Raw genomic sequence first — 109,492 nt, forward strand, 5'->3', positions numbered from 1 at the left:
AGCCGTGGGTGTGGCCCAGGGGGAAGACCTGGGGGGCTCCGGCGATGTTCGCGACCATGCGCTCGTAGACGTCGTCGTCCTCGCCCGGGTCGCCGTACGCCTCCTCGATGCCGTTCGTGTGGTTGAGGAGGTGGCGAGGGGTGAGACCTTCGCTGACCTCCGGGTCGGCGACCCGGAAGGCGGGCAGATGAGTGCGTACCGGCTCGTCCAGGTCGGCCTTGCCTTCGTCGACGAGCTGCATGAAGGCGAGGGCGGTCCAGGTCTTCGTCATGGAACCGCACTGGTAGACGGTGTCGGGCCGCGCCGGCTCGCGGGTCACCGCGTTCCTTACGCCGGCCGCGAGGTCGGTGATCTGCCCGTCCTGCCAGACGCCGATCGCGGCGCTCGGGATCCGGTAGTCGGCGAGGAGCTCTTCTATCCTCGCCCGCACGCTGTTCCACATGGAGCCTCTCCTTTCGAGATGGAGAAAGGCTACGTTGCATTTGCTCATCAATGAAATCAGATAGGCCGTTTTCTGGGAATCGTTGCAGTAGTACTGCTGGTGAATGCAATCGCACCGTTGCCTTCGTTGCAATGTAGGGTGAGTGAACGCAAGGGAGGAGGAGCCTCGATGGCCGGAGGCAGGCTGACCCACGAAGACCGCAGGAACATCGCCGCCTGGCTGGCCGGCGGCCTCGAATACGCCGAGATGGGGCGGCGGCTCGGCAGGGCGACCTCCACCGTCACCCGCGAGGTGGCCCGCAACGGCGGCCCGTCCGGCTACGACCCTGATCGCGCCCAGCAGGACACCGAGCGGCGCATCCGGCGGCCAGGAAAACGTTCCGTCGCCGCGCCCGACGTGCGGCAGAGCGAGGCGGCGCGGCACTTCGCCGACGAGTTCGGCGTCCTGCTGGCCGGCACCGGTCTGCCCCGGATGGCCTCCCGGGTGTTCGTCAGCCTGCTCCTCACCGACTCCGGCAGCCTGACCTCCGCCGACCTCGTCCGCCGGTTACGGGTCAGCCCGGCCTCGGTGTCCAAGGCGATCGGCTACCTCGAAGCGGTCGAGCTGGTCGAACGCGGTAAGGACCCGGGCGGGCGCCGCGAGCGTTACCGGGTGGACGACGACGTCTGGCACCGCGTCTGGCGCGCCGACACCGGCGCCCACGCCCGCGTCGCCGAGGCCGCACAACGCGGAATGCACCTGCTCGGCCCCGAAACCCCACCCGGCACCAGGCTCCGCGCCATGGGTCGGTTCTTCGCCCGGATCAGCCACCACATGGACGGCGACGACCAGCAGCACCATGACGGCGGTCACGGCGGCGGTCACGGCGGCGGTCACGGCGGCGGTCACGGCGGCGGCCACGGCGCTGACCACGGCGCTGACCACGGCGCTGACCACGGCGCTGACCACGGGGGCCGCCCCGGTCGCGGTTTCGGCGGCGCCGCGGTGAGCGACGCGATGACGGTGATCGCGGCCCTTGTGCATGCTGCTCGGCCGCTCACCGTCGACGCCCTCGCGGAGGCGCTGGGCTGGCCTGCTCAGCGGGCCGCCGATGCACTGGACGTGGCCGGGCGGCGTCCTGACCTCTCCTGGCCGCTCGTCCTGAAGCGGCCGGGGTGTGGGACGTATGCCGTCGAGGCGGCGCCTGACCGGCTCAGCGCCGCTCAGCGTGCGGCGCTCGCGGTCACCTCGGGCAGGTCCGGGGGTCCACGGCCGGTTCGGCGTCCGCGACCGTGATCTCGCCGTCGCCGCCCGGCAGCAGGGCGGCGACCGTGCACACGATCTGACCGACGGCCAGCTCCGACAGCTCGCCGGACGAGCCCAACCTGGTCACCACCAGGCGGCCGCCCGGCTCGGAGACGACCGTGAACGGGGCCGCGTCCAGCGGGATGTCCGTGGTGTAGCCCTGCGCCTGCTCCTTCGCCGTCGGGCCGTCGGCGAGCACCGCCAGGACGTCCGCCGGATGCCACCGGCCCCGGGAACGGGTCACCGCCTGCAGCTGGTCGTCCTTCACCAGGTAGAGCCTGGTCGCCCTGGCCGGCGCGACGGCGCCGCTCGGCGGCGGGCCCACGGGGATCACGTCACTCGGCCGCACCCCACATCCCGCGACGGCGACCAGCACCAGCGCCGTCGCCAGTCTCCTCAGTGTCCTGGTCACTCGGCACCGCCATCCTGTTCGGCAGGGGTGCGGGGAAGATGGAGGGTGAAGCGGGCGCCGCCGTCCTGGGCGTTCACGACGGTCAGGTCGCCCTGGTGGAGGCGGGCGTTCTCGCGGGCGATCGCCAGGCCCAGGCCGCTGCCCTCGGATCTGGCGCGGGCCGCGCTGGCCTTGTAGAAGCGGTCGAAGACGTGGGGGAGCACCTCCTCGTCCAGGCCGGGGCCGTGGTCGCGGACGTCGAGGGTGACGGACGAGGGATCGGCGGACAGGCGTACCGACACCGGGGGTTCGCCGTGGCGCAGGGCGTTGCCGACCAGGTTCGCGAGGATGACGTCCACGCGGCGGGGGTCCAGGCGGGCCGTCACCCCGGCGGGCAGGTCGGTCTGCACGGACTCGGTCCAGCCGCGCGTCCGCAGCGTGGCGTGGACCAGCTCGGCCACGTCCACGTCGTTCAGCGCGAGAGCCGCGACGCCTGAGTCGAAGCGGCTGATCTCGATGAGGTCGTTCACCAACCCGGTCAGGTTGAGCGTCTCCTGGCTGACCAGCCGCGCGGCCCGCCCGGCGGGTTCGGGCAGCCCGGCCGCCTCCTCGTCCAGCACGTCGGCGACCGCCGTCAGCGCGGCCAGCGGCGTCCGCAGCTCGTGGGAGACGTCGGCCACGAACCTGCGGGCGTCGGCCTCCATCGCGCGCAGCTGCTCGACGTGCCGTTCCAGCTCGGCGGCGGTGTCGTTGAACGTACGGGCCACGTCGGCCAGCTCGTCGGAGCCGCGTACCGCGATCCTCGTCCGCAGCTCGCCCTGGCCCAGCAGCCGCGCCGCCCACCCCAGCTCGCGCACCGGGCGCAGCACGCCACGGGTGGCCACCGTGCCGAGCACGACCGCGAACACCAGCGCCGCCGCGCCGGTGAGCCACGCCCACAGGGCGAGCCCGTCGATGCTGCGCTGCTCGGGCAGCAGGCTGTGGGCGGTGTAGACCTCGATGCCGGAGTTGCGGGTCGTCCCGTCCGGCTCGGCGATCAGCAGCGGCGCGCCGATGATCAGCAGAGGCCGGCCCCGCCAGGTCACCCGCTGCCACGCCATCGTGCCGGCGGCGACCGTACGCCGCAGCTCGGCAGGAATGTCCGCCTCATCCAGGTCCGGTTTCGGCGGCGGCCCGCCGGACCGCCATCGTCCCGGCGGGGGGACAGGGCGGCCCGGCGAGCGCTGCCCGCGGAAGAAGGCGACCGCCGAGGAGTTGGTGTCGTGCAGGCCGGCGGCGATCCTAGCGAGGTCGTCCTGGCCGGGCGTGTCGGTGACCAGCGGGAACAGCGTCGCCAGCCGGTCGCGCATCGCGTCCACGGCGGCGTCCTGGGCCCGCTGCAGGATCTCGTTGCGCGCCTTGACGTAGCCGATGCCGGCCACCGCCGCCGCCGTCACCACGCACAGCAGCACGAACGCCGACAGCAGCCGGGCACGCAACCCCAAGGACGCCACCGCCATCTACACGGGCCCGAACCGGTAGCCGAACCCGCGGACGGTCTGCACGTACACCGGCGCCGCCGAGTCGTCCTCGATCTTGGCGCGCAACCGCTGCACGCACGCGTCCACCAGCCGCGAGTCGCCGAAGTAACCGTGCTCCCACACCGACTCGAGCAGCTGCTGGCGGCTGTGCACCCGCCCCGGCGTGCCGGACAGCTCCAGCAGCATGCGCAGCTCGGTCGGAGCGAGGCTGACCGGCTCGCCGCGCTTGGTCACCACCAGCCCCGCGCGGTCGATGGTCAGGTCGCGGTAGCGCTCGAGCTCCGCCTGCTCGCGGCCGACGCGCCGCAGCACCGCCCGCATGCGCGCCTCCAGCACCCGCGGCTGCACCGGCTTGACCACGTAGTCGTCGGCGCCCGACTCCAGCCCGGCCACCACGTCGAAGTCGTCGCCCCGCGCGGTCAGCATGATGATCGGCAGGTCGCCGGCCGCCCTGATGCGGCGGCACACCTCGAACCCGTCGATGCCGGGCAGCATCAGGTCGAGCACGACGACGTCCGGAGGATCCGCACGTAGCCGCTCCAGCCCCTGCTCGCCGGACTCCACCGCGCGCACCCGGTGGCCGTGCCGGCTCAGAGCCAGCTCAAGGCCCTCCCGCACGGCGGGATCATCCTCGATCAGCAACACGCGCGATCCGCCGCCCTGTCTCAAAGGCACACTCCGTCATCCCACCCGCCGGTCAACCCCTCCACTATCGACCGGTCGTGTGCCCGCACGGTCCGCGTCATGTCATGGTCGTGTCACGATCCGGCCGGCGCTGACCAGCCGACACGGGCGTCGTCGAACCATGACATATGACGGACGGCGCGCGCACATTCGCCGCCCATGGTAAGTCGCCATGGACGAACCACACACCCTCCCACCTCGGCTCCGAGACCGGCTGTACGCGGTGGCCACGCTGGTGCTCGCCGTTCTCCTGCTCCCCGTGGCCTTCGCCCGCCGCCCCGGCCGCGCCCGCGAGCTGGCCTGCGGCTGGGCGCTGGGCCTGCGCTTTCCCGCCGAGAACCTGGCCGGGCTCACCGGCGGCGCCAGAGCGGCGTTCAGCGCGGCCCGCACCGAGGCGCTCTGGCGGCACGGCCAGCTCATCGGCCTCACCTCGGGCTACCGCGACCCCGCCGCCCAGCAGCGGCTGTTCGACGAGGAGGTACGCCGCTCCGGCTCGCCGGCCTCGGCGCGCATGCTGGTGCTGCCGCCGGCGGAGTCGTGCCACGTCCAGGGCGTCGCGCTGGACATCAGGCCGCGCGAGGGCGCGCGCTGGCTGGAGGAGCACGGCGCCCGCCACGACCTCTATCGCATGTACGACAACGAGTGGTGGCACTTCGAGCACCACCCCGAGTTCGGCGGCCACCCGCCGCGCCGCCGCCCGCACCCCGGCGATCATTCCGAGACGTCCCGATAGGGTGGGCCGCATGTCGTTGCAACTCGTTCAGGTGAACCTCAAGGCCATGGACGACGCGGCGCTGGGCCGTTTCTGGGCGGAGGCGCTCGGCTGGGGCATGGAGAGCGAGGCGCCCGGCGTGACGAACCTCGAGCCCGTCGGCTTCTCCTGGCCCGACCCGTCGGCCGTGTGCATCGACCTCGTCGCCGTCCCCGACCCCGCGACGGTGCGCTACCGCGTCCACCTCGACCTCGCCACCACCTCCGACGCCCACCACGCCGAGCTGGTCGCCCGCCTGAGGGAGCTCGGCGCGACCCCCGCCGACGTCGGGCAGGGCGACGTGCCGTGGACGGTGCTGGCCGACCCCGAGGGCAACGTCTTCTGCGTCCTGGAGCCCCGCGAGATCTACCGCGACACCGGGCCGATCGCCGCGGTGGTCGTCGACTGCGAGGACCCGCGGGCCATGGTCGGCTTCTGGGGCGAGGCGATCGACTGGACCGTGCACGAGCTGACCGACGTCTACGCCAGGCTGCGCTCGTCCAAGGGGGTCGGGCCGTACCTCGAGTTCATCCGCACGTACGGCGAGCCCGCGGCGTGGCACCGCTTCCACCTCGACCTGGCGCCGTACCGGCGCGAGGACAAGGCGGCGGAGGTGGCCCGGCTGCAGGCCCTCGGCGCGACGCTCGCCGACGTGGGGCAGGGCGAGGTGTCGTGGACGGTGATGGCCGACCCGATGGGCAACGAGTTCTGCGTCCTCGGTTAGGCGGAGCGCAGCCGGGCCGCCTGCCTGATCAGGTGGTCGCGCTCCGCGAGGCTCGGGGCCGACCTGGCGGCCTCGGCGTAGAGCCGGGCCGCGGTCGCCGGGTCACCGTCGCGTTCGTGCAGGTACGCCGCCACGGCGGTGTAGCGGGGCAGAGCCGGGTCGAGCTCGGCCAGGGCGGCCAGCCCGGCGCGCGGCCCGTCCGCCTCCCCGACCGCGACGGCCCTGTTGAGCCGGGCCACCGGGCTGCCGGTGAGGCGGACGAGCTCGTCGTACCACTCGACGATCTGCACCCAGTCGGTCTCCTCGGCCTTCTGCGCGTCGGCGTGCAGCGCCGCGATCGCCGCCTGCGCCTGGAACTCGCCCAGCCGGTCGCGGGCGAGCGCCGCCTGCAGCACCTCGACGCCCTCGGCGATCATGCGGGTGTCCCACAGCCTCCTGTCCTGCTCGGCGAGCGGGACGAGGCCCCCGCCGCTGTCCGTCCTGGCCGCGCGCCGCGCGTGGTGCAGCAGCATCAGCGCGAGCAGGCCCGCCACCTCCTCGTGGCCGATCATCGCGGCCAGCTGCCTGGTGAGGCGGATCGCCTCCTCGGCGAGGTCCACGTCGCCCGAGTAGCCTTCGTTGAAGACCAGGTAGAGCACGCGCAGCACGGTGGCGACGTCACCCGGCCGGTCGAAGCGGACGTTCGCGACGGTCCGCTTGGCCCTGCTGATGCGCTGCGCCATCGTCGCCTCGGGCACCAGGTACGCCTGTGCGATCTGCCGCGTGCTCAGCCCGCCGACCGCGCGCAGCGTGAGCGCCACGGCGGACGACGGCGTCAGCGACGGATGCGCGCACAGGAAGTACAGCCGCAGCGTGTCGTCCAGCGCCGTGCCCGGGCCGGGCGGCGGCTCGACCTCCACGCGCGCCTCGCGGTTCCTGCGCGAGGTGTCGGCGCGGGCGGCGTCGAGGAACTTGCGCCAGGCCACCGTGACCAGCCACCCCTGCGGGTCGCGCGGCGCGCCGTCCGGCCAGGCGTGTACGGCCTCGACCAGGGCTTCCTGCACGGCGTCCTCGGCCGCCGCGAAATCCGCTCCGCGACGGACGAGGATGCCGATCACGATGGGGGTGAGGGTGCGCAGCAGGGCCTCGTCCACCATGCGATCACTCCGTGATGGTCTCGGGCTCGGTGAGGAACGGCCGCACCTCAAGCCACTCGTGGATCGGCTCGCCACCCGCGCCCGGCGCCGCCGACAGCTCGGCGGCCAGCTCGAGCGCCCGCTCCTGGCTGTCGACGTCGATCACCATCCAGCCGGCGATCAGGTCCTTCGTCTCGGCGAACGGGCCGTCGGTGACCGGCGGCCGCCCCTCGCCGTCGTAGCGGACGAACGTGCCCTCGGGGGACAGCGCCTGGGCGTCAACGAACTCGCCGGTGCTCTCCAGCCGGGCGGCGAAGTCACGCATGTACTGGATGTGGGCCGTGACCTCCTCCGGCGTCCACTTGTCCATCGGCACGTCGTTGACCGCCGCCGGAGCGCCTCGGTAGTGCTTGAGCAGCAGGTATTTGGCCATCGTGGTCTCCTTCGTCCGTCCGCGTCGTCGCGGTGTTCACAGCGGGGACGGAGCCGCCGCCGCGTTCTCGACATTCCGCCGCGAACTTTTTCGAGGGTGCTCAGTGCGGAAGGTCCTCGCGGACGAGGGCGCGGGCGAGCGGCTCTCCCGTCGCCCGCGCGTACGCCTGCCGGGCGCGTACCTCGGAGAGGGTGCGCGGCCGGTAGCCGGGCCCGGTGCAGCAGCTCTTGTGGAAGCGGACGCCCGCGTGCAGCAGCACCGACAGCACCCGCCACCCCTCGGTGTCCCGCCTGGCGGGGGCCGCGAACGCCGACCCCGCATGAATCAGCTCGCCGCCGCATCCCGGGCAGCTGCGCGGCTCGCTCCCCCGGGGCGGGTAGGGCTGCTTGTACGAGGCGCGGCACGGCAAGCAGACGAACGACGTCTTCCCATGGCTCATGCGCCCACCCTAGGCCCCGCCGACGGCCTTGATCGCCCCAACTGCCGCAGCCCGGGCCCCGGTCAGGTCGGGAGGGACATCAGCAGGTGCTCGGCGGTCGGCCTCATTCGCGGGTCCTGATCGAAGCAGGCGGTCATCAGGGAGCCGAGCGGCTCGGGAATGTCGTGCAGGCCGGGCCGGTGATGCAGGATCGCCTGGTAGATCTGCGCATCGGTCGAGCCGCCGAAGGCCAGACGGCCGGTGGCCGCGAAGTACATCGACGACGCCCAGCTGAAGACGTCCGACGGGAAACTGATCTGACCGCCGGACACCTGCTCAGGCGACATGTACGGCGGCGTCCCCTTGAGCCCGCCGGACGTGATCGTGATGTGGTCCAGGGCCTTGGCGATGCCGAAGTCGATGACCCGCGGACCGTCAGGACCGAGCAGCACGTTGGCGGGCTTGAAGTCGCGATGGACGACCCCGGCGGCGTGGATGGCCTTGAGCGCCGCCGATGTCGCGATGGCGAGCCGGATCAGCCCGCCGCCGTCGAGCGGGCCGTCGTCGCGTACGCGTTGCTGCAGCGACCGGCCGGGCACGTACTCGCTGACGATGAACGCGGTGTCGCCCTCGATGCCCATGTCGAGAATGGGGGCCGTGGAGAACGGCGGGACCCGCCGGGCGGCGTCCACTTCCCGCATGAACAACAGGCGCTCCCTGTCACCTCCGTGGAACCGCTCCGCCTTCACGGCGACCTGCCGGCCGTCCGGCGCCCTGCCGAGGTAGACGACGCCCTGGCCGCCCTGGCTGATCTTCTCCAGCAGCGTGTACGCCCCGATCCTGCCGAGGCCGGAAGGCGATCGGGTACGCGTGGCGGTCGCCCACGGATCGCTCGCTGGAGCCGAACCGGTGGTCTCCGGGCTCTTCACCTTGGGAAGGAAAACCTCCTTGCGCAGGAAGAACGCATGGACGGTCCCGCCGACGCACATTCCGAGCACCCAGAGCCACATGGCGATCGTGTCGCGCAGCCGATCCTCCGGAGGCGGGTTCACTCCAGGCGCGAGGATCATGACGAGGATGAAATAGCCGAGATAACCGCTCGCGGCCAGCCACAGTTTCTGCCGCGCCAATCGTGCGGCCGCCGAGCCGATGACAAAGATCGTGCCGATGCCGAAACTGAGCAACGGCACAAGAGCCCACGCAATGCTGAGCGTCTGCCGGAGAGGGGTCAGCGTGTTCGGGGTAAGCTGCGACGACACATTAAGGATGATACGGAGACGTCAGCGGGTGAGCGCCCCGGATGCTGGTCATCGGCAATCGGTATGAACTCGATCCCGAATCGTGCCGCGAAGGTGGCATGGGGGAAGTGTGGACCGGCTATGACAAGCGCTTGGATCGTTCGGTAGCTGTGAAAATCATTCGCGTTGACCGGCTTTCCGAGGGACAACCGAAACGCGAGCTCATTCGCCGCTTCGTACGAGAGGCAAGGGCGGCGGCACGACTGGAGCATCCCGGCGTTCCAGCGGTATACGACTGCGGCACATGGGGCGAAGACCTTTATATGGTGTTGCAACTCGTCAACGGTCGTTCGCTTGACGAGATCATGCACGCGGCGGGCGCGGTGCCCGCGCCTTGGGCCGTGGCGATCGCCGCACAGGTGTGCTCGGTGCTCGCCGTCGCGCACGACCATCAACTGGTGCACCGCGACATCACGCCCGCCAATCTCATGCTCTGCCGTGACGGCTCGGTCAAAGTCCTGGATTTCGGCGTCGCCGCCTTGTTGACGCCCTCGGCCACCCAACTCACCGAAACCGGAATCGTGCTGGGCACGCCTCGCTACATGGCTCCTGAACAGGCGAGGTCGGGCACGACCAGCCCGCAGAGCGACCTCTATTCGCTGGGAGTCGTCCTGCGGGAGATGCTGACCGGGCCGGTAGGGGCCGCCGGCCCGACCGAGCCCGCCACCCATGACGACTCCCTCCTGGCCGGCTCCGTGCAAGGGCTGCTCACCACGCTGCTCACCGCGCTGCTCGCGACCTCGCCGGCCGAGCGGCCGCCCTCCGCGACGGCCGTCCACGAGATCCTGGCCGGGCTCTGCGGCGACCTGCCGCCGTTCCCCGGCTACGTGGACACCGGCAGCCCGCATCCGCTGCGGATGTATGCGGACGCCCTCGGCCGTCTGCGTCAACCCTCATGCGCGGTCGACGTGGCGAAGCCTCCACTGTCGTCCAGATCGGGAGCGAGCGGGCTGCCCGAGAAGAACCGCTGACCCGACTGGCGCACCACGACCCCGCCGGCGAGCACGAGCTCGTCCTTGTCGCCGACGAAGACCTGCTCACCGTGAGCCAGACGCCGTTCGGCGGGCGATCCGAAACGTTTGACCGCCGTACCGTTCTTCGACCCGAGATCGACCGCCGTGACCCGCGCCCCCTTCGCCGACGCGGTGACCTGGAGCTGCACATGCTGCCTGCTCACGCGCCCGGCGGCACGCGAGAAAGGCAGGCCGCTCGCGGCGAGGTTGATTCCGTACGGCAGGCTTCCGCGGCCGATGACGATCGCGCCGTTCTCCCCCATGGGAAAGCGGAGGAGCTCCTGCCCGGTGTCACGATCCGCGATCACGATCACCACGGTCAGACCGCGCGATCCGAGCTCTTCCAGCGGCTGCGCGCAGGACGGGCACAACACCGCGCCTCCGGGGCCGAGCTTCGGCCAGGACAGCAGCCGGTCGGGTGACGACATCGCTTCCAGACAGGAGAGCGTCGTACAGCGCCATTCCGAGCGCAGAACACGCTTATGCGAGGATCTGCGGACATCTATCTTGAATTGGTAGCCGAGTTCCTTGGCCTCCTCGCGGCGCGACATCTCCTGCTGCGGAACTGCGCGAATGCCGCTCGGTACGAGGCGCAAGCCGTCACTTTCCTGAGTCCAGGTGAGAAACCGCTCAGGCGCGGTCACGATCCAAGGGTGCGCACGGCGGTGATCGATGAACTGGTCGGCGCTGATGACGTGGAGCCCTTTGTCCTGAGCGAGCGCGAGAATGTCCGGGTCGGCGTAGGAAACCAGGTTGAGGTCACCCGAATCGACCAGCTGAAGGCATCGATCAGCGTCCTGCTGCGAAAGCTGGTGCAGAAGTGAGAGGTCACCGATCAAAGTGAGAGGTGCGGTATCCCCATGCAGGCGCTGCCACGCTTGCCGGACCAGATCCAGCCTCGACAGCAGCGGTTCTTGCCGGCCGAGAGGATCGATGCGCGGCGACCAGCAGACGTTCGACACATCGACGGCAGCACCCACAACCTTCATTTCGAGGACACCTCACGTCTTTTGGGGGTGTTATTTCGGCTTGCCGCCCCCTATTTTTCCGGTGTCACGGGCTGTGCGAGGGCTTTTTCCAACCATTGCGTCGCGGATTCGACGTAGCGCTCGATCACGTCGGGCGGCTCTCCGGCGGCGAGCGCGGCGGCGACCTGCTCGATGCCGAACGTCGCCGCCCAGACGCGGGCCCTGCGGTAGGTGGCGGCGTCGACGGCCTGCCGCAACGTGTCCCAGCCGTGCCAGGCCAGGCAGGCGGCGTCGATCGCCGGGTCGAAGGGCTGGGCGAGGTCCCAGTCGAGGACGCCGATGAGCTCGCCGCCGGCACTCCAGTGCATGTTGCCCGCCGCCAGGTCTCCGTGCACCAGCGACGGCGGCACGTCGTCGAGGCCGAGAGCGGCGTCCACCCTGCGCCGTGCCTCCGTGCGGAGGCGGGCCGGCAGGCGGGGGACGACCTCCTCGGTGAGGAGTTCCGCCCAGCGGTCCCGGTCCGCGTACGCGTGCGGCTCGTCGAGCACGTCCGCGAGGCGCGTCACGTCCACGGACGCCAGCGCCTCCAGGACGTGCCTGAGCTTCGCCGGGTCGCCGCTGCCCTTGGTCAGGGAGGGCGGGTCGGGGAGGGCGGGGTCGGGGCAGGTCATCGGGCAAGGTTAGCGGCGTACCTTCACCGCGGTTTGAGCGCGAGGAAGGTGACGGCGGCCAGCGCGGCGGCGAGCGCCAGGGCCGGGAGCAGGAGCGGGGCCGCGTCGGCGAACGTGACGCCGCCCGAGCCGGCGACCGCGTTGGAGCCGAGGTTGATGGTCCGCGTGTTGAGGCCCTGCGGCAGCACATGGCTCAGCGGGCGGAGCGTGACCGAGGTGACGGTCGCCACCCCCGCGACGCAGCCGAACAGGCAGATCGCCACCGGTGCGGCGAACGATCTCAGCAGCATCGACAGCAGCGACTGGAGCGCGATCAGCGGGAGCGCGGCGACCACCGTCAGCGCCCCCGCCAGGACGAAGTCCGCGGGCATGACGCCGTCGAGGCCCACCACGAAGGCGCCGGAGACGAAGATCCCGGCCACCAGCACGACCTGCATGAACGCCACCGGCACCGCGATCACCGCGATCTTGGCCAGGACCAGCTCCAGCGGGCGGCGGGTGGTGGTGAGGAGCAGGTTCCAGTTCGTGCCGCGGTGTTCCACGCGCCAGGCGGTGGCGGCCAGCACACCGACGCCCATGGAGAAGAACAGCAGGCCGTAGAACAGGGTGATCTGGGACGCCAAGGTCGTCCAGTCCCGCTGGAACACCTCCTCGTTGTTGCGGAAGTTGATGGTGCCGGTGGTCACGGCCAGCAGCGGCAGGATGAGCGCGATGAGCCAGCTGCTCGAACGCTTGAGCTTGCGCAGTTCCGCACGGAGCACGAGGGTCACCTTTCGACGCGGTCGAGGCCGCGCGTGGCCAGGGCGAAGACGAGGGCGACGAGGATCAGGAAGGTGGCGATCCAGGCGTACGGGGGAGGGGCGTAGACGACGTCGCCGCCGCGCTGGGTGGCGTACGAGATGACCGCGTAATAGCCCCACGGGACGAACCGGGCGAACGGGCCGGGCGCCAGCAGGCTGAACACGGCGAGGAAGGCGCCGAGCAGGCCCACGCCGACGCTGACGAGCTGGTTCTCCACGACGGCGGCGAGCCAGACGTGCAGCGCCACGAACGCGAGGTCCACGAGGAACAGCAGGACCGTGTACCCGAGCCACGGACCGAGGTCGAGCGGCCCCCGGATGCCCGCGACCAGCCCTGCCCCGACCACCAGCAGCGACTGCGCGGCGACGGCGGGGAGCAGCACCAGTCCGAGCGCGGCGAGCTTGGCCCGGCACAACGCGCCGGGGGAGTGGCCCGCGGTGGCGGCGAGCGTCCAGCCCACGCCCGCGTGTTCGATGTCGGTCAGCCGGCTGGCCAGCACCGCGGCGAGGAGCGGCGAGGTCATCGCGGCCATGAACGTGTAGCTGAGCAGGAGTGACGCCCACGGCATGGCCGCGGGGTCGCCGGAGAACAGTGAGGCGCTCGACAGCGCGACCACGGCGATCACGAGGACGATCAGGGTCGGCGCCGTACGCAGCCGGCGCATCTTACGGAACTCGAGGCGGATCACAGCAGGCCGTCCCGCCCGGTGAGGTCCATGAACACGTCCTCCAGGCTCTGCGCGACGCGCCTGACCTCGTGGATGCGCACGCCGGCTGTGGCCAGGCGGTGGACGATCTCCGCCGTACGGTCCTTGCCGACCCCGCTCAATCTGATGCCCCCGTCGACGAGCGTGCCGGTCACCCCCTCGGCCAGCGCCTTCCGCGCGTCGGGGGTCTCGATGACCAGGTCGGGTACGGAGTGCTCGAAGAGCCGGTCGCGGGTGCCTTGAAAGATCATCCGGCCCTGGCTCAGGATTGCCAGCACCGAGGCCATCTTGTCGATCTCGTCGAGCAGGTGGCTGGAGACCATCACCGTGATGCCCTCGCCCGCGAGCCTGACCAGCAGCGTCCTGATCTCCTCGATGCCGGCCGGGTCGAGGCCGTTGGTGGGCTCGTCCAGGATCAGCAGGGCCGGGTCGCGGGCCAGCGCCATGGCGATGCCGAGGCGCTGCTTCATCCCGAGCGAGTAGGTGCGGACGAGTTTGTGCTGGTGCTGGGTCAGCCGGACGGTGGCCAGCGCATGGTCGATCTGTTCGGTGGACAGGCCGAGCATGTCCTGGACGATGCGCAGGTTCTCCCGGCCTGACAGGTGCGCGTAGCCGGGCGGCGCCTCGATCATCGAGCCGATCGACGGCAGCAGCTTCGTGCGGGAGGCCCTGGTCAGCGGCCGGCCGAACAGGCGGATGTCGCCGCTGGTCGGCTGGGTCAGGCCGAGCAGCATCTTCATGGTGGTGGACTTGCCGGAGCCGTTGGGGCCCAGGAAGCCGTACACGACACCCTGGGGGACGCGCAGATTGAGCCCGTCCACCGCCACGTGTCCTTTGAAGGTCTTCGTCAGGTTCTCGGTGTGGATGATCGTGTTCACGGGCGGCTCACTAGGTTGATCATGGTGTCCACCCTTCCGGGGGTGTGGCCGGGGCGGATCATGCCGTGGCCTGAAATATTGGTTCATACCGTGGCATGAACCGGGTTGTGGCCTGCGTCGATACGGTGGGCACCGTGAGTGCCACCATCACCGCGTCCCGGCCGGGCAGGACGCAAGCCCGGCGTCCCTGGGCGGCCGACGGCGTCGTGGCCGCGGCGGCGGGGGTGGCCGGCGTGCTCGGCAGCCCGACGGTCTCGTTCGCCACCCCGACACAGACGGCCTACACGCTGCTGGTCATCGGCGGGTGCGCGGCGCTGCTGCTCCGCCGCCGGGCTCCGCGGCTCTGTCTCGGGCTCCTCGTCCTGCTGCTGGCCGTGCACCTGCCGCTGGTCCAGATGGGCCCGTACGCGGGCGTCGTCTGCCTCATCGGCGCCTGCACCACGCAGACGCGGCTCGACGCGGGCTGGCGATGGGGGTTCCTCGCCCTGTTCTACGCGGTGGCCACGGGCGGCATCGTCACCGCGCTGTCGGCGGCCGATGGTGCGGTGCAGCCCGTTCCGCTGGTGGCGGCGTACGCGCTGCTCACGGTCGCGGCGCTGATCGGGGCGACACGACGGAACGCCGCCGACCGGTACCGCCTGGCCGTCGAGCGGGCCGACATCCTCGAGACCCGGCACGAGATCGAACGGCGGCTCGCGGCGCTGGAGGAGCGCAGCAGGATCGCGCGCGAGATGCACGACATTCTCGGACACTCGCTGAACGCCGTGGCCGTCCTGTCCGAGGGCGCCCGCCACGCCGTACGGTCCGATCCTGAGCGCGCCGACGCGGCCTTGGCCGACATCGGCAGGCTCAGCCGGTCCGCCGTGGACGAGGTACGCGACCTCATCGACGTGCTGCGTACCGAGGACGATCATGTGGACCGCGCGCCTGCGCCCTCGCTCGCGGACCTGCCCGAGCTGGTGAGCGGGTTCCGTTCCACCGGGACCGTCATCAGGACGCGGGTGGACGGCGACCCCGGCTCGCTGCCCGGGCATCTCGGGTGCACGGCGTACCGGATCGTCCAGGAGGCGATCACGAACGCCGTCAAGCACGCGCCCGGGGCGGCCATCACGATCCGCGTCACGATCGGCGACGCCGACGTGGACCTCCTCGTCACCAACGCCCGCCCGGCCGTTCCAAGGAAGGCCGGTGACGGACAAGGGCATGGGCTCATCGGCATCCGCGAGCGCGTCCGCGCCGCCGGCGGCACCGTGGAAGCCGGCCCTGACCCCGCCACCGGCGGCTGGCGACTTCACGCCCGCCTGCCGAGGAGACGGCCATGCTGACGAGCGCTCGCCTGCTCGGGAGGCGGCCATGCTGACCATCGGGCTGGCCGACGACGAGGCGCTGTTCACCATGGGGCTGTCGATGATCATCGACGCGCAGCCCGGCATGCGGGTCCTCTGGCAGGCGATCGACGGCGCCGACGCCATCAGACGCCACGACGCCCAGCGGCCTGACGTGCTGCTGCTCGACATCCAGATGCCCGGCACCGACGGACTCGCCGTCACCGAGCGACTCGTCAAGGCCGGCACCACCACGAAGATCATCATCCTGACGACGTTCGAAGCCGACGCCTACGTCCTCACCGCGGTAGAGTCGGGCGCCGCCGGGTTCCTGCTCAAGAACACCCCGCCCGACCAGCTCATCGCCGCGATCCACACCGTGCACCGCGGCGACGCGGTCATCTCGCCCGGCCCCACCCGCCGCCTCTTCGCCGCCTTCCGCGACCCGGCGCCCGCACGCGACGACGCGGCCCGGCACGATCGTCAGGCGGCGGAACAGCTGACCGCGCGCGAGCGCGACGTGCTGACCCTGATCGCCGCCGGACTCACCAACAGGGAGATCTGCGACCGGCTCAGCCTGTCGATGCCGACCGTCAAGACCCACGTCGGCAACCTGATCGCCAAGACCGGCGCCCGCGACCGCGTCCAGCTCGTGCTGTTCGCCCTGAGAACGGGGCTCGCCACGGTCTAGCGCCGGGAACCCCTGCCCGTCCATGACGGCCTCGAACAGCGCCTCCTGGGTGGGGAAGTGCCGGTAGACCGTGCCCGCGCGCCGGTACGAAGGTGTCCGGGCGACTCCTACCTCGACTACCCCAACCCGCTCGGCGGCACGGTCGTCGCCACCGGCGAGCCGTTCGCGTCGGCGTACATCATGGTGATCACCGTCCGCGACGGGCTCATCGTGCGCTCGCGGGACTACGGCATCCTGGTGGCCGCGGCCTGACGTGCACGGGGAGCGGCGGCGAGGTCGGCGAGGAGGCTCAGGGCCGCCGCGTCGGGTGAGCCGGGGACGGCGGTGAAGACCGCCAGGCGCTGGCCCTCGTCCTGCGGCAGCTCCATCACCTCGTTGCCGAGTGTCATCGAGCCCACCAGCGGATGCCGGAACGTACGCGCCGGTGGATCGCACCGGTGAACGGGGTGAGCCGCCCACAGCGCGGCGAACTCCGCGCTCTTGACGGTGAGCTCGCCGATCAGCTCGGCCAGCTCGGGATCGTCGGGGTAGCGGGCGGCGGTCATGCGCAGCTCGGCGACGGTGTCGCGGGCCTTGGCGCGCCAGTCGGCGTACAGATCGCGGGTGTGCGGATCGAGGAAGACCAGGCGCGCGACGTTGGGACGGTCGGGCGCCTGGTAGGGCAGGTGGCCGGCTAGCAGGGCGTGCGCGGTGCGGTTCCAGGCCAGGACGTCGGTGCGGCGGCCGATGACCAGGGCGGGCACGTCCCCGAACGCGTCGATCATCAGCCGGACGTTCGGGCGCAGCCGCTCAGGACGCGGGCGGCGGCGCCGCCGCGGCCGGTGGCGGGCCAGGTGGTGCAGGTGGGCGCGTTCGGTCTCGTCGAGCCGCAGGACGCGGGCGATCGCGTCGAGCACGGCGTCGGAGGCGTTGGGGCTCAGGCCCTGCTCCAGGCGGGCGTAGTAGCCGGCGCTGACGCCCGCGAGCTGGGCCAGCTCCTCGCGCCGCAGCCCGGGGACGCGCCGCCGGCCGCCGTAGTCGGGCAGGCCGACGTCCTCGGGACGCAGCCTGGCCCGCCTGGCCCGCAGGAATTCGCCGAGTTCCGTTCCCATGCCTCCAGGATGCCGCCTGCCGCCGCGCGCCGCCTGCACCTGGCAGGTGTACGCACGGCAGGGACTGGGTCGCGGACCGCCTCCAGGCCCAGGCTGGGCGGGTCCCCGTATCACCCGCTGGAGGCGAACCCATGGCAGTGACCGGACGTTTCTCCCGGCTCGACTGGCTGATCCTGAGCACCTTGTGCGGTGCCACGTTCATGACAGGTCTGGATTTTTCGGTAGTTACCGTGGCCCTTCCGGAAATCGGGCGCGATTTGCGCTTTGGGAGCGCCGGCTCGCTGCAATGGGTGGCCACCGCCTGCCTGCTGCCGACGGCGAGCCTGCTGCCCTTCTTCGGCCGCGTCGCCGACCTGGCCGGACGCCGCAGGCTGTTCATCACAGGGGTAGCCCTGTTCACCGGCTGCTCGCTGCTCGCGGGCCTGGCGACCGGCCCCGCCATGCTGATCGCGGCCCGCGTCGGCCAGGGCACGTCGGCGGCCATGATCGCGCCGACCGCCATCGCGCTCATGACCACCCTGTTCCCCGAGGGCCCGCAGCGGGCGAAGGCGCTCGGCGTCAACGGAGCGGTGCTGTCGCTGGGCTTCGTGCTCGGCACGCTCGGCGGCGGCGTGATCACCAGCGGCCTGAGCTGGCGCTGGACCATGGTGATCCTGGTCGTCATCGGCACACTGGTGCTGGCAGGCGCGCTCACCCTGCTGTCCGGCACGCCCGACCCGCGCGTCCCCGCCCACCTCGACGTGCCGGGCGCGGTGCTGGCGAGCATCGGCCTGTTCGCCCTGGTGTACGGCGTCACCACGCCCGCCGGCTGGGCCGTCGGCCTGGCGGTGGTGTGCCTCAGCGCGTTCCTCGTCGTGGAGCGGCGGCACCCCGCACCCCTGATCCCGCTGCCGCTGCTGAACCGGCCGACCGTGAAATGGAGCATGCTGGCCGGGCTCATCACGCTCGGCATGTGCGGCGGCACGACGGTCCTGCTCAGCTTGTACATGCAGGACGTGCTGGGCTACTCGCCCCTCGCCACCGGTACGGGCTTCCTCGCCGAGGGCCTCACCGCGCTCGTCGCCGGCCTGCTCGCGGCCCGGCTGATCGGCGCGTACGGCAAGGTCCGGATCCTGGCGGCCGGCCTGGCCGTCCAGGGGCTCGGCACCGCCGCGATGGTCCTGCTCCCGGCGAGCGGCGGCCTGGGCCTGCTTCTGGTGACGTCCGGCGCCATGGGCTTCGGGCACGTGCTGGCCGTGGTCGCGTTCATCTCGACCATGACGTCGGGCCTGCCGGACGGCGAGCAGGGCGTCGCGGCCGGCCTGTCACAACTCCCGCAGTTCCTGGGCGCCATCGGCACGGCCGGCCTGGCGGCGATCGCGACCGCGTCCAGCGAGGCGCTGTCGGCGATACCCACGCTGGGCGGCCTGCACGCGGCGATGCTCACGGCAGGGCTCGTCTGCATCGCCGGCGCCGTCCTCGCGATGCTGCTCCTGCGCCCGAACCCGGCGACTGTCGAGCGCTCCCACGCCACCTTCTGAATGGTAATTTCGGTTCTCAGGTGTGCGTCGGCAATTCGCTGCGTGAGCTCTGACAGCCACGCCGACGAAAGGTCCCTTCGTGAACCCTCTCTGGCCGGACAACTTACACGAGCCCGTTGTGGCCCTCGTCACGTTCCTCGTCATTCTGTTCGTCGTCGGAAAACTGCTGGTTCCGCGCTTGCAGAAGACGCTGGCCGAGCGGGCGGACGCGATCGACGGTGGAATCAGGAGGGCGGAGGAGATCCAGGCCGAGGTCCGGAATCTGCAGCGGCAACACCACGAGCAGATGGAGGAGGCCCGGCGCGAAGCGGCGCGGCTGCGGGAGGAGGCCCGCGAGCAGGGCGCGCAGATCAGGGCCGAGCTCCGCGCGCAGGCCCAGGCCGAGGCCCGCCACCTCATAGAAGCGGCACACGCCCAGATAGCGGCCGACAGACAGGCGGCATTCACCGACCTCCGCACGGACCTCGGCCGCCTCTCGACCGACCTGGCAGGCCGCATCATCGGGGAGTCGTTAGGGGAGGCGGTGCGGCGTACCGGCGTGGTGGAGCGATTCCTGGACGAGCTGGAGAATCGCTCGGTCTCGTGAGGTGGCGGGGCGCCGAAAGGCCAGGCTTGGTGGTTGCGCCGCCATGGAAACGGCGACAAACCTTGACCGCGAAGTGTCTCGGAGCGCTAGCGGCCGGATGGGAAGGTACGCCCGGAGGCCGGCTGGCGTTTTCCGGCCGCCAGGCGACGGGCGAGCAGCGGGTGGCGGAAACGGTAAGCGGGTCCATTGCGGCTCAGCACGCCCTGTTCGTACGCCGCGTCGAGGAACCGCATGAACCTCCACGGGAGCAGGCCCCGCGCCGCGAGCAAGGTGCGTTCCAGCTTCGCGATGCCGTACCTGCTCTGCGCCGCCGCGACGGTGAGACCCGCGGTCAGCCCGTACGTGAAGAAGGTGACCACGCCGGCCATCACCCCGACGACGGGACGGCCGGTGCCCGCGGTCGCCCGTACGCCCACGGCCAGGCCGATCGCGAGCGCCAGACCCAGCGTGCACCAGAGAAAGGTGGCGCGGTCGAGGTGGAGAAGCCGCGATGGGGACATGACGTCCTGGTCGGTGGCGGACGGTCCCTGCGCACCGAAGGCGAGGCCGGTGACGAGCGTGGCCGAAAGCCAGATCACAGGCAGCCAGACCGGGTCGATACCGGTGAAAGCGGCCGCGGCCGCCGCCGTCCCGCCGAGCGCCGCGCCGCCGAGCAGCCCGTACCAGGAGAGGCGCAGACCGGTGGACGGCCAGGACCGGCGGGCGATCTCCGTGGACACCTTGCAGGTGAGCGCCGCGCAAGTGCCGCAGATGAATCCGTAGGCCATGCCCGCTATGAGCCCCATCACGATCAACGCGAGCATCCCGGCCTCCGCGGCCGGCAGCGCGCCGCCCGTGATGGCCGCGCGGGAGCGAGCAGGTGACCGGAACGCCGCGAACAACGTGAGCGCGCCGAGGCCGAGCCCGAACACCACTGCGTTGGCCCAGCCCGCGGACACCGCGAACAAGGCGCTGACCGCAGCCGTCGCCAGGACTGCAGGCACCGCCAGACGCACGGCACCGAGCAGGGACGGCCGCGGCCGATCCGGCTGATCACCTGAGGTGCGGCTGAGGACGAGCCACACGATGACGCCCGCCGCGAGCGCATCGGCCAGACCTCTGGCCCAGCCGTCCTGCACGTCGCCCTTGGCAGTGGCGGCGACCACCCCGAACGCGCCCGCGACCACCGTCACCGCCACGCCACAAAGCACCGGTCGGCCGCCCCTCCCGCGAGTGACATGGGGAGACGTCACGATCACGGCGACCGCCCACACCGCGAGCCCCACGGCCAGCCCGTCGGCCGGGGCCAGCAGGGCGCCATGAGACACCTCCGGACGGAAGCCGTTCGCCCACGTGTTGACCAGCGCCACAGCTCCGCCCACCAGCAACCCGGCACCGACTGGCCGCAGGTCGGAAACCCAGCCCGGCAGGGCGAGCGTGCGCGCGCCGGGGTGTTGTGGCGTGATGCGCAGGGAGGCGTACGCCAGCAGCGTCGCCAGGGCTCCCATGGCGATCCACCCGTTGACCTCCTGATCCCAGCCGCTGACGAACCCGTCGGCGAAGCCGGCCACGAAGCCCTCCGTCAGCTGCCGGTCCAGGGGAAGCGCTCCTGACAGGTAAAGCAACCTGATCGTCGCACTTACGCCGGCAGCCGCCGCGCCGAACATCAGCGCGTACGCGGCCCCGACCCGTCTCAGCGTCACCGGCCGCCAGCTGAACCCGCTGGCCAGGCCCGCCGTGATCCCGAGCTCGTACACGCCGGTGATCGAGCCGGCGATGTAGACGCCAAGCGCCGCCATGACCGATGCCCGCCCGCTGCCCGTCATGACCAGGACGAAGACATAACACAGGACCGCCGCCGCCCCGATGCGCAAGCCGTGGGTCAGGCCGATGACGACGCTGTCGAACACCCACCGGTTCAGCGCACCCGTCGAGAAGGCCGTCCAGATGAAGATCAGGAGGGGAGCGAGCACGTTGAGCACGGCCCGACGCCGGGACGGCCGCAGGCGCAGCGCGCCGAGGTTCCACCAGGTGATGTCGGTCCTGATGGTGCCACGGCCGAGGGGATCGGCGAGCTGGGTCAGCCAGCGGCGAGCCTGTTCCGGCCGGTCCGGGAAACGCACCGGGATGAAACCATCCAGGAGATGGCCCTCCACGTCGGGCACTCTGAGCAGTTCCTCGGGCTCCGGGGCTCCTTCGCCCCGCCGGTTGTACAGGCTGTCGGCGAGCATGGCCATCAGTGGCGTCCGGAAGTGCTTCGCGAGTTCGGGGGAACGGAGCAGCGCGGCCCATCGGCCGGGTCGCGATCCCTTCTCGAGATAGCGGATGACGGCTTCGAGCTCCTGGTCCTCCAAGACGACGCCCTCGGCACCGCCCAAGCGGTGCACCGCCGTGCCCTCCGGGCTGACCACTTTTTCGAAGTCATCCGTCCGGCTTGCCAGCAGGAGGTTGCGCAGGACATAGGACTCGGTGCTGAGCCGGTCCAGGGCGTGAGCGCGGGTACGCTCCGGTAATTCGTCGAACCCGTCCAGGATGAGCGCGACGCGATCCTCCTGGAGCAGCGCCGCTGCGAGACTTCTGTCGCCCGCTCCGGCGAGGCGGGCGCCCAGCAGCGGATAGCTCGCGATCAGCCACTCCTCCAGCCACCGCTCCAGCCTGATCTCGCGGGGATCCCAGGACGTGATCGGGACGAGTACCGGCACCTTCTTCAGCGACGATTCGGGGCGGAGCAGGCGGACCATGAGCGAGATCAGCATCTCGGACTTGCCCGCGCCGGGCCTGCCCAGTACCACGAGCCGGCCGGCCGGCGTCCGTTCGAGCCAGATCTGGCTCAGCTCGTCCACCATGCCACGCTGCTCTTGCCACGGCCTGTCCGGCGCCTTGCCGCCGCGCACCTTCCTCCACCACTCAAGCGCTTCGTCGAACGTGTTGAACAGGTCTGTGCCGGCCAGCCGCCACCTGACATCCAGCCGGCGGCCCGCGTCGGTCATGCGCTGTGCCTGAGCCTCGCGGTTCCACTGCTCGGTCACCGTGCGTCGCAGGTACGCGGTGGCCTCGTCCACTGTCAGGGCCTGCTGTTCGGCGGTGGTGGCCGCGCGGTACTGGACGACGATCGCGACGGCGGTCAGTGCCACGGCTGCCGTCCATGCCGTCACCACCCACCAGACGGCTGTGACCTCCACGGTGTTCGTGGCCAGGTTGACGGCCATCGCCGAGACAGGTGTCAGGATGGCGGTGGCGAGCAGCAGCCCGGTCCTCCACTGCCGTCGGTCGCGGTCCATAGCACTGACAAGACCACCGGTTCGTGACGGCGACAAGCGCAGGAAGAAGGACAGGCATGCTTTCCCTTCGCGAGCTCAACAGCTCCACCCTCGCTCGCCAGCTCCTGTTGGGTCGGGAGGCCGTCGATGTCGTCGAGGCGGTGCGGCTGGTGGTCGAGCTGCAGGCGCGGCATGCGGCTTCGCGTACCTCGCGTTGCGGAACCGGGTGGCCGGGTTCGAGCCGGGCGAGTTGGACGTGGCGTTCGCCGAGCGGAAGGTCGTCAAGGGGACGTTGCTACGGGTCAGGCTGCATGCCGTGCAGGCCGACGGCCACACCCACATCCATAAGGCGATGCAGCCCACGCTGCGCGGCACCTCGGCTCGATGATCCGCGGTTCACGCGCAGCGGCATCACGCCCGCCGACGCCGACGCGCTGGTGGTGGAGCTGCTGGCGTTCGCGGTCATTGAGAAACCAGGCCTGACCAGCCAGTACGCCAGCACCGGCCCGGCCGCCCCCGCGCCGGAGATGAGCACGCGCATGAGGAACCACCCCTTCGGAACGACAGATGTGGGGGTCCAGCGTCACCGCCCGGCGCCCGGGAAGGATTGGACGATCGTTCCTCAGTCGGCGGGCGTCAGGAAGTCCTGCAGCTCGCGGTGCCTGAACTGGTACGTCGCGCCGCTGACCCGCAGCAGCCGCGCCTCGCACGCCCAGTCGAGGAAGCTCCACAACCGCAGCGGCAGCAGCCCCCGCGTGGCCGCGACGATGAGGCCGATCATCGTACGGGTCCACGCCACGGCGCCGAAGCTCAATCCGAAGGAGGCACCCCCGACGACCGCGCACAGCAGCGACACGACCAGATCCTGGCTCATCACGAACACCAGGAACGCCGCGATCCCGCCGGTCAGCCCGAAGGCCAGCCCGATGGTCGGGTTGCGGTGCAGGGCCTCGCGCGGGTGGGCCAGCTCGGCGTCCATGCTCCACCCACCAGTAGTGATCTTGAAGACGACCCCGAGCGCGAACGCCAGCACGAACGCCCCGCCCAGCCCCGCGACCAATTCCACCGGCCCGGCGCGCGCCAGCCGCAGCGGCGCCAGCCCGGTGAGCGCCCCGCACAGCCCGAAACCCATCAGCGTGATCGGCTCGGCGCGGATCGCCTCGGCGACCGTCATGCGCCCGGCGCCGACCCAGCCCGCGGCGGTCAGCCCGATGACCGTCCCGAGCGCCAGTCCGCCGGTGCCGCCCGCGACGACGGCGAACAGCGGCCCGAACACCGTCCCGCCGGTGAGCAGCAGCCCGGCCAGCCCGCCCAGCACGCCGACGGGCAGCCCGGCCAGCGCACCGAGCAGCGCACCGATCAGCCGCCGCCGTCGCGGTACGTTGGCCCGCCCGCCCGCGGCGGCCGGCCACGCCGACAGCGACAGGCCGGTCACGATCGCCACCCAGGACGTCATGAGCGCCAAGGTGAGCGCCTGCTCGGGGCCCCCGCCCACGCCCCCGCCAACGTCACCGCCAACGTCTCCGGCCGCCGAGCCGGTCCAGAACGCGACCATGGCGACGACCGCGAGCGTCACCGCGCACACGCCGTGCAGCGCCCGCACCAGGAACCGGCCGCCGATCGGCCACAGCAGGTGGGGGACGAGGTCGATCGCCGTCAGCCCCGGCGGCGGCCGGTCGGCGCCCGCGCTGTGCCCGGCCTGCCGGCGCAGGTGCGCCGCCATGTGCTCCAGCCACGCCCGCACCTGCTCCGGCTGGTACGCGGTCCCGTACGCGGCCCTGGGCGTCAGCCGGGTCGCGGCCGGCACATACGCCTCCAGCAGCCGCCGGGCGATCACCTCGGCCCCGGCGCGCGAGTCGGCGTGCGGGTCGACCCGCAGCAGCTCGTACGGGTCCGCGCCGGACTCCACGGCCGTCGCGGTCAGCAGCAGCCGCCACGGCGTCGCGAGCGCGAGGTGCACGGCCCGGCCGTCAGGCCCCGACAGCGCCGCCTGGATGCCGTCGCGATGGTCGGCACACGGGTGGCCGTCGGGCCAGCGCGCCTTCAGGTAGACGGCGATCTGCTCCACGCTCAGGTCGTGCAGCCGGATCACGGTCGCGTTGTCCAGCCACACGCCGGCCGCGCGCAGCTCGGCGTGCCGGTCGGCACGGCAGGTGACGACGACCGCCCCCGCCCGGCGCCCGGACAGGTCGCTGTAGCGGTTGAGCTCGGCCAGCAGGCCCATCGCGCGGCGGGGCGGGCCGGCGGGCGGGCCGGGGTCCAGCTCGTCCAGCCCGTCCACCACGGGCAGGACCCGGCGGTCGCGTACGAGCCGGTGCGCGTCGCCGGCCGCGAGCCCGAAGTCCTGCACGAGCTGCTCGGCCAGCCAGCTCTCGAAGGGCCTGCCCGGGGTCCAGCGGGCGGCGTTCAGGCGGACCGGAACCGTACGCGGGGGGCGGCCGGTGGCCAGCGGCGACTCCAGGAGCTGCAGTACCAGCTCGATCGCCAGGACCGTCTTCCCGGCGCCCGACTCGCCGACGACCAGCAGCCGCTGGGGGTGCAGGGCGGTGAAGAACCGGCCGATGGTGTGCAGGTCGTCCAGGCTCGGGCCGAAGGAGACGGGTGCGATGTCGTAACCGCCCAGCAGCCCCTTGCGTGCCCTGTCCTCCTCGCGCAGCACCCGGCGTACGAGCAGGTCGACCGCCGGGTCGCGGTCGGAGCCCGCGTAGGGGGCCACCGGCGAAGGGGCCTCCGGCGTAAGGGCTTCTGGGGAAGGAGCATCTGAGCAAGAGGCCGGTGGGGGAGTGGCCGGTGGGGGAATGGCGGGGCCGGCGAGGGCGGCCCTGGCCGCGCGCCAGCGTTCCAGCTCCCCGCCGATCAGCTCCTCGGGATGCTCGCAGGACCGCAGGCAGGCCGTGACGAACGCCCGTACGAACTCCCAGCGCGGCAGCCGATCGGTCTGCCGCAGCACGTGCGAGGTCGTGCTCTTCGGCAGCGCGTCCACCAGGGCGCCGTCCGCCGCCGCGACCTGCCCGCCCAGCGCCCGCAGCCGGCTCAGCGACGGCTCGCCCGCCCACTGCCTGAGCCGTACCAGCGCCGCGACGAACTCCGCCGCGTCACCCGCCTGCGCCGGATCGGGCGGAAGGGGACGATCCTCGCTCACTGCTCTCCCGTCCTGACCAGCGCCCACGTGAACGTCGCCCGCCCCCGCCACCGGCCGGGGACGCACACCCCCTCCACAGTCTGGACGTGCCGCGCCTCCATGAGGAAGTTGCGCGCCTCGTCGGCCTCCACCAGGTCACGCCCCACCGCGATGGGCACGAACCCGTGCCGGGGGATGTAGACCCAGCGCCCGCGGTCCCAGTCGTAGGGGTCGAACCAGCGGTGCCGTACGGTGCCGGACACCCGCACCTCCCGCCCCTCCCTGGTCAGCACGAACGAGCCCTGCGAGCGCAGCAGGCTCATGCGGCTGACGTAGAACAGCTCGGTGCCGATGAAGGCGTTGATACGGGCGTCCCAGTAGTCGTGCAGCCAGGCCGACCCGTGCTCCTCCAGCGTGCCGGCCCGGCGCAGGAGCTGGCGTTCGAAGCGGCGCTGGTTCTTGCGCTCGGCCTTCTTGATCACCTTGAACGAGCGCAGCCAGCGCAGCGACATCGTCCGCGACTCGCCGACGCCGTCCATGAAGTGTTCGAGGAAGTCGGAGGCGATCGGATGGAAGTCGCGGCCCCCGTCGATGATCGACCGGAACAGGCCCACCAGCTCGGGCACCGGCCTGCCCGTCCGCCGTCTCAGCCCTCGCAGGAACATGCCGGCCCTTCCCCTGATGTGATGGGTGCGATCGAGCGTCACGTACACGTCGGGCGGAACTCCTCCTCGGGCACGAGCGTCGCCCACTCGCCACGGGTGAGCCAGCGGCCGGCGTTGGCGCAGGCCGCGGCCACGAGGTCGGCGGGCGTGCGGGCGTCCCACAGCCGCGCGGTCCCGTCGCCGGAGACCGAGGCCACCTTCGTGCCGTCGGGGGAGTAGGCGAGCGCGGCCACGCCGCGCGTGTGGCCGGTCATCGGCTGGCCGAGCGGCCGGTACACGCGCAGGTCCCACAGCAGCACGTCGCCGCTCTGCAGCCCGGTGGCCAGCACCTGGCCGTCGGGGCTGAACGCGACCGTGGTGGGCGCGGCGTCCTTCGGCACCAGGGCGACGCCCTTGGTGCGGCGGCGCGGCACGTCCCACAGCCGCACGGCGTTGTCGTCCGCCGTGTACGCCAGGACCGTGCCGTCGGGGCTGAAGTCCAGGTCGTTGACCAGCCCGCCGGCGACCGCGGGCGGCGTGCCCTCGATCTGGCGGCGGGTGGCGACGTCGAAGAGCCGTACCCGGGCGTCGAAGCCCGCGCTGGCCAGCGTCCTGCCGTCGGGGCTGATGGCCATGCCGGTGATGACGTCGGTGTGGTCGTCCACGCGGATGCGGGGCCCGAACTCGCGGCGGGTCGCGACATCCCAGAACGCGATCTCCTGCTCGTGCTGCACGGCCACGAACCTGCCGTCGGGGCTGAACGCGGCCACGCCCTTGAACACGGGGTCATGGGCGAGCACCCGGCGGCTCGCGAGGTCCCAGATCCGCAGGCCGTCCATGGCGGACGTCAGCAGCGTGCGCCCGTCGGGCGTGAACATCATGCTGATCACCGGGCCGCGGGCGCCGGGCGCGCGCAGCGGCGGGCCGATGGGACGCTGGGTGGCGACGTCCCGCAACAGCACGTCGGGGTCGCGGGCGCCGGGGCCCGCGGTCGCCAGCGTCCGTCCGTCGCGGCTCAGCGCGACCGCGTGCTGCGCCCGCACCGGCGTGCCGACCTGCAGGTGGACCTGCGGCTCCGCGAGGCGGACGACGCCGTCGGCGCTCGCGGCGGCCAGCAGCCTGCCGTCGGCGCTGAACGCCACCCGCCCCACGCCCGCGTAGTTGGCCTGCAGCGCGGTGACCTGCTGCCGGCTGGCCGTGTCCCACAGCACGGTACGGCCGGAGGTCCCGCCGGTGGCGATCCTGGTGCCGTCGGGGCTGAAGGCCACCGAGGAGAAGCCGCCTTCGCGGTCCTTGAGCGCGCCCGTGCGCCGGCCCGACGCCGTGTCCCACAGGAACGCGCCGTCGCCGCCGGCGGTCGCGAGCGTCCTGGCGTCGGGGCTGAGCGCGATGTCGTAGAGGGGACCCTCGTCCTGCTCGGCGAACGGGGCGCCGAGCGGGCGGGCGGTGACGGGGTCCCAGAGCCGTACGGTCAGGCCCCGGGCGACGGCCATGGCGCTGCCGTCCCGGGTGAACACCACCCGCTGCACGATGCTCGCCAGCTCGGGCCCGTGGTCGGGGCGTCCCATGGCGGGGCCGCTCGGGCGGTGGGTGACGGGGTCCCACCGCCGGACGACGCCGCGGAAGTCGCCCGTCACGAACGTCCCGCCGTCGGGACTGTAGGCCAGCGCCGACACGACCGCCTCATGCTTCAGATCGGGGCCCAGCACGCGGCGGGTGGCCACGTCGTAGAAGCGGACGGTGCTGATGCACCCGGTGGCGAGGGTCCTGCCGTCGGGGCTGAGCGCCACCTGGACGCCGGAGCACTCGAACTCGGCGCGGGTGATCGGGGCGCCGAGCTGTTTGCGGGTGGCGACGTCCCAGATGCGGGCGGTGCCGTCGTCGCCGCCGGTCACCGCGATCCTGCCGTCGGCGCTGAGCGCGAGTGACCTGATGCCGCGCGCGTGCCCGGTGAGCTGGCCCCTGCCGGTGCCGGTCGCGGCGGTCAGCAGGCGGTTGCGCGCCTCGTCGGTCGGAGCGATCTTCCAGGCCGCGACGGCCAGCATCGAGGCCAGGGCGACGTCGCCGGTGACCTCGCTCTGCGCGGCGAGCTGGCGGGAGAGCGCCACTCTGCGCTGGCGTCCCGCCTCGTCCGCGGCGCCGGCGGCGAGGGCGGCGGCGATGAGGGCGAGCACCGACAGCGTCGCGAGGCTCGCTACGGCGAGCCTGCGGCGGCGGCTCGTGCGCCGCTCCTCCTTCTCGGATGCCGCGACGAAGCCGTCCACGACGGGCCCGGGAGGCGGGAAGCTGTCGGGGTCGCGCTCCCAGCGGGGCCTGCTGTCCTGCACGGCGAGCAGCCGCGCCCCCCGATAGAGGAACGCGGGGTCACGATGGTGGTCGGCCCACTGGGCGGCGGCCTCCACCAGCCGGTCGTAGACCCCCTGCGCGGCCAGGTCGGGCTCCAGCCACTGCCGCAGCGTGGGCCAGGCCGTCAGCAACGCGTCGTGGGAGATCTCGGCGCCGTCCTCGTGCAGGGTGAGCAGCCGCCGGTCGGCGAACGCCGACAGCAGCGCCCCCACCTGCTCGCGCCGCTGCGGGGTGTGCGCCGAGGCGGCGGCGTGGATCTCGGCCAGCCGCGCCCCGCGCCGCGCCACCCGGCCGCCGGCCGTGATGAGGGTCAGCCGGCGGAAGATCCGCAGCGCGGCCTTGCGGTCCTCCGGTGACAGCCGCCCGAGCACCTCGTCGGCCGTGCGGCGCACCGAGTCGCGGACCCGGCCCGTCTCCTCGTAGCCGCGCAGGGTCAGCGTTCCGTCCGTACGGCGTTCCCAGGTGTTGCGCAGCGCCTGCGAGAGCAGGGGCAGCGCGCCGGCCGGCGGACGGTCGCCCGAGCCCGTCCGCAGCTCGGCGAGCATGGTCTCCACTAGACCAGGCTCGATCCGCAGCCCCGCCGCGGCGGCCGGGCCGGTGATGGCGAGGCGCAGGTCGGCCTCCGTCATCGGCTCGACGATGACCTGCCCGTCCTGGATGGCCTCGGCGAAGCGCGGGTAGGCGGCGCAGCGGTCCCAGTGGTCCGCGCGGACCCCGACGATCACGCCCGCGCCGTGCGGGCCGCCGGTGAGGGCGTGCAGCGTGGCCACGTACGCCTGGCGCTCGTGCTCGTCGCCCACCAGCGTGAACAGCTCCTCGAACTGGTCGGCCACCAGGAGCGGCCGCCCGTCCACCTCGTCGAGCAGCCGCCACGGCTCGGCGCGCAGCCGCGCGGCCACCGTCTCGGCGTCGCCGCCGAACTCCTTGGCCCAGACCTCGGCCAGCGTGCGGAACGGCGTCGCGGTCGGCGTGGTGAGCAGGCACCGCCACTTTCGCGGCCCGGCGGCCGGGAGCTCGCCCTTGTCCACCGCGGGGAGCAGGCCCGCGCGTAACAGGGACGACTTGCCGACGCCCGAGGCGCCCGAGACGAGCAGGACGGAGCCGCGTCCTGTCAGCCGCCGGCCGAGCCGGTCGAGAAGATCGCGGGTCGCCCGCGTACGGCCGAAGAACAGCTCGGACATTCCCGCTTCGAACGGAGCGAGACCCTGGTAGGGGCAGATGTCGTTGGGATGACCGCCCCACTCGCCCATGGCGGTCATTCTGACAAAGGGGGCCACCGGCATCAAACGGGTTGCGTCCGATTTCGTCCAATGTCGTCCCATCCGTGGTCTGAACGGCTCGAACGCGGTTCTGATGGACGTGCTGCCACTTGATCGAGGGGCCCGGCCCGGCGCCGGAGCCCTCCATGGGGGATCGCGGGAGACGTCTTGTACTCGGCACGATGCACTCTGCCCGGCGCCGCAGGGGAGACCGGCGACGGGCACGCGGCGGGCGCGCTGCTACGGGGATGGCGCAAGCGCGCGCTGCTGACCCAGGAACAACTCGCCGAGAAGGCGGGACTCAACGTCAGGACCGTGCGGCGGCTGGAGAGCGGGGGGCTCCAGCCGCGCAGCAGGTCCGTGCTGCTGATCGCGCAGGCGCTCGGGCTGTGCGGCGAGGAGCGCGAGCAGCTGGCCGCCGCCGCCCGTGGCGCGCCCGCCGCTCCGGCCGACGAGCCGGCCGTCAGCCCGATCGTCCCCCGCCAGCTGCCCGCCGGCCTCGCGGCGCTGGCCGGCCGCGAGCACGAGCTGACGATCGTCGAGAACGCGCACCGCGCGGAACCGGCGCCGGTCGTCGCCATCGACGGTATGGCGGGAACGGGCAAGACGGCGCTCGCGGTGCACGTCGCCCACCGGCTCGCGCCCGGCTTCCCCGACGGGCAGCTCTACGTGGACCTGCGCGGCCACACGCCCGGCACCGCCCCGGTCGAGCCCGCCGAGGCCCTGGCCAGGATGGCGCGCGCACTCGGCGTGCCCCGTGCGGACGTCCCCGACCAGCTCGACGATCGCGCGGCGCTCTACCGCAGCGTGCTGGCGCGGCGCCGGGTGCTGGTCGTGCTGGACGACGCCGCCGACGAGGACCAGATCCAGCCGCTGCTGCCCGCGGGCCCCGGCTGCCGGGTCATCGTCACCAGCCGGCGGCGGCTGGGCGGGCTGGGGGACGTCCGCGCGCTGTCGCTGGACGTCCTGCCCCCTGCGGCGGCGGTCGCCCTGTTCGCCGAGGTCGCCGGGCGGGAGCGGGTGGCGGGGGCACCGCGCGGCGAGCTGCATGAGGTGGTGGCCCGGTGCGGGGCGCTGCCGCTGGCCGTCCGCATCGCCGCCGAGCGGCTGCGGGCGCGCCCGACGTGGCGGGTGCGGGACCTGCTCGACCGGCTCGCCGGTGACCGGCTGGCCGCACTGAAGGCGGGACGGCACGACGTCGCCGCCGCCCTCGACCGGTCCTACGACCGGCTGCCGGCCGACCTGCGGCGCGCGTACCGGCTGCTGGGGGCGCGCACCGGCGCCGGCGCGAACGTGGACCCGCGCACCGCCGCCACCCTGCTGGGGACGAGCGCGCCGCACGCCGAACGGCTGCTGGAGCGGCTGCTGGACGCGCACCTGCTCCGCGAGGCCGCGCCAGGGCGGTACCTGTTCCACGACCTCGTCCGTGACCACGCCTGCCGGGCGAGCCGCGTGGCGTGACCGTCAGCGGGGGCGGGGTTCGCGGCCGGGCGGCTGGCGTACCTGCCGATCCGGCTCCTCGCGCGGCGGGTTGGGCCGGGTGACCTGCTCCTCGCCCAGCTCGACCCGCTCGCCGCAGTGCAGCACCGTGATCGGCGGGCCGTCCAGCAGCCGGTACGTCGTCGCCTCCCGCGTGGCGCTGACGCACACCAGGCTGCCCCGGTACCGCAGCCGGAAGCCCAGCCGGGTGATGCCCGCGGGCAGGCACGGCGCGAAGCGCAGCCGCCCACCGCCCGCGCGCATCCCGCCGAACCCCGACACCAGCGCGATCCACGCCCCCGCCAGCGAGGCCATGTGCACGCCGTCCATCGTGTTCTTCTCCAGGTCGGCGAGGTCCATCAGCGCCGCCTCGCCGAGGTAGCGGTAGGCCAGGTCGAGGTACCCGACCTCGGCGGCCATGACCGCCTGCGTACAGGCCGACAGGGACGAGTCGCGCACGGTCAGCGCCTCGTAGTAGGCGAAGTTCGCGGCCTTCTGCTCGGCCGTGAAGGCGTCGGGGCGCAGGTGCATGGCGAGCACGACGTCCGCCTGCTTGACCACCTGCCGCCGGTAGAGGTCGAAGTACGGGAAGTGCAGCAGCAGCGGGTAACGGTCGCCGGTGGCGTCGAAGTCCCAGAGCGCGTGCTGGGTGAAGCCCTCGCTCTGCTGATGCACGCCGAGCCGCTCGTCGAAGGGGACGGTCATCGCCTCCGCCCCCGCGCGCCAGGTGCGGATCTCCTCCTCGGTGACGCCGAGCCGCCCCGCAGGGCCGGGATGGCGTTCCGCCGCGTCGGCCGCCGCACGCAGGTTCTGCTGGGCCAGCAGGTTCGTGTACACGTTGTTGTCCACGACCGCGGTGTACTCGTCGGGCCCGGTCACGCCGTCGATGCGATAGCGCCCCGACGCGTCGTGGTGGCCCAGCGAGCACCACAGCCGGGCCGTCTCGACCAGCAGCGGCAGGCCGGTCTCGCGGTCGAAGACGGCGTCGTCGAGGGCGTCCACGTACTGGGTGACGGCGTGCGCGATGTCGGCGTTGACGTGGAAGGCCGCGGTGCCCGCCGGCCAGTAGCCGGAGCACTCCTCGCCGTGGATCGTCCGCCAGGGGAAGGCGGCGCCGCCCAGCCCGAGCTGCGTGGCCCGCTCCCTGGCCAGGGGCAGCGTGGAGCGCCGCCACGACAGGGCGTCCGCGACGGCCGGGGGATAGGTGTAGGTGAGCACCGGCAGCACGAAGATCTCGGTGTCCCAGAACGTGTGCCCGTCGTACCCGGTGCCGGTCAGGCCCTTGGCCGGGATCGGCCGCGACTCCAGTCGCGCGGCCGACTGCAGCAGGTGGAACATCCCGAAACGGACGGCCTGCTGCACCTCGTCGTCGCCCTCCACCTCGACGTCGGCGCCGTCCCAGAAGGCGTCGAGGAAGCGCCGCTGGCCGGCGCGGAGGCCGTCCCAGCCGGTCAGGCGGGCCGCCGCCAGCGCCGCCGCCACCTGGTCGTGCAGCGCGGCCCGCGAGCGCCGGCGCGACCAGCCGTAGGAGAAGAGCTTGACCACCCGCAGCGTCTGGCCGGGCGACAGGTGGGTGGCGACGGTCAGGCGGCTGACGTCGTCGCCGCCGCGCCCCTCGGTCAGCGTCTCGTCGGGGCCCTCGATCTCGTGCCACATGCCGGCCGCCAGCCGCAGCCCGCTCTCCCTGGTGCGGTGCACCATGATGCCCAGGCCGTCGTCGCCGGTGACGTTCTCCTCCTCGATGAGGGGGGAGCGCAGCGGCGCGGCGGCCCGCGGGTCGCCGGAGGCGGCCGTGCGGGTCTCGTTGGCGATCAGCTCCGACTGGACGACGACGCGGATCGGGCGGTCCACGGCCTGGACCTCATAGTTGATCGCGGCGATCGCGCGATGGGTGAACGACACCAGCCGGGTCGAGGTGATGCGTACCGGGGCGCCGGTCGGGGAGCTCCAGTGCGCGGTGCGGGTGAGCGTGCCGGCCCGCAGGTCCAGCACCCGCTCGTGCTGGTGCAGGGTGCCGTAGCGCAGGTCGAACGGCTCGTCCCCGACCAGCAGCCTGATCACCTTGCCGTTGGTGACGTTGACCACCGTCTGGCCCGACTCCGGGTAGCCGTAACCCGCCTCCGCGTACGGCAGCGGGCGCAGCTCGTAGCAGCCGTTGAGGTACGTGCCCGGCTCGGCGTGCGGCTCGCCCTCGTCCAGGTTGCCGCGCAGCCCGATGTGCCCGTTGGACAGCGCGAACAGCGACTCGGTCTGCGCCAGCACGCCGAGGTCGAGGCGGTGCTCGCGCAGGGCCCACGGCTCGATCGTGAACGCCGGATGCCGGATCATCACGCGTCCTCCAGCAGCTCGGCCAGGTCGGTGACCACGATGTCCGCGCCGTTGTCGCGCAGCTCGTCCGCCTGTCCCACGCGATCGACGCCCACGACGAAGCCGAACCTGCCGGCCCGGCCCGCCGCCACCCCCGCCAGCGCGTCCTCGAACACCGCCGCCTGCCCCGGCTCCAGCTTCAGCGCCTCGGCCGCCGCCAGGTACATGTCGGGGGCCGGCTTGCCCGCCAGCCGCCGCTCCCGCGCCACCACGCCGTCGACCCTGGCCTCGAACCGCCCGGCGATGCCCGCCGCCTCCAGCACCTGCGCGGTGTTCGCGCTGGACGACACCACCGCCGTACGCAGCCCCGCCCGCCGCACCTCGTCCACGTAGCGGACCGAGCCGGGGAACACCTGTACGCCGTCCCGCTCGATGACGGCCTGGACGAGCTGGTTCTTGCGGTTGCTCAGCCCCTGCACGGTCATCGCGTCAGGCGGGTCGTCGGGCGTCCCCTCCGGCAGCTCGATGCCGCGCGATCGCAGGAAGCTGCGCGCGCCGTCCGCGCGCTTCTTGCCGTCCACGTAGCGGTCGTAGTCGGCGGCGGCGTCGAACGGCACGAACGGCGCCCCCGTCCGGCCGGCCCACTTGTGCAGGAACTCGTCGAACATCGACTTCCAGGCGTCGGCATGGACGGTGGCGGTGCGCGTCAGCACACCGTCCATGTCGAACAGGCATCCGCGAACGCCCTCAGGCAACCCCAGCATGCATCCTCCACCTGCGCCCCTACCCGCCCGACCTGCGAATATCCGGGACCACGCCGGCCTCGTAGGCCGCGATGACCAGATGCACCCGCGTGCGCGCGCCGAGCTTCAGCAGCAGGCTGCTGACGTGCGTCTTGACCGTGCTCATCGAGAGGTGGAGGGTGCGGGCGATCTCCGCGTTCGACAGGCCGCGCGCCACCAGGACGAGCACCTCACGCTCGCGCTCGGTGATGTCGAGCCGGCGGGCCGGCGGGCGTACGTGCCGCTCGATCAGCCGCCGGGTGGCGCTGGGCGCGAGCAGGGCGTCGCCGGACGCGATGATCTGCACGCTCCTGGTCAGCTCCGCCGGCGGGGTGTCCTTGAGCAGGAAGCCCGCGGCGCCGGCCTGGAGTGCTCCGTAGACGTACTCGTCGAGGTCGAAGGTGGTCACGATGAGCACGCGGGCCCGCGGGTGCGCGGCGCAGATGCGGCGGGTCGCCTCGATGCCGTCCATCTCGGGCATCCGTACGTCCATCAGCACCAGGTCGGGCGGCTCGCTCGCGGCGACGGCCACGGCCTGCGTGCCCGTCGCGGCCTCCGCGTACACCGTGAACCCCGGCACGCCGTCGATCAGCCGGCGGAAGCTCGTCCTGATGAGCGGCTGGTCGTCGGCCACCAGCACCTTGATCACAGCGGTAACCTCGCCCTCACCTGGAATCCGCGCACGGGGCGGACGCCCGCCTCGAACTCGCCGCCGAAGGCGCGCACGCGCTCGCGCAGCCCCGTCAGCCCGTGGCCGTGGGGCCGCTCACGCGCGTTCCCGCCGTCGTCGGCGACCTCCACGACCAGTTCCTCGTCGCGCCGCTCGATCAGCACCGTCGCCCGCCCGGCCATGGCGTGCCTGAGCACGTTGGTGAGCGCCTCCTGCACGATCCGGTAGACCGTGAGCTCCATCTCGCCCTGGACCTCGCCGTTCACGCGCAGCTCGACGTCCAGGCCCGCGGCCCTGGTCTTCGCGACGAGGTCGTCGAGGTCGGCGAGCCCAGGAGCGGGTGTCAGGTCCGCCGGGCCGTCGTCGCGCAGCACGCCGAGCAGGCGCCTGGTCTCGCGCAGCGCCGACCTGCTGGTCTCCTCGATCGAGCCCAGCGTGCGGCGCATCTCCTCGGGGTCGCCGACGTGCCGCTCGACGCCGGCCTGTACGGCGATGGTGCTCAGGCCGTGGCCGATGACGTCGTGCAGCTCGCGGGCGATGCGCAGCCGTTCGCGCGCCGCCTCCGTACGGGCCCGCTCCTCGGCCTGGGCGGCCAGCTGCTCGGTGTAGAGCCGGCGCTGCCGTACGGCGGTGCCGGTGGACCAGGCCGCGACCACGATGGCCGGCACCAGCCCGACGTGGTCGAGGCTCTGACTCCCCAGAGGGAGCTCCACCACCCCATGGAGCGTGACCGCCACCGCCACCAGCAGCTCCGGCACCGCCCTGCGCCGGGTGGCGAGCGTGTAGAGCACGAGCGGCAGCCCGAACGGATCCGCGTGCGGGATGAGGAACTCCTGCATCCCCAGCCCGCCGGCCAGCACCACGGCGAACACCGCCCGCGGCCACCGTCGCCGGACCGCGAGCGGCAGGCTGGTGGCCAGCGCCACCGCGAAGTCGAGCAGGCCGGGCGGCACGGGATTACGCCAGTGGATGAGCCCGAGGAAGCCGGCCGCCAGCAGCAGGGCCGCCACGGTGTCAACGGACACCCAGACGAGGTCCGGTATCCGGCTCAGCAGGGGCAGCCGGGGCTGATCACGCACATCATCGACCCTAACCAGCGGGCCTGGAAGCGCGTATCGGTCTCAGGACCGATACGCGGGCCGGGTCTCCCGGGGGATCGTGGTCGGCATGATCGAAGTCATCGGGTTGACCAAGCGCTTCGGAGGGAGCGCCGCAGTCGACGATCTCTCCTTCACCGTGACGCCCGGGAAGATCACCGGGTTCCTGGGGCCGAACGGCGCGGGCAAGACCACGACCCTGCGTGTCATCCTCGGGCTCGACCGGCCCACCTCCGGCCTGGCCACCGTGCACGGCGTGCCGTACGCGCGCCTGAAAAGACCCCTCACCCACGTCGGCGCGGTGCTCGACGCCACCGCCGTGCAGGGCGGGCGGCGCGCCGAGGAGCACCTGCGGTGGCTGGCGAGGACCAACGGGATCTCCCCCGCGCGCATCGGCGGGCTCATGGAGCTGGTCGGGCTCGCCGGCGCCGGGCGCAAGCGGGTGGGCGGCTTCTCCCTCGGGATGAAGCAGCGGCTGGCGCTGGCCGCCGCGCTGCTCGGCGACCCCGAGGTGCTGCTGCTCGACGAGCCGCTCAACGGGCTCGACCCCGAGGGCATCAGGTGGCTGCGCGGGCTGCTGAAGTCGCTGGCGGCCGAGGGACGGACCGTGCTGGTCTCCAGCCACCTCATGCACGAGATGGCGGTCACCGCCGATCACCTCGTCGTCATCGCGGGCGGGCGGCTGCTGGCCGACATGGAGATCGGCCGGTTCGTCCGGCCCGGGATGTCGCTGGAGGAGACGTTCATGCGGGTCATCGAGGGGAGCACGGCGTGAACGCGGTCGCCGCCGAATGGATCAAGCTGCGCTCGTTGCGTTCCACCTGGTGGTCGCTCGGGGCGGGGGTGCTGACGGCGCTCGCGCTCACCGTGCTCGGCGCCTACGCGGTGATCTCACGCTGGGACCCTGGCCAGGCGGGCGAGCAGGCCGCGATGGGGATCGTCGTGGCCGTCTACGTCGGAGTCGTGCTGGCCCAGCTGCCCCTCGGCATGCTCGGCGCCATGTCGATCACCGGCGAGCACGCCTCCGGCATGATCGACACGACGTTCGTCGCCACGCCGTCGCGCTCGCGGGTGCTGCTCGCCAAGGCGTGCGTGCTCGGCGGGCTCGCCGTCGCCGCCTCGCTGCTCATCGCGATCCCCGGCTACCTGTACGGGCAGGCGGTGGCCGCCGAGTTCCACCCGACGTCGCCACCGGCCGGAGCCTGGGCGGTGGTCGCCGGCGGTACGCTGATGATCGTCATGACCACGCTGCTCGGGCTGGCGCTCGGCGCGCTCTTCCGCAACGGCGCCGTGGCGATCTCCGTGCTGGTGGTGCTCCTCGGGCTGGTCCCCTTCGCCGGTCAGGTGCTGCCGGGCGGTGACGTGGCCAATCGCGTCCTGCCGGGCTATCCCGCGCTCCAGCTCATCGAGCAGGTGCCCGACATCATGCCGGACCCGGCCGCCTTCGCCCTGCTGGCCGCCTGGACCATCATCCCGCTGCTGCTCGCGATCCGCGCCAATGTCGGTGGGCGTCTGTACCGTCCCCGATCATGACCTGGTCCACCTTCTTCCCGGAGAAGTTCCCGCCGCACCCGCCCGCCGCCGAGACGGGGAGGAGCACCTGCCCGACCTCCTGCTGGTCGGGCACTGGGACGAGGGGTGGGTGCTGCTCAACCCGCGCGTCAGGACCGCGAGGGGGAGCGGGAGGCGTGGTTCCACGTCCCCTGGCTGCCCGGCGCGAACCGCTACCGGACGTTCCTGGAGCTCATGGAGGACGAGCATCGCAGGGCCGGGGCGGCGTGGCCTGATCGGCTTGCCATATCGCTTTTCGATGCTATCGTTTTTCGATAGCATCGAAAAACGATATGGAATGGAGTTCAGCTGATGGCTGCACTGCATGGCACCCTCGGTCGAGCGGCCCGGCGACCCGCGGTCTTCGCGGTTCTCGTCGCGGTGACCGGGGTCATCACGGGGATGGTGCTCTACTCCAGGGCCGGCCTCTTCGGCCTGACCTACCCGCACGTGGTGGCCCAGTCGCCCGCCCGTTACGGCATCGGCCTGGACGAGCCGGCCTTCGCCGCGGAGGCTCTGCCCGGTGTCAAGGCGATGGCGGGCGATCTCCACTTCATGGACGGCACGCCCGACGCCGGCCAGTACATCCTGCAGGCCCTGACCACCCTCCCCGGCTTCGTCGTGACGGCCGTCGCGTTCTTCCTGCTCTGGCGGCTGCTGTGGCGGGCGCGCGAAGGCGCCTACCTGCCGCAGGTCGCGCGCCAGGTGCGAGTTCTGGGCTGGTGGCTGCTCGCCGGTGGCCTGCTGGCCCCGCAGATCGAGCACGTCGCGATGATGGCGCTGCTGGACACGATGGCCGCGAACGAGTCCCACTATCTCCCCCGGGAGATCCCCGTGATCGTGCCGCTCGTCGGGGTCGGGCTGCTGGCGCTGGCGAGCGTCCTGCGCACGGGCGTGCGCATGCGGGACGACCTGGAAGGCACCGTCTGATGCCGGCCGAGACGGAAGCGCACGACACCCACGCCATCACGGTCCACCTCGACCGGCTCCTGGAAGAGCGCGGCATGACGCTCACCGAGCTCGCCGACCGGGTGGGGGTGACCGTGGCCAACCTGTCCATCCTGAAGAACGGCCGGGCCAAGGCCATCAGGTTCACCACCCTGACCAGGCTCTGCGAGGTCCTCGACTGCCAGCCGGGCGACCTGCTGAGCCACCGCCGGGCGGAGTGACCGCCGCACCACGTGGAAGGCCCTTTTCCGGACGGTGCCCGTTGCGCGAGGATGCCGGGGTGACGTCCATCAAGGCGCGGCCCAGGATGATCCTGCTGTGCGGGCTGCCCGGGTCAGGGAAGACGACGCTGGCCAGACGGCTGGCGCGGGAGGTGCCCGCCGTACGCCTGTCTCCGGACGAGTGGCTGGAGGACCTCGGCATCGACCTGTTCGACGAGCCCACCCGCGCCCGCCTCGAGCGGCGCTTCGCCGGGCACGCCCAGGAGCTGTTGCGGCTCGGCCAGAGCGTGGTCATGGAGTTCGGCTTCTGGACACGGGGCGAGCGGGACGCGATGCGGGCGGTCGGGCGTGCCGCCGGCGCGCCCGTCGAGCTGCGCTACCTGTCGGCGCCGTTCGACGAGCTGTGCCGCCGCGTCGAGGCCCGCAACGGCCAGCCGGGGGTGGCCGTGATCAGCCGGGCGCGCATGGAGAGGTACGTGACGCTCTTCGAGGCCCCTGACGACGCCGAGCTCGCGCTCTACGCCCCGCCGCTCGCGGGCTCACCTGCTCGCGAGGGCCTCGCCGGCGCTGATGATGCCGCTCAGCGCTGAGCGTACGTCGTTGGGCTCGGCGATCTTGGTGTCGATGCGGCGGCGTTCGTCCTCGAAGGCGGCCCTCCGGCCACGTGGGTCGTCGTGTTGGCGGAGCTGAAGCAGTTCCAGACCTCGGCTTGTGCGGGGGTGGGAAGGGCATCTCCGGGGCGTTCGTCAGGGCCTGCTTCTTCGGGGGAGGAGGAGCGGGGTCGCCAGCAGGAGGACGCCGGCCACGGCGATGGCGGGGCGGGGGCCGATGAGGCCGCCCAGCACGCCCCAGGCGGCAGTCAGCAGCGCGGTCGTGACCCTGGTCGTCACCGACCAGGCGGACAGCGTACGGGCGATGCGATCGGACGGGGTGCGGGCGAGCCGGTGGGTGCGAGGAGGGGGTTGAAGACGGCGCAGCAGAAGATCAGCCCGAGCTGGACGCCCATCACCAGCAGCAGCCCGCCGGTGCCGGGCCCGACGAAGGCCAGGCCCAGGGGCCAGAGCGCGCGCAGCGTCCCGGCCGCGACCATGACCCGGTGTGCCCCGTACCGGGCGGCGAGCGGCCTGGCCAGCCGCGCCCCGAGCAGCCCGCCGATCGCGGGCGCGGCGAAGGCGAGGCCGTACTGCCAGGACGTGAACCCGAGCGGGCCCAGCATCAGCACGGCGAGCAGCGCGTCCATGGCCATCAGCAGGCCGTTGAACAGGGCGGTGTTGAGGAAGAGCGGACGCAGCGCCGCGTCGGCGAGGATGAACCGCCACCCCTCCAGCAGGTCACGGGCTCGCGGCGCCGCACCCGGCCGGGGCTCCGGGCGCGGCTCGCCGCCGCCGGTCGCGCGCAGGCACAGGGCCGAGAGGAGGTGACTGACCGCGTCGGCCACCACCGTCGCCACCGGTCCGAGCAGGGCGATCGCGGCGCCGCCCAGGGGCGGGCCGGCGATCGTGGTCGTCCAGGTCGTCGACTCCAGGCGGGCGTTGGCGGCCAGCAGGTGCTCGGCCGGGAGCAGGGTCTTCAGGTACGCGCCTGAGGCCGCGCGGAAGGTGAGGTCGGCCGCCGCCACGACGACCGAGACCAGCAGGAGCTGGACGAAGGAGAGCACGCCCAGCGCGTACGCGGCAGGGATCGTCAGCAGGGCCGCGAACCGGACCAGATCGGTCCCGACCAGCACCGGCCGCTTGTGGCGGAACTCCACCCACGGCCCCAGCGGCACCGCCAGTGCCGCGCCCGCCAGCGCGCCCACCGAGGACAGCGCCGCGACCTGCGCCGGTCCCGCGTGCAGCACCTGGATCGCGATCAGCGGGAACGCGCCGAAGGCGAGCCACGTGCCGAGCGCGCTGGTGCCGTACGCGGCCCAGAACCACCTGAACTGTCGCATGACGCTCCTTGCTCGTTGGATGATCGCCAGCAGCAAAGCGCGTGCGGGACAGGAAGATCAAACAACTCCGGGTACAACGCTGGGTTGTACGGTGACGGCATGGACCTCGACGCCGTACGCACCTTCGTGACCGCCGCCGACGCGGGCCAGTTCCAGGAGGCCGCCGCCGAGCTGAGGGTCACCCAGCAGGCCGTCTCCAAGCGGATCGCCGCCCTGGAACGCGCCCTCGGCGTACGGCTGTTCATCCGCGCACCGCGCGGCGCCGAGCTCACCATCGACGGTCAGGCGTTCCTGCCGCACGCCCGCGAGTTGTTGCGGGCCGCCGAGCGAGCGGTCGCGTCCGTGCGCACCGGCCGCCGCCCGCTGCGCGTCGACATGCTCGCCTCGCGCAGCGCGGCGTCGGGCGTGATGCGGGCGTTCCATCGCGCGTACCCGGAGATCGAGCTGGACGTGGTGATGCTGTTCGGCATCGACGACGCCGTCGCCGCCATCAGGTCGGGCGCCATCGACGCGTCGTTCCGCGCCGTCACGATGCCGGGCCGGCCCCTGCCGGACGACGTGACGGCGGAACGCGTCCTCGACGAGCCGCTGCAGCTGCTCGTCGGCCCCGCCCACAAGCTGGCCGGCGCGAGATCGGTCACGGTCGCGCAGCTCGCCGGGCACCGGATCTGGATGCCGGGCATCGTCCCCGGCACCGAATGGGCCACCTTCTACGACGACCTCGTCGCGGAGTTCGGCCTGACCATCGAGGTGACCGGGCCCAACTTCGGCTCGGACGCGCTCCTCGACACCATCGCCGACACCCCGGCCCTGGCCACGTTCATGGGGGAGCGCACCCGCCTGGTCTGGCCCGAGGGCCACGGCCTGCGCCGCATCCCCGTCACCTGCCCCACCCCCGTCTACCCGCACGCGCTGCTGTGGCGCCGCGACGACCCCCACCCCGCGCTCGCCACCCTGCGCGCCTACCTCGCCACCACGGCGGCCGGCCAGGACACGGCCGGAACCTGGACGCCGAGCTGGGCGATCCCGCGCTGACTTCTCAGGGCGCGCCGAGGACGTCCGGGGTGACCAGGGCGCGGGCGGCGGCGGCGAAGTAGTCGTCGGAGGCGGCGTCGGCCAGGCCGAGGATGACGCCCTGGCTCAGCCCGACCAGCAGCGCCCGCAGCGCGGTGGCCAGCCGTTGCGCCTGCCGGGGCGTGAGGGTGCCGCCGTCATGGGAGCGGCCGGACAACAACCCGGTCAGGCGTTCCTCGTGGGCTCGTACGGAGGCGGCGAGCTTGGGCCGCAACTCGGGATCGCGCAGCGCGAGGTCCTGCAGGCTGATCTCGAACGATAGCCGGCGCAGCGCGTCGGGGTCGTCGCACGTGCGGCGGTAGTGGCGGGCGAAGACCTCCACCGCCTCGATCGCTCCGAGCGAGGGGGAGACCGCCTGCTCCAGGCCGTCGTAGTGCGGCGCCAGGTAGTCGGTGACCAGGGCGATCAGCAGGCCGTTCTTGCTGCCGAAGAGCGAGTAGACGGCGCCGGTGGTCAGTCCTGCCCGCTCGGCGATCTCGTCCAGCCTGGCCCGATGGCCGTCGCGGGCGACGAGGCGGTGCGCGGCCTCCAGCAGGGCCTGCCGGTTCCTGTCCTTGGCCTCCGCCCTCGTTTTTCTCATAATCCCATTATTACCGTAATCTCGTTACGAAAGTCAGCCGACGAGGAAGAAGTGCCACGTGGACATCACCTCCGCCATCGCCGCGGAACGTACGGAACTGGCGGCGCTCCTGGACGACCTGCCGCCCGAGCAGTGGGACGCGCCCACCCTGTGCGCGGGCTGGCGCGTACGGGAGGTCGCGGCGCACATGTCGATGGGCTTCCGCCACCCGCTGCCCAAGATGCTGTGGGAGCTGGTCAAGGCGGGCGGCGGCGTCAACAGAATGGCCGACCGGCGGGCCCGCCTCGACGCGGCCGCCATGTCCACGTCCGAGATGGCCGCCGCGCTCCGCGACAACGCCCGCCACCCCTGGCGGCCACCGGTCGGCGGCATCGCGGCGGCGCTCGGCCACGACGTCGTGCACGGCCTGGACATCACCGTCGCGCTCGGCCTCGGCCGCCGCGTCCCAGAAGAGCGCGTACGCCTCCTCCTGGAGCAGGTCACCCCCAGGACCGCGCGGTTCTTCGGCGCCGACCTCGGCGGTGTGCAGTTGCGCGCCGACGACCTCGACTGGTCCTTCGGCACCGGCGTCCCGCTGACCGGCTCGGCGCAGGACCTCCTCCTGCTGACCTACGGCCGCAAGCTGCCGCCCGGTCACCTGCGCGGCGAGGTGAGCGACCGCTACGTGGCCGCCTGAGCGTCGAAGGTCAGGAGCAGAGCCGGCGGGCCACGCGCAGGTCGGTGACGAGGATGTTGACCCAGCCGCCTTCGAGCGCCGCCCTGATCGCGGGCAGTTTCCGCAGGCCGCCCGCGACGGCGATGCGCCGCCCGACGGCGCCGAAGGAGGCGGTGTCGATGCCGATGACGCGCCGGTCGAGGTCTGAGGCGACGGGTTTGCCGGTGGCGTCGAAGAAGTGCAGGCAGACCTCGCCGACTCCGCCGACGGCGCGGAGCTCGTCGCGGTCGGTGTCCCTGACGGGCGCGGAGGCCGGCTCGCCGATGCCGACGAGGGCGACGGTCACCTCACGCCACTGCGCCTGCACCTCGGCCAGGTCGGGGTCCTGGAGCAGCGCCTCGCGCGTCGCGGCGGTGGCGACCAGGCCGGGCAGCGGCACGAAGACGGGGTGGGCGTAGGTGAGGTCGGCCAGGCGGGCGATGAGCCGGGTGGCGCGCACCTGGTCGCCGGCGGTGCCGACGCCGCCCACGAGCTGGATCACCCGGTCGGCGACCTGGACGTTCTTCTGCGGCAGGCGCTGCACCACCGCCTGCAGCGTCTGGCTCCACGCGGCGAGGCCGATCACGTCGCCGCCGGTGAAGGTGACGTCGAGGTAGGCGGCCGCCGCCGTCGCGAGTGAGGGGACGACGTCGTCCTGGTAGTCCTCGACGTCGACCACCACGGCGTCGCGCAGCGCGTAGCGGCGCTGCAGCTCCTCCTCCAGCTCGGTGTGCACGCCCTCGGGGAGCGTGACCACCGTGCGGACCAGGCCCCGCGTGACCGCCTCCTTCAGCAGGCGGGACACGCGCGGCTGGGAGAGGTGGAGCGCGGCGGCGATCTCCGGCTGGCGGATGCCCTGTTCGTGGTACATGCGGGCGACGCGGGCAAGGAGCCGCAGATGATCCTTGGAGACGTCGCCCACTCCATCCGAGTCCCGGACCACCGTACCCGCCCTTCACGCCGCTGATCGTCGCTCCAAGTTTAGGGGCGGGCGGGCGTGCGGTCGTGACGCCTACTTCCTGGCGAAGACCCCGAACTCGTCGGCGTTGCCGGCGGTGACCGGCTCGCAGTCGATCGCCTGCCTCTCCTCCTGGCCGGTGATGTGGCCGGCGGCGTCGAACGTCTCGGGCGCGGCGGCCACCGTGGTCATCCGGCGCTCCTCTCCTGCGCGGGTAGGGCTCTGCGGACGGCCTTGTGCCAGGCGCGCTTCCTGGCGCGGCGCTCCGCCTCGCCGAGCTCAGGCTCGTAGGTGTCGGCGGGCCTGGGCCGGCGTTCGAGCTCGCCGAGGGTCCAGAGGCCGGCCGTCAGCCCGGCGGCGTCGGCCGCGCCCAGCGCGGACAGGTCGTGCTCGCCCGAGCGGGCGACGACGCGTCCGCTCAGGTCGGCCTGGAGCCGCATCAGCCGGTCGCTGTGGGTGAGCCCGCCGTCCGTCATGAGCACGCGGACCTGCCCGACGGCCTGCTCGATCGCGGCCAGGACGTCCTCGATCTGGAAGGCGACCGCCTCCAGGGCGGCGGCGGCGAGCTGGGGGCGCCGGGTGCCCAGGGAGAAGCCGGTGATGACGGGGGTGGCGCCGGGGTCCCACCAGGGGGCGCCGAGCCCGCCGAAGGCGGGGACGAAGTGCACGCCGTCGGCGGACTCCGCCTCCTTGAGCAGCTCAGGGACGGGGACGCCGAACAGGTCGGCGAGCCAGCTCACCATCCGGCCGGTGGCGCGGATGTTGCCCTCGACGCACAGCGCGGGGCCGTCGCCGAGGTCCCAGGCGATGCTGCGGCACAGGCCCCGCACCTCGCCGACCTCGCCGACCTCGCCGGTCCGGCCGGTCCGGCCGGTCTGGCCGGTTCGGCCGGACCGGCTGATGGCCATCACCGACGAGCCGGTGCCGTACGTCGCCTTGACCACGCCCGGCCGCCACCCGGCGTGGGCGAACATCGCGGCGTGCGAGTCGCCCATGACCGCCAGCACCGGCACCCCGTCCGGCAGCGGCGCCAGCCCGCGGGCGGCGGGGAAGGCGGCGCACGAGGGCACCACCCGCGGCAGCACCTCGCGCGGCACGCCGAACAGCTCGAGCAGCCGGTCGTCCCAGTCGCCGGTGGCGACGTCGAGGAGCTGGGTGCGCGAGGCGTTGCCGGCCTCGATGAGGTGCTCGCCGCCGAAACGGCTGAGCAGCCACGAGTCGACCGTGCCCAGGCACAGCTCGCCTGCCCGCCGCCGGTCGGGGTCGTAGGTGTCGAGCAGCCAGCGCGCCTTGAGCGCGGAGAACATCGGATCGAGCGGCAGGCCGCTCACCGAGCGGACCAGCTCGGCGGCGCCGGCCAGCTCGTGGCAGCGGCCGGCGGTGCGCTGGTCCTGCCAGCTCAGCAGCGGCCCGACGGGCTCGCCGGTGCGGCGTTCCCAGAGCACCAGCGACTCGCGCTGGTTGCTGATCCCGATGCCCGCGACGCGTCCCGCGCCGGCGGGTGTGACGCACTCGGCGACCGCCCGCCGCACGCTCTGCCACAGCTCGGCCGGGTCCTGCTCCACCCAGCCGGGGCGCGGCTGCGACTCGGACAGGGGAGCGACCGCGCGGGAGACGACCCGGCCGCGCGCGTCTACCAGGAGCGCCTTGGTAGAGCTTGTGCCCTGGTCGACGGCCAGGATGAGCGGATCAGCCATGGCGCAGCAGGCTCCGTGCGGCATCGGCGATGCCCTCAGGCGACATGCCGTAGCGGTCGAGCAGGTACGCCGCCGAGCCGGTCGGCGCGAACTCGGGGATGCCGAGGATCGCGACCCGGGCCGGATGGTGCTGGACGACGGTCTCGGCGACGGCGCCTCCGAGGCCGCCGGCGATGGTCGACTCCTCGATCGTCACGATGCCGGCGGTCTCCCGCGCCGCGGCCACGACCGCCTCCGTGTCCAGGGGCTTGACCGTCGGCATCGACAGCACCCGGGCCGAGACGCCCTCGGCTTCCAGCCGTTCCGCGGCGACCAGCGCCCGCCACAGCACGGTGCCGTTGGCGATCAGCGTGACGTCTCCGCCGTCGCGCAGGGTGACCGCCCTGCCGGGGACGAAGGCGTAGTCGTCGGGGTTGACCTGCGGCACGCTCATGCGGCTGACCCGGACGAACACCGGCCCTTCGACGGCGGCGGCCCAGCGCAGCGCGGCGCTGGTCTCGACCGGGTCGGACGGGACGATGACGGTGAGGTTGGCGATGGCCCGCAGCCAGGCGATGTCCTCGATGGAATGGTGCGTCGGTCCCAGCTCGCCGTAGGCGACGCCGGGGCTCATGCCGCACAGCTTGACGTTGTGGTTGGAGTAGGCGACGTCCGCCTTGATCTGCTCCAGCGCGCGGGCGGTGAGGAAGCAGGAGGCGGCGGAGACGAACGGGATGCGCCCGCCGTTGGCCAGCCCGGCGGCCACGCCGACCATGTCCTGCTCGGCGATCCCGACGTTGATCAGCCGGTCGGGGAACGACCGGCGGAAGCCGGCCAGCTTGCTGGAGCCGACCGAGTCGTTGACCACGCCGACGATCCGCTGGTCGGCGCCGGCCAGCTCGGACAGGGTCGCGACGTAGGCGTCCCTGCAGTCGAAGCGGGGCAGGTCGGCGACCGAGGTGCGCGGCATCAATGCTCCTTCTCCAGCTCGCTCAGCGCCTGCCGGTACTGCGCCTCGTCCGGCACCTTGTGGTGCCAGGCGACGTTGCCGCTCATGAACGAGATCGGATGTCCCTTGTTGGTGTGGGCGATCACGAACGTGGGCCTGCCCGGCCGGTACGGCACCGACGACAGCACGTCCAGCAGCTCTCCGTGGTCGTGCCCGTTGACCTCGGCCACGGCCAGGCCGAACGCGGCCGCCTTGTCCGCGAGCGGGTCGAGGTCGTTGGTCTCCTTGACGGTGGCGCCCTGCTGGAGCCGGTTGCGGTCGACGATGACGGTGAGGCGTTCGAGCTGGTGCTGGGAGGCGGCCATCATCGCCTCCCAGTTGCTGCCCTCCTGCAGCTCACCGTCGCCGACCAGCACGTACGTCCGGCGCAGCGACACGTCCAGCTTGGCCGACAGCGCGTGCCCCACGGCCACCGGCAGGCCGTGCCCGAGCGGCCCCGTGTTGGCTTCCACCGCGGCGACCTTCGTGCGGTTGGGATGCCCGTTCAGCGCCGACAGCGGTTGCAGGAACGTCGCCAGCTCGGCCACCGGCAGGAAGCCGAACGCCGCCAGCGTGGTGTAGAGCGCGCCCGCGACGTGCCCCTTGCTGAGGATGAAGCGGTCGCGCTCGGGGTCGGCGACCCGTTCCGGGCTGATGTCCAGCACCGCCCCGTACAGGGTGGTCAGGATGTCGATGGCGGAGAAGTCGCCGCCGATGTGCCCCGCTCCCGTGTGGTGGATGAGCTTGAGGTCCTGGATCCTGATCTGCCTGGCCGCCTCGGCGAGATGCGCGATCTGCTCCGCGCGGCCGGCGCGCCGGTCCACCCTGCCGAACACCGGCAGCGTGACCTGGCCGCGCACGGCCTCGGCGAGGTCGGTCATGCCTCCTCCAGGCCCGCCATCGAGGTCAGCAGCGCGTTCTGGACGAGCCGCTGGGCGGCCAGCGCGTCGTGCGCGGCCTGTGCCTGGGCGAGCGCCTCGTCGTCCAGGACGCCGAGCGCGCGGTCGATCGCCTTCAGGAAGCGGATGGCCTGCTTGGCGGCCTGGACGCTGTCCTCGCGGAAGGGGAACTGGTCGAGCTGCCAGACGCCGTCCCAGTTGTTCCTGCGCAGCGTGTGGAAGAACTCGAACGTCTCCACCAGGTGCACCGAGCCGACGACCATGTCGTCGTCCCAGCCGCGCATGTTGTCGTTGACGTCGATGGCGAACAGCCGGCCGTGGTCGATGGCGAGCTGGGCGGCGTCGGCCGGGGTCTCCTGGCCGTAGAGCGAGTGGCCGAAGTCGAGCAGGATGCCCAGGTTGGGCAGGCCGATGCGCTCGATGCCGAGCAGCGTGCGGGCCACGCCCGGGAAGATGATCTTCACGCGGGGCTCGCGCGGCTTGTACTCGATCACATAGTTGATCTCGGGGTGCGCGGAGCACAGCTCGGTCAGGCCGTCGAGGGCGAGCTGCCAGACGTCGTGGTAGTTCACCTGGAACGGGTAGTCCCAGCCGTCCTGGCCCGGCCACAGCTTCACGTACGAGCAGCCCAGCTCCAGGGCCACCTCGGTGGCGTCGTGCATCAACGCGATGGCCTTCTTGCGCACGGCCGGATCGGGGTTGGTGAACGAGCCCTTGACGAAGTCGCGCGTATAGATCTCAGGGGTGATCGCGATCGCGCTCAAATGGTTCGTGGCCAGGGCGGCCTTGACGTCGTCCAAAGTGCCGTCGAACCCGGCGAACGGCCAGTTCAAGTCCACCACCGACAGCTCGCCCACGGCTCCCGCCCGGTCGATCTGCTCCAGCAGCCCGACCGGCGGCCCGTAGCCGTCGGTGGCGTAACGGTCCTTGTAGGTGGCGAAGTGCCAGATACCCGCGCCGAAGGTCGGCATGGTCATCACTCCCTTATCCCTTGGTGGCGCCGGCGGTGAGGCCGGCGACGATCCACCGCTGCAGCAGCGTGTACGCGATGAGGATGGGCACGACCGCGATGAGGATCCCCGCGGCCAGGCCGGTGTTGTTGTTGGAGAACTGGCCCTGGAAGTTGAGCAGCCCGACGGGCAGGGTCTTGTTGGCGTCGGAGTTCAGCAGGATCAGGGCGAACAAGAACTCGTTCCAGGTGGCCACGGCGTCCAGGATCAGCACCGTGACCAGGGCGGGCGCCGACAGCGGGAGCACGATCCGCCAGAAGATCCGCCAGTCGCCCGCGCCGTCCACCCGCGCCGCCTCCACGATCTCGTCCGGGAGCCGGCGGAAGAACGACTGCAGGACGAGCACCTCGAACGGGATGCCGAAGGCGAGGTAGGGGCCGATCAGGCCGAGCACGCTGTCGGTCGCGCCGGTGGTCTTCATCATGATGAACACCGGCACGATCGCGATGTAGATGGGGATCGTCAGGCCGAGGAAGACCGTGAACATCACGGTCCTGCGGAACTTCATCCGCAGCTTCGCCAGCGCGAACCCGAGCATCGCCGAGATCAGCACGCCCAGCGGCACCTTCAGGATCAGCAGCAGGGCGCTGTTGCGGTAAGTGGTGGCGAAGTCGCCGATGTCCCATGCGTCGGCGAAGTTCGCCCACGTGAACTCCGACGGCCAGGCCAGCGGGCCGTTGCCGATGAAGTCGGCCAGCGGCCGGACCGCGGTCACGACCAGCAGCGCGAGCGGCGAGATCCAGAACACGGCCGCCGCGGCCAGCACGACGGTCAGCGCGAGACCGCCCTTGCCCTTCTTCTTCGCCGGCGGCGCCGCCGGGGCGACGGCCCGCGCCGCCGGCGCGGAGACGATCGAGGTCATGCCGTGGGCTCCCTCGTCTGGGACCGGACGTACGGGATGCCGACCGCGATCGCCACCAGGGTGATCACGACGGCGATCGCCGTGCCGTAGCCGGTCTGGTAGTACTGGAAGACGTTGGCGTACATCCAGGTCCCCATCACCTGGGTGGCCGTGCCAGGACCGCCGTACGTCATGGCGTAGACCAGGTCGAAGACCTTGAACGAGTCGATCAGCGACAGCGCCAGCACGATGTAGTGGGCCGAGCGCAGGCCCGGCATGGTGACGTGCCAGAACTGCTCCCAGCGGCCGGCCCCGTCCACGCGCGCGGCCTCGTACAGCTGGCCCGGGATGCCCTGGAGGGCGGCCAGGTAGAGCAGCATCGGGAAGCCCGTGCGCAGCCACACCGCCGGCACCATCACCGCCCACAGTGCGGTGGAGTCCTGCCCGAGCCAGGGCTGGGCCAGGCCGCCGAGGCCGATGACCTCCAGGAAGGAGTTGATGGCGCCGTGCTGGGGGTTGTAGAGCCAGCCCCAGATCGAGGCGATCGACACCAGCGGCAGCACGCCGGGCGCGTAGAAGATCAGGCGCAGCACGGGCTTGCCCCGCACCTTGCCGTTCAGCAGCAGCGCCAGCGCCAGGCCGAGCGTCACGGGCACGACGATCGTGACCACGGACCACAGGAGGTTGTTCCTGGCCGCGGTGAGCACCACGGGGTCGCTCAGCATCTGGGCGTAGTTGTCCAGGCCGACGAGGTTGTAGCCGGGGCTGAGGCCGTCCCAGTCGGTGAAGCTGAACCACAGCGACGACGCGGCCGGATAGATGAGGAAGATCAGGTAGACGGCGAGCGCGGGGATGGCGAACAGCCAGGGCCGCCAGCTCCCTTTGCTGCTCCCTCTCTGGGGGGTCACGGTGGTCATGAGCCGTCCCTGATCAGTTGCGGGCCCATGCGGAGACGATCTCCTGCATCTTCCTGGCCGCCTCGGCCGGCGGCGTCTTGCCCTGCAGCAGGTCGCTCTGCACGCTGAAGTACTGGTCCGACTGCTGCTTGGGGAACGCCTGGTCCTGGATCGTGTAGAAGGGACTGTCGCCGTACTTCTCGCCCCACTCCGCCGACAGCGGCAGCTCGGCGGCGTCGGGCTCGGCGCCCTTCACGGTGGACGAGGTGACCTGCATGGCCTTCTGGCTGTCCGGCTTGAGCAGGAAGTCCAGCAGCGCCGCGGCCCTGTCCTTGTTTCCCCTCGCGTTGACCATGTAGCCCTCGACGAAGCCGGAGTGGCGGGCCGGGGTCTGGTCCGTGGGCAGCTGGAAGGTCCCGAACTGCTCGGGCTTCTTCTTGGCCGCCAGGATGGCCGACACCTCCGTCCACTGGCCCTCGATGTCGTAGGCGACCTTGCCCTGGACGTACCAGGTGCCGACGTCCGCCGGGTCGAGGCCCAGCGCGCCCTCGGGCAGCCACTTCTGGTCCTGCCACTTCTTGAACAGGGTGAACGCCCCGACGACCTCCGGCCGGTCCCAGCTCTCCTGGCCCAGCAGCAGCTTGTCGTGCAGCTCGGGTCCCGCCGTGTGCTCCAGGAGGTATTCGAACAGGCGCATGATGTGCCAGCCGTACTTGCCGCCCAGCCCGCACGGGGTGATGCCGGCGGCGACGAGCCGCTCGTTCATCTCCTCCAGCTCGGCGTACGACGTGGGCGGGGCCTCGACCCCGGCCTTGGCCAGCAGTTCCTTGTTGTACCAGGCGCCCAGCCCGCGCGCCACGAACGGCACGCCCGCCTTGACGCCGTCGAACGTCATGCCCGCGATCGCCGCGGTGTTGAGCGTCGCGTCCCAGCCGTACTTCTGGTAGTAGGGCGTGAGGTCGGCGGCCTGCTTGGCCTTGGCGAAGGGCGCGCCGAGCTGCCCGCCCCAGATCCGCCAGAGGTCGGGGCCGCTGCCGCCGAGCAGCTCGGTCCGCAGCTTGTCGGGGAACTGGGCGGCGCCTGAGCCGGGCAGGTTGTCGACCGTGGTGGTGGTGCCGTTCTGCTCGTCGAACTTCTTGACCTGCGCCTTGATCAGGCCGATATTGGCGTCGTCGTCGTAGGTGAACAGGCGCAGCTTGTCGGACGGAGTGGCCGCCGTGGTGCCGCCGCCGACCGAGGCGCCGGTGCAGGCGCTGACGGCGAGTCCGGTCACCGCGACGGACGACAGGGCGAGGAATCCGCGGCGGGTGTACGAGGTGGGGGTCATGTCGGATCTCCCTTGTGCAGCAGGACCTAGGGGCGGGTTCCGCCGAAGGCCCGGATCTTGGCGAACATGTCCGCCAGCAGGAAGCGCACGTCGACCTCCTCGCAGACCCGGATCGGGTGGTTCGAGCCGGGCAGGTAGGAGCCGTCGGCGCCGAAGCGGGGAGCGGGCCGTACGCGCAGGTTGCCGCTCTGCGGGAAGAGCATCAGCGCGATCGCCGGGGAGTCGCCCAGGGAACGGGACTCGATCGGCCCGGGATGGTGGGTGGCGTTCCACTCGCGGAGCTGGTCGATCAGGTAGCGGCCCAGCGGTCCCGCAGCGCCGATCTTCTCCTCCAGCTCGGCGTAGCTCACCGAGACCTTGGTGTAGACCTCGCGGGGCACCTGCCACAGCGTGATGCCGGAGCCGAACACCACGTTGGCGGCGTGGATGTCGTTGGAGAGGTTGAACTCGACCTGGGCGCCCTCGTCGTAGCCGCGGTACCCGGGCCCGCCGATCCAGATCACGACCACGGGACGGCTGACGAGCTCGGGGTCCAGCAGGATCGCGCTGGCCATGTCGGTCAGCGGGCCGAGGAAGGACACGTAGAGCGGGTCGTCCTCGCTCGCGAGCTTCGACTCCTCGATGATCAGCCGGGCGCCGGGGGAGTCCACCGGGGTCCGCTCGTCCGGCAGGGCGGTCGCGGCGCCGTTCGCCACGGGGACGGAGCCGGTCATCTTGAGCAGGTCGAGCAGGAGGTCGATCTCCTCGCGCGACTCCTCCATGCTGCGCGGCGAGCGCCGGGTGCCGAAGTGGGCCGGAATCAGTCCTCGAACGTCGAAGGTGGGGGACAGGAGGCCGTGCACGATGGCGAACTGGTCGTCGGCCTCGTTCTTGGCGTCCGTGTTGATGATGACTCTGCGCTGGCGCATCGCAGTCTCCCGGTAGTGCATAATTATGCGGTAGTGCATAATTTCCCGTGCTCGTAGATTGGCTGATCCGCGCGATGCGTGTCAATAACGTTGAGCAACCTTCGGCGGTGCGAACTGCTTCTTCTCGCCGTAACCCGCGACGGCGTGCCGCGAGCCACCCCTGCTCGGGATCACGAAGTGACCTTCCGGATGGACAATGTCAGGCGACGAGACCGCACGACGGCGAGGGGGACGGGTCCTGATGGCTGTGAACGCGGGCGGCGCCGGCCGGTTCGCCACCGACGGCCGGGTGCGGCTGATCACCAAGGTCGCGCACATGTACCACGAGCTCGGCATCCGGCAGGCCGACATCGCCGACGCGCTGCACATCTCGCAGACGAAGGTCTCCAGGCTGCTCAAGCGGGCCGGCGAGATCGGCATCGTCCGTACGGTGGTCGTCGTCTCCCAGGGCGTGCACCTGACCCTGGAGCAGGAGCTGGAGACCCGCTACGGGCTGCGCGAGGCGGTCGTCGTCGACGTCGAGGGCGACGAGTCGGAAATCATCGCCGGCATCGGCTCCGCCGGGGCCGCGTACCTCGAATCGACCCTGGCGGGCGGCGAGCGGATCGGCATCTCACCGTGGAGCCAGACCCTGCTGTCGGTGGCCGAGCGGCTGCACCCCCTGCGCGTGCCGGGCGCCGACCGCGTGGTACAGCTGCTCGGCGGCGTCGGTGAGGGCGCCGTCCAGGCCAAGGCCAACCGCCTGCTCGGCCACCTCGCCGAGCTGATCGGCGCCGAGCCGCTCTACGTCCAGGCTCCTGGCCTGGTCGGCAGCCCCGAGATCCGCCAGAGCCTGATCGGCGACGCGGCCATGCAGCCGGTGGCCGAGGAGTGGCAGCGGCTGACGATGGCGCTGGTGGGCATCGGCAGCGTGCAGCCCTCGCCGCTGCTGCGCGACAGCGGCAACGCGATCGCCCCCGCCGACCAGGACCACCTCATCGCCGCCCACGCGGTCGGCGACGTCTGCCAGCGCTTCTTCGACGCGACGGGCGAGCTGATCCACAGCGACCTCGACAGCCGCGTCGTCGGCATCGACCCGGAGGTGCTGCGCGCGATCCCGCGCCGCATCGGCATGGCGGGCGGCGAGCGCAAGCACGCGGCCATCCGCGCGGCGATCACCGGCGGCTGGGTCAACGTCATCATCACCGACGTCACGACGGCCCGCGCCCTGCTCGACGGAGACCCGCCGGCCTGACGGGGACGTACGGGGGTGTACACCGTAAACCCGCATGGTTTACGGTGTACACCATGACGACTGCAGCGGAGCGGATCGCCGACGCCGCGCGCGGCATCCTCGTCGGCGAAGGCGCCGAGGCCGTGACCATGCGGCGGGTGGCCGGGCTGGCCGGGGTGTCGCCCATGGCGGCCTACAAGCACTTCCCGAGCCGGCAGGCGCTGCTCGACAAGGTGGCCGAGCGGGCCTTCCGCGAGCTGGCCGAGGGCTGGGGGAGCCGGGCGCCGGGCGGGCCCTGGGAGGAGCGGGCGTTCGGGCTGCTGGAGGACTTCCTCGACTTCGCCCTGGGGCAGCCCCATCTGTACACGTTCCTCATGACCGACCGCCGCGAGCGGGCCAGGCGCTTCCCCGAGGACTTCCGCGGTGACGTCCCGCCGTTCGGGCTGCTCGTCGCGCTGGTCGAGGAGGGCATGCGGGAGAAGGTGCTGCGCGAGGACGACCCGCTGGAGGTGACGCTGACGCTGACGGCCTCCGTCCAGGGGCTCGTGCAGCTCTATCTCGGCGGCCGGATCGGCCTGGCGGAGGACGGCTTCCGCGAGCTGTGCCGGCGTACGGTGCGCAGGATCTTCGATGGCGTCCGTTAAGTGGTGGGCGGCGTCGGCCGTCCTGGCGCTCGTGGTAGTGGCGGCGGGGGCCGGAGCCTGGTACGGCAGCGACCAGTCGATCAAGGTCGTGCACTACGGCACCGGCAACGCCCAGGTGCTCGCCGTCCAGGGCGGCACCGTGACGCTCGCGAGGACGCTGCAGACCGCCGCGCCCGGCACGTACTGGCTGGAGTGGAGCGGCGCGCACACGATGCTCGGCGACGTCGTGTCCGAGACGCCGGGCCGCGTCACCCGCGAGGTGCTGCGCGGCCCCGTCCCCTCGGCCGGCACCCCCGGCCACTTCGGCAACGTGCCGCCGGGCGATCCGAAGGTCGCCTGGGGGATCGACTACACCGAAATCATGGTGCCCACCGAGCTGGGACCGGCGCCCGCCTGGTACGTGCCGGGCGACGGCACCACGTGGGTCGTCGCCGTGCACGGGCAGAACGGGCGGCGCAAGGCCGAGCTGAAGATCCTGCCCGTGGTGCACGAGCTGGGGCTGCCGTTCCTGGCCATCACGTACCGCAACGACGAAGGCGCCCCGCCCTCGCACGACGGCCTGCTGCACCTGGGCGACGCGGAGTGGCGCGACCTGGAGGCGGCGTTGCGGCACGCCACGACCATGGGGGCGCAGCGCTTCATCCTGTACGGCACCTCGATGGGCGGCCAGATCGTCGGCCAGCTCCTCGGCCGGTCACCGCTCGCGACCCTGGTCGACCGCGTCATCATGGACGCGCCCATGATCGACGTACGGATGACCGCGGAACAGGGCGCGCGCAACGCCGGCCTGCCCGCGTTCGTGGCCGGGCCGGCCGGGCTGGTCACCGAGTGGCGCACCGGCGTCGACACCGATCGGCTCAGCCTGATCCGCCACCCGCCCCGGGTCAGGCCGCCCCTCCTGCTGATCCACACCGTTCCGGACACCGAGCACCCGATCCAGGAGGCGTACGACCTCGTCACCACGGGCGCCCGGCTGGGCTGGCCGATCCGGTTCGAGCCGTTCGAGCGGGGCGGGCACACCGAGGCGTGGAACGTGGACCGCGCCCGCTACGACCGGCTCGTCCGCGACTTCCTCAGCGGCCGGAGTGGTGCTCGGTCAGGCGGGTGAGGAGGTCGACGAAGGTCCGCCGGTCGGTGGCGGACAGCGGGGCGAGGTAGTCGTCCTGGGCGGCGGTGAGCAGCCGGTCGAGGTCGGCGAGCTGCTTCCGGCCGGCCGGGGTGATGGTGATGACGTTGCGGCGGCGGTCGCCCGGGTCGGGCGCACGTTGGAGGAAGCCCTGGTCGGCGAGGTCGTTGACGGCCGCGACCACGTCGCTGCGGTCGATGCCGGTGCGGCGGCCGAGCTCGGCCTGGCTGGCCGGGCCGAACTCCTCCAGGGTGGCGAGCAGGGCGTAGTGGTAGCGGCGGGCCCCGGCCCCGGCGAGCGCCTGGTCCACGAGCCGGTTGGCGATCAGCGCCGCACCGTTGGTCAGCCTGGTCGGCAGCCTGCGCAGCCGCTCCGCCGGCGGCCCTTCGGGAGTGTTCACGAGCCGACCCTAACAAATGGTTGGCGCGACCCACGAATGCTGTTAACGTTGGTTGGGCCAACATTGGCCCAACCAACTAGTAAGGGAGTGGATCCATGCCCGCCTTCAGCACCCAGGTGATCGGCCAGACCGAGAAGGCCCTCAACGCCCTCCTCGACCGCCTGCTGGCCGGGACCGGCCTCACCGAACCCCAATGGGTGACGCTGACCCTGACCGTCGTCAGCGAAGGAACCCTGCCCGCGGACGCCCTCGCCGAACGCGTCGCCCACTCCTTGAAGGCCGACCAGGCCACCGTGCACCGGCTCCTCGCCGAGCTGACGGCGGCCGGCCTGGTCCGCACCACGCAGGGCGGCGTCGTCGAGCCGACCGAGCACGGCAAGTCCGAGTGGACGAGGGTCCGCGCCGCCATCACCGACGTCACCGGCCGGCTGTGGGGCGACCTGCCGCCGGAGGACCTGGCCACCGCGGGCCGCGTCCTCGACACCGTCCTGTCCCGCGCGAACACGCTGCTGTCCGCCGCCTGAACCAGTGGCCCACCTCACAGGGCCGCGCCGTCACAAGGGCCGGGGCGCCGCCGTCTCGTGGTCGTCAGCATGCCGCGAACGACGCGAGAGGACGGATGATGACACAGGCTCTGGAACTGCCCCTGCACATGCGGAGGAACGGGCTGGACCCGGTCGGGGAGCTGGCCCTGGCCCGCGACGGCGAGGGCGTGGTGCGGGTGATGACGCCGTTCGGCGTGCCCGCGTACGTGGTCTGCCGCTACGAGGACGTCCGCCGGGTGCTGGCGGACCCGGCCCGGTTCAGCAGCGCCCTGACCCCCATCCCCGGCACCGAGCGGATGGACGCCGAGGAGCGCGCCAAGATGCGGGCCGGGCAGCTGCTCGCCGCCGATCCGCCCGAGCACACCCGGCTGCGCCGGATGCTCACCCCCGAGTTCACCGTACGGCGCATGCGCAGGCTGGAGCCGCGGATCGCCGAGATCGTCGAGGCGGCGCTGGACGACCTGGAGCGGGCCGGCAAGTCGGCCGACCTGGTGGAGCACGTCGCGCTGCCGGTGCCGTCGCTGGTGATCTGCGAGCTGCTGGGCGTGCCGCCCGCCGACCGCGCGGCGTTCCACGCGCGTTCGGTACGCCTGCTGGACACCTCCCTGCCGATCGAGCAGCGCGTCCAGGAGCAGCGGGAGGAACGGGCGTACATGGCCGGCCTGGTCGCCCGCGCCCAGGCGGACCCGGGCGATGACCTGCTGGGCATGCTCGTCCGCGAGCACGGCCACGACCTCACCACCGACGAGCTGATCGGCATCGCCGGGCTGTTGCTGCTGGCCGGCCACGAGACGACCGCCAACATGCTCGGCCTCGGCACCCTGGCCCTGCTGTGCCACCCCGGCCAGGCGGCGCTGATCCGCGACGACCCGGCCATGGTCGAGCCCGCCGTCGAGGAGCTGCTGCGCTGGCTGTCCATCGTGCAGTCACTGCCGCCGCGCACGACCACGACGGACGTGGAGATCGCCGGTCAGCGAATCCCGGCGGGTTCGCTGGTGATCTGCTCGTTCCCCGCCGCCAACCGCGACCCCGCCCTGGTGGACGACCCCGAGACCCTCGACGTCACCAGGGGAGCGGCCGGCCACGTCGCCTTCGGCCATGGCGTCCACCACTGCCTCGGAGCGCCGCTGGCGAGGATGGAGCTGCGCATCGCCTTCCCCGCCCTCCTGCGCCGCTTCCCCGCCCTCGCCCTCGCCGAGGACCGGCTTGACTTCCGCGCCTCCAGCATCGTGTACGGCCTGCACCGGCTCCGCGTAACCTGGTGATCTTGACTCTCACGCCACGTCAGGCGGCACAGTGACCGCATGACCACTTCAGAGCACACCGTCGGCGCCATCGCCGAGCTGACCGGCGTCTCGGTCCGCACGCTGCACCACTACGACGAGATCGGCCTGTTGGAGCCGAGCGAGCGCAGCCCCGCCGGCTACCGGCTCTACTCGGCGGACGACCTGCGCAGGCTGCAGCGCGTCCTGTTCTACCGGGAGCTCGGTTTCGGCCTCGACGCGATCGGCGCGATTCTGGCCGACCCCGCCCGCGGGGACGCCGACCGGCTGGAGGAGCAGCGCGCGCTGCTCCTCCAGCGCATCGAGCGGCAGCGGGCCATGGTCGCCGCCATCGACAGGGAGCTGCACGCGCGCAGGCTCGGCCTCACCCTCACCCCGCGGGAACGGCTGGAGATCCTCGGCGGCACCCGGCTGGAGGACCGCGCCGATCGGGCGGAGGAGCGGTTCGGCGGGTCTGAGCTGTGGGAGCAGCGTCGGCGGCGCGCGTCGGCGTACTCGGCGGCGGACTGGGCGGAGATCCGCGACGAGCAGGCGGGCATCCATCAGCGGCTGCTCGACGCGATGAACGCCGGCCTGCCCGCCGGCGACCCCGCCGTCATGGACCTGGCCGAGGAGCACCGGCTGCACCTGCACCGGCGCTTCCACGACTGCGGCCACGACGTGCATCGGGGGCTGGCGCGGGCGTACCTCGCCAACGAGCGCGTCGGCCGCAACTACGATGACATGGCGCCCGGCCTGTCCCAGTACGTCCACGACGCCATCATGGCTAACGCCGACCGCGCCCAGCGTCAGAGGTTGTGAAAGAAGTTGCCGCCGAAGCTGCTGACGAAGAACTCGCTGTCGGTCGTGCGCGAGGTGTTGCTGACGAGCAAGGTGGCGCCGATGCCGAAGGCGATGTCCGGTTGGCGGACGACGAAGACGTGCACCTCCACCAGCTCGTTGTTCTGCCGCGCGTGGTGGAGGACGGGGTCTGGATGCTGAGACCCTTCGAGGATCGGCCGCGCGACGCGTGACGGCATGAGTACCCCATGCTCAGTTCCGCGCGTCAGGCGCGTGATCGCGGGCAAAGAGTCGAAATCGAACCGTTGACCCATCGGGTTGCAGTGTGACATTGTACTGCCTCAAGACAGCTCATCACCTGCGAAAACATACGCACCATGAGATAGAGGTGCAAGTGAAGTCACTGTCCATCCCCCAACGGACGCTGGTGATCGCAGCCGGTGTGCTCCTGAGTCTCGCGCTCGCGGGCTGCAACTCCGACGTGTCCCAGGTCTACTCCTCCAGCACTCCGTCCAGCGCCAAGACCGGCCCGGTGAAGATCGCCCTGCTGGCCTCCTCCAGCCAGAACGGCTTCAACAAGGCCGTCTACGACGGCGCCGTCGCCAAGGCGAAAGAGTACGGCGACGTCGAGGTGACCATCTTCGACGGCAAGTTCGACAGCCAGACCCAGTTCAACCAGGTCCAGAACGTCGCCAGTCAGGGCACCTACGACGGCATCCTGCTGGTCCCCAACGACAACGTGGGCATCGCCGCCGCGATCCCGGCGGCCGCCCAGGCCAAGATCCCGGTCGTCACCACGCTCTTCCCCGTCGGCCCCAACCTGACCGAGCTGAAACCCCAGGTGGACGGCATCGTGTCCACGGTCGCCGCGAACACGGAGGAGAACTCCAAGAAGCTCGCCGAAGGCGCGGTGAAGTACTGCGAGGACAAGGACCCGTGCCGGGTCGCGATCCTCATCGGCCAGCTCCAGTTCCCGTTCGACAACCTGCGCAACAAGGCCTACCGCTCGGTCCTGGACGGGCACCCCAACATCAAGGTGGTGGCCACCGGCCAGGGCAACTACGACCGCGACACCTCACTGAAGGCCATGCAGAACATCCTGCAGGCCAACCCCGAGCTCGACGTTCTGCTGTCCAACGCCGACCAGCAGACCATCGGCGCCCAGGTCGCGCTGGAGAGCGCGGGAGTCGACCTGAGCACGATGTACGTCACGGGCGGCGGCGGCAACCAGGAGGCCATCAAGCAGGTACGCGCCGGCAAATGGGCCGCCGACCAGGTGGACTTCCCCAACAGCATGGGCAAGGCCGCCGTCGAGCAGCTGGTCAACGCCGTGCGCGGCAAGCCGGTCACCCCGGTCGTCGACGCCAACACGCTGGGCCCCGTACCGGTGATCGTCACCAAGGAGATCCTCGGCGAGCACCCCGACTTCGCGGGCGAGTGGGCCGATTGATGGACGGACCGACCCCGGCGGTGGCCGTCACCGTCCGCGACCTGTCCGTCCGCTTCGGCTCCACCCAGGCACTCGACGCGGTCTCGCTCTCCCTCCTCGAAGGCGAGGTGCACGGCCTCGTCGGCGAGAACGGCGCCGGCAAGTCCACGCTCGGCAAGGTCGTCGGCGGGCTCTACCAGCCGGACTCGGGCGAGCTGGAGGTGTTCGGCCGGGCGGTGCACCGCTGGGACACCAGGCGGGCGCAGGACGCCGGCGTCGTGATCATCGCCCAGGAGCTGTGCCTGGTCCCGGCGCTGACCGTGGCGGAGAACGTGTTCCTCGGCAGGGAACGCCGCACGTTCGGCGTCCTGCACGGGGACCTGCGCGCCCGCTACCGGGAGCTGGAGGAGATCTGCGGCTTCGGGCTGCCCGCCGACGCGCCCGTCCACACGCTGCCGATCGCCGACCAGCAGAAGGTGGAGATCATGCGGGCGCTCGCCCGCGACGCGCGCGTCATCGTGATGGACGAGCCGACGTCCTCGCTGACCGCCGACGAGAGCGAGCGCCTGCACGAGATCATGCGCTGGCTGCGCGAACGCGGCACCACCGTCGTCTACGTCACCCACTTCCTGGACGACGTGCTCGCCAACTGCGACCGCGTCACCGTCATGCGGGACGGCCGGGTCATCAGGACGGCTCCGGCCGCGCAGGAGACCAAGGCCGGCCTGGTCGAGGCCATGCTCGGCGAGCCCGTCGACATGCTGCTGCCCGACCGGCCGCCGGCGCCGCCCCCTGACACGCCGCCGGTGGCCGAGATGCACGACGTGCGCGGCGGCGCCGTCCGGGGCGTGTCGCTGCGGGTGCGGCCCGGCGAGATCGTCGGGCTGGCGGGGCTGGTCGGCAGCGGCCGTACGGAGATCGCCCGCGCGCTGTTCGGCTGCGACCCCGTCGAGTCGGGGGAGGTGCTGTTCCGCGGCGAACCGGTCACCGGCGCCTCGCCGCGCGCGTCGATCGCCCGCGGCATGGCCATGATCCCCGAGGACCGCCGCGCCCAGGGCCTGGTGCTGCTGCGCCCGGTCCTGGAGAACGTCACGCTGCCGCACCTGGGCCGCTTCTCCCGCGCCGGGGTGCTGTCGCGCGGCGGCGAGCGCGCCGCGGTGCGCGAGCTGGTCGAACGCCTCGGCGTACGCCCGGCCGCGCTCGACGGCGACGTGTCGGTCTACTCCGGCGGCAACCAGCAGAAGGTGCTGTTCGCCAAATGGCTGCTCGGCCGGCCCGAGCTGCTCATCCTCGACGAGCCCACCAGGGGCGTGGACGTGGGCGCCAAGTCCCGCATCTACCAGCTCATCGTCGAGATCGCCGCGGCCGGCACCGGCATCCTGCTCATCTCGTCGGAGCTGGAGGAGGTCGCCGGCCTCAGCCACCGGATCCACCTCGTCCGCGGCGGCACGGTCATCGGCGAGGTGCCGGGCCCGGGGGCGTCCGTGGACGGGCTCCTGCAGCGCCTCTTCGAGGTCGAGCCACCCCCAGCGACAGAAGGAACCCCATGACCGCCACCGCACAGGCGCGAGCGGGATCCGGCGTGAACGTGCCGGCCCTGGTCCGCCACTACGCCGTCCTGATCATGCTCGTGGCGCTCTTCGTGGCGCTGAGCGTGTCGACGTCGTCGTTCCTCACCCTCACGAACCTGCTGAACATCCTCAACCAGAACGCCCCGCTGGCGATCATCGCGGTGGCCGGGACGCTCGTCGTCATCTGCGGCGGCTTCGACCTGTCCACCGGGGCCATCTTCAGCGTCGCGAACGTGGTGGCCGCCTGGGTCGCGCTGCATCTGAACAGCCCCGTGCTCGGCCTGATCGCCGCGCCCCTCGCCGGCGCCGCGCTCGGGCTGGTGAACGGCGCCGCGATCACCCGGCTGCGCATCCACTCGTTCCTCGCCACGCTGGCCTCCAGCCTCGTGTACGGCGGGCTCGCCGTGCTGATCACCGGCGGCTTCCTCATCAGCGTCCCGGCGGGCGGGTTCACCGCGCTCGGCCGGGGCGGCATCGGCCCGGTCTACTACGCGATCGTCATCCTGGCCCTCTTCGCGCTGCTGTCCGGCTTCCTGCTGAACCGCACGACCTTCGGCAGGTACGTCCTGTCCGTCGGCGGCAACGCCGAGGCCGCCGAGCTGTCCGGCATCCGGGTGAACCGCATCAAGCTGTACACGTTCCTCTACAGCGGCCTGGCCGCCGGCATCGCCGCCGCGATCGGGGTCTCGCGGATCGGCACCGGGCAGCCGCAGGCCGGCGACGGCATGCAGCTGCTCGCCATCGCCGCGGTCATCCTCGGCGGCACCAGCATCTACGGCGGCGTCGGCGCGATCTGGCGCTCGGTCTGCGGTGTGTACCTGCTGGCGCTGATCGACAACGGGTTCGACATCCTCAACGCGAACCCGTTCTTCAAGGACCTGACGACCGGCGTGGTCATCCTGGCCGCGGTGGCGCTGAGCGTGGCGAGCAGACGACGATGATCGACCTGTCCGTCCTGGTGCTGCCCGACCGGGATCCCGGGGCCTTCGTCGCCGACGTACGGGCCGCGGAGCAGCTCGGCGTCCGCACCGTCTGGACCTACGACCACCTGACCTGGACCCCCTTGAAGGACCGGCCCTGGCACGCCGCCGTGCCGATGCTGGCGGCGGCGGCCGTGTCCACCACCCGGGTGCGCCTGGGCACCCAGGTGGCCACGCCCAACTACCGGCACCCCGTCACGTTCGCCAAGGAGATCATGACGCTCGACCACCTGAGCGGCGGTCGGCTGGACATCGGCGTCGGAGCAGGCGCCGAGGGCGCGGACGCCGCCGTGCTCGGCGACCCGCCGCGCTCGCTCCCCGAGCGGGCCGACCGGTTCGCCGAATGGCTCGGCCTGCTCGACCACCTGCTCACCCACGACGTCAGCACCGTACGCGGCGAGCGCTACAGCGCCGTGGAGGCCAGGCAGATCCCCGGCTGCCTGCAGCGCCCGCGCGTGCCGCTGACCGTCGCCGCGACGGGGTCCCGCGCGATGGCGCTGGCCGCGCGGCACGGCCAGGGCTGGGTGACCTACGGCGCCTACCGCAGGCAGGACGCGCCGGCGGACTGGTTCGCCGCCGTGGAGAAGCAGGGGCGCAGGCTGGACGGGGTGCTGGCCGCCGCGTCTGATTCCGGCGGCCGCCCGCCGGGCGCGCTGCGCCGGATCGCGCAGGTGGCCCTGGACATGACCTGGCCGTTCGAGAGCCCAGGCCGCTACGCCGACTTCGCCGGCCGGCTGCGCGACGCGGGCTTCGACGAGATCACTCTGCACTGGCCGCGCGGGGACGACGCGAGGGGGATGCCGTCCGAGGCGCTGGAGCACGTCGCGGCCACGCACGCACTACCGAGAAAGGCGGAACGATGAGCAGGCTTGCGATCGACGTCGGCGGCACGTTCACCGATGTGGTGGAGCTGAACCCGGAGACGGGCGCGCTCAGCTTCGGCAAGGTCCCGACCACCCCCGACGCGCCGGCGCGCGGCGTCATGGACGCCTTCGGCCTGGCCGAGTCCGGCACGCCGGCCATCACGATGTTCACGCACGGGACGACGCTCGGGCTGAACGCGCTGCTCACCCGCACGGGCGCGCGCACCGCCGTGATCGGCACGAAGGGGTTCCGCGACGTCTACCTGCTCGGCCGTACCGACCGCAGGACGAACTACGACATCACCTACCGCAAGCCGCCCGCGCTGCTGGAGCGCTACGACACGTTCGAGGTGCGCGAGCGGTGCAGGTTCGACGGGAGCGTGCACACGCCGTTCGACGTCGATGACGCCCGCCGGGTGGCCGAGGTCGTCGCCGAGCGCGGGTACGGCTCGGTGGCGGTGGCGTTCCTGCACTCCTACGCCAACCCCGAGCACGAGCTGCGCATGCGGGAGGTGCTGGCCGAGGTCGCCCCCGACGTCGCGGTCACCCTGTCGCACGAGCTGTCCAGGGAGTACCGCGAGTACGAGCGGACCAGCACCGCCGTGCTGGACGCGTACGTCAAGCCGATCGTCCACCGCTACCTGCGCGAGCTGGAGGGCGAGCTGGCCGGCGGCGGCTTCTCAGGACGGTTCCTGATGACCCGCTCGGGCGGCGGCGCGATGACCGCGCAGGCGGCCCGCGAGCAGCCGGTGAGCCTCATCCTGTCGGGCCCCGCGGGCGGCGTCATCGGCGCGGCGGCGCTGTCCAGACTGCTGGACGAGCCCAACCTCATCACCATCGACATGGGCGGCACCAGCCTCGACGCCTCCCTGATCCTCGACCACGAGCCCGTCCTCTACCAAGGCGCGGAGTTCGAGGGGCTGCCGATCAACACCCCGTCGCTCTACATCCACACCATCGGCGCCGGGGGCGGCTCCATCGCCTGGCTGGACGAGGCGGACGCGCTGCAGGTCGGCCCGCAGAGCGCGGGCGCGGCTCCGGGCCCCGCCTCGTACGGCAGGGGCGGCACCGCGCCGACCTTCACCGACGCCGCCCTGGTGCTCGGCCACCTCGGCTCCGACAGCCCGCTCGGCGGCAAGCTGGCCCTCGACCGCGAGCTGGCCGACAAGGCGCTGCAGCCCATCGCCACCCGGCTCGGCCTGACCACCGAGGCGCTGGCGCGCGGCATCGTGCAGATCTCCACCATGAAGATCATGGGAGCGGTCCGCGCGATCACCGTGGAGCTGGGCCGCGACCCGAAGGACTTCGCGCTGCTGTCCTTCGGCGGGGGAGGGGGCCTGGTGGCCGTCGAGGTGGCCAGGGAGCTGGGCATCTCGACCGTGATCGTGCCGCCGGGGCAGGGCGCGTTCTCCGCGTTCGGGATGCTGCTCGCGGACGTGCAGCACGACTTCGCCCGTACCCTCGTCACGCCGCTGGCCACGCTCGACGCGGCCGCCGCCGACGCCGTCTACCGGGAGATGGAGGCGGCGGCGGTCGAGCAGCTCGCATCGGAGGGCTTCGGCCCTGACCGGCGCGCGCTCACGCGCACGCTCGACGTCCGCTACCAGGGGCAGGAGCACTCGGTCACGGTCGCCTTCCCCGATGATCCCGCCGCGTTCGCCACCGACGTCGCCGCCGCCTTCGCCGAGCTGCACGAGCGGCAGTACGGCCACACGATGGACGACCCGGTCGAGGTCACCACCCTGCGCCTGCGCGCTACCGGCACCGTCGACAAACCGGAGCTGCCGACCGTGGCGGAGCGTACGTCGGGCGAGCCCCACCCGGCCGGCACCCGCCAGGTCCATCTGTCGGCGGACGAGCCGGCCGTCGAATACCGCGTCTACACGCGCGAGGACCTGCTGGCCGGCGACGTCGTCGCAGGGCCCGCGGTGATCACCGAGCACACGGCCACGTCCGTCATCCACGCCGGCGACTCCCTGCGCGTCGGCCGCTACGGCGAACTGGTCATTTCCGTGAACGACAGGACTGGGAGGCAGCAGTGAGCCCCACCACCACGACGGACTCCATCACGACGGAGATCATCCGGCACGGCCTGCTCGCCGCCGCCGACGAGATGGCCCGCAACCTGTGCCGCACCGCGTACAACACGGTCGTGTACGAGATCCACGACTACGGGATCGGCATCCACGACGCCCAGGGCGACGTGGTGGCCGACGCGCCGGGCATCGCGGTGTTCACCCGGGGCAACGACCACGGCATCAAGCGGGCGGTCGAGTTCCTCGGCCGGGACGCGCTGGAGCCGGGTGACGTGTTCATCCTCAACTATCCGTACTGGGCCTCGGCCCACACCCTCGACCCGCTGGTGTTCGCCCCCATCCACCACGAGGACGAGCTGATCGGCTTCGCCTCCTGCCGGATCCACGTGCTCGACCTCAAGCAGAAGGACCCCGGCTACGTCCTGGACTCCACCGACATGTACCAGGAGGGGCTGTTCTTCCCCTGCTCCAAGCTCTACCGGCGCGGGGTGCAGAACGACGACGTGTTCAACATCATCCGCTTCAACAGCCGGATGCCGGAGCGGACCATCGGCGACATCCAGGCGCAGGTCTCCGCGTGCGTGACCGGCGTGCGCCGCACCCAGCAGATCGCCGCCAAGTACGGCGCCGGCGTTCTGACCGCCGCGATGGACGCCATCAACGACCACGGCGAGCGCCTCGCCCGGCTGGCCCTGGCCAAGCTGCCGAAGGGCACGTGGACGGCGCACGACTTCGTGGACAGCGACGGCGTGGACGCCGACCGCCTCATCAAGATGAACGTCACCGTGACCATCGGCGACGACGAGATGGTCATCGACTGGACCGGCAGCGAGCGCGACGTCAAAGGCCCCATCAACCTGCCCGTCGGGCAGACGGAGGCGTTCTGCAGCCTCGTCTTCAAGGCCCTGACCACGCCGGACACGCCGGTCGTCGCGGGCAACTTCCGGCCGCTGCGGGTGGTCACCGAGCCAGGATCGGTCATGCACGCGGTGCCGCCCATGCCGACGTTCACGCTGTGGACCGGGCTGCTCGGCGGCGAGGTCGTGCTGAAGGCCCTGGCCCAGGGCATGCCCGACCGGGTGCCCGCCTGCTCGGGCGGTGACGTGTGCTCGATGATGGGGCTCGGCGTCAACCCGCGTACCGGGGAGGCGTGGCTGGAGGCCACCAACGAGGCCGTCGGGTTCGGCGCGCACGCGGGCGGCGACGGCGAGGACGGCATCATGCACCTGTCGGAGCCGGGCTGCCGCAACAACCCGGTGGAGGTGCTGGAGACCAAGTCGCCGATGTTCATCGAGTCGTACGGCTACCGCCCCGACAGCGGCGGTCCCGGCCGGCACCGCGGCGGCGTCGGCGTGGGCCGTACGTACCGCTTCACCGCTCCTTCGACGGGCATCTGCCTGGTCTACAAGACCAGGACGCAGCCGTGGTCGATCGGCGACGGCCTGCCCGGCGAGAGCAACCACGTCATCCTCAACCCCGGCACCGGCCGCGAGGTCCGGCAGGGCGGCAGCTACAACCGCCTGGACGCGGGGGAGGTGCTGGTCAACAACACCGGCGGCGGTGGCGGCTACGGCGACCCGTTCGAACGCGAGCCCGCTCAGGTGGCCGCGGACGTCCGCAACGGCTTCGTCAGCGTGCAGTCCGCGGCCCGCGACTACGGCGTGGTGGTGGACCCGGTCACGTTCGAGGTGAACCAGGAGGCCACCAGGCGGCTGCGCGTCGGCGCCGCAGGTCCCGCCCGGCGAGGATGAGCCAGAGGTACGGCACCGGCAGCATCGCCCGCCGGAACAGGTGCGCCTGGTCCCCGTGACCGAAGCCGCGGGCCGGCGGCCAGAGCCACACCTGACTCGGCGCGTCGTACCTGCGGGCCAGCCGGAGCAGGGGCAGGGCCTGGCCGATGAGCCAGAGCCCCACCACCGTACGAGCCTGGCCGCGCACGTCGCAGGTCGCGCCGGGCCGGGGACGCCGCGCGCCGCCGGAAGGGGAACGATCTCCCGTCCTCTCTCGCACATATCGGGCCAACCGGTTCTCCGCTTGAGATTGCTAGTCATTTCAGTCATGATTGAAATAACTAGCAACAAAGGGGGATGAGCCATGGAGCACGTGACCTTCAACAGCCTCGGCACCCGGTGCGCAGCGCCCTGCCCTACCCGCAGGGCCGTCCTGAAGTGCCGCGCCGGCGTCTACGAGCCGGTGGCCGCCATGGCACAGTGAACCGGCCGACGATCACCACAGAAGGACACGGACGATGACCACTGAGGAAGAGCGGGACCGCACGCTGCGCTGGGTCGAGCGGGTGGCGGCGTTCTGCGTCGAGGAGTGGGGGCTGCCGCCCATCACCGGGCGCATCCTCGGCTGGCTGATGATCTGCGACCCGGCCGAGCAGTCCGCCGGTCAGATCGCGGACGTCATCCAGGCCAGCCGGGCCTCGCTCACCTCCAACATGCGCTTCCTCACGGCCATCGGCCTGGTCAAGAAGGTCCGCAGGCCGGGCGATCGCACCGCCTACCACCGCATCGAGGACGACGCCTGGCAGAAGGTGATCCAGCGCAAGCTGGAGAGCCTGAGCGCGTTCGGCGAGATCGCCGACGAGGGGCTCGCCATCGCGGGCGGCGACGAGCGGCGCGCCGAGCGGATCAAGGCCGCTCACGACTCGCTGACCTGGCTGCAGGACCTCGCCACCCGCCATCCCCTACGCCGCTGAGGAACCACCATGCACCCCCGACTCGGGCTGATCCAGGAAACGCTGCTGCTCACCCTTCATGCCAAGGCCCTGGACGCCGGGCGGCCCGCCCCCATCCTGGGCGACACGCTGTCGGCCGAGCTGGCCGCCGGCATCGACTACGACTTCGCCAAACTGAAGATCAAGCCCAGCCTGGTCGTCACCACGGCCCTGCGCACCAGGAGGCTCGACGACGCGGTCCGCGCGTACGTCGCCGCCCATCCCGGCTGCGTGGTGCTCGACCTGGGCTGCGGGCTCGACCCCAGGGTGCACCGCTGCGACCCGCCGCCCGGCGTCGACTGGTACGACGTCGACTTCCCCGAGGTGGTGAAGCTGCGCGACGCCTGCCTGCCCGGCCGCTCCCACCTCGTGGGAGCCGACCTCACCGGCTCCGACTGGCTGCAGGAGATCCCCGCCGACCGGTCCGCGATGATCGTCGCCGAGGGGCTGCTGCCCTTCATGCCCGGCGACACCTTCCAGGCCATGGCCCGCGCGCTGACCGGCCACCTGCCCTCGGGCGAGCTCGCGCTCAACGGCTACACCCGCTTCGCGGCCTGGGCCATGAAGTACCACCCGACCATCAGGGCGCTCGGCATCCGCGCCGCCCAGGGCTTCGACGACCCGCGCGAGCCGGAGTCCTGGGGCGCCGGCCTCGCACTGGAGGAGGAGCAGATCCTCACCCGCGCCCCGGAGACGGCAAGCTTCCCGCAGCCCCTGCGCGCGCTGACCCGGCTCACCGCCCGCAGCACCGCGCTGTCGCGGCAAGGCGTCAGGGTGCTGCGCTACCGGTTCTGAGGCCGGTGTGCCGGGCGCACACGTACGGGGCGGCGAAAGTGTGGCGGGCGGCGCTGGAACGGCCGCCGGGATCCGGCGACGATGGCGGGCGTCGCCGGTGCCCTGCGGACAGGAGATTCGATGCGTTACCTCTGGACGGTCGCGGTGCTGCTCACCGCGCTGCTGGTGCCGGTGCCCGCCCAGGCGACGACCCCGTCGTACCTGACCCTGGAGGCCACCTACACCAGCGTCGCGAACGGCTGGTCGAGGGTGGAGCGTTACCTCGACACCACCTCCGGCTTCACCCAGGAGAGCTACCCGCCGGACGGCCGCGGCGACCAGGACGGTCAGCGGCTGACCTTCTTCGGCGGCGTCAGGCGGCCCTTCTCCGGCCGGTTCCTGCTCTACTACGCGCCCGGCTGGAACACCAACCCGAAGAGCACGCCGGTGCTGCTGGTGCACGGCGCCAACGACAACCCCGACAGGGCCTGGGCCAACCCCGGCGAGTCGGGCGGCTTCGGCTGCGGGGCCATCACCTGTCCGTGTACCGGGCTGATGCAGCGCCTGGTCGACGCGGGTCACCGGGTGTTCGCGATCGGGTTCGCCCACAAGGAGGGCGACAACTTCATGCAGGCCCAGCAGGTCGGCGACGCCATCGCGGTCATCAAGGACAGGCTCGGCGTCTCGTCCGTGGACCTGGTGGGGTGGAGCAAGGGCATGATGTCCACGCGCATGTACGTCTCGTCCGTCAAGCCGGGCTGGGGCCGCTCGTACGCAGGCGACGTCCGCAAGCTCGTCACGATCGGCGGGCCCAACGCCGGCTACGACTACCCGTTCGCGCACGGCTGGGCGCACGACCTGTCGATCTGGCCCGAGTGCGGCGGCCAGGTCAACTCGCCCGCGCCGCACACCCACATGACCTGCTACGGCGTCTACGCCTACCGTCCCGAGTTCTCGTTCGTGCCGACCGGCGGGTACGACGCCTACCCGGGGCAGCGGCAGATGCTGGCCCGCTTCGACGGCACGTACGGGATCGACCAGACCCAGCAGGACTGGTACACCACCTACTACGGCGGCCAGGGCTTCTTCACCGCGGGGCCGGGCATCCAGGCGGCGATCGACGCCGGGTCGCTGATCTCGCGCATCCAGCAGGCGGGGGTGCCGTCGTCGGTGGCGACGTACCTGCTGGCCGGCGGGTCGCCCACGGTCGTCGGCATCTACAACGAGAACCGCGGGCCCAGCGACGGCGTCGTGTTCACCACCAGCGCGCTGTCCAGGACCGGCATCGGCAACGTGGCCGGCACCGCGCTCGTCGCCACCGCCAACCACCTGACGCTCGGCTGGCATTCCTCGGTCGCCTCGCAGGTGGCGAGCTGGCTCAACTGAGGCGGCGGCCGCCCGCCGCGACGACCGCCCAGCCGGCCGCCGCCGTGGCGGCCACCAGCAGGGCCAGCGCGCCCAGCGTCCGGCCGTCGGGGTGGATCAGCGGCTGACCGCGTACGGCCTGCCACGTCACCAGGACGATCAGCCCCGCGTACGCCGCGGCGGCCACGAGCGTCAGGCCCACCCGGGTCCGCTCGGCACGCAGCCGGGCGACCCGGCCGGCCGGCAGCCCGAGCACCAGCGCCACGGCCAGCATGACCTGCAGTCCGTGCAGGCCGACGAAGTGCGGGATGCGCAGGTCGCCGCCGACCGTGCTCCAGCCGGTGAGCGGCAGCCCGGGGCCGCCGTCCGGGACGCCCACGTTGTGCTGGGAGGCCAGGGGGACCGCGTGGCCGGCCGCGTCGATGGCCGTCCACACCTCGGCGGACCTCGCCGGGATCCAGAACCCGAGGCCGATCCCGGCGATCACGAAGGCCAGGCCCGCGCGGATCGCCCAGGCGAGCACCCGGTCGCCGACCCGCTGGAAGATCAGCAGCCCGGCGAGGACGAAGTTCGCGAGCATGAGCAGCTGCACGCCGATGCCGAAGACCAGCATGATGCCGTCGGTGAACGGGTCGTCCGCCTGGTTGAAGTGGCTGAACGTGCCGCGCGCCGCCTGCACCACGACGACGCCGACGTCCACCATGCCGGTGACGGCCAGCAGCGTCGCCATCCACCAGGTCCAGCGGCCGGCCTTGTGCGGCAGGCTCAGCAGCCAGGCGAGGGTGAGGCCGTACACGATGAACGACACGGCGAACTTGAGGGGTTTGGCCCAGACGGACGCGCCGAGCAGGACGCGGTCGTCGGTCACCATGCCGACGGCCGAGACGGCCAGCAGCAGCGTCATGGAGGCGACCATCAGCAGGAGCGGGCGGTGCAGGCGCCGCACCGCGGGACGGACGGGTTCGAGGACCTCGGGCATCGGCCTGCCCTTTCGAAGCGGGAGCCGCAGGGGGGAAGGAACAGCCTCCACGCTAGGAATCGGGGTGGTTCCGCCCCACCCCGGCGACCCCCCAACCGCAGGACGGCCAGCCCTTCCCCTAGGGGTAGGGCCAGCCGTACCGACCACCTCGGAACTCGTCCGCCGCCTCGCGCCAGGACCCGTCACACCGCTGAGGCGGAGGCCAGGTAGTCGCCGTGCTCCAGGTCGTCGAGCAGGGCCGGGCGGACGGGGGACCAGCCGAGCAGCTCCTGGGTGAGGCGGCTGGAGGCGGGGCCGTCGAAGGCGTACACCTTGGCCATGAACGGGGTGACGTAGTGGGCGGCGGCCTCCTCCGGGGTGAGCGAGACCGCCGGGACGCCCAGGCGGCGGCCGATGACCTCGGCGATGTCCCTGAACGTGACGCCCGTCTCGGCCACACCGTGCAGCACGCTGCCCGCGGGCGCCTGCTCCAGTGCCAGCCGGAACAGCACCGCCGCGTCGAGCCGGTGCACCGCGGGCCACCGGTTCGCGCCGTCTCCCACGTACGCCGAGACGCCCTTCTCCCGCGCGGTGGCGATCAGCATGGGGATGAACCCGCGGTCCTTGGGCCCGTGGACGGTGGGAGCGAGCCGCATCGCGATCGCCCGCACCCCTCGCGCGGCGAAGTCGAGACACGCCCGCTCGCCGGCGATGCGGAAGGAGGCGAGCCCGTCGGGGTCGGGCTCGTCCTTCTCGGTGAACTCCCGCCCCTCGGGCATGACCAGCGTGCCCGAGGTCATGATGAGCGGCCTGCCGGAGTGCTCCAGCGGCCGGCCGAGCGTCTCGATCGCGGTGACGTCGCGCCGCCTCATGGCGTCGGGGTCGGAGAAGTCACCGCCGTACGCCATGTGCAGGACCCCGTCGGCGGCCTCGGCGCCGGCGCGCAGGACGTCGAGGTCGTCCAGGGAGCCGCGGACCGGCTCGGCGCCCAGCGACCTCAGCAGGGCGGCCGTGGTGTCGGAGCGGGCCAGGCCGGTCACGGTGTGACCGGCGGCGACGAGCTCGGCGACGACGGCGGGGCCGGTCTGGCCGGTGCCGCCGGTGACGAAGACATGCATGACACTCTCCCGATGATGTCAGTGACTGGCGTTTCTTAGTGCCAGTGACTGACCATACGTAGTGTCAGTGACTGGCGTCAAGTGAGGTCAGCGGCTGACATATGAGGTATTCTTCCTGCGTGCCACGTAGCGGAGCAGAAGCGCGCCGCCGCCTCCGGGAGGCGGCTCTGGAGCTGTACCTGGAGCGCGGGTACGACGGGACGACCACCGCCGAGATCGCCGCCAGGGCCGGCGTCAACGAACGCACGTTCTTCCGCCACTTCCCCGACAAGCGCGAGGTGCTCTTCGACGGCGAGGCCGACCTGCGCACGGCCGTGGTCGAGGCGATGGCCGCGGCGCCCGACGGCCTCGGCCCCCTCGACGTGCTGAAACATGCCTTCCGCGAGGCCCGGCACATCCCCGAGAGCACCCGGCCCTTCGCCGAGCCGCGGCTCCAGATCATCGCCGCGACGCCGGCGCTGCGCGAGCGCGACCTCGCCAAGGGCGCGTCGATGGCCGAGGCCATGGCGGAGGCGCTGCGGAAACGCGGCGTCCCCGAACGGCCGGCCATCCTGGCTGCCCGCGCCGGCTGGGCCGCCTTCCACGAGGCGCTCCAGGCCTGGATCGACGACCCGTCACAAAGCCTGGACGCGCACCTCGTCCAGAGCTTCGACGACCTGCGCGCCCTCTAGGTGCTGCATCGCGTACGAGCGCCACGGACGCCACCGGTCCGCGCCCGAGACGCCCGGGAGGACGACGTCCGGATCGCGCAGGGCACGCATCCTGATCACGGCGGCCGCGCGCTCGGGTAGCCCGGCCGCCTGCTCGGGGTCGGTCTCGATGCCCAGCTCCGCCAGCACTTCGGCGCGGGGAAAGGTACGGGTCACGCCGCCGGCGGGTGCGGCGAGCGGCTTGCCGTACCGGGCGACCAGCTCCGCCAGGCGCTCGGGGCCGAGCAACTCGCGGGCGAGCAGTTCGGCGGCGTCCACCGTGCCGGGGACGCGACGCCCCGGAGCGGCGGCGGCCAGGGGGCCCAGCCGGTGGTCGATGGCCTGCTGGTCGGCGTCCAGGTCGAGCAGGCGGCGGCAGCGGCCCACGGCGGCCTGGAGGTCGCGCAGGTCGTCCAGGCGCAGTTCGCAGGCCACGTGCGCGGGTGCATCCGACAATGTGACGACGCCGGTGCCGTACGGCAGGACCAGCGAGCGCCGGTAGACGCCGTCCACGTACGCGGACATGCCGGGCACCGCCTCCGCGCCCAGCGCCGCCAGCATGAAGGCCACGTCCATCGGCGGCCGGTACGGCAGGCGCAGCGCGATCACGCCGGGCGTGCTCGATCCGGCCCTGGCGCGCAACGCCGTCGGCGTGGTGCCGTACAGCTGCCTGATGGTGTCGTTGAACTGCCGCACGCTGCCGAACCCCGAGGCGAACACGACGTCGCCCACCGGCAGGCCGGTCGACTCCAGCAGGACGCGGGCCGTCTGGGCCCGCTGCGCCCGCGCCAGCGCCTGCGGCGACGCCCCCACCTCGGCGACGAGCTGGCGGTGCACCTGCCGCGGGCTGTATCCGAGCCGGGCCGCCAGACCGGCGACCCCCTCCCTGTCCACGACGCCGTCCTCGATCAGCCGCATCGCCCTGCCCACCAGGTCGGCGCGCAGATTCCACTCGGGGGAGCCGGGGGCGGCGTCCGGCAGGCAGCGCTTGCACGCACGAAAGCCGTTGACCTGCGCGGACGCGGCCGTCGGGAACAGCCGCAGATGCTCGCGTCTGGGCATGGCCGCCGGGCAGCTGGGGCGGCAGTAGATGCGGGTGGTCGTGACGGCGACGAAGACCCAGCCGTCGAAGCGCGGGTCCCTGCTCTCCATCGCCGCGTAGACGGCGTCCTCACCCATCACCCCTCCCAGGGTGCCATGGGCCGCGTGGCCGGGCTGGCGGGCATCGGACGGCGAGCAGGCGACGGCGGCCGATGGCCGCCAGCGCATCGCGGCGCTCGTCGCCAGCCTTGATCGCATGTCGATCGTCACTCACTACCGGCGCCCGCTGTCGGGCCGCGATTTCCGGTTGCTCTGGTTCGGTTCGTCGGTGTCGCTGGTGGGCGACGGGATGACGTTCGTCGCGCTGGCCTGGCTGGTGCTCGCCCAGCCCGGCGGCACCGCCAGGCTGGGGCTGCTGGCCGTGTGCCACACCCTGCCCGTCTTCGTCGGCGGCCTGCTGGCCGGGCCGGTGCTCGACCGGTTCGACAAGCGGCACGTCCTCGCCGCCGACAGCGTGATCAGGGGAGCCGCGATGGCGGCCGTGCCCGTCATGGCGGCGGTGGGCGAGGTGCCTGAGGCGCTGCCGTATGTGGTGGCCGCGGTCTACGGGCTGTTCAAGATGGTGCCGCTGGCCGCGTTCCCCGCGGCCATCCCTGATCTGGTCCGTGAGGAGGACCGTGACGCGGCCAACGCGCTGGAGTCCCTGAGCTTCAGCCTGGCGGGCATGATCGGCCCGGCGCTCGGCGGCCTGCTGATCGCCGGGGTGGGGGCCGAGGCCGTCCTGGCCTTCGACGCGGTGTCGTACGGGGCGCTCGCCGCCTGCGCGCTCCTCGTACGCCGCCGGCTCGCGCCCGCGCCGTCCAAGGCGGGGAGCACGCGGCCGGCCGGGCTGCTGCGCGATCGGGTGCTGGTGGTCACGACCGTGGCGTTCATGGCCTTCAACGTCGCCCTCGGCATGCTGATGGTCGTCGGGCCGTGGCTGGCGAAGACACAGCTGCCCGGCGGGCCGCAGGCGCTGGGGTTCCTGCTCGCCGCCTTGTCGGCCGGTGAGCTGGTGGGCGCGGCGGCGGCGGGTGCCCGATCGCCCGGCTCCCGGCCGCTGCGGGCGATCGGGCTGGTCCAGGCCGTCGCGGCCATGGGTTTCCTCGCCGTGCTGGCCGCGCCGCACCTCGAAGGGGTCGCCGCCGGGTTCCTGGTGATCGGGATGTTCAGCGCGCCCATGACGGTGTGGGCGCAGACCGTGCGGATGGCCCGCATCCCCGCCGAGTGGCGGGGGCGCGGGTTCGCCTGGCTGCGTACGCTCATGCAGGCCACGCCGCCCCTCGGCGCCGCGCTGGTGACGCCGCTGCTCGACGCGGGCAGGCTCGTCCCGGCCGTGCTCGCCATGACAGGGCTCGCGCTCGTGCCCGCCTCCTGGCTACTCCTGCACCGACCAGCGGCCGGTGAACAGCTCATCGCCCGGAGGTGACCCGGGCAGCGGGTCGTGGCCTGGCCGCAGGCCGTCGAGCGCTATCGCGATCAGCCGCCGGCGGGCCTCGGCGGCGGCGGGCAGCAGGTCGTCCCTGCCCTGCTTGCGCAGCTGATCGACCACGGGGGAGCGGCCGAGCTGCTCGATGAGCAGGGAGATGTCGATCGCGGTCACGTCGGCGCGCAGGTCGCCGGACGCGTGCGCGCGGCGTACCAGCTCGTCGAGGAGCTCGTCGCCGCGACGGGACTTCGCGCTCATCTCCTCGGTCACCTCGATGGTGCCGGCGACGGGCGCGAGCGAGCCCTGCCCGAACTCGATGCAGCTGCGGACGAACCCCGTCAGACCCGCCCACGGGTCGGGATCGGCCAGGCCCTGCTCGGCCGCCTCGTTCCAGTGATCGAGGGAAAGCAGGCTGAGCCGCTGGAACAGCTCCTCCTTGGTCTGGTAGCGGCGGTAGAGGCTGCCGACGCCGACGCCCGCCCTGGCCGCGATGGCGGCGACGGACGCGTGGGCGCCGTCCTCCGCCAGCACGTCGCGGGCGGCCTGCAGCAAGGCGTGGTCGTTGCGTTCCGCGCGGTCTTTTCGCGTGCTCATCGTCACGGATCCTAGCAGTTGCGGAGCGATTCGCTCCGCAGTAACGTGCAGAGCGGAGCGAATCGCTCCGCTAGCAGAGGAGGAGCATCATGAACGCCGACATCGAGGCCATCGAGCGGGTCGTCCGCGACGCCGAGGAACTGCAGAGCGACGTGGCAGGGTTCACCGGGCTGCTGACCGAGGAGGTGGCGCTGGTCAACTTCGCCGGCGTCCGGCTGCGCGGGCGTGACCAGGTCAAGGAGGTGATGTCCAAGGCGCTGAGCACGCCGCTGAAGGACGTGCTGACCGAGAACGAGCTGCTCGGCGTGACCTTCCTGCGGCCCGACGTGGCGCTGGCCCACCTGGTCAAGCACGTCAACGACGGGCGGAAGGGGGCGCTGACGTTCGCACTGGTCAAGGAGGACGGCGACTGGCGGATCGCGCTGGCGCAGACCACCCCGATGGTCGCGGCCTGAGCGCGTCAGGTCTCCGTGGCGGTGGCCGCCCGGTGGGCCTCGAGCGTCGGGCACGGCACGCACACCTGGTGATCGCACCGCCGGCACGTGGTGTGCAGGCTGCGCCCGTCGCCGCCGTGACCGCGCAGGATCGTCTCCAGGATGCCGGACAGCTGCTCGCGCTGGGTCTCGCTGAGCGGGGCGAGCAGCGCGGCGAGCGCCTCCTGCCGGGCGGTCAGCACGTCGCCGACCACCTTCCGGCCCTCCGGCGTGAGCGAGACGAGGACGCGGCGCCGGTCGGCGTCGTCGTCGCCCGCGCGGCGGGTCGCCCAGCCCGCCTCTTCCAGGCGGTTGACCAGCCGGGTGGTGCCCGAGTGGGTGAGGAACAACGCCCTGCTCAGCTCGTCGACGAACAGGTCTCCGAACGTGGCCAGCGCGACCAGCCCCGCCCCCAGCGACTCGGACTTACCGGGCAACGCGCTCTGCCAGGCGCGCCGGACGGCGTCCTCGGCCACCAGCGCGGAGGCGCCGTACAGGTTGACCGCTCGCTCCAGGCTCACCGTGCGAGTCTAACGACACGGGGAATCGCCCGTCAGCGCAGGAGCCGGCCGAGCCGTTTGCGGGTCTCGACGACCGGTGTCGTCTCCACGTGGGTGACGGCGGGCAGGGCGGCGACGCCTTCGGTGAGGTACCGGTACGCGTCGTGCGCGTCGGTGCAGAGCACCCTGGCGACCAGGCTGGTCGGGCCGGTGGTGGCGGCCGCGAAGACCGTCTCCTCACGAGGATGTTCAGCAGCCGCAGGTCCTCGGCGTCGCAGTGCGGCAGGCCGGCGCCCGTCACCGCCTCGGGTCCGGGTCCGAGCTGAGCCGCCTCCTCGCACAGTCCCAGGGTAAGGCCCGCGCTCTGGTACGCCCCGGCGGCCGCGTACCCGCCGGCGCCGATGCCGTGACCGGCACCTTGGAGGACCTGCCCGGCGCGTCGTCCGGCATCGACACGGTCTTTCTGATCTGGCCGTTCCTCACCACCGAAGGAGCGCCCGCCGTCGTGGAGACGATCGCCCGCCACGCCCGCCACGCCCGCCGCCTGGTCTACCTGTCGTCGATCGGCGTGGGCGGCGACGAGGAACGCGACGACCCCATCTTCAGGATGCACGCCGGTATGGAACGCCTGATCGAGCAGTCCGGCCTGCCGAGCGCCATGCCTACCGCCTGACCGGCCCCCAGCCGATCGGCCGCCTCGCACCTTCCGCCAGTGGGCCCACGACCACCGCGACCTCTTCCGCTGAGTGGCCCCATGTTAGGGAGCCGCCCTGCGCGGTATATGTGCTTGACGCACGCAAACAATGTGCATCGCCGGCGCATCTGGAGGAGCCCCCATGGCCAGAACATCCCGCCTGCTCACCAGGGAGGACCTGACGCGTGGTGCCTGCCAGGACTGGGTGAGGGAGGCGTACGAGGACTACCGGGCCGTGATCAGCGACCCGGACTTCCCCTGCACCTTCGGCACCACCGCCGAGGCCCAGGGTCACATCCGCTACACCTGGGTGGCCGGCGAGCAGGACCTCGGCGTGCTGCCCCCGACCCTGACCGACTTCATCGCGCTCTCCCGCGCGCACCCGCGCCGCCGCCACCTGCTCATCGCCTTCTTCCCGGACACCGGCGAGCGCGACTTCGCCGCCCACGAGCGGCGGTTCTGGGAGATCCTGCGCCGGTTGCGCGAGCAGGACCCGGAGCCGTGGCCCGCGCACATCCCCAACGACCCCGACCATCCGGAGTGGGAGTTCTGCTTCGCCGGCGACCCCATGTTCGTCTTCCCCTGCATCCCCGCCTACCGGCAGCGGCACAGCCGCCGCATGGGCGACCACTTCCTCATGTGCTTCCAGCCCAGAAGGGTGTTCTTCGGCACCAACCGCGACGACCCGGGCGGGGAGCGCATCCGGCAGCGCATCTACGAGCGGGTGGGCCGCTGGGACGACGTCCCGCCGCATCCCCAGCTGGTCGAGCTGGCCTATGGCGACACGGAGATGCGGGAGTGGAAGCAGTACGTGCTGCCGGACGCCAACGTCCCGCTCGTGGACCGCTGCCCGCTGCAGGAAGGGAGACCGGCGTGACCACGCTCGCGGACCCCGGCACCGACTGCGGCCGGATCTTCGCCACCGGGCGCTGGCAGGACGCCTGGCTGGCCGGCGGGATGGAGGCGACCGCCGCCCACGTCCGGCTGCGGGCCGGCGACGTGCCGGTCACGCTGCAGCTCGTGACGGACTCGCCGCTGTGGCGCGGGTACGAGGGCGACGCGGAGCTGCCGCCCGTGTGGGAGGGCCCGGTGGCGTACCTGTCCACCGTGTACGCCGTCGCCAACCCCCTCAACCAGGTGCCCGACGCGTCGGGGACGGTGGCGCGAGCCCTGGAGATCGCCGGTGAGTGGGACGCGAAGGCGCTGGTCGTCACCAACCTGGAGCCCGGCCCGGCACTGGAGTCCCTGCCACGGCCCGACGCGCTCGTCCGGCTCGACGCCACCTGCCGCCTCCGGCTGGCGGACGGCATGGACGGCTACCTCGACGGGCTGGCCACCTCCCACCGGGGCCGGCTGCGGCGCTACCACCGGCGCGGCGCGCAGGCCGGGCTGACCTACCACGACAGGGACCGCACCGAGGCCGGCCACGTGCTGCCCGCGTTCGCCCGGCTCACCCGCCAGTCCGCCGAGCGGCACGGCACCCCGCCGCTCTACAGCGAGGCGGCGCTGCGGGCGCTGCTGGAGGTGCCCGGTACGCGGCTGCTCAGCGCCGATCTCGACGGGCGGCCGGCCGCCGGGCTGCTGTCCTTCGAGTGGGACGGCTGCCTGGTGCTGTGGGCGGCCGGGATCGACTACGCGCTGCTCAAGACCCATTTCCCGTACTATTTCCTGATTTATGAGGCGATCGCGGCGGCCGCCGAGCGCGGTTGCCGGTGGGTGGACTTCGGGCGCGGCAACCTGGAGTTCAAGCAGCGCCTCGGCTTCCACCCGGTCGATCTGTGGAGCCCGGTCTACCTGCTCGCCCGCAGGCCCGCCTACGCCGGACGGCTGGCCGAGATGCACCGCCGCATCAGCGACTTCCTGGGCAGACCCGGATGAGCGGCCGGGCCGGCGTGCGGTTACGGCTGGTCGCGCTGCTCGGCGCCGTCGGCGTGGCGAACGTGGCGTACACCGTCCTGATCCCGTTCGTCCCGACGCTCAACACGGTCTTCCAGATGAGCGCGGTGCTCATCGGCGTGGCCTTCGCCGGGTTCGCCGCGACCAAGGCGCTCTGCCAGCCGCTCGGCGGCTGGCTCGTGGACCGGATCGGCGGCAGGACCATCGCGATCGCCGGCCTGGCCGTCACCGCCGCGGCCACCGGGGCGCTGGCCGTGGCCACCACCTCCGGCCAGGTGGTGGCCTGCCGGTTCGTGTGGGGGATCGGGGAAGGGCTGGCCATGCCGGCCCTCTACCGGCTCACCGCGCAGCTCGGCACCGAGTCGGGGCACGGCTCCGACCGCACGCTGGGCTGGTTCGGGACGGCGGCGGTGGCCGGGATGACCGTGGGGCCCGGCCTCATCGCGGCGCTGTCCGGGGTGATCGACTTCCGGTCCGCGTTCGCGGGCGGCGCGGTGCTGACGGTGCTGGCCACCGTGCTGGTGGCGCTGGCGTTCCGTCGTACCGGACGGCCCGCACAGCGCCGGCCGAGCGGCGATGCGCCGCGCGCGCCCGCCGAGCGGCTCTCCCGGCTGCCGCTGATCCCGCTCGTCGTCGTGCTCGGCCTGCTCGATCTGGCCAACAACGCGGTGTACGCGGCGCTGGAGCCGCTGTTCCCGCTGCACGGCACCGGGCCGCTCGGGGCGGGGGAGCGGGCGGTCTCGCTCAGCTTCTTCGCCGGGCTGGCCGTCTTCGCCGCCTTCTCCTGGGTGGGCGGCCGGGTCATGCACCTGTCGCGCCGCTTCCCCCTGGCCGCGGCGGTCTTCGCCGTGCAGGCGGCGGCCCTGGCGGTGGCCTGGCTGACCGGCGCGTACGGGGTGTTCACCGCGGCCTTCATCGGGCTCATGGCGGTGCAGCCACTGGTCTACGTCAACATGCGGGCGGTCATCGGACGGCTCGGGGAGGGACGTCAGGGATGGGCGTTCGGCTGGTTCGGGCTGATCTCCGACCTCGGCTGGGTCGCGGGTCCGCTCGTGGCGACGGCCGCCTACCAGGTGTTCGGCGGCGGCAGCTTCGCGCTGCTCGCCGTGGTGGCGCTGGCCGCCTCGGCGCTGGGCGCGGCGGCCTTCCCCTGGCTGCGCGCACCGTTCCTGCAGGACTCCGGGCCGCCGCCGGTGCGCGAGTCCACCTCCGCCTGAGCACGCGAGAACCGGGAGGACGGGCACCGTCCTCCCGGTCTCTCCCGGCCGTCGGCCCGTCAGGCGGGCTTCACCGCTTCGGCCAGGATGTAGTAGCCGAACCGGCTGAACGGCGGCGTCTCGTTCAGCGCCGTCTCCAGCCGCTCGACGATCGAGTAGATGCCGGGGTCGGCGAGGATCTGGTCGGCCATCCACGCCGCGACCACGCAGTTGCCGCGCAGCCGCGCGGGCCGCAGCCCGGCGTCGGAGAACAGCTCCTCCAGCTCGTCGGGGGTGAAGCTGAACCAGGGGGCCTCCCGCTGCTCGCCGTCGCGGGTGCCGGTGAACACCAGGGTCTTGTTGTCGACGTCGGTGATGTCCACCGTCGCGAACCGGTCCGCCCGGGTGAGCTGCTCGAACGCGGCGTTCTTCACCCCGGTCAGGAGGCGCCCGCCGGGCCGCAGCACCCGGGCGATCTCGGCGAACGCGGTCCCCCGCGCCTCCAGCGGGATGTGCATGAGCGCCAGCGTGCTGGTGACGACGTCGAAGCTGTCGTCCGGGTACGGCAGGTCGCACATGTCGCCCTGGTCGAACCGGATGTCGGCCCCTTCCTCCTCCGCCTTGCGCCGCGCGACGGCCAGCATCCCGTCGCAGAGGTCGAGCCCGACGACCTCCTTGGCCAGCCCCGCGAGAGGGATGGTGAGCCGGCCGGTGCCGCAGCCGAGGTCGAGCACGGAGTCCTCGGGACCGACCCGGCCGAGAATGAAGTCGAGCTCGGTGTCGATGAATCTGCGGTCGGCCGGAGTGAGGCCGGGAATGCGGTCGTCGTACTCGGCGGAGATGAATTCGTAAACCTGCCGGATGGCTTCTTTCGGCTGCGTGGTCCGGCCATTGTACGGGCGATGCACGGTTTGCGTCATGCCTTTTTCTCCGGAATTCTGATGCAGGATTGTGCGTACGTTTCATCCCCTGCTTGAGCAGGAGTTATGAGCGCATGCGAGAGCCTGTTCTCCCATGGGGGGAAGGCTTGCGGAAACTGCGCCCGGGCTGACTCGACCTCCTTTCCTGGGGGGTGAGACAACTCCATACCCAGGAATCCCGGATAAAGCGCGGTGGCCTGATGATTTTTTACGCCCGGCGCCCTTCTTGGGAAAGTCCAGGAAGGGCGCGATGCCTTTTACCTCGACTTCTTCACTTTCCGTGAGCGAAGTGGCGAGAAAAGCAGTTGGAGCTTTCCGCCCGCCGCCGCGTCTTGTGGGCATGTACGAGGAGGGGACCGGCCGGATCAAGCTCGCCGTTCAGCCGAAGAAGCGGCCGGACGCCGCGGTGGGCGCCGGGGAGGCGCCCGACCGGACGATCTCCCGGTACCGCCCTGGCGGGGTGCCGAACTCCCGCTCGAAGGCGTGCGAGAGCGCGTACGGGCTGCTGTAGCCGACGCGCTCGGCGATGGCCGCCAGCGTGTCCTTGGTGTCGCGCAGCAGCGAGGCGGCCCTGATCACCCGCCACCAGGTGAGGTACGCCATCGGCGGCCGCCCGACCAGGGCGGTGAACCGGCGCGCCAGCGTGGGACGGGAGACGCCCGCCTCGGCGGCCAGGCGGTCGATGGTCCACGGCGCGGCCGGCTGCGAGTGCATCGCCCGCAACGCGGCGGCCGTCACCGGGTCGCCCAATGCGCTGGGCCAGACGCCGCTGGTGGTCTGGGCCATCCAGGCCCGGATCATGTAGACGAGGAGCAGGTCGAGCAGGTTCGGGAGCGCGATGTGGGAGCCGGGCCGCACCTCGTCCAGCTCGCCGGCGAGCAGGTCGATCGCGGCGCGCAGCTCCAGGTGGGTGCCCACGCGGCTGGGCAGGTGGACGACCTCGGGCAGCTCGGTCATCAGCGGGTGCATGCGGCTGCAGTCGAGCCGGTATTTGCCGCAGAGCAGCTCCGTCGCGCCGTGCCGGCGCGGCTCCGCCGCGGCGAGGCACCGCTCGAACGACACCGCCTTCTCCAGGTCGCCGGGGGAGTCGGCGATCACGTGACCGGTGCCGTGGGGCAGCAGCACCGCGTCGCCCACGTTGAGGCATACGGCGGTGCCGCCGTCGGTGCGGAGCCAGCAGCTGCCCTTGAGGACGATGTGGAAGCCCGCGCCGTCGTACGGGTCCAGCCGCGCGGACCAGCTCCCGTCCATTGCCACCCGATCGAACCGCGGGTGCCCGAGATGAACGGCGGAGATCGCGTCACTGACCACGTCCATCCGTCCACGATATCGCGCGTGATACGCATTCGTATTTATTTGAGCAGAACGAGCATTGAGCGGATCGCCCGCCGCTTCCTAGGGTCGTTGACCATGACGAACGAGAACACGCAGCGCATCATCCTGGGCGACGTCGAGGTCATCCGGGTCCTCGAGTGGCACGTGCCCTTCCTGCCCACCTCCGAGTTCTTCGCGAACGCCGACGACGAGGTGTGGAAGGCCAACGCGGGCTGGCTGGCGCCCGACCACTGGGAGCCCGCTACCGGCCGCATGGTGAGCGCCCTGCAGAGCTGGGTGCTGCGCAGCGGCGGGCGTACCGTGCTGGTCGACACCGGCGTGGGTCGCGACCGCGAGCGGCCCGGCATGGGACCGTTCCACCGGGCCAGGAGTGAGTTCCTCGCCCTCCTGGAGCGGGCCGGCATCCGGCCGCAGGACGTGGACGTCGTGGTCAACACCCACCTGCACGTCGATCACGTCGGCTGGAACACCGTGGACGCGGACGGGCAGTGGGCGCCGGCCTTTCCCAACGCCCGGTACCTCATCCCGGCCGCCGACGACTTCCACTACGGGCCGGACAACGCGTACGGCGGGGGCGTACAGGAGGCGGACCGCCTGCTCTACGAGGACAGCATCGCGCCCATCCACCGCGCAGGGCAGGCGGTGCTGTGGGACGGGCACCACCGCATCGACGACCACCTCACCCTGGAGTCCGCGCCCGGCCACACCCCCGGCTCCGCGGTGCTGCGGCTGGCCTCGGGCGGCGACCGCGCGGTCTTCGCCGGCGACCTGCTGCACAGCCCGGTCCAGATCATCGACCCCTGCCTCAACAGCAACGCCTGCCTGAACCCCGCACAGGCCGAGGCCAGCCGCCACCGGATCCTCGCCCGTGCCGCCGACGAGCGCGAACTCCTCATCCCCGCCCACTTCGGCGGCCCGGGCGCCCTGGAAGTCCAGCGCAACGGCGCCGCCTTCGCCCTCGGCCCCTGGGCGGCCACCTGAGCCCCCGGCCCTGTCCTGAGGCATCGGCCTGGGGCGCGCGGCCCGTGGCCTGAGGCGTCAGCCCGTCGGCTACCTGCCCCTGGTTCGTCGGCCCGTGACCTGGCACGGGCCGACGCCTCCCGCACGCGACACCTCTCGTTCTGGAGATCGTCCTTCATGACCCGCAGCTCAAGAGCCCTCGTCCCGGTGCTCGTCTTCGTGGGCATCGTGGTCTCGGTGATGCAGACCCTGCTCATCCCGGTGCTCCAAGACCTGCCGCGCCTGCTCGGCGCCGGCCCGGACGACGCCACCTGGGTCATCACCTCGACCCTGCTCGCGGGCGCCGTCGCCACCCCGATCATGGGCCGCCTCGGCGACCTGCACGGCAAGCGCCGCATGCTGATCGTCAGCCTCGCGACGATGGTCGCCGGCGCCCTGATCAGCGCCCTGACGAGTGACCTTTACGTGATGATCGCCGGCCGCACCCTCCAGGGCGTCGTGATGAGCGCGGTGCCCCTCGGCCTCGGCCTGCTGCGCGACCTGCTGCCCCGCGAGCGGCGCGACCCGGCGATGGCGCTGCTGAGCTCGTCCATGGGCATCGGCGGCAGCCTCGCGCTGCCCGCCGCCGCGCTGGTCGCGCAGGTCGCCGACTGGCACGTGCTCTTCTACGGCTCCGCCGGCCTCGGCGCCCTCTGCGTCGTTCTCACCCTCCTCGCCGTCCCCGAGTCACGGGTACGCGCGCAGGGCACCTTCGACGTACGCGGCGCGGTGGGGCTGTCCGCCGGACTCGTCCTCCTCCTGCTGCCGATCAGCAAGGGCGGCGACTGGGGCTGGACCTCCGGCGTCACGCTCGGGCTGTTCGCCGCGGCGGCCACCGTCCTCGTCCTGTGGACGGTGATGGAGCTGCGGCTCCCCGCGCCGCTGGTGAACCTGCGCATCTCGGCCCGCCCGGCGGCGCTCTTCACCAACCTGGCCTCGATCATGGTCGGCATGGCCTTCCTGGTCGTCTCGCTGGTCCTGCCCCAGCTCCTGCAGTTGCCGACGAGCACCGGTCACGGGCTCGGGCAGTCCATGGTGGTGGCCGGACTGTGCATGGCCCCGCTCGGTCTGGCCATGATGCTCACGACCCCCGTCCACGCCCGGCTGTCCCGGACACCCAAGGCCGCCCTGATTCTCGGCATGCTCATCATCGCGTCCGGCTACGTCGCGGGGCTCGGGCTGATGAGCGCCGCCTGGCAGAGCCTCGTCGTCACCGCGATCCTGGGCGTGGGCACCGGCCTCGCCTACTCCTCGCTCCCCGCCCTGATCGCCTCGGCCACCCCCGCCGCGGAGACGGGTGCGGCGAACGCGCTCAACACGCTGATGCGGATGATCGGCTCGTCGATCGGCAGCGCGGTCATCGGTACGGTGCTCGCCGGCACCGCGTACCAGCTGGGCGGCGTCACCGTCCCCAGCCTGGCCGGTTTCCGCGCCTCCTTCCTGATCGCGGCGGGCGCGATGGCGATCGGCGTGCTCACCGCGCTCTTCCTGCCGCGTGAGCCGCACCGGCACTCGCGGCCCCGGCACCCGTCAGGGGTAGGGCCTTCCCTACCTCAAGTAGGGGGACGGCGGGCATGATCCGGGCCGGTCGCACGGTGAAGACTCCAGGGGTACGCACGCATCTGAGGAGGCCGTCATGACCGTCACCGAGCCCCGCACCGCCCCCGCCACACCTCCGCCCGTCCTCCGCACCGCCGCCACGCTGTGGCTGGCGGCGGTGGCGTGCGGCGCTTTCGAGGCCGCGCTCATGGTCGTCACGATGCTGTACGACGGCGTCCCGGTGACCGACGTGCTGCCGGGCATGGGGTTCCGGGTGGCCGTGTTCGCGGGGGCGACATTCCTGGCGCTGCGGTTGCGGCGCGGCGCGAACTGGGCGCGCTGGGCCCTCGCCGTCACCCTCGGCGTGTTCGGCACGATCTCGCTGGTCAAGGAGCCGATCGAGTACCTGCTCGCGGGCGGCTCGATCGTCGAAGCCGTGGCCGGTCTGGACGCGGTGGGCTGGGTCTTCGCCGCGAGCCGTGTCCTGCACGTGCTGGCCGTGGCCGGGGCGCTGACCCTGATGTTCCAGCCCCGGGCCAACGCCTACTTCAGGCACGAGCCGGTCTCGACCAGGTGAGGGCGGCGGCCAGGCAGGCGACGGGGATGACGGGCAGCACGTACCGGTGGTCGAAGTCCAGAACCGCGACCGGGCCGATCAGCAGGCCGAGGGACACGGCCCACGGCAGCAGCGCCGCGCCCGGCCGCCGGATCGCGGCAAGCGCTCCCAGCAGCAGGATCGCGGCCAGGAACGGGCCGCGCAGGTAGGCGACGTACTGGTAGGCGATGAGGACGTCCGCGTACGGCGAGACCGACGTCAGGCCCCGGATGTCCGGGTCGTACTCCCGCTTGACCTTGTCGATCAGCGGCTGGTCGGGCAGCTCCCATCGGCCCTCGCCGAAGCCGAAGGCGGGCGTCGTCCGGTCCGGGTGGGGGATCGGCGTCCAGGAGAAGGCGATGGCGGTGTCGCGGGCGACGTTGGCCAGGTAGTCCAGCGGCTGGGCCAGGATCGCCCGCACGGCGAACGCGCGGGCCAGGTCGTTGTGCGCGAACCGGTCGCCGGGCAGCAGGTTGAGCGAGGCCGCCGGTGCCCAGACGTACTCGGAGGCCGCGTCCACCTCGGTGCTGTTCGGGCACAGGCGGGCGATGCCGGGCGGCGGCTGGATGCGGGCGCAGTCGGCGAACGTCATGGTGCGGGCCCACAGGGCGACACCGTCCGCGCCGCTGATCGCGAACCGGCCGTGGTGCTGGGCGTACCAGCCGGCGTAGGCGGCCAGCGGCAGCGCACCCGCCAGTGCCAGCGCCCCCACCGGCCGCCACCCCACCCGCCGCACCGCCAGCACCAGCACGACGAGCAGCAGCAGCGGCAGCGCGATGGTCCTGGTCAGCGCCGCCGCGGCGAACAGCAGGCCCGCGCCGGTCGCCGCCCGTACCGACAACCGCGGCGACCACATGAGCACGGCCAGACCGGCCACGACGAGCAGGATGAACTGGGTGTCGGACAGGATCCCCGTCTCCAGCCGCAGGAACGAGGCGTCGAACAGCAGCGGGACCGTCGCGACCGCCGCCACCCGGCCGGGCACCGACCCGCGGCGCAGCACGGCGTAGAGGATCAGGCCGGTGGCCAGTCCCATCACGTGCTGCACGGCCACGACCAGCTCCACGCTGTGGAACGGCAGCAGGGCCCGCAGCAGCAGCGAGTAGCCGATCGGGTGGAACGAGCCCGACGGGGCCGGGTGCACGGCCATGTCGAGGTAGGTGAAGGAGTCGTACCAGTAGAGGGTGGCGGGGCGGTAGCCGAGCATCGTCACCACCCGCAGCGCGGCGGCCAGGGCCAGCAGGACGGTGAAGAGCCGGTGGCCCGCGAGGGCGGAACGGCGCGGCGACGGCAGCGCCACGCGAGTGTCGGCGAGCACGGTGAATCCGATCGTGTGAGGGCATGCCGAGGAGAACGCACGGCGGCCGGGGAGCCGTGCGATGGGGAGGGGAGCCAGCGGCCGGCCGTACGGGGGGCGTGCGGCCAGGGAGGGCAGTCAGCGGCCGGCCGTACGGGGGGCGTGCGGCCGGGGAGGGGTCAGCAGCCGGCCGGCAGCGGGCGCTCGTCGCCGGGCTTGTCGTCGACGAGCAGGAGGGCCTGGCCGTCGGCGCTCATGACGCCGTCCAGCACGTACCAGTCGTCCGGAGGCGTGAAGCTGCGCTGCCGGCTGTGGGCGGTGTACGACGGGGTGACGCCGCGCTCGCGCAGCAGGGCCGTGACCTCGGCGACGGTCCGGTTGGCGTAGTCCACGCAGTGCAGGGGCTCGCCGGGCATGGCGATCCCGGTCGGCATCGCGTACCGCTCCCCGGGCGTGGCCCGGCGGCCGAGGATGACGCGCGCGCTCTTGTCGAAGCCGACCGGCACCTTGAGACCGACGGGGCAACCGCTGGGCCGCTCGCACGGCCCGGGACCGTCGATGGGCTTGATCGGCCCCTCAGCGGGCACCGGCTCGCCCGACCGCAGCCGGTCCATGTCGTTGATCACGAACAGCTGCCCGGCCTGGGTCGGGGACGTGGCCGCCAGCGTGAGCGTGATGTTGATCCCCCTGGCCCGCAGCTCCCGCTCGTACACCTCGGGCTCGGCCGCCAGGTCCTTGACCGTGATCACGTAGTGGTCGTCCACCAGCTTGATGTCCAGCGCGGCCGACGCGGGCGCCTGCGCGACGCCGAACGACATCAGCGCGGTCAGCGTGGCCAGCACCGGAACGGCCGTCCACCTGCGCAGCCTCGGGACGCTCGGCCGACGGCGGGCGGCGACGGGCACGGCGACGGGTACGGCGACGGGTACGGCCGTGACCTCGTCCAGCAGCTCCCTGGCGATCGGCGTCAGGCCGGGACCGGGGTCGGGCGCGATGCCGGCCACCAGGCGGTCGATCTCGTGCATCACAGAGCTCCCTTCGTCATCGCGACGGCACGCAGGCCGATGCGGGTCACGTCCACGCCTCTCGCCGCCAGTTGCTTGGCCAGCCGTTTCCTGGCCCGGTGCAGCCGCAACCGGGCGTTGCCGCGCGTACAGCCGAGCACGGCGGCGATCTCGTCGGCGCTCAGCCCCTCCCACCCGGCCAGCGCGAGAATCTCCCGGTCGCCCGGGCTCAGCCGGCCGAACGCCTCCCGCACGCCGCGCAGCTCGTCGCCGGGCTGCGCGGACTCCGCCACCCACAAGGCGAGCTGCTGCCCGAGCCGCTCGACCAGCTCACTCCGGCGCGACTCGGCCCGACGGCCGTTGGCGAGCACCCGGCGAGCCACCCCGAACAACCACAGGCGCGCGTCCCGCCCTTCGGGAACGTCGTCGAAGCGCCGCCAGGCGGTGGCGAACGTCTCGGCGAGCGCGTCGGCGGCGTCCTCGGGGGACTCGGTACGCCGCCGGACGTAGGCGAGGATGTCGGCGTAATGAGCAACGTAGATCACCTCGAAGCGCTGCTTACGGTCCACGTCGCCTGCCTTCTTCCGTACGAGTCCGACACCGGGTACTTGTCCGGACCCGCCCGATGGTTTCACCCCGATCATGCGAGTATCGCCCGATGCTGACTGAAGAGCTGGTGGTCGACGCACGCCTGCCCGTCGGGCCGGCGATCTCGCCGGACGGGCGCCGGGTGGCCTACGGCGAGATGCCCGGCAGGACCATCTGGGTGGTGGCCGTGGACGGGGGCGCGCCACCGAGGGAGCTGGGCCAAGGGATCGACCCGAAGTGGTCGCCTGATTCGCGGTACGTCTACTTCCGGACGGAAGGCCAGCTCCATCGGGAGCCGGTCGAAGGCGGCGGCCGAAGATCGTGGAGCGGCGAGGCGGCCGCTTACCTGCCACTCGCCGACCACCACACCGTGGCCGTGCTGTCGCCGGACCCCGGTGAGAGCGACCCGTGGGTGTGGAGCGAGGCCGCGGGCCGGCACCGGCTGCGGCTGCTCGACGTGCGAAGCGGCGAGGTCTACACGCCAGAGGTCTTCCAGGGGCGGCATGTGGCCGAGGTGGCCGAGCGGCCCGGGGGCGGCATGCTCGCCGTACTCACGCAGGAGTCGCCCGACCCCGGCGACCTGAGGCCGCGCCTGCACCTGTTCGACCCGGCCACCGGCGAGACGCGGGAGCTGGGCGCGTGCGCCGTGCCGGCGGGATCGCTCACCTGGTGGGAGGCGGTGGACGGGTGGCACGTCGCCTACGTCGCGACGACGCCACCCGGCCCCGTCGGCGGGAACGCCGTCCTCGACGTCGCGTTGACGGACGGCAAGCACCGGAATCTCACCGAAGGTCTGCCGTTCTGCCCGCTCACCCTCACCTCAGGCGGGCTGGTGCTGGTCGCGGACGGGCTGGACGCGGCGATCCACCGCCTCGACCCGGTCACGCGACGGCTCGCCGAACTCCTGCGGTTGACGGGGCAGGCGTTCTGGCTGACGGCCGACGCGGACGGCGCGACGGTCGCGGTGGCCAGGAGCGAGGCGTACGAGCCACGATCGGTCTTCGCGGGGCCCGTCCAAGGCCCGCTGGTACGGCGCACCGACACCGCACCCGAGCTGCGCGCGATCGGGTGGGGCGCCCAGGAACGCCTGTCCTACCGGGGGCACGACGGGCTGGACCTGGACGGCCTGCTCGTCCTGCCACCTGGCAAGTCCCGCGATGACGGCCCGTTCTCCCTGGTCACGTTCGCGCACGGCGGCCCGTACGGACGCTGGGCCGACCAGTTGCTCCTGCAGCATCACGAACCCGCGCAGTGGCTGGCCGGCGACGGCCACGCCGTCTTCCTGCCCAATCCCCGGGGCGGCCAGGGTCACGGGCACGCCTTCGCGGCGAACGGCACCGTCGGCCGCGAGGAGTGGCAGGACGTGATCACCGGCATCGACCTGCTGATCGAGCGGGGGATCGCCGACCCGGACAGGCTGGGCATCGGCGGCTACAGCCACGGCGGTTACCTGGCCGCCTGGGCCGTCGGCCAGACGGATCGCTTCAAGGCGGCACTCGTCGGCGCGGGGATCAGCGACTGGGGCATGCTGGCCGCGACGGGCGAGTTCGGCCCGTTCGAGGCGGCGCTCGGCGGCAGCCACGGCTGGGAAGGGAGGGGGCCACATCCGCATGACGAGCGCAGCCCCATCTCGTACGCCTCCAGGATCCGTACGCCGGTGCTGATCGTGCACGGCGCGCAGGACACCAACGTCCCGCTCGGCCAGGCGGAGTTCCTGCACCGGGCGCTGCGCTGGTTCGGCGTCGAGCACGAGTTCGTCGTCTACCCGCGCGAGGGCCACGCCATCGCCGAACGGAACCACCGCATCGACCTGCTCCGCCGTACCAGGTCGTGGTTCCGCCGCCTGCGGTGAAGCGCTCACACCCTGGCGTGCGCCCGGCGGGCGGCGGCCAAGGAGGACAGGACGAGGGTGGTGAGCACGCCCCAGTACAGGAAACCGCGGGCGCTGGTGTGCGGCAGGTTCTCGGCGAGGTAGACCAGGCCGGGGAACAGGTGGACGGCGGCGGCCAGCGCCAAGCGGCCGTCCCTGGCGGCGATCGTGGCGGCCAGCACCAGCAGCAGGGCCACCACCTCGAGGCCGGCTCGCGGGACGACCCAGGCCGCTTCCCACGTCGGCATCTGGGTGAGCTGCAGCATCCAGCCGGCCGGCGGGACGAGCAGCCACCACAGGGACCGGGCGGGCATCGTCGCGCCCCGCCGCACGGCCAGGGTCGTGGACACGACCGCGATCACCCAGTACGGCGCGACGGGCGCGAGGTCGCCGAACAGCGGGCCGATGTCGAGCGCCGGGGTGAAGAACCCGCCCGCGATCATGGGCCAGCTCGTCCACAGCGCGGCGAACAGCGCGAGAGGAGCCGCGACCCACATCCAGCCCCGCACGAGCGCCACCGTCAGGACGACGCCCAGCACCGTCCAGACCTCGTAGGCGAAGTAGGGCAGGACGGGAAACCGGGCGAAGGTGAACAGCGCCACGACCAGCGCGCCGAGGTGCAGCCCGTCGGCCCACGGCGGCACGCCGGCCGGACGGGCGGCCCGGACGCGGACGGCGAAGGCGCCGGCGAGGAGATGCCGCGTCTCGCGGAGCGACGGCCGGCGGGAGCCGGGCCGGGCCGCCTCCATCAGCGTGCCGGCCAGCTCCTCGCCGTGTGCGGCGCGGTACTGCTTCGGGTAGGCCCGCAGGAGGCGGCGGTAGCGCCGTTCGAGATCGTCGGTCATGCGCCGGTCGCTCCGCCCGGCCGCAGGACGAGTGCGGCGGCGCGCCGCATCCGCGCCGCCTGAGCCCGGACGGCGTGCACGCCGTCGTCGGTGATCCGGTAGTAGCGCCGCGGCCGCCCGTTGACGGTCTCCTCGCGGTCGAGCCGCACCCAGCCGGCCTCGGAGAGCCGGTCGAGCGCGCTGTACAGCGTGCCGACGGCGAGGTCGACCTCGCCGAGCGACTTGGTACGGGCCCGTTTGATGATCCCGTATCCGTGCAGCGGCTCCTCCATCAGGGCGGCGAGGATGAAGTACGTCGCCTCGGTCATCCCGATCACGTACGGACTATATATCGGCGGTCGAAGTATTGTCAGGCGGGCTGGCCCAGGGGGCGGATGGTCAGGGTGTTGAGGTCGACGCCGGGTGGCTGGTCGAGGGCGAAGCAGATGGCTTCGGCGATGGGCTGGGGTGGCAGGGCGAAGGGCGGGACGTCGGCGCCGCCCCAGAACGGGGTGTTGATCATGCCGGGGTTGACGAGGGTGACGCCGACCCCCCGGGACGTGGCGAGCAGGCGGAGGTTCTCGGCGAGCCCGGTCGTGGCCCACTTGGTGGCGGAGTAGAGGTTGCCGGGGGAGTTCTTCAGGCCGGCGACGCCGATGAGCACCAGCCGCCCGCCGCTGGCCTCCAGGTGGGGGAGGGCGGCGTGCGCCAGCAGGGCGGGGCCGAGGACGTTGGTGAGGATCATCGGCGCCCACGACGCCGGGTCGCCGGCTCCGATGGAGTCGCCGGACATGAACCCGGCGTTGGCCACCGCCGCGTCGAGGGCGCCGAAGTGCGCCACGGTCTGGGTGACGGCCGACTCGGTGTCGGCCCAGTCGGCCGCGTCCGCGACGAGACCGAGCAGCCGGTCGGGGTGCCCCGCCTCGTCGAGGAACGTCTTCAGCCTGCTCTCGTCGCGGCCGGTGACGGCCACGCGGTGGCCGCGGTCGAGGAGCGAGCGCGCGGTGCGGGCGCCGATGCCGCTGGTGGCGCCGGTGATCAGTACGGTCTTGCCGGTCATGGTCAGGGCTCCTTGAGGTGAGGATGACACCTTCATGGAAGCGGCGCCGTCCGAGGGGGCCAAGGTCGCCTTTATGGGGGGTACGAACGCAACCTCCCTGGCGGCGGGACCACGGTTACGGTGGAAGCATGGAGGTCCCCGCCGACAACCGGTCGGACATCCGTGATTTCCTCGTCAGCCGGCGCGCCAAGCTCGCCCCGGAGCGGGTCGGGCTGCCCGCCGGCGGGCGCAGGCGGGTTCCCGGCCTGCGGCGCGAGGAGGTCGCGGTGCTCGCCGGCGTGAGCACCGAGTGGTACACCCGGCTGGAGAAGGGGCACATCGGCGGCGTCTCCGAGAGCGTGCTGGAGGCGGTCGCGCAGGCGTTGCGGCTCGACGAGGACGAGCGCACGTACCTGCTCGATCTGGCCAGGGCGGCCCGCCCGGCCCGCCGCAGGCCGCGGCGCCGCAAGGACGTCGCACTCCCGCCCTCCGTCCAGTGGATGGTGGACTCCATGACCATGGCCCCAGCCCTCGTCCGCAACGGGCGGCTGGACATCGTCGCGAGCAACGCGCTGTGCAGGGCCGTGTACGCGCCCATGTTCGCCAGCGGCACCACCGCCGACCGGGGCCGCGCCAACTTCGCCCGCTACCTCTTCCTCGATCCCGGCTCGCAGGGCTTCTTCGCCGACTGGGAGGACGGCGCCAAAGCCACGGTCGCGGTGCTCCGCGCCGAAGCCGGCCGCGAGCCGCACGACCAGGCCCTGCGCGAGCTCGTCGGCGAGCTGTCCACGCTCAGCCCCGACTTCCGCGCGATGTGGGCCGGTCACGACGTCCGCATCCGTCACGAAGGCGACAAGCGGCTGGACCATCCCGAAGCCGGCCGCCTGGAGATGACGTTCCGGCACCTGGACCTGCCGCTGCCGCAACGGGCCGTCCACGACCTGATCATCTATACGGCCGAGCCCGGCACCCCCACCGAGGAACGCCTCAAGCTTCTCGCGAGCTGGACCGCACCTACCGGCCGAAGGTGAAAGGTCCAGGTGTCACGCATGATGTGCCACCTCACGAAGCAGGTGGGTGGAGCGGGCGTGCCGCGTCCGCCCGTACGGTTCGACCAGATCAACGGCGGTACGCCCACCGGCATGGACCGGCCGATGGGCGCGGACGGCCTGCGGCTCATCCTCCCCCTGGGCGGCCATCGCGTCGTCGTAACCTGAGAGACGGAACAGCGGTGCATGGCGAGATCCGGCCTGGAACCGTCTCACGAGGTGAGAACATGGACGACCGCACCAGCGCATCGACCCGTACCGTCGCGAACCCCTCGCTCCCCTCGCCGGCCGGGCGCGCCGTCGCCGGGCGCGCCCTGACCTTGGAGCGCGCCGATCTCCTGCCCGAAGCACCCGGCCACCTGCATCCCGACTACGGCGGCCTGGTGGTGTGCGGCGCCGGCTCCTCGACCCGGCTGAACGCGCTGCGCCGCACCTTCAATGGAGTGCTGGCCGAAGATCGCGCCGCCTACGAGAAAGAGGTCGCCACCCCCGACGCGCCGTTCCGCCTGCCGGAGGACGCCCTGTTCGGCGGTGACCTGGACAGCGCGCTTCAGGAGCAGCTCGACAACGGGGCATCCTTCGCCATCACGCCGACCCGCTACATCAGGGCCGGCGACCCCGCGCCCTTGGAATCCGTGGTGAGGCAGGTCAAGGCGCTGCGGCGCGACGACGTCGTGGTGACGCTCCCCGTCTCGATCGGCTGGCTGCGGCCAGAGGCGCGCCCAACGCTGGTGGCCGCGATCCGCGCGATGGAACACCCCGTCGCGCTCGTCCTCGGCGGGCAGTACGACCCCCTGCAGCAGTTCGCGGCCGCCCCGCAGCAGCTTCGCCGGCTGCTGGCCGAGGTGCCGGGCACCGGGCTGTGGCGTACCGACCTGGCCGGGTTCGACGCGCTGGCCCACGGCGCCGGCTTCGCCGGCATCGGCGCGGGCGGCTCCTTGCGGCACCTCGTGCCCGCCGGTGAAGCCGCCGAGACCTCCGGCGGCGGAGCGATCCATCCGTCGGTGCTCATGCCTGAGCTGCTGCGCTTCAGCAGCGCCAAGTTCATCGCCGATCTCTATGCCAACACCGCCCCGCCCACCTGCACCTGCAGCCGGTGCCAGGGCAGACCGCTGGACGGCTTCCTCGGCCTCACGAACGCCATGAAGGCGGCGGCACACGCGCACAACAGCGCCACCTGGAACGCGTGGCTACCTGACCTGCTGGACCAACCCACCCCCGCCGACCGGCAGATCTGGTGGCGCGCCCGGTGCAAGCAGGCCGTGCAGGCACACGAGCTGGAGAACGCGCGCCTCAAGCAGCCCCATCGCCTCAAACCGCCCAAGTCATTGGAGAAGTGGGCCGACCTGCCGCTCGGCACCGATGATCAGCCGGTCATGCCTCCGCAGACAGCAGAGTGATCCGCCGGTAGGCCTGCTCAAGGAACAGCCATCCTGCGGCGGTGCGTCGGCGGCGTTCGAAGGGCGCTGGTGGCACGAGCACGCACGATTCGCCCTCGGCACCGACGATCACGCCGATGCCGTAGAAGTCGGCTTCCATCCGTACCACGTCGAGATCACGCGGCGGCTTGGGGAGCAGCATCGCGCGGGCACAGAACGGCGCGAACCGGCCCGCCCGCTCCAGCCCCGCACGCCACGATCGGGCCGGCACGAGCGCCAGGCGCGCCTCGATCGGCGCCACCGCCAACCGGGTCACCCAGCCTCGGTCCACCTGGATCGCGCCGCTCGGGAGCAGGTCGAGCGCAGCCCGGTCGATGACCGACAGCGGCACCGGCACGTTCACTGGCAGATCCAGCAGTACGCGCAACGCGTCCGGTGACGTGATGGCCCCCAGCCCGCAGCGCCGCCGCCGACCGAGCTCGGCCTGGACCGGCTCGTAGTGCAGCACGACCGAGGCGCCCCGCAGGACCACACGCGACCAGGAAGCCCGGCTCAGGGCGAGGTCCGGTGCGTCGGCGACGGCCTGGGGGAGTCCCGTCACGTCTCCACCTCCTTCGGCTCGCCGGCAGCGTACTCATGGCACGGCACCCGCCGTCGGCGCCGCACACCCGTGATGACGCACGAGCATACGCCTGCCCATCGCTCAGACCTGGAAGGTCCGCCTCGGCGGAGCCGGGCAACGCCGCCCGTACGGCCGCGGTGTGTCTGCCGCACGACTGGCTGACCTGGCGACTGTCCGGAGCCCCGGGGCTCGATGCGCTGCGCACCGACCGCAGCGAGGCCAGCGGGACCGGATCCTGGTCGGCCGCGACCGGTGAATACCGCCTGGACCTGCTCCGGTTGGCGTTCGGTCGTGACGACGTACTGCTGCCACAGGTGCTCGGGCCGACCGGTCAGCCCGGGCTGCTGCGCACCGGCGCCGCTGGGGGAGTACGTCGCCGACGGCGCCGCTCGTCAGGCGGCATGGATGTTGCCGGGCGGGCAGCGGCCGCCGTCGTGGACGGTCGGGCAGGTTGAGACGCGCGAGGGGACAGCGCGCCGGAGATCCGCGAACGGTACGCCGTGGCCCGCGCAAACGTCCTCGACCGCGCTGGCTGACGGCGGCAGAGCGTACCACTGCGATTGATCTACTTTGTAAAGGCGCCCGCTGATCGCCACCGTGCATCGGATCAGGGCGCGGGCCGACAGCAAGGTGACCAAGGAGCTGATCAACGCGTTCAAGCGGATGACCGGCAAGGAGAACATCCTGTTCGAGGTCGCCGACGCCGCGCTCGGCAACCCTGACGATCCGGTCCGCGCGGTCATCTTGCCGGCCGTCACCGGCGGTGAGCAGCCGCTCAAGGGCCTGGTGCACGAGTTCACGACCAAGGGCCCGGCCTACCGCACCACGGTGCAGCACGCTGCGTGCCTCCTGCGCCAATCACTACAGGCGTGGCCTCATCGCGCTGCTGGACACGTTGAGGGGGCGATTGGACCACAGCACGTGAAATCCGGGCACAATCACTGCGGTCTGATCACGGTGGGAGGTCGCGCCAGCGTTCGGCCGACGCCAGAGCGTCCAGGCTGATCCGCTCGAGGAACGCACCGCCCCTGGCCAGGCGGCGTCCCACGGGTGTGTCGAGCCCGAGCGTCTGCCCCGCCGCCTTCGTGATCTCCGCCGCTGCGAGCGTCTGCTGGGCGCTGATCACGGTCGAGTGGTACCAGGCGTCGTCGTCGACCACGTAGATGTCGCGGCGCCGCTGCGGATCACGTTCGCGCCTGATCAGCCCCTGCTGGGTCAGGTAGCCCACCGCCATGGAGATCGAGGCGGGACTGACGTTCAGTCCGCGCGACAGCTCGGCCGCGGTGAGCCTGCCGTCCTCGCTCAGCCACAGGCCGATGAGCACGCGCGCCACCATCTTCGGCAGGCCCATCCCGACCGCCAGCTCGACGGCTCCCGCTTCCACTTCCAAGACCGTGCGGTCGTGAGGTTCGGGGGAGCGGGCCGGCGTGCGGCGCCGTGCCCGCCGCGCCGCCGCCTGGTGCGCTCGCTCGGGGCGGTAGTCGCTGGGGCCGCCGTTGCGGCCGACCTCCCGGCTGACCGTGGACGTCGGCCGGTCCAGCCGCCTGGCGATCTCGGCGTACGAACGTCCTTCGGCGAGGCCGGCCGCGATGCGCTGGCGGTCCTGCCGTGTCAACCTTCCTTCTGGCATGACGTCAGTATTGCGTTCGGCACCATGCAATGCAACGAATCATTGCATTCGGATTCAGCGCCAACGCATCAATTTAACGGCCTTGGCCTGCATGAAAGTACTTCTGTGAATTGACGGAATTTCTGAAGGCAACGTAGCTTTCAATCATGTCGAACGCGAACTATCGCGTGGAGCCGGTCACTGTGTCCCTGGACCGCGCACCCGCGTGCCCCTTAGATCCCGCCCCTTCGCTCACCGCCCTGCGCGCGGAGCAGCCGATCGCCCGCCTGGCCGTGCCCGAGGGCGCTCCGGGCGTCTGGATGATCACCGGTTACGACCTGGTCCGCCAGATTCTCGCCGACCCACGCTTCAGCTCCCGCTACGAAACGCACTACCATCCCCTGGCGGGCGGCCACCTGCCGCCCGCTCTCGTCGGCGACCTGACCGGCATGGACGCGCCCCAGCACACCCGTTACCGCAAGCTGCTGGCGGGCAAGTTCACCGTCCGCAGGATGAACCTGCTCACCGAGCGGGTCACCGAGATCACCCGCGAGCGGCTTGACACGATGGAGCGGCAGGGGCCGCCCGCCGACCTCGTCGAGGTCTTCGCGCAGCCGGTTCCGGCGCTGATGATCTGTGAGCTGCTCGGCGTGCCGTACGAGGACCGCGACCAGTTCCAGAGCTTCACCCGTGCCCTGCCGGAGGCCGGGACCGCTGAGGCGCAGTACGCCGCCTTCGTCGAGCTGGGCACCTACCTGCGGGAGCTCGCGCTCGCCAAGCGGGCCGAGCCGACCGATGACCTGCTCAGCGACCTGGCCACCGGCGGCGACCTGACCGACGAGGAGCTCGGCGGCGTGGCCGCGTTCCTGCTCGGCGCCGGGCTCGACACCACCGCCAACATGCTCGCGCTCGGCACCTTCGCGCTGCTGCGCAACCCGGCCCAGCTCGCCGCCCTGCGCGGCGACCCCGGCCTGGCCGTCGGCGCCGTGGAGGAGCTGCTGCGTTACCTGTCCGTCGCCGCCACCGGTATGCGCGGCGTGCTGGAGGACGTGGAGCTCGGCGGCAGACAGCTCAAGGCGGGCGACACGGTCGTCATCGCGACCAACGCCGCCAACAGGGACCCGGCCAGGTTCGCAGGCCCCGACGTGCTCGATCTGCGCCGCTCGGCCGCCGGGCATCTGGCCTTCGGCCATGGCGTCCATCAGTGCCTTGGTCAGCAGCTTGCCCGCATCGAGATGCGCGTCGCGTTTCCCGCGCTGCTCATCCGCTTCCCGACGCTGCGGCTCGCCGTACCGGCTGAAGAGGTGTCGCTGCGCACCGACCCCTCGCAGGTGTACGGCGTGCAGAGCCTGCCCGTCACCTGGGATCGGGGGTGAACGCGATGCGAACCTTCGTCTCGGTGACGGGGTTGCGTAAGTCCTACGGCGCCCACCGCGTCCTGGACGGCATCGACCTCGCCATCCCGCAGGGCACGGTCTTCGCGCTGCTCGGCCCGAACGGCGCGGGCAAGACCACCACGGTGCAGATCCTGTCCACCCTGATCAAGGCCGACGCGGGCGAGATCCGGGTGGCCGGGTACGACTTGGCCAAGGAGCCCGACAAGGTGCGTGCCGCGATCGGCGTCACCGGCCAGTTCTCCGCGGTCGACAGCTTCCTGACCGGCGAGGAGAACCTGCGGCTCATGGCCGACCTGCTCCACCTCGGCCGGGCCGAGGGCCGCACGCGCGCCCGCGAGCTGCTGGAGCGCTTCGACCTCACCGACGCCGCACGCAAGCCCGCGGCCGCCTACTCGGGCGGCATGCGCCGCCGCCTCGACCTCGCCATGACCCTCGTCGGCACGCCCCGGCTCATCTTCCTCGACGAGCCGACCACGGGCCTGGACCCGCGCAGCCGCCGCACCATGTGGCAGATCGTCCGCGACCTCGTCCAGCAGGACGGCGTGACCATCTTCCTGACCACCCAATACCTGGACGAGGCCGACGAACTCGCCGACCGCATCGCCCTGCTCAGCCAGGGCCGGCTGGTGGCCGAGGGCACCCCGCAGGAGCTCAAGCGCATGGTCCCCGGCGGCCACATCGTTGTGCGCTTTGCCGACCCCGACGGGTACCTCAGGGCGGCCTCTTACCTGAGGGCCGCCTCGCGCGACGAGGAGTCCCGCACCGTGCAGATCGCCGACACCGGCGTCAGCGCGCTGCGCGAATTTCTGGAATGGCTCGACGGACAGGCCATCGACGTCGCTGAGCTGTCGGTGCACACACCCGACCTGGACGACGTCTTCCTCGCCCTGACCGAGGAGTCCTCCCGATGAGGGCGATCATCGACTCCGCGACGATGCTGCGCCGCCAGATCAGGCACATGTGGCGTTACCCCACACTGATCCTCACCTACGCGGGCGTCCCGGTGGTGCTCCTGCTGCTGTTCGTCTACGTGCTCGGCGGCATCATGGGCGCCGGGATCGGCGGCGACCGCGCCGCCTACGCCGCTTACCTCACCCCCGGCATCATGATCATGACGATCGCGAGCGCCGCGCAGGGGACCGCGATCTCGGTGGCCATGGACATGACCGAGGGCATCATCGCCAGATTCAAGACCATGGCCATCGCCCGCGTCTCGGTCCTGACCGGGCACGTGCTCGGCGCGCTCGTGCAGAACTTCATCGCGATGACGGCGGTGACGCTGACGGCCCTGCTGATCGGCTTCCGCCCCGCCGCCTCTGCGCTGGACTGGCTCGGGGTGGTCGGCGTGCTGGTGATGTTCACCTTCGCCATCACCTGGCTGTCGGCCGCGCTGGGCATGGTCACCAAGAACGTGGCCACGGCCAGCAACCTGCCGATGCCGTTGATGCTGCTGCCGTTCCTAGGCAGCGGCGTGGTCCCGCCGGAGTCGATGCCAGGCCCGCTGCGCTGGTTCGCCGAACACCAGCCGTTCACACCGGTCATCGAAACCCTGCGCGCCCTGCTGGCCGGGCAGCCGGCGGGATCCAGCTTCGCGGCGGCGGCACTCTGGAGCGCGGCCATCGCGCTGGGCGGCTACCTGTGGGCACGCAAGCTTTACAACCGATGAGGACAGACGTGTTCAAACGCATTCGTCCAGCACTTGGCCTGCTGGTTCTCGCGCCGCTGGTCGGCGAGTACCTGCTCGGTGACATCCGGGGGCAGACCAAGTACGGGAGAAAGGGATAGCGGGGTGTTGAGGTGCTGCTCAGAGGGTTTGTTTGTCGGGTGATGTGTGACCCTCCGCTTGGGTTTGGTCGCGGTTTGATGAACACGGCCGTTCGGCAGGGTTGATCATCGCTACGGTTTCCGGGTCCGGACGCCGGGATCGAGGCGAGGGACGGCCTGGGATGACGTAGAAAGGCTGCTGGCCGGTCATGGCCGAGATGCTGACGCTAACGGCCTCCCCGTAGTTCGGGGGAAATTCTGGTTGGATTTCGCTGACCTGCACTGATGCAGGCAGGTTCCTTTCGTTGATCACTTCCGCTACGGTTCGTACGGTTCCTGACCGGGGGCGGTATGGAGGTGGTCGATGTCGACCCGGATGTTCTCCGAAGACCAGCTGGACCGGTTGCGCTCGTACGTGTAACGGGTGCGCAGCCCGCGCAGTCCAGCCCCCGACAATGTGCCACCACCCTGCTACCAGCCCACATGCCATGACCGGCTTTTCAGACACCCTCCAGCCCGCCACAGCCATGCTCTGCTGTGCCTGGACGGCGCGTTCTTCGAGCTGAACGGTCGCGATGTGCCGTTGCTGTCGTGATTGTTCGGTTGTTCCGTTGATCAGGCCCGGGTGACCGCATCCGGCTGCGGGTCAGGGCTGTCGGTCGCTCGGCCCGGCGTGTGGGCGGCGTGTCGAACGGGCACGAGGGCCGCGGCGAGCGCGGCGCCGACGAGGAGCAGGGTCAGCACCGAGAAGCCGTGGGTGTAGCCGGAGACGTTGGGCAGGCCGGTGTGCGCGAGGTGGCTGGTGACGAGCAGGCTCATGATGGCGGTTCCGATGGCTCCGCCGATGGAGCGGAGGTTGGCGTTCATGCCGGTCGCGGCGCCGGCCTGCTCGGCGGGCACGCTGCTGACGATGAGGTTGGCCATGGACGCGAAGGCCAGGCCGACGCCGAGGCCGAAGACTCCCGCTGCGACGGCGATCTGCCACTGCTCGTCATGCAACAGGGCGAGGATGGCGCATGCGAGTGCGGCGAGGCCCGAACCGGCGATCAGCAGGTGCTTGGCGCCGAGCCGTGGCTCCAGGTGGCCGCTGAGGACACCGGCGACGAACATGGCGATCAGCATGGGCAGCATGAGCAGCCCGGATGCGGTGACGCTCGCACCGAAGCCGTATCCGGCCGAACTCGGCGTCTGCACGAAGCCCGGCAGGAAGGCCCAGACCGAGGAGAGGCCGGCGCCGAACAGCAGAGCGGCCGTGTTCGTGGTCCACACCGGCCGCGTGCGCAGAACGCGCAGATCGATCAGCGGGCTCGGACTGCGTGACTCGGCGCGCAGCCACAGGCCGAAGAGGACGACGGCCGCGGCGAACAGCGAGATCACGGAGGCGGAGTTCCAGCCCCACCGGCTGCCCCGGCTGACCGGCAGGAGCAGTGCCACAAGCCAGCCGGACAGCAGCAGCGCGCCGAGCCAGTTGACATGTCCCTGCGCACGGTGAGGCGATTCGGGGATGCAGCGCGCGGCTATGAGGGCGGTGACGGCGACGATGGCGACGGGGATCCAGAACAGCCAGCGGTAGTCGAGCGCGGCCACGATGGGCCCGGCGGCGACGATGCCGACGCCGCCGCCCGCGGCGATGACGGCGGACAGGTTGCTGATGCTGCCGCTGACCTGGCCGGCCTCGAACTGGTCGCGGATGATGCCGAACGAGAGCGGGAACACCGCTCCGCCGATGCCCTGGACGACACGGGCGACGATCAGGACGCCGATGGTGGGTGCCAGCGCCGCGAGCAGGCACCCTACGAGCACTGCCGCCAGGACGGCGACGAGCGTGCGCGTCTTGCCGAGCAGATCGCCGACGCGGCCGAGAATCGGGGTGAACACCGAGGCGGACAGCAGATAGGCCGTCATCACCCACGTGGTGGTGGACTGAGAGGTGTGCAGGGCGTGCTGGATCGTCGGCAACGCCGGCGCGATGAGCGACTGCAGCATCGAGAACACGCCCGCGCCACTGGCGAGGACCGCGAAGGTGAGGCGGGGCGACTTGCGGGGCATGGAATGACTCTCCGGGGAACGGAAGGATGGCGAAGGGCGCCGGGAGCAGTCGCACGCGGTGATTCGGGCGGCCACGGCTCGGGGGGCCTGGCCGGGTTCGTGCGGGCCGGCATCTCATGGGCGGGACCGAAGGTCTACCGCCGGTGTGCGACGCAGTGGGCCGGATGGGGGCCGGACGGGCCGGGCCGTGCCGCGGGTGGGCCCGTGTCGTCGGTGGGCCGTTTCGCGGGTGGGCCCGTCCGGCGCGCGCGGATCTGGGCGAAGCCGCCCTGCGGTCATGTCGAAGGACAGGCAGGCGCTGCGACCAGGCCGGCTGAGCCGGCCTTCGGTGGTTACGTCGGCCTCCGGGGGTCGGGCAGTCGCGCTCCCGTGGTTGTGCCGACCTCCGGTGGTCGGGCAGCTCCCGATGGTGCCCGAGCGTGCGGGCGCATCACCGGAACGAAGTGATCAGGCGGTGGGGTAGTCCGTGGAGCGGCTGACCTCGGCCCACTCGCGCGCCTCGGCGAGGCGCGCCTCCTCGGCGCTGATGGCGATCTCCAGGGCATCGCTGCCGAGGAGCAGCCGACGCGGGGGCTTCGCCGCCTCCACCGCGCCGATGACCGCGCGGGCCATGCGGTCGGGGTCACCCGGCTCGTTGCCGGCGTACTCGGCGAACGTCGCGAGCCACGCGCCGACCGTCTCCTCGTAGTCGGAGGTGACGGGACCGGACGGCTCCGCCGCGCCCGCGGCCCAGCCGGTGCGGATACCGCCGGGCTCGACGATGGTGACCTTGACGCCGAACGGGGCCACCTCATTCGCCAGCACCTCGGAGAACCCTTCGACGGCGAATTTCGCGGTCTGATAGGCACTGAGGCCGGGCGTGCCGCCCACGCGTCCGCCGATGGACGATATCTGCACGATGTGCCCGGACCGCCGGCCCCGCATCACTGGCAGCACCGCCCGGGTCAGGTTGACCACGCCGTACAGATTCGCCTCGACCTGCGCGCGGAACTCGTCCTCTGGAAAGTCCTCGATCGAGCCGCTGGTGGCGTAACCGGCGTTGTTCACGAGCACATCGATCGAACCGAACTGCTCCACCGCCGTCGCCACCACGTCCCGGGCGTCGGACGGGGAGGTGACGTCCAGCGCCACCGCCATCAGTCGCTCAGGGTGCTCGGCCTGCAAGGAGTTCAGCTTCTCCGGCCTTCGAGAAGTCACCACCACCCTGTCGCCGGCGCTCAGCGCCGCGAGAACCAGAGCCTTGCCCAGCCCCTGCGAGCCGCCGGTGATCAGCCAAGTCCGTGACATAGCGCATCCCTCTTCTTGTGCGTCGTTTCGTCGTTCTCCCAGCGCTCCAGCGCTGGCTTGCCACTCCATGGTAGCGGTATCTCTGATTACTACAACATAGAAGTTGCATTTTGTATTGGTGGTGCGACTTGCACGTTGGATGTCGTGCCGTTAGTGACCACTGGACGTAGAATCTCCAGATCATGAGAGCTGACGCCGCACGCAACCTCACCGCTGTGCTCCAGGCCGGAGCCCAGTTGCTGGCCGAGGACCCGGGCGCCTCGATGGCGGCCATCGCCGCCGCCGCGGGAGTGGACCGCACCACCGTCCACCGCCGATTCGCCAGCCGCGAGGCGCTGCTCAGTGCCGTCTTCCAGGCCAAACTCGACTCCGCCGAACAGGTCCTGGACGAGGCGCGCCTCACCGAGGCCCCTGTTCCGGTCGCCCTCCACCGCTACCTAGAAGGGATCATCCCCGTCAGCCGTCAATGGCCTGTCGACACGCGCCGCATGATGCAGAAGGACCCCGAGGCCGACATCCGTCGCCAGGAGCAGAGCGCCCGGCTCGACGCCTTCGTCCGCCGCACCATCGACGAGGGCTACCTGCGCGCCGGCACCGACGCTGCCTGGGCGCGGGCGGTCCTCGACGGACTCGTCGACGCGGCCGCCCACAAGTTCCCCGCCATGGACCCCCCGCAAGCAGCCGACGTCGTCGCCGGCACTTTCCTCAGCGGTCTCGGCGCCACCTGACGACCGACCGGCCCGGCCGCGGTGGCCGAAGGCGGCCTCCGACAACTCGCCCATCGACGGTTCTCACTCTCGTCAGCCGTGCGGATTGCCCTGCGGATGCGACAACTCGCCTGGGTGCGTGCGAACGCCCCGGACCGTGATCGGTCCGGGGCGCTTCCGCACATCCGGATCTGCGAGCTACCTGTCGGTGTCGTCCCCCGTCGGTCCGGTCAACATGTCGTCACGCCTGCGCGTCGTATCTCCTGGCATGCGGCGCCCCGGGGTCCGTGGCGGGGATGAGCGCGGCGATGGCGTCGAGGATGCGGTCGAGTCCTTGCCGGAAGCGTTCCTCGGGGGAGAGGTGGGCGGTGCGGGAGTCGAGGATCGATCGGTTGAACAGGGGGAAGGCGCCGGATGCGACGACGTGGCGGACGTAGGGGCCCATGTAGTCGCGCTTCCAGCGCTCGGGGTCGAGGCCGGTGCGGCGGGCCTCCTCCTGCCAGCCGATCTCGCGCCGGATCGCGCTGTGGACGTAGTCGTCCAGCATGCCGGCGAAGCCGGTGACGTCGTCGATGTCGAGCCCGGTCCCGTTGAAGGCGCCGAGCGCGTACTCGTGCACGCGCAGCAGGTGGGGGCCGAGCGTGGGGCGGCTGGTGAGCAGTGTGATCAGCCAGGGGTGGCGCAGGCCGGTGGCGCGGGTCCGCTCGGCCAGCAGCGTCAGGTCGGCGCGCCAGTCGCCGGAGGGGCCGTCGGGAAGTTCGATCTCGCTCATCGCCAGGTCGATCATGAGGTCGAACAGGTCGTCGCGGCGGGGGACGTAGCGGTAGAGCGACATGGCGCCGGTGCCCAGCTCGCCCGCGATCCGCCGCATGGTGGCGGCTTCGACGCCCTCGGCGTCGGCGATCCGGACGGCCGTGCGGGTGATCTGCTCGCGGCTGTAGCCGGGGCGCCGCCCGGGGCCGGAGCGTACGTGCACCTCCGGCTGCATCCAGATGCTGGTCACGTTCTCGTCGGCCATGCGCGTCCCTCCGCCGCTATTTGCGTACATGGTACCTGAATGGTTATGGTCCATTTCTCGTACGAGGTACGCGAATTGGAGGAAGCGTGGAAAAATCGCTCCGCTGGGGAGTGCTCGGCGTGTTGCTGGGCATGATCACAGCGCCCTTGGACGGCATGATGCTCGGCCCCGCGTTGCCGGCGATCATCAAGGACCTCGGCGGCCTGGAGTACTTCTCCTGGGTGGCCACCGCCTACCTGATCTGCATGGCCGCCTCGACACCGATCTGGGGCAAACTCGGCGACCTGTACGGCCGCAAGGTCGTCTACATGACCGCGATCGCGGTGTTCCTGCTGGGGTCCGCGCTGTCCGGGATGTCGCAGGACATGATCCAGCTCGTCGGCTTCCGCATGGTGCAGGGGCTGGGCGCGGGCGGGCTGATGACCGGCGCTCTGGCGCTGATCGGCGAGCTGGTGCCGCCCCGGCACAGCGGCAGGCTGATGGGGCTGTTCGGGGTGATGATGCCGATCGCCTTCATCGCAGGGCCGTTGCTGGGCGGGCTGTTCGCCGACGTGGGCTGGCGATGGGCGTTCTTCGTGAACGTGCCGATCGGTGTGGTCGCCTTGCTGCTCATCGGTGCGATCCGGCTGGAGCGCCGGCGGATCAGGGCCCGGATCGACTACCTCGGGGCGCTGCTGCTGACGGTGGCCCTGGTCGCGCTGAGCCTGGTCGCGAGCTGGGGCGGCACCCGGTACGCCTGGACCTCGCCGGTGATCCTGGCCCTGGTGCTGATCGGGCTGGCGGCGGTGGTCGTCCTGCTGGTGGTGGAGCGGCGCGCGGCCGAGCCGATCGTCCCGCTGCGCCTGTTCGCGGACCGTAACTTCACCCTCGCCCAGGTCATCCGGTTCCTCGGCGGCGTCGGCATGGTGGTGGCCGCGACCTTCCTGCCCCAGTACATGCAGCTCGTCCACGGCGCCTCACCGATCGCCAGCGGCCTGCTGATCCTGCCCGCCATGCTCGGCATGGTCGCCGTGCTGATCGGCAGCGGCCGGCTGATCAGCCGCACCGGCCGCTACCGGATCTATCCGCTCCTCGGCGGCGCCGCCGTGACGGCCGGGATGCTCGCGCTCCTCGTGCTGGGGCCCGGCGCCGACCTGGCGCTCGCCTCCGCACTGACGCTGATCGGCGGCGCCGGGGTGGGCCTGCTGATGCAGTCCACCACGATCATCACCATGAACACCGCCGAGCCGCGCGACATGGGGGCGGCCAGCGGCTCGGTCACCCTTTGGCACACCATGGGCGCCTCACTGGGCGTGGCCGCCCTGGGCGCCCTCTACACCGCCCGGCTGCAGGACACGCTCATCGACCGCCTCGGCGCGGAGACCGCGGGCGGGATCACCTTGACGCCCGAGGCGCTCGGCGGGCTCGCGCCGGCCGCGCGGGAGGCGGTCCGCGTCGCCGTCTCCGACGGCGTCCACGCCATGGCGCTGGGGGCCGCCGCGCTGGGCGCCCTCGCCTTCGTCCTGGCCTGGTTCATCCGCGAGGTCCCCTTGCGTGACAGTACGCCGTCGGCCGAGCCCGCCCCCGCGGCAGCGTGAGGCACTTGATGCGAGTCCACCTCGTGATGGACGTCATCTGCGTCCACTCCTATCTCGGCTTCACCCGCTTCACCCGCGCCGCGGACCGGCTCAGGGCCGAGGGCGTGCCGGTGACGGTCGAGTTCCTGCCCTTCGAGCTCGCTCCTGGCGCTCCTGCCGACGGGCGTCCGCTGCTGGAGGTCCTGGAGCAGACCTTCGGCCCGCAAGCCGCCGCCGGCGCGCTCGCCTTCGCGGAACGCGTGGCCGGTGAGGGCCTGCGGCTGGAGTACGGCAAGGCGATCGCCACCGGCACCTTCGACGCCCACCGCCTCATCGCCGACGCCGCCCTGCAGGGCAAGGCAGAGCTCATGGCAGAACGCCTGTTCCGCGCCCACTTCACCGACGGGCTGCACGTCGGAGACTCCGCCACGCTCGCCCGGCTGGCCGCCGAGATCGGCATGACCACCGGTCACGTGCCCGCCGCCGAGCTGCGCGCCCGGCTTGATCGCGTACGCCGCCTCGGCATCACCGGCGTCCCGGTCTTCCTCATCGAGAACCTGCCCCCTCTCACCGGATCCCAGAGCGAGACGACCTTGCTGGCGGCCCTGCGACAGGCCGCCACCACGAAGGGAGAAACATCGTGATCACCGACCCGCTGCGGCTGGCCGTCATCGTCGGCAGTGTCCGCGAGGGCCGCTTCGGCCCGACCGTGGCCCACTGGTTCGCCGGCCAGGCCGGGTCCCGCCCCGACCTGGACGTCGACGTGATCGACCTGGCCGAGGTGCCGCTCGGCGGGGCGGCCCCGTCGGCGTCCGCGCCCGCGCCGGTGCTGGCGGCCCTGGGCGGGCTGACCCCGCGCCTGGCGGCCGCCGACGCGTTCGTGGTGGTGACCCCTGAGTACAACCACAGCTACCCGGCCGCGCTGAAGAACGCCATCGACTGGCACAACCAGCAGTTCCACGCCAAACCGGTCGCGTTCGTCTCCTACGGCGGCTTCTCCGGAGGGCTGCGCGCGGTGGAGCACCTGCGCGCCGTCTTCGCCGAGCTGCACGCCGTCACCACCCGCGACACCGTCAGCTTCCACGGCGCCTGGGAGTGCTTCGACGGCAACGGACAGCCGAAGGACCGGGTCGGCCCGGCCGCGGCCGCCAAGACCCTGCTGGACCAGGTCACCTGGTGGGCGCGCGTGCTGCGCGACGCCAAGACCACCACCCCCTACACCGCATGACACAGAAAGGCATTCCCATGACGAGATCGACCGGCAAGACGGCTTTGGTGACCGGGGCGAGCCGGGGGATCGGGCGCGCTATCGCCACCCGGCTGGCCCGTGAAGGCGCCCGGGTGGCCGTGCACTACGGCGCCAACCACGCCGCCGCCAAGGACACCGTCGCCGCCATCGAAGCGGCCGGCGGACGGGCCTTCGCCGTCCAGGCCGAGCTGGGCGCGCCCGGCGACGCAGAGGCCCTGTGGGCCGCCTTCGACGCGCACGCCGACGGGGTGGACATCCTGGTCAACAACGCGGGCATCCTCGGCGACCAGAGCGAGATCGACGGCGTCACCCGCGAGGGCCTGGAGCGCCTGTTCGCGGTCAACACCACCGCCCCGTTCCTGATCACCCAGCAGGCCCTGCCGCGGCTGCGCGACGGCGGGCGGATCATCACCGTGGGCACCATGCTGACCAGGGGAGCGGCCATGCCCAGGGCGATCGACTACGCCATGTCCAAGGCCGCGCTCGACGTCATGACCGTCGCCCTGGCCAAGCAGCTCGGGCCGCGGGGGATCACGGTCAACCTCGTGGCGCCCGGCGTCATCGACACCGACATGCACGAAGGGCGGCTGGTCGGCCCGGCGCTGGCCTGGCTGACGTCCCAGACACCCCTGGGCCGGCTGGGCACGCCGGAGGACGTGGCCGGCACGGTCGCCTTCCTG

Annotated in this window: 112 protein-coding genes (2 of these 112 cut by a window edge); 56 read left to right on the forward strand and 56 right to left on the reverse strand. The window is 72.0% G+C overall.

Annotation, left to right across the window (positions count from 1 at the left end; all coding sequences use genetic code 11):
• Window positions 1-442: the 5' end (the start) of a serine hydrolase domain-containing protein gene (locus ACFFR3_RS47910; protein ID WP_379485352.1), read on the reverse strand. It extends 1,163 nt beyond the left edge of the window; 442 of the gene's 1,605 nt are visible here — the first part of the coding sequence; the start codon lies at window positions 440-442; the stop codon falls past the left edge of the window.
• Window positions 443-610: 168 nt separating this feature from the next.
• On the opposite strand from ACFFR3_RS47910, the gene ACFFR3_RS47915 reads away from it, so the two are divergent.
• Window positions 611-1,717, forward strand: coding sequence for a GbsR/MarR family transcriptional regulator (locus ACFFR3_RS47915; protein ID WP_379485353.1), 1,107 nt, complete (start codon window positions 611-613; stop codon window positions 1,715-1,717).
• Here the strand turns inward: ACFFR3_RS47915 and ACFFR3_RS47920 are convergent.
• Genes ACFFR3_RS47920 through ACFFR3_RS47930 form a run of 3 tightly spaced genes read right to left on the reverse strand, consistent with a single transcriptional unit; the run spans window position 1,665 to window position 4,282 of the window.
• Entirely contained in the window at window positions 1,665-2,138 is a 474-nt protein-coding gene (locus ACFFR3_RS47920) for a hypothetical protein (RefSeq protein WP_345406143.1), read from the reverse strand. The genes ACFFR3_RS47915 and ACFFR3_RS47920 overlap by 53 nt on opposite strands.
• Complete coding sequence (locus tag ACFFR3_RS47925; RefSeq protein ID WP_379485354.1) at window positions 2,135-3,610, reverse strand: ATP-binding protein; 1,476 nt, start codon at window positions 3,608-3,610, stop codon at window positions 2,135-2,137. The genes ACFFR3_RS47920 and ACFFR3_RS47925 overlap by 4 nt, the downstream gene beginning before the upstream one ends.
• A 6-nt stretch (window positions 3,611-3,616) precedes the next feature.
• Window positions 3,617-4,282: a response regulator gene (locus ACFFR3_RS47930; protein WP_345406149.1), complete on the reverse strand. Its 666-nt coding sequence runs from the start codon at window positions 4,280-4,282 to the stop codon at window positions 3,617-3,619.
• Between the two features lie 211 nt (window positions 4,283-4,493).
• Here ACFFR3_RS47930 and vanY-N point away from each other — a divergent pair, with 211 nt between their 5' ends.
• Together vanY-N and ACFFR3_RS47940 are read left to right on the forward strand one after the other, a co-directional pair.
• Window positions 4,494-5,054 (forward strand): D,D-peptidase/D,D-carboxypeptidase VanY-N, encoded by a 561-nt coding sequence (gene vanY-N / locus ACFFR3_RS47935; RefSeq protein WP_345406153.1) that lies wholly within the window; start codon window positions 4,494-4,496, stop codon window positions 5,052-5,054.
• Window positions 5,055-5,064: 10 nt separating this feature from the next.
• The gene (locus tag ACFFR3_RS47940) at window positions 5,065-5,796 is read left to right on the forward strand and encodes a VOC family protein (RefSeq protein ID WP_345406155.1); all 732 of its coding nucleotides are present in this window, start codon (window positions 5,065-5,067) and stop codon (window positions 5,794-5,796) included.
• Here the strand turns inward: ACFFR3_RS47940 and ACFFR3_RS47945 are convergent.
• The 4 genes from ACFFR3_RS47945 to ACFFR3_RS47960 all read right to left on the reverse strand — a co-directional run bounded on the left by ACFFR3_RS47945 (window position 5,793) and on the right by ACFFR3_RS47960 (window position 9,021).
• The gene (locus ACFFR3_RS47945) at window positions 5,793-6,929 is read right to left on the reverse strand and encodes an RNA polymerase sigma factor (protein WP_379485431.1); all 1,137 of its coding nucleotides are present in this window, start codon (window positions 6,927-6,929) and stop codon (window positions 5,793-5,795) included. The two genes, ACFFR3_RS47940 and ACFFR3_RS47945, sit on opposite strands and share 4 nt — an antisense overlap.
• 7 nt (window positions 6,930-6,936) lie before the next feature.
• Window positions 6,937-7,344 (reverse strand): YciI family protein, encoded by a 408-nt coding sequence (locus ACFFR3_RS47950; RefSeq protein WP_345406158.1) that lies wholly within the window; start codon window positions 7,342-7,344, stop codon window positions 6,937-6,939.
• Window positions 7,345-7,444: 100 nt separating this feature from the next.
• Complete coding sequence (locus tag ACFFR3_RS47955) at window positions 7,445-7,783, reverse strand: hypothetical protein (RefSeq protein WP_345406161.1); 339 nt, start codon at window positions 7,781-7,783, stop codon at window positions 7,445-7,447.
• Between the two features lie 62 nt (window positions 7,784-7,845).
• Window positions 7,846-9,021 (reverse strand): serine/threonine-protein kinase, encoded by a 1,176-nt coding sequence (locus ACFFR3_RS47960; protein ID WP_379485355.1) that lies wholly within the window; start codon window positions 9,019-9,021, stop codon window positions 7,846-7,848.
• A 41-nt stretch (window positions 9,022-9,062) separates the two neighbouring features.
• Here ACFFR3_RS47960 and ACFFR3_RS47965 point away from each other — a divergent pair, with 41 nt between their 5' ends.
• On the forward strand, window positions 9,063-10,031 hold the full coding sequence (locus tag ACFFR3_RS47965) for a serine/threonine-protein kinase (RefSeq protein WP_379485356.1): 969 nt from the start codon (window positions 9,063-9,065) through the stop codon (window positions 10,029-10,031).
• Here ACFFR3_RS47965 and ACFFR3_RS47970 read toward each other — a convergent pair.
• From ACFFR3_RS47970 to ACFFR3_RS47990, 5 genes are read right to left on the reverse strand one after another with little or no spacing between them, the layout of a single operon-like run.
• Entirely contained in the window at window positions 9,947-11,062 is a 1,116-nt protein-coding gene (locus tag ACFFR3_RS47970; RefSeq protein WP_345406173.1) for an FHA domain-containing protein, read from the reverse strand. The genes ACFFR3_RS47965 and ACFFR3_RS47970 overlap by 85 nt on opposite strands.
• A gap of 50 nt (window positions 11,063-11,112) precedes the next feature.
• Complete coding sequence (locus ACFFR3_RS47975) at window positions 11,113-11,712, reverse strand: aminoglycoside phosphotransferase family protein (protein WP_379485357.1); 600 nt, start codon at window positions 11,710-11,712, stop codon at window positions 11,113-11,115.
• A gap of 23 nt (window positions 11,713-11,735) precedes the next feature.
• Complete coding sequence (locus tag ACFFR3_RS47980; RefSeq protein WP_379485358.1) at window positions 11,736-12,473, reverse strand: ABC transporter permease; 738 nt, start codon at window positions 12,471-12,473, stop codon at window positions 11,736-11,738.
• 5 nt (window positions 12,474-12,478) lie between these two features.
• Complete coding sequence (locus ACFFR3_RS47985; RefSeq protein WP_345406182.1) at window positions 12,479-13,201, reverse strand: ABC transporter permease; 723 nt, start codon at window positions 13,199-13,201, stop codon at window positions 12,479-12,481.
• Complete coding sequence (locus ACFFR3_RS47990) at window positions 13,198-14,097, reverse strand: ABC transporter ATP-binding protein (RefSeq protein ID WP_364374903.1); 900 nt, start codon at window positions 14,095-14,097, stop codon at window positions 13,198-13,200. Before ACFFR3_RS47990 ends, ACFFR3_RS47985 begins: the two co-directional genes overlap by 4 nt.
• Window positions 14,098-14,231: 134 nt before the next feature.
• Here ACFFR3_RS47990 and ACFFR3_RS47995 point away from each other — a divergent pair, with 134 nt between their 5' ends.
• The 3 genes from ACFFR3_RS47995 to ACFFR3_RS48005 are packed head-to-tail and all read left to right on the forward strand — an operon-like array spanning window position 14,232 to window position 16,365.
• Window positions 14,232-15,422 (forward strand): sensor histidine kinase, encoded by a 1,191-nt coding sequence (locus ACFFR3_RS47995; RefSeq protein WP_379485359.1) that lies wholly within the window; start codon window positions 14,232-14,234, stop codon window positions 15,420-15,422.
• 28 nt (window positions 15,423-15,450) lie between these two features.
• The gene (locus ACFFR3_RS48000; RefSeq protein WP_379485360.1) at window positions 15,451-16,113 is read left to right on the forward strand and encodes a response regulator; all 663 of its coding nucleotides are present in this window, start codon (window positions 15,451-15,453) and stop codon (window positions 16,111-16,113) included.
• A 57-nt stretch (window positions 16,114-16,170) separates the two neighbouring features.
• On the forward strand, window positions 16,171-16,365 hold the full coding sequence (locus tag ACFFR3_RS48005) for a nuclear transport factor 2-like protein (RefSeq protein WP_345406195.1): 195 nt from the start codon (window positions 16,171-16,173) through the stop codon (window positions 16,363-16,365).
• Here ACFFR3_RS48005 and ACFFR3_RS48010 read toward each other — a convergent pair.
• The gene (locus tag ACFFR3_RS48010) at window positions 16,338-17,204 is read right to left on the reverse strand and encodes a helix-turn-helix transcriptional regulator (RefSeq protein WP_345406198.1); all 867 of its coding nucleotides are present in this window, start codon (window positions 17,202-17,204) and stop codon (window positions 16,338-16,340) included. The genes ACFFR3_RS48005 and ACFFR3_RS48010 overlap by 28 nt on opposite strands.
• A gap of 131 nt (window positions 17,205-17,335) precedes the next feature.
• Between ACFFR3_RS48010 and ACFFR3_RS48015 the strand changes: the two genes are divergently transcribed.
• Both ACFFR3_RS48015 and ACFFR3_RS48020 read left to right on the forward strand, forming a co-directional pair.
• Window positions 17,336-18,724 carry an MFS transporter gene (locus ACFFR3_RS48015; protein WP_379485361.1) on the forward strand — a complete coding sequence of 463 codons (1,389 nt, stop codon included), beginning with the start codon at window positions 17,336-17,338 and terminating at the stop codon, window positions 18,722-18,724.
• 79 nt (window positions 18,725-18,803) lie between these two features.
• Window positions 18,804-19,310 (forward strand): F0F1 ATP synthase subunit B, encoded by a 507-nt coding sequence (locus ACFFR3_RS48020; RefSeq protein ID WP_345406204.1) that lies wholly within the window; start codon window positions 18,804-18,806, stop codon window positions 19,308-19,310.
• 86 nt (window positions 19,311-19,396) lie between these two features.
• Here the strand turns inward: ACFFR3_RS48020 and ACFFR3_RS48025 are convergent, their stop codons facing one another.
• On the reverse strand, window positions 19,397-22,570 hold the full coding sequence (locus tag ACFFR3_RS48025) for an NACHT domain-containing protein (RefSeq protein ID WP_379485362.1): 3,174 nt from the start codon (window positions 22,568-22,570) through the stop codon (window positions 19,397-19,399).
• Window positions 22,571-22,763: 193 nt separating this feature from the next.
• Between ACFFR3_RS48025 and ACFFR3_RS48030 the strand changes: the two genes are divergently transcribed.
• Complete coding sequence (locus ACFFR3_RS48030; protein WP_345406213.1) at window positions 22,764-22,937, forward strand: DNA glycosylase AlkZ-like family protein; 174 nt, start codon at window positions 22,764-22,766, stop codon at window positions 22,935-22,937.
• A gap of 234 nt (window positions 22,938-23,171) precedes the next feature.
• Here ACFFR3_RS48030 and ACFFR3_RS48035 read toward each other — a convergent pair whose 3' ends face one another.
• Genes ACFFR3_RS48035 through ACFFR3_RS48045 form a run of 3 tightly spaced genes read right to left on the reverse strand, consistent with a single transcriptional unit; the run spans window position 23,172 to window position 29,910 of the window.
• Window positions 23,172-25,691 carry an NACHT domain-containing protein gene (locus ACFFR3_RS48035; protein ID WP_379485363.1) on the reverse strand — a complete coding sequence of 840 codons (2,520 nt, stop codon included), beginning with the start codon at window positions 25,689-25,691 and terminating at the stop codon, window positions 23,172-23,174.
• Window positions 25,688-26,383, reverse strand: coding sequence for a hypothetical protein (locus ACFFR3_RS48040; protein ID WP_364374926.1), 696 nt, complete (start codon window positions 26,381-26,383; stop codon window positions 25,688-25,690). Before ACFFR3_RS48040 ends, ACFFR3_RS48035 begins: the two co-directional genes overlap by 4 nt.
• On the reverse strand, window positions 26,374-29,910 hold the full coding sequence (locus tag ACFFR3_RS48045) for an nSTAND1 domain-containing NTPase (protein WP_364374929.1): 3,537 nt from the start codon (window positions 29,908-29,910) through the stop codon (window positions 26,374-26,376). The genes ACFFR3_RS48040 and ACFFR3_RS48045 overlap by 10 nt, the downstream gene beginning before the upstream one ends.
• 177 nt (window positions 29,911-30,087) lie before the next feature.
• Between ACFFR3_RS48045 and ACFFR3_RS48050 the strand changes: the two genes are divergently transcribed.
• The gene (locus ACFFR3_RS48050; RefSeq protein WP_379485364.1) at window positions 30,088-31,380 is read left to right on the forward strand and encodes an ATP-binding protein; all 1,293 of its coding nucleotides are present in this window, start codon (window positions 30,088-30,090) and stop codon (window positions 31,378-31,380) included.
• 3 nt (window positions 31,381-31,383) lie between these two features.
• Here the strand turns inward: ACFFR3_RS48050 and ACFFR3_RS48055 are convergent, their stop codons facing one another.
• From ACFFR3_RS48055 to ACFFR3_RS48070, 4 genes are read right to left on the reverse strand one after another with little or no spacing between them, the layout of a single operon-like run.
• Window positions 31,384-33,726, reverse strand: a complete 2,343-nt coding sequence (locus ACFFR3_RS48055) for a glycoside hydrolase family 65 protein (RefSeq protein WP_379485365.1) — start codon at window positions 33,724-33,726, stop codon at window positions 31,384-31,386.
• On the reverse strand, window positions 33,726-34,469 hold the full coding sequence (locus ACFFR3_RS48060; protein ID WP_379485366.1) for an HAD family hydrolase: 744 nt from the start codon (window positions 34,467-34,469) through the stop codon (window positions 33,726-33,728). The genes ACFFR3_RS48055 and ACFFR3_RS48060 overlap by 1 nt, the downstream gene beginning before the upstream one ends.
• A gap of 19 nt (window positions 34,470-34,488) precedes the next feature.
• Window positions 34,489-35,136, reverse strand: coding sequence for a response regulator (locus ACFFR3_RS48065; protein ID WP_345406237.1), 648 nt, complete (start codon window positions 35,134-35,136; stop codon window positions 34,489-34,491).
• Window positions 35,133-36,236: a sensor histidine kinase gene (locus ACFFR3_RS48070; RefSeq protein ID WP_379485367.1), complete on the reverse strand. Its 1,104-nt coding sequence runs from the start codon at window positions 36,234-36,236 to the stop codon at window positions 35,133-35,135. The genes ACFFR3_RS48065 and ACFFR3_RS48070 overlap by 4 nt, the downstream gene beginning before the upstream one ends.
• Window positions 36,237-36,324: 88 nt before the next feature.
• On the opposite strand from ACFFR3_RS48070, the gene ACFFR3_RS48075 reads away from it, so the two are divergent.
• The 5 genes from ACFFR3_RS48075 (at window position 36,325) to ACFFR3_RS48095 (ending at window position 39,564) form a co-directional block, all read left to right on the forward strand.
• Window positions 36,325-37,029, forward strand: coding sequence for an ABC transporter ATP-binding protein (locus ACFFR3_RS48075; RefSeq protein ID WP_379485368.1), 705 nt, complete (start codon window positions 36,325-36,327; stop codon window positions 37,027-37,029).
• Window positions 37,026-37,787, forward strand: a complete 762-nt coding sequence (locus ACFFR3_RS48080; RefSeq protein ID WP_345406243.1) for an ABC transporter permease — start codon at window positions 37,026-37,028, stop codon at window positions 37,785-37,787. Before ACFFR3_RS48075 ends, ACFFR3_RS48080 begins: the two co-directional genes overlap by 4 nt.
• 330 nt (window positions 37,788-38,117) lie before the next feature.
• The gene (locus ACFFR3_RS48085; protein ID WP_345406249.1) at window positions 38,118-38,735 is read left to right on the forward strand and encodes a DUF2975 domain-containing protein; all 618 of its coding nucleotides are present in this window, start codon (window positions 38,118-38,120) and stop codon (window positions 38,733-38,735) included.
• Window positions 38,735-38,974, forward strand: coding sequence for a helix-turn-helix domain-containing protein (locus tag ACFFR3_RS48090; RefSeq protein ID WP_345406252.1), 240 nt, complete (start codon window positions 38,735-38,737; stop codon window positions 38,972-38,974). Before ACFFR3_RS48085 ends, ACFFR3_RS48090 begins: the two co-directional genes overlap by 1 nt.
• A 59-nt stretch (window positions 38,975-39,033) precedes the next feature.
• On the forward strand, window positions 39,034-39,564 hold the full coding sequence (locus ACFFR3_RS48095) for a P-loop nucleotide/nucleoside kinase family protein (protein ID WP_345406255.1): 531 nt from the start codon (window positions 39,034-39,036) through the stop codon (window positions 39,562-39,564).
• Window positions 39,565-39,720: 156 nt separating this feature from the next.
• Here ACFFR3_RS48095 and ACFFR3_RS48100 read toward each other — a convergent pair whose 3' ends face one another.
• Both ACFFR3_RS48100 and ACFFR3_RS48105 read right to left on the reverse strand, forming a co-directional pair.
• Window positions 39,721-39,864 (reverse strand): hypothetical protein, encoded by a 144-nt coding sequence (locus ACFFR3_RS48100; RefSeq protein ID WP_345406257.1) that lies wholly within the window; start codon window positions 39,862-39,864, stop codon window positions 39,721-39,723.
• Entirely contained in the window at window positions 39,861-40,907 is a 1,047-nt protein-coding gene (locus ACFFR3_RS48105; protein ID WP_345406260.1) for an MFS transporter, read from the reverse strand. The genes ACFFR3_RS48100 and ACFFR3_RS48105 overlap by 4 nt, the downstream gene beginning before the upstream one ends.
• Before the next feature lie 99 nt (window positions 40,908-41,006).
• On the opposite strand from ACFFR3_RS48105, the gene ACFFR3_RS48110 reads away from it, so the two are divergent.
• Window positions 41,007-41,942: a LysR family transcriptional regulator gene (locus tag ACFFR3_RS48110; protein WP_364571947.1), complete on the forward strand. Its 936-nt coding sequence runs from the start codon at window positions 41,007-41,009 to the stop codon at window positions 41,940-41,942.
• A 4-nt stretch (window positions 41,943-41,946) separates the two neighbouring features.
• Here ACFFR3_RS48110 and ACFFR3_RS48115 read toward each other — a convergent pair whose 3' ends face one another.
• On the reverse strand, window positions 41,947-42,561 hold the full coding sequence (locus ACFFR3_RS48115) for a TetR/AcrR family transcriptional regulator (protein ID WP_364374959.1): 615 nt from the start codon (window positions 42,559-42,561) through the stop codon (window positions 41,947-41,949).
• A gap of 58 nt (window positions 42,562-42,619) precedes the next feature.
• On the opposite strand from ACFFR3_RS48115, the gene ACFFR3_RS48120 reads away from it, so the two are divergent.
• Window positions 42,620-43,237: a maleylpyruvate isomerase family mycothiol-dependent enzyme gene (locus tag ACFFR3_RS48120; RefSeq protein WP_345406269.1), complete on the forward strand. Its 618-nt coding sequence runs from the start codon at window positions 42,620-42,622 to the stop codon at window positions 43,235-43,237.
• 10 nt (window positions 43,238-43,247) lie between these two features.
• On the opposite strand, the gene ACFFR3_RS48125 is transcribed toward ACFFR3_RS48120, so the two are convergent.
• The 10 genes from ACFFR3_RS48125 to ACFFR3_RS48170 all read right to left on the reverse strand — a co-directional run bounded on the left by ACFFR3_RS48125 (window position 43,248) and on the right by ACFFR3_RS48170 (window position 52,758).
• Window positions 43,248-44,198, reverse strand: a complete 951-nt coding sequence (locus ACFFR3_RS48125) for a sugar-binding transcriptional regulator (RefSeq protein ID WP_345406273.1) — start codon at window positions 44,196-44,198, stop codon at window positions 43,248-43,250.
• 69 nt (window positions 44,199-44,267) lie between these two features.
• Entirely contained in the window at window positions 44,268-44,405 is a 138-nt protein-coding gene (locus ACFFR3_RS48130; RefSeq protein ID WP_345406276.1) for a hypothetical protein, read from the reverse strand.
• Entirely contained in the window at window positions 44,402-45,910 is a 1,509-nt protein-coding gene (locus ACFFR3_RS48135; protein ID WP_379485369.1) for an FGGY family carbohydrate kinase, read from the reverse strand. Before ACFFR3_RS48135 ends, ACFFR3_RS48130 begins: the two co-directional genes overlap by 4 nt.
• Entirely contained in the window at window positions 45,903-46,859 is a 957-nt protein-coding gene (locus ACFFR3_RS48140) for a transketolase family protein (RefSeq protein ID WP_345406279.1), read from the reverse strand. Before ACFFR3_RS48140 ends, ACFFR3_RS48135 begins: the two co-directional genes overlap by 8 nt.
• Window positions 46,859-47,758: a transketolase gene (locus ACFFR3_RS48145; protein ID WP_345406282.1), complete on the reverse strand. Its 900-nt coding sequence runs from the start codon at window positions 47,756-47,758 to the stop codon at window positions 46,859-46,861. Before ACFFR3_RS48145 ends, ACFFR3_RS48140 begins: the two co-directional genes overlap by 1 nt.
• A complete protein-coding gene (locus ACFFR3_RS48150) occupies window positions 47,755-48,753 on the reverse strand; it encodes a sugar phosphate isomerase/epimerase family protein (RefSeq protein ID WP_345406285.1) in 999 nt (332 codons plus the stop codon). Before ACFFR3_RS48150 ends, ACFFR3_RS48145 begins: the two co-directional genes overlap by 4 nt.
• Window positions 48,754-48,760: 7 nt before the next feature.
• Window positions 48,761-49,648 (reverse strand): carbohydrate ABC transporter permease, encoded by an 888-nt coding sequence (locus ACFFR3_RS48155; protein ID WP_364374980.1) that lies wholly within the window; start codon window positions 49,646-49,648, stop codon window positions 48,761-48,763.
• A complete protein-coding gene (locus ACFFR3_RS48160) occupies window positions 49,645-50,544 on the reverse strand; it encodes a carbohydrate ABC transporter permease (RefSeq protein WP_364374983.1) in 900 nt (299 codons plus the stop codon). Before ACFFR3_RS48160 ends, ACFFR3_RS48155 begins: the two co-directional genes overlap by 4 nt.
• A gap of 13 nt (window positions 50,545-50,557) precedes the next feature.
• Window positions 50,558-51,850 carry an ABC transporter substrate-binding protein gene (locus ACFFR3_RS48165; protein ID WP_379485370.1) on the reverse strand — a complete coding sequence of 431 codons (1,293 nt, stop codon included), beginning with the start codon at window positions 51,848-51,850 and terminating at the stop codon, window positions 50,558-50,560.
• Between the two features lie 26 nt (window positions 51,851-51,876).
• A complete protein-coding gene (locus tag ACFFR3_RS48170; RefSeq protein ID WP_379485371.1) occupies window positions 51,877-52,758 on the reverse strand; it encodes a nucleoside hydrolase in 882 nt (293 codons plus the stop codon).
• A gap of 241 nt (window positions 52,759-52,999) precedes the next feature.
• On the opposite strand from ACFFR3_RS48170, the gene ACFFR3_RS48175 reads away from it, so the two are divergent.
• From ACFFR3_RS48175 to ACFFR3_RS48185, 3 genes are read left to right on the forward strand one after another with little or no spacing between them, the layout of a single operon-like run.
• Window positions 53,000-53,992, forward strand: coding sequence for a sugar-binding transcriptional regulator (locus tag ACFFR3_RS48175; RefSeq protein WP_345406303.1), 993 nt, complete (start codon window positions 53,000-53,002; stop codon window positions 53,990-53,992).
• 53 nt (window positions 53,993-54,045) lie between these two features.
• A complete protein-coding gene (locus ACFFR3_RS48180) occupies window positions 54,046-54,615 on the forward strand; it encodes a TetR/AcrR family transcriptional regulator (RefSeq protein ID WP_345406306.1) in 570 nt (189 codons plus the stop codon).
• Entirely contained in the window at window positions 54,602-55,723 is a 1,122-nt protein-coding gene (locus tag ACFFR3_RS48185) for an alpha/beta hydrolase family protein (protein WP_379485372.1), read from the forward strand. Before ACFFR3_RS48180 ends, ACFFR3_RS48185 begins: the two co-directional genes overlap by 14 nt.
• Here the strand turns inward: ACFFR3_RS48185 and ACFFR3_RS48190 are convergent.
• Window positions 55,689-56,141 carry a MarR family winged helix-turn-helix transcriptional regulator gene (locus tag ACFFR3_RS48190; RefSeq protein ID WP_345406318.1) on the reverse strand — a complete coding sequence of 151 codons (453 nt, stop codon included), beginning with the start codon at window positions 56,139-56,141 and terminating at the stop codon, window positions 55,689-55,691. The genes ACFFR3_RS48185 and ACFFR3_RS48190 overlap by 35 nt on opposite strands.
• Window positions 56,142-56,236: 95 nt before the next feature.
• Between ACFFR3_RS48190 and ACFFR3_RS48195 the strand changes: the two genes are divergently transcribed.
• From ACFFR3_RS48195 to ACFFR3_RS48205, 3 genes are all read left to right on the forward strand, one after another.
• Window positions 56,237-56,665: a MarR family winged helix-turn-helix transcriptional regulator gene (locus tag ACFFR3_RS48195; RefSeq protein WP_345406321.1), complete on the forward strand. Its 429-nt coding sequence runs from the start codon at window positions 56,237-56,239 to the stop codon at window positions 56,663-56,665.
• A 95-nt stretch (window positions 56,666-56,760) separates the two neighbouring features.
• Window positions 56,761-57,951, forward strand: a complete 1,191-nt coding sequence (locus ACFFR3_RS48200) for a cytochrome P450 (protein ID WP_379485373.1) — start codon at window positions 56,761-56,763, stop codon at window positions 57,949-57,951.
• Between the two features lie 39 nt (window positions 57,952-57,990).
• Window positions 57,991-58,770: a MerR family transcriptional regulator gene (locus tag ACFFR3_RS48205; RefSeq protein WP_345406327.1), complete on the forward strand. Its 780-nt coding sequence runs from the start codon at window positions 57,991-57,993 to the stop codon at window positions 58,768-58,770.
• On the opposite strand, the gene ACFFR3_RS48210 is transcribed toward ACFFR3_RS48205, so the two are convergent.
• On the reverse strand, window positions 58,758-59,063 hold the full coding sequence (locus ACFFR3_RS48210) for a hypothetical protein (protein WP_379485374.1): 306 nt from the start codon (window positions 59,061-59,063) through the stop codon (window positions 58,758-58,760). The genes ACFFR3_RS48205 and ACFFR3_RS48210 overlap by 13 nt on opposite strands.
• A gap of 80 nt (window positions 59,064-59,143) precedes the next feature.
• Between ACFFR3_RS48210 and ACFFR3_RS48215 the strand changes: the two genes are divergently transcribed.
• From ACFFR3_RS48215 to ACFFR3_RS48255, 9 genes are all read left to right on the forward strand, one after another.
• On the forward strand, window positions 59,144-60,199 hold the full coding sequence (locus ACFFR3_RS48215) for a sugar ABC transporter substrate-binding protein (protein WP_379485375.1): 1,056 nt from the start codon (window positions 59,144-59,146) through the stop codon (window positions 60,197-60,199).
• Window positions 60,199-61,728 carry a sugar ABC transporter ATP-binding protein gene (locus ACFFR3_RS48220; protein WP_379485376.1) on the forward strand — a complete coding sequence of 510 codons (1,530 nt, stop codon included), beginning with the start codon at window positions 60,199-60,201 and terminating at the stop codon, window positions 61,726-61,728. Before ACFFR3_RS48215 ends, ACFFR3_RS48220 begins: the two co-directional genes overlap by 1 nt.
• Entirely contained in the window at window positions 61,725-62,690 is a 966-nt protein-coding gene (locus ACFFR3_RS48225) for an ABC transporter permease (RefSeq protein ID WP_345406343.1), read from the forward strand. The genes ACFFR3_RS48220 and ACFFR3_RS48225 overlap by 4 nt, the downstream gene beginning before the upstream one ends.
• The gene (locus tag ACFFR3_RS48230) at window positions 62,687-63,592 is read left to right on the forward strand and encodes an LLM class flavin-dependent oxidoreductase (protein ID WP_379485377.1); all 906 of its coding nucleotides are present in this window, start codon (window positions 62,687-62,689) and stop codon (window positions 63,590-63,592) included. Before ACFFR3_RS48225 ends, ACFFR3_RS48230 begins: the two co-directional genes overlap by 4 nt.
• Window positions 63,589-65,634: a hydantoinase/oxoprolinase family protein gene (locus ACFFR3_RS48235; RefSeq protein ID WP_345406349.1), complete on the forward strand. Its 2,046-nt coding sequence runs from the start codon at window positions 63,589-63,591 to the stop codon at window positions 65,632-65,634. Before ACFFR3_RS48230 ends, ACFFR3_RS48235 begins: the two co-directional genes overlap by 4 nt.
• Window positions 65,631-67,379: a hydantoinase B/oxoprolinase family protein gene (locus ACFFR3_RS48240; RefSeq protein WP_379485378.1), complete on the forward strand. Its 1,749-nt coding sequence runs from the start codon at window positions 65,631-65,633 to the stop codon at window positions 67,377-67,379. The genes ACFFR3_RS48235 and ACFFR3_RS48240 overlap by 4 nt, the downstream gene beginning before the upstream one ends.
• A 497-nt stretch (window positions 67,380-67,876) precedes the next feature.
• The gene (locus ACFFR3_RS48245) at window positions 67,877-68,332 is read left to right on the forward strand and encodes a GbsR/MarR family transcriptional regulator (protein WP_345406355.1); all 456 of its coding nucleotides are present in this window, start codon (window positions 67,877-67,879) and stop codon (window positions 68,330-68,332) included.
• A gap of 9 nt (window positions 68,333-68,341) precedes the next feature.
• Window positions 68,342-69,145, forward strand: a complete 804-nt coding sequence (locus tag ACFFR3_RS48250; protein ID WP_379485379.1) for a class I SAM-dependent methyltransferase — start codon at window positions 68,342-68,344, stop codon at window positions 69,143-69,145.
• A 120-nt stretch (window positions 69,146-69,265) separates the two neighbouring features.
• The gene (locus ACFFR3_RS48255; RefSeq protein ID WP_345406358.1) at window positions 69,266-70,510 is read left to right on the forward strand and encodes an esterase/lipase family protein; all 1,245 of its coding nucleotides are present in this window, start codon (window positions 69,266-69,268) and stop codon (window positions 70,508-70,510) included.
• Here ACFFR3_RS48255 and ACFFR3_RS48260 read toward each other — a convergent pair.
• Window positions 70,503-71,468 carry a hypothetical protein gene (locus ACFFR3_RS48260; protein ID WP_364375031.1) on the reverse strand — a complete coding sequence of 322 codons (966 nt, stop codon included), beginning with the start codon at window positions 71,466-71,468 and terminating at the stop codon, window positions 70,503-70,505. The genes ACFFR3_RS48255 and ACFFR3_RS48260 overlap by 8 nt on opposite strands.
• Window positions 71,469-71,650: 182 nt before the next feature.
• Window positions 71,651-72,565, reverse strand: a complete 915-nt coding sequence (locus ACFFR3_RS48265; protein ID WP_345406367.1) for an SDR family oxidoreductase — start codon at window positions 72,563-72,565, stop codon at window positions 71,651-71,653.
• A 119-nt stretch (window positions 72,566-72,684) separates the two neighbouring features.
• Between ACFFR3_RS48265 and ACFFR3_RS48270 the strand changes: the two genes are divergently transcribed.
• On the forward strand, window positions 72,685-73,236 hold the full coding sequence (locus tag ACFFR3_RS48270) for a TetR/AcrR family transcriptional regulator (RefSeq protein ID WP_379485380.1): 552 nt from the start codon (window positions 72,685-72,687) through the stop codon (window positions 73,234-73,236).
• Here the strand turns inward: ACFFR3_RS48270 and ACFFR3_RS48275 are convergent.
• Complete coding sequence (locus ACFFR3_RS48275; protein WP_379485381.1) at window positions 73,180-74,553, reverse strand: AlkA N-terminal domain-containing protein; 1,374 nt, start codon at window positions 74,551-74,553, stop codon at window positions 73,180-73,182. The genes ACFFR3_RS48270 and ACFFR3_RS48275 overlap by 57 nt on opposite strands.
• On the opposite strand from ACFFR3_RS48275, the gene ACFFR3_RS48280 reads away from it, so the two are divergent.
• Window positions 74,552-75,763: an MFS transporter gene (locus ACFFR3_RS48280; protein ID WP_379485382.1), complete on the forward strand. Its 1,212-nt coding sequence runs from the start codon at window positions 74,552-74,554 to the stop codon at window positions 75,761-75,763. The genes ACFFR3_RS48275 and ACFFR3_RS48280 overlap by 2 nt on opposite strands.
• On the opposite strand, the gene ACFFR3_RS48285 is transcribed toward ACFFR3_RS48280, so the two are convergent.
• The gene (locus ACFFR3_RS48285) at window positions 75,713-76,357 is read right to left on the reverse strand and encodes a TetR/AcrR family transcriptional regulator (protein ID WP_364375046.1); all 645 of its coding nucleotides are present in this window, start codon (window positions 76,355-76,357) and stop codon (window positions 75,713-75,715) included. The genes ACFFR3_RS48280 and ACFFR3_RS48285 overlap by 51 nt on opposite strands.
• Window positions 76,358-76,446: 89 nt before the next feature.
• On the opposite strand from ACFFR3_RS48285, the gene ACFFR3_RS48290 reads away from it, so the two are divergent.
• Window positions 76,447-76,812, forward strand: coding sequence for an SgcJ/EcaC family oxidoreductase (locus ACFFR3_RS48290; RefSeq protein WP_345406382.1), 366 nt, complete (start codon window positions 76,447-76,449; stop codon window positions 76,810-76,812).
• Window positions 76,813-76,817: 5 nt separating this feature from the next.
• Here the strand turns inward: ACFFR3_RS48290 and ACFFR3_RS48295 are convergent, their stop codons facing one another.
• Together ACFFR3_RS48295 and ACFFR3_RS48300 are read right to left on the reverse strand one after the other, a co-directional pair.
• Entirely contained in the window at window positions 76,818-77,351 is a 534-nt protein-coding gene (locus tag ACFFR3_RS48295) for a MarR family transcriptional regulator (RefSeq protein ID WP_364375049.1), read from the reverse strand.
• 32 nt (window positions 77,352-77,383) lie between these two features.
• Window positions 77,384-77,671, reverse strand: a complete 288-nt coding sequence (locus ACFFR3_RS48300) for an Lrp/AsnC ligand binding domain-containing protein (RefSeq protein ID WP_345406385.1) — start codon at window positions 77,669-77,671, stop codon at window positions 77,384-77,386.
• Between the two features lie 65 nt (window positions 77,672-77,736).
• On the opposite strand from ACFFR3_RS48300, the gene ACFFR3_RS48305 reads away from it, so the two are divergent.
• From ACFFR3_RS48305 to ACFFR3_RS48320, 4 genes are all read left to right on the forward strand, one after another.
• On the forward strand, window positions 77,737-78,003 hold the full coding sequence (locus ACFFR3_RS48305) for an SDR family oxidoreductase (RefSeq protein ID WP_345406388.1): 267 nt from the start codon (window positions 77,737-77,739) through the stop codon (window positions 78,001-78,003).
• A gap of 163 nt (window positions 78,004-78,166) precedes the next feature.
• Window positions 78,167-78,901 carry a YqcI/YcgG family protein gene (locus ACFFR3_RS48310; RefSeq protein WP_364375055.1) on the forward strand — a complete coding sequence of 245 codons (735 nt, stop codon included), beginning with the start codon at window positions 78,167-78,169 and terminating at the stop codon, window positions 78,899-78,901.
• Window positions 78,898-79,902, forward strand: a complete 1,005-nt coding sequence (locus ACFFR3_RS48315; protein WP_379485383.1) for a GNAT family N-acetyltransferase — start codon at window positions 78,898-78,900, stop codon at window positions 79,900-79,902. Before ACFFR3_RS48310 ends, ACFFR3_RS48315 begins: the two co-directional genes overlap by 4 nt.
• The gene (locus ACFFR3_RS48320; RefSeq protein ID WP_379485384.1) at window positions 79,899-81,137 is read left to right on the forward strand and encodes an MFS transporter; all 1,239 of its coding nucleotides are present in this window, start codon (window positions 79,899-79,901) and stop codon (window positions 81,135-81,137) included. Before ACFFR3_RS48315 ends, ACFFR3_RS48320 begins: the two co-directional genes overlap by 4 nt.
• Before the next feature lie 59 nt (window positions 81,138-81,196).
• Here ACFFR3_RS48320 and ACFFR3_RS48325 read toward each other — a convergent pair whose 3' ends face one another.
• Both ACFFR3_RS48325 and ACFFR3_RS48330 read right to left on the reverse strand, forming a co-directional pair.
• Window positions 81,197-82,036, reverse strand: coding sequence for a class I SAM-dependent methyltransferase (locus ACFFR3_RS48325; protein ID WP_364375061.1), 840 nt, complete (start codon window positions 82,034-82,036; stop codon window positions 81,197-81,199).
• Between the two features lie 378 nt (window positions 82,037-82,414).
• Complete coding sequence (locus ACFFR3_RS48330; RefSeq protein ID WP_379485385.1) at window positions 82,415-83,353, reverse strand: AraC family transcriptional regulator; 939 nt, start codon at window positions 83,351-83,353, stop codon at window positions 82,415-82,417.
• A 93-nt stretch (window positions 83,354-83,446) separates the two neighbouring features.
• Between ACFFR3_RS48330 and ACFFR3_RS48335 the strand changes: the two genes are divergently transcribed.
• The 3 genes from ACFFR3_RS48335 (at window position 83,447) to ACFFR3_RS48345 (ending at window position 86,486) form a co-directional block, all read left to right on the forward strand.
• Window positions 83,447-84,352 carry an MBL fold metallo-hydrolase gene (locus ACFFR3_RS48335; protein ID WP_379485386.1) on the forward strand — a complete coding sequence of 302 codons (906 nt, stop codon included), beginning with the start codon at window positions 83,447-83,449 and terminating at the stop codon, window positions 84,350-84,352.
• A 156-nt stretch (window positions 84,353-84,508) separates the two neighbouring features.
• Window positions 84,509-85,948: an MFS transporter gene (locus ACFFR3_RS48340; RefSeq protein ID WP_379485387.1), complete on the forward strand. Its 1,440-nt coding sequence runs from the start codon at window positions 84,509-84,511 to the stop codon at window positions 85,946-85,948.
• Window positions 85,949-86,006: 58 nt separating this feature from the next.
• On the forward strand, window positions 86,007-86,486 hold the full coding sequence (locus ACFFR3_RS48345; protein WP_364375071.1) for a hypothetical protein: 480 nt from the start codon (window positions 86,007-86,009) through the stop codon (window positions 86,484-86,486).
• Here ACFFR3_RS48345 and ACFFR3_RS48350 read toward each other — a convergent pair.
• From ACFFR3_RS48350 to ACFFR3_RS48360, 3 genes are all read right to left on the reverse strand, one after another.
• Complete coding sequence (locus ACFFR3_RS48350; RefSeq protein WP_379485388.1) at window positions 86,458-87,822, reverse strand: hypothetical protein; 1,365 nt, start codon at window positions 87,820-87,822, stop codon at window positions 86,458-86,460. The genes ACFFR3_RS48345 and ACFFR3_RS48350 overlap by 29 nt on opposite strands.
• Before the next feature lie 158 nt (window positions 87,823-87,980).
• Window positions 87,981-88,826 (reverse strand): hypothetical protein, encoded by an 846-nt coding sequence (locus ACFFR3_RS48355; RefSeq protein WP_379485389.1) that lies wholly within the window; start codon window positions 88,824-88,826, stop codon window positions 87,981-87,983.
• Window positions 88,826-89,374: an RNA polymerase sigma factor gene (locus tag ACFFR3_RS48360; protein WP_345406421.1), complete on the reverse strand. Its 549-nt coding sequence runs from the start codon at window positions 89,372-89,374 to the stop codon at window positions 88,826-88,828. The genes ACFFR3_RS48355 and ACFFR3_RS48360 overlap by 1 nt, the downstream gene beginning before the upstream one ends.
• A gap of 89 nt (window positions 89,375-89,463) precedes the next feature.
• Between ACFFR3_RS48360 and ACFFR3_RS48365 the strand changes: the two genes are divergently transcribed.
• Window positions 89,464-91,245, forward strand: coding sequence for a S9 family peptidase (locus ACFFR3_RS48365; protein ID WP_379485390.1), 1,782 nt, complete (start codon window positions 89,464-89,466; stop codon window positions 91,243-91,245).
• 5 nt (window positions 91,246-91,250) lie between these two features.
• Here the strand turns inward: ACFFR3_RS48365 and ACFFR3_RS48370 are convergent, their stop codons facing one another.
• From ACFFR3_RS48370 to ACFFR3_RS48380, 3 genes are read right to left on the reverse strand one after another with little or no spacing between them, the layout of a single operon-like run.
• On the reverse strand, window positions 91,251-92,108 hold the full coding sequence (locus tag ACFFR3_RS48370; protein WP_345406427.1) for a hypothetical protein: 858 nt from the start codon (window positions 92,106-92,108) through the stop codon (window positions 91,251-91,253).
• The gene (locus ACFFR3_RS48375) at window positions 92,105-92,416 is read right to left on the reverse strand and encodes a PadR family transcriptional regulator (RefSeq protein ID WP_345409862.1); all 312 of its coding nucleotides are present in this window, start codon (window positions 92,414-92,416) and stop codon (window positions 92,105-92,107) included. Before ACFFR3_RS48375 ends, ACFFR3_RS48370 begins: the two co-directional genes overlap by 4 nt.
• A 41-nt stretch (window positions 92,417-92,457) precedes the next feature.
• Window positions 92,458-93,147: an SDR family oxidoreductase gene (locus ACFFR3_RS48380; protein WP_379485391.1), complete on the reverse strand. Its 690-nt coding sequence runs from the start codon at window positions 93,145-93,147 to the stop codon at window positions 92,458-92,460.
• A gap of 128 nt (window positions 93,148-93,275) precedes the next feature.
• On the opposite strand from ACFFR3_RS48380, the gene ACFFR3_RS48385 reads away from it, so the two are divergent.
• From ACFFR3_RS48385 to ACFFR3_RS48395, 3 genes are read left to right on the forward strand one after another with little or no spacing between them, the layout of a single operon-like run.
• On the forward strand, window positions 93,276-94,157 hold the full coding sequence (locus ACFFR3_RS48385; protein WP_364375088.1) for a helix-turn-helix transcriptional regulator: 882 nt from the start codon (window positions 93,276-93,278) through the stop codon (window positions 94,155-94,157).
• A 9-nt stretch (window positions 94,158-94,166) separates the two neighbouring features.
• Window positions 94,167-94,343: a hypothetical protein gene (locus ACFFR3_RS48390; RefSeq protein WP_364375091.1), complete on the forward strand. Its 177-nt coding sequence runs from the start codon at window positions 94,167-94,169 to the stop codon at window positions 94,341-94,343.
• Window positions 94,344-94,402: 59 nt separating this feature from the next.
• On the forward strand, window positions 94,403-95,575 hold the full coding sequence (locus ACFFR3_RS48395; protein ID WP_364375094.1) for a hypothetical protein: 1,173 nt from the start codon (window positions 94,403-94,405) through the stop codon (window positions 95,573-95,575).
• Here the strand turns inward: ACFFR3_RS48395 and ACFFR3_RS48400 are convergent.
• On the reverse strand, window positions 95,550-96,155 hold the full coding sequence (locus ACFFR3_RS48400) for a hypothetical protein (protein ID WP_364375097.1): 606 nt from the start codon (window positions 96,153-96,155) through the stop codon (window positions 95,550-95,552). The two genes, ACFFR3_RS48395 and ACFFR3_RS48400, sit on opposite strands and share 26 nt — an antisense overlap.
• A 651-nt stretch (window positions 96,156-96,806) precedes the next feature.
• On the opposite strand from ACFFR3_RS48400, the gene ACFFR3_RS48405 reads away from it, so the two are divergent.
• Entirely contained in the window at window positions 96,807-97,181 is a 375-nt protein-coding gene (locus ACFFR3_RS48405; protein ID WP_345406442.1) for a hypothetical protein, read from the forward strand.
• Here ACFFR3_RS48405 and ACFFR3_RS48410 read toward each other — a convergent pair.
• Window positions 97,129-97,791 carry a GbsR/MarR family transcriptional regulator gene (locus ACFFR3_RS48410; RefSeq protein ID WP_379485392.1) on the reverse strand — a complete coding sequence of 221 codons (663 nt, stop codon included), beginning with the start codon at window positions 97,789-97,791 and terminating at the stop codon, window positions 97,129-97,131. The two genes, ACFFR3_RS48405 and ACFFR3_RS48410, sit on opposite strands and share 53 nt — an antisense overlap.
• A gap of 161 nt (window positions 97,792-97,952) precedes the next feature.
• Between ACFFR3_RS48410 and ACFFR3_RS48415 the strand changes: the two genes are divergently transcribed.
• The 3 genes from ACFFR3_RS48415 to ACFFR3_RS48425 are packed head-to-tail and all read left to right on the forward strand — an operon-like array spanning window position 97,953 to window position 100,848.
• Window positions 97,953-99,161, forward strand: a complete 1,209-nt coding sequence (locus tag ACFFR3_RS48415) for a cytochrome P450 (RefSeq protein ID WP_379485393.1) — start codon at window positions 97,953-97,955, stop codon at window positions 99,159-99,161.
• A 5-nt stretch (window positions 99,162-99,166) separates the two neighbouring features.
• Window positions 99,167-100,093, forward strand: a complete 927-nt coding sequence (locus ACFFR3_RS48420; RefSeq protein WP_345406447.1) for an ATP-binding cassette domain-containing protein — start codon at window positions 99,167-99,169, stop codon at window positions 100,091-100,093.
• Window positions 100,090-100,848 (forward strand): ABC transporter permease, encoded by a 759-nt coding sequence (locus tag ACFFR3_RS48425; RefSeq protein ID WP_379485394.1) that lies wholly within the window; start codon window positions 100,090-100,092, stop codon window positions 100,846-100,848. Before ACFFR3_RS48420 ends, ACFFR3_RS48425 begins: the two co-directional genes overlap by 4 nt.
• Before the next feature lie 713 nt (window positions 100,849-101,561).
• Here ACFFR3_RS48425 and ACFFR3_RS48430 read toward each other — a convergent pair.
• On the reverse strand, window positions 101,562-102,995 hold the full coding sequence (locus ACFFR3_RS48430; protein ID WP_345406450.1) for an MFS transporter: 1,434 nt from the start codon (window positions 102,993-102,995) through the stop codon (window positions 101,562-101,564).
• Between the two features lie 447 nt (window positions 102,996-103,442).
• Complete coding sequence (locus tag ACFFR3_RS48435; RefSeq protein ID WP_364375117.1) at window positions 103,443-104,282, reverse strand: oxidoreductase; 840 nt, start codon at window positions 104,280-104,282, stop codon at window positions 103,443-103,445.
• 182 nt (window positions 104,283-104,464) lie between these two features.
• Here ACFFR3_RS48435 and ACFFR3_RS48440 point away from each other — a divergent pair, with 182 nt between their 5' ends.
• Complete coding sequence (locus tag ACFFR3_RS48440) at window positions 104,465-105,010, forward strand: TetR/AcrR family transcriptional regulator (protein WP_364375119.1); 546 nt, start codon at window positions 104,465-104,467, stop codon at window positions 105,008-105,010.
• 220 nt (window positions 105,011-105,230) lie between these two features.
• Here the strand turns inward: ACFFR3_RS48440 and ACFFR3_RS48445 are convergent, their stop codons facing one another.
• The gene (locus ACFFR3_RS48445; RefSeq protein ID WP_359534758.1) at window positions 105,231-106,007 is read right to left on the reverse strand and encodes a TetR/AcrR family transcriptional regulator; all 777 of its coding nucleotides are present in this window, start codon (window positions 106,005-106,007) and stop codon (window positions 105,231-105,233) included.
• A gap of 86 nt (window positions 106,008-106,093) precedes the next feature.
• Between ACFFR3_RS48445 and ACFFR3_RS48450 the strand changes: the two genes are divergently transcribed.
• The 4 genes in view from ACFFR3_RS48450 to ACFFR3_RS48465 are tightly spaced (at most 17 nt apart) and all read left to right on the forward strand, a layout consistent with a single transcriptional unit that may run on beyond the window.
• On the forward strand, window positions 106,094-107,584 hold the full coding sequence (locus ACFFR3_RS48450) for an MDR family MFS transporter (RefSeq protein ID WP_379485395.1): 1,491 nt from the start codon (window positions 106,094-106,096) through the stop codon (window positions 107,582-107,584).
• A gap of 8 nt (window positions 107,585-107,592) precedes the next feature.
• Window positions 107,593-108,207 (forward strand): DsbA family oxidoreductase, encoded by a 615-nt coding sequence (locus tag ACFFR3_RS48455; protein WP_379485432.1) that lies wholly within the window; start codon window positions 107,593-107,595, stop codon window positions 108,205-108,207.
• Entirely contained in the window at window positions 108,204-108,791 is a 588-nt protein-coding gene (locus ACFFR3_RS48460; protein ID WP_345406465.1) for an NADPH-dependent FMN reductase, read from the forward strand. Before ACFFR3_RS48455 ends, ACFFR3_RS48460 begins: the two co-directional genes overlap by 4 nt.
• A gap of 17 nt (window positions 108,792-108,808) precedes the next feature.
• A protein-coding gene (locus tag ACFFR3_RS48465; RefSeq protein ID WP_345406468.1) for an SDR family oxidoreductase crosses the window boundary here: on the forward strand, window positions 108,809-109,492 show its 5' portion. 66 nt of this gene lie beyond the right edge of the window; only the first 684 of its 750 coding nucleotides appear in the window; the start codon lies at window positions 108,809-108,811; its stop codon lies off the right edge, out of view.

The sequence above is a fragment of the Nonomuraea salmonea genome (assembly GCF_042428605.1).
In the GTDB taxonomy this organism is placed as follows: domain Bacteria; phylum Actinomycetota; class Actinomycetes; order Streptosporangiales; family Streptosporangiaceae; genus Nonomuraea; species Nonomuraea salmonea.

What these genes read in the sequence shown, in the direction of transcription:
- ACFFR3_RS48235 (WP_345406349.1), top strand. Translation starts at nt 63,589, where the DNA reads ATGAGCAGGCTTGCGATCGACGTCGGCGGCACGTTCACCGATGTGGTG.
- ACFFR3_RS48155 (WP_364374980.1), bottom strand. Translation starts at nt 49,648, where the DNA reads ATGACCTCGATCGTCTCCGCGCCGGCGGCGCGGGCCGTCGCCCCGGCG.
- ACFFR3_RS48150 (WP_345406285.1), bottom strand. Translation starts at nt 48,753, where the DNA reads ATGACCATGCCGACCTTCGGCGCGGGTATCTGGCACTTCGCCACCTAC.
- ACFFR3_RS48075 (WP_379485368.1), top strand. Translation starts at nt 36,325, where the DNA reads ATGATCGAAGTCATCGGGTTGACCAAGCGCTTCGGAGGGAGCGCCGCA.
- ACFFR3_RS48335 (WP_379485386.1), top strand. Translation starts at nt 83,447, where the DNA reads ATGACGAACGAGAACACGCAGCGCATCATCCTGGGCGACGTCGAGGTC.
- ACFFR3_RS47950 (WP_345406158.1), bottom strand. Translation starts at nt 7,344, where the DNA reads ATGGCCAAATACCTGCTGCTCAAGCACTACCGAGGCGCTCCGGCGGCG.
- ACFFR3_RS48370 (WP_345406427.1), bottom strand. Translation starts at nt 92,108, where the DNA reads ATGACCGACGATCTCGAACGGCGCTACCGCCGCCTCCTGCGGGCCTAC.
- ACFFR3_RS48395 (WP_364375094.1), top strand. Translation starts at nt 94,403, where the DNA reads ATGGACGACCGCACCAGCGCATCGACCCGTACCGTCGCGAACCCCTCG.
- ACFFR3_RS48010 (WP_345406198.1), bottom strand. Translation starts at nt 17,204, where the DNA reads ATGGGAACGGAACTCGGCGAATTCCTGCGGGCCAGGCGGGCCAGGCTG.
- ACFFR3_RS47970 (WP_345406173.1), bottom strand. Translation starts at nt 11,062, where the DNA reads ATGAAGGTTGTGGGTGCTGCCGTCGATGTGTCGAACGTCTGCTGGTCG.
- ACFFR3_RS47955 (WP_345406161.1), bottom strand. Translation starts at nt 7,783, where the DNA reads ATGAGCCATGGGAAGACGTCGTTCGTCTGCTTGCCGTGCCGCGCCTCG.
- ACFFR3_RS48085 (WP_345406249.1), top strand. Translation starts at nt 38,118, where the DNA reads ATGGCTGCACTGCATGGCACCCTCGGTCGAGCGGCCCGGCGACCCGCG.
- ACFFR3_RS48245 (WP_345406355.1), top strand. Translation starts at nt 67,877, where the DNA reads ATGACCACTGAGGAAGAGCGGGACCGCACGCTGCGCTGGGTCGAGCGG.
- ACFFR3_RS48195 (WP_345406321.1), top strand. Translation starts at nt 56,237, where the DNA reads ATGCCCGCCTTCAGCACCCAGGTGATCGGCCAGACCGAGAAGGCCCTC.
- ACFFR3_RS48260 (WP_364375031.1), bottom strand. Translation starts at nt 71,468, where the DNA reads ATGCCCGAGGTCCTCGAACCCGTCCGTCCCGCGGTGCGGCGCCTGCAC.
- ACFFR3_RS48170 (WP_379485371.1), bottom strand. Translation starts at nt 52,758, where the DNA reads ATGCGCCAGCGCAGAGTCATCATCAACACGGACGCCAAGAACGAGGCC.
- ACFFR3_RS48160 (WP_364374983.1), bottom strand. Translation starts at nt 50,544, where the DNA reads ATGACCACCGTGACCCCCCAGAGAGGGAGCAGCAAAGGGAGCTGGCGG.
- ACFFR3_RS48200 (WP_379485373.1), top strand. Translation starts at nt 56,761, where the DNA reads ATGATGACACAGGCTCTGGAACTGCCCCTGCACATGCGGAGGAACGGG.
- ACFFR3_RS48055 (WP_379485365.1), bottom strand. Translation starts at nt 33,726, where the DNA reads ATGATCCGGCATCCGGCGTTCACGATCGAGCCGTGGGCCCTGCGCGAG.
- ACFFR3_RS48285 (WP_364375046.1), bottom strand. Translation starts at nt 76,357, where the DNA reads ATGAGCACGCGAAAAGACCGCGCGGAACGCAACGACCACGCCTTGCTG.
- ACFFR3_RS48060 (WP_379485366.1), bottom strand. Translation starts at nt 34,469, where the DNA reads ATGCTGGGGTTGCCTGAGGGCGTTCGCGGATGCCTGTTCGACATGGAC.
- ACFFR3_RS48340 (WP_379485387.1), top strand. Translation starts at nt 84,509, where the DNA reads ATGACCCGCAGCTCAAGAGCCCTCGTCCCGGTGCTCGTCTTCGTGGGC.
- ACFFR3_RS48110 (WP_364571947.1), top strand. Translation starts at nt 41,007, where the DNA reads ATGGACCTCGACGCCGTACGCACCTTCGTGACCGCCGCCGACGCGGGC.
- ACFFR3_RS48175 (WP_345406303.1), top strand. Translation starts at nt 53,000, where the DNA reads ATGGCTGTGAACGCGGGCGGCGCCGGCCGGTTCGCCACCGACGGCCGG.
- ACFFR3_RS48440 (WP_364375119.1), top strand. Translation starts at nt 104,465, where the DNA reads ATGAGAGCTGACGCCGCACGCAACCTCACCGCTGTGCTCCAGGCCGGA.
- ACFFR3_RS48015 (WP_379485361.1), top strand. Translation starts at nt 17,336, where the DNA reads ATGGCAGTGACCGGACGTTTCTCCCGGCTCGACTGGCTGATCCTGAGC.
- ACFFR3_RS48225 (WP_345406343.1), top strand. Translation starts at nt 61,725, where the DNA reads ATGACCGCCACCGCACAGGCGCGAGCGGGATCCGGCGTGAACGTGCCG.
- ACFFR3_RS48290 (WP_345406382.1), top strand. Translation starts at nt 76,447, where the DNA reads ATGAACGCCGACATCGAGGCCATCGAGCGGGTCGTCCGCGACGCCGAG.
- ACFFR3_RS47940 (WP_345406155.1), top strand. Translation starts at nt 5,065, where the DNA reads ATGTCGTTGCAACTCGTTCAGGTGAACCTCAAGGCCATGGACGACGCG.
- ACFFR3_RS48210 (WP_379485374.1), bottom strand. Translation starts at nt 59,063, where the DNA reads ATGGGTCAACGGTTCGATTTCGACTCTTTGCCCGCGATCACGCGCCTG.
- vanY-N (WP_345406153.1), top strand. Translation starts at nt 4,494, where the DNA reads ATGGACGAACCACACACCCTCCCACCTCGGCTCCGAGACCGGCTGTAC.
- ACFFR3_RS48025 (WP_379485362.1), bottom strand. Translation starts at nt 22,570, where the DNA reads ATGGACCGCGACCGACGGCAGTGGAGGACCGGGCTGCTGCTCGCCACC.
- ACFFR3_RS48445 (WP_359534758.1), bottom strand. Translation starts at nt 106,007, where the DNA reads ATGGCCGACGAGAACGTGACCAGCATCTGGATGCAGCCGGAGGTGCAC.
- ACFFR3_RS48265 (WP_345406367.1), bottom strand. Translation starts at nt 72,565, where the DNA reads ATGCATGTCTTCGTCACCGGCGGCACCGGCCAGACCGGCCCCGCCGTC.
- ACFFR3_RS48145 (WP_345406282.1), bottom strand. Translation starts at nt 47,758, where the DNA reads ATGACCGACCTCGCCGAGGCCGTGCGCGGCCAGGTCACGCTGCCGGTG.
- ACFFR3_RS48415 (WP_379485393.1), top strand. Translation starts at nt 97,953, where the DNA reads ATGTCGAACGCGAACTATCGCGTGGAGCCGGTCACTGTGTCCCTGGAC.
- ACFFR3_RS47975 (WP_379485357.1), bottom strand. Translation starts at nt 11,712, where the DNA reads ATGACCTGCCCCGACCCCGCCCTCCCCGACCCGCCCTCCCTGACCAAG.
- ACFFR3_RS48230 (WP_379485377.1), top strand. Translation starts at nt 62,687, where the DNA reads ATGATCGACCTGTCCGTCCTGGTGCTGCCCGACCGGGATCCCGGGGCC.
- ACFFR3_RS48135 (WP_379485369.1), bottom strand. Translation starts at nt 45,910, where the DNA reads ATGGCTGATCCGCTCATCCTGGCCGTCGACCAGGGCACAAGCTCTACC.
- ACFFR3_RS48140 (WP_345406279.1), bottom strand. Translation starts at nt 46,859, where the DNA reads ATGCCGCGCACCTCGGTCGCCGACCTGCCCCGCTTCGACTGCAGGGAC.
- ACFFR3_RS48310 (WP_364375055.1), top strand. Translation starts at nt 78,167, where the DNA reads ATGGCCAGAACATCCCGCCTGCTCACCAGGGAGGACCTGACGCGTGGT.
- ACFFR3_RS48425 (WP_379485394.1), top strand. Translation starts at nt 100,090, where the DNA reads ATGAGGGCGATCATCGACTCCGCGACGATGCTGCGCCGCCAGATCAGG.
- ACFFR3_RS47915 (WP_379485353.1), top strand. Translation starts at nt 611, where the DNA reads ATGGCCGGAGGCAGGCTGACCCACGAAGACCGCAGGAACATCGCCGCC.
- ACFFR3_RS48345 (WP_364375071.1), top strand. Translation starts at nt 86,007, where the DNA reads ATGACCGTCACCGAGCCCCGCACCGCCCCCGCCACACCTCCGCCCGTC.
- ACFFR3_RS48325 (WP_364375061.1), bottom strand. Translation starts at nt 82,036, where the DNA reads ATGACGCAAACCGTGCATCGCCCGTACAATGGCCGGACCACGCAGCCG.
- ACFFR3_RS48250 (WP_379485379.1), top strand. Translation starts at nt 68,342, where the DNA reads ATGCACCCCCGACTCGGGCTGATCCAGGAAACGCTGCTGCTCACCCTT.
- ACFFR3_RS48090 (WP_345406252.1), top strand. Translation starts at nt 38,735, where the DNA reads ATGCCGGCCGAGACGGAAGCGCACGACACCCACGCCATCACGGTCCAC.
- ACFFR3_RS48220 (WP_379485376.1), top strand. Translation starts at nt 60,199, where the DNA reads ATGGACGGACCGACCCCGGCGGTGGCCGTCACCGTCCGCGACCTGTCC.
- ACFFR3_RS48355 (WP_379485389.1), bottom strand. Translation starts at nt 88,826, where the DNA reads ATGCACGAGATCGACCGCCTGGTGGCCGGCATCGCGCCCGACCCCGGT.
- ACFFR3_RS48385 (WP_364375088.1), top strand. Translation starts at nt 93,276, where the DNA reads ATGGAGGTCCCCGCCGACAACCGGTCGGACATCCGTGATTTCCTCGTC.
- ACFFR3_RS48280 (WP_379485382.1), top strand. Translation starts at nt 74,552, where the DNA reads ATGTCGATCGTCACTCACTACCGGCGCCCGCTGTCGGGCCGCGATTTC.
- ACFFR3_RS48105 (WP_345406260.1), bottom strand. Translation starts at nt 40,907, where the DNA reads ATGCGACAGTTCAGGTGGTTCTGGGCCGCGTACGGCACCAGCGCGCTC.
- ACFFR3_RS48130 (WP_345406276.1), bottom strand. Translation starts at nt 44,405, where the DNA reads ATGACCACGGTGGCCGCCGCGCCCGAGACGTTCGACGCCGCCGGCCAC.
- ACFFR3_RS48275 (WP_379485381.1), bottom strand. Translation starts at nt 74,553, where the DNA reads ATGCGATCAAGGCTGGCGACGAGCGCCGCGATGCGCTGGCGGCCATCG.
- ACFFR3_RS48375 (WP_345409862.1), bottom strand. Translation starts at nt 92,416, where the DNA reads ATGACCGAGGCGACGTACTTCATCCTCGCCGCCCTGATGGAGGAGCCG.
- ACFFR3_RS48380 (WP_379485391.1), bottom strand. Translation starts at nt 93,147, where the DNA reads ATGACCGGCAAGACCGTACTGATCACCGGCGCCACCAGCGGCATCGGC.
- ACFFR3_RS48435 (WP_364375117.1), bottom strand. Translation starts at nt 104,282, where the DNA reads ATGTCACGGACTTGGCTGATCACCGGCGGCTCGCAGGGGCTGGGCAAG.
- ACFFR3_RS48045 (WP_364374929.1), bottom strand. Translation starts at nt 29,910, where the DNA reads ATGGGCGAGTGGGGCGGTCATCCCAACGACATCTGCCCCTACCAGGGT.
- ACFFR3_RS48330 (WP_379485385.1), bottom strand. Translation starts at nt 83,353, where the DNA reads ATGGACGTGGTCAGTGACGCGATCTCCGCCGTTCATCTCGGGCACCCG.
- ACFFR3_RS48430 (WP_345406450.1), bottom strand. Translation starts at nt 102,995, where the DNA reads ATGCCCCGCAAGTCGCCCCGCCTCACCTTCGCGGTCCTCGCCAGTGGC.
- ACFFR3_RS48365 (WP_379485390.1), top strand. Translation starts at nt 89,464, where the DNA reads ATGCTGACTGAAGAGCTGGTGGTCGACGCACGCCTGCCCGTCGGGCCG.
- ACFFR3_RS48455 (WP_379485432.1), top strand. Translation starts at nt 107,593, where the DNA reads ATGCGAGTCCACCTCGTGATGGACGTCATCTGCGTCCACTCCTATCTC.
- ACFFR3_RS48165 (WP_379485370.1), bottom strand. Translation starts at nt 51,850, where the DNA reads ATGACCCCCACCTCGTACACCCGCCGCGGATTCCTCGCCCTGTCGTCC.
- ACFFR3_RS48255 (WP_345406358.1), top strand. Translation starts at nt 69,266, where the DNA reads ATGCGTTACCTCTGGACGGTCGCGGTGCTGCTCACCGCGCTGCTGGTG.
- ACFFR3_RS48420 (WP_345406447.1), top strand. Translation starts at nt 99,167, where the DNA reads ATGCGAACCTTCGTCTCGGTGACGGGGTTGCGTAAGTCCTACGGCGCC.
- ACFFR3_RS48320 (WP_379485384.1), top strand. Translation starts at nt 79,899, where the DNA reads ATGAGCGGCCGGGCCGGCGTGCGGTTACGGCTGGTCGCGCTGCTCGGC.
- ACFFR3_RS47965 (WP_379485356.1), top strand. Translation starts at nt 9,063, where the DNA reads ATGCTGGTCATCGGCAATCGGTATGAACTCGATCCCGAATCGTGCCGC.
- ACFFR3_RS48180 (WP_345406306.1), top strand. Translation starts at nt 54,046, where the DNA reads ATGACGACTGCAGCGGAGCGGATCGCCGACGCCGCGCGCGGCATCCTC.
- ACFFR3_RS48185 (WP_379485372.1), top strand. Translation starts at nt 54,602, where the DNA reads ATGGCGTCCGTTAAGTGGTGGGCGGCGTCGGCCGTCCTGGCGCTCGTG.
- ACFFR3_RS48000 (WP_379485360.1), top strand. Translation starts at nt 15,451, where the DNA reads ATGCTGACCATCGGGCTGGCCGACGACGAGGCGCTGTTCACCATGGGG.
- ACFFR3_RS48115 (WP_364374959.1), bottom strand. Translation starts at nt 42,561, where the DNA reads ATGAGAAAAACGAGGGCGGAGGCCAAGGACAGGAACCGGCAGGCCCTG.
- ACFFR3_RS48205 (WP_345406327.1), top strand. Translation starts at nt 57,991, where the DNA reads ATGACCACTTCAGAGCACACCGTCGGCGCCATCGCCGAGCTGACCGGC.